General features: G+C 63.9%; 118 protein-coding genes, 1 tRNA gene and 1 pseudogene (2 of these 120 running past the window's edge). 63 read left to right on the forward strand and 57 right to left on the reverse strand.

The genetic code is table 11. From position 1 onward, the window contains the following. Positions 1-825, forward strand: the 3' portion of a protein-coding gene (gene pyk / locus QAZ22_RS08235) for a pyruvate kinase (protein WP_278206168.1). The gene continues 603 nt to the left of window position 1, outside the view; the window shows 825 of its 1428 coding nt (coding positions 604-1428); the start codon falls outside the window, past its left edge; it ends in the stop codon at positions 823-825. Positions 826-850: 25 nt separating this feature from the next. On the opposite strand, the gene QAZ22_RS08240 is transcribed toward pyk, so the two are convergent. The 3 genes from QAZ22_RS08240 to ykgO form a co-directional block, all read right to left on the reverse strand. Further along, positions 851-1918, reverse strand: a complete 1068-nt coding sequence (locus tag QAZ22_RS08240) for an alpha/beta hydrolase (protein WP_278206169.1) — start codon at positions 1916-1918, stop codon at positions 851-853. 133 nt (positions 1919-2051) lie between these two features. Then, the gene (locus tag QAZ22_RS08245) at positions 2052-2684 is read right to left on the reverse strand and encodes a hypothetical protein (RefSeq protein WP_278206170.1); all 633 of its coding nucleotides are present in this window, start codon (positions 2682-2684) and stop codon (positions 2052-2054) included. Between the two features lie 142 nt (positions 2685-2826). Further along, positions 2827-2952 carry a type B 50S ribosomal protein L36 gene (gene ykgO, locus QAZ22_RS08250; protein WP_040974291.1) on the reverse strand — a complete coding sequence of 42 codons (126 nt, stop codon included), beginning with the start codon at positions 2950-2952 and terminating at the stop codon, positions 2827-2829. A gap of 244 nt (positions 2953-3196) precedes the next feature. Here ykgO and QAZ22_RS08255 point away from each other — a divergent pair, with 244 nt between their 5' ends. Further along, positions 3197-3619 (forward strand): lysozyme inhibitor LprI family protein, encoded by a 423-nt coding sequence (locus QAZ22_RS08255; RefSeq protein ID WP_278206171.1) that lies wholly within the window; start codon positions 3197-3199, stop codon positions 3617-3619. A gap of 81 nt (positions 3620-3700) precedes the next feature. On the opposite strand, the gene QAZ22_RS08260 is transcribed toward QAZ22_RS08255, so the two are convergent. From QAZ22_RS08260 to QAZ22_RS08295, 8 genes are all read right to left on the reverse strand, one after another. Further along, positions 3701-4771: a 5-(carboxyamino)imidazole ribonucleotide synthase gene (locus tag QAZ22_RS08260; protein ID WP_278206172.1), complete on the reverse strand. Its 1071-nt coding sequence runs from the start codon at positions 4769-4771 to the stop codon at positions 3701-3703. Then, the gene (gene purE / locus QAZ22_RS08265; RefSeq protein WP_278076285.1) at positions 4768-5265 is read right to left on the reverse strand and encodes a 5-(carboxyamino)imidazole ribonucleotide mutase; all 498 of its coding nucleotides are present in this window, start codon (positions 5263-5265) and stop codon (positions 4768-4770) included. Before purE ends, QAZ22_RS08260 begins: the two co-directional genes overlap by 4 nt. Before the next feature lie 404 nt (positions 5266-5669). Next, a complete protein-coding gene (locus QAZ22_RS08270) occupies positions 5670-6875 on the reverse strand; it encodes an aminotransferase class V-fold PLP-dependent enzyme (RefSeq protein ID WP_278206174.1) in 1206 nt (401 codons plus the stop codon). 17 nt (positions 6876-6892) lie between these two features. After that, on the reverse strand, positions 6893-7354 hold the full coding sequence (locus QAZ22_RS08275; protein ID WP_067001934.1) for a RidA family protein: 462 nt from the start codon (positions 7352-7354) through the stop codon (positions 6893-6895). A 99-nt stretch (positions 7355-7453) separates the two neighbouring features. Further along, positions 7454-8248: an amino acid ABC transporter ATP-binding protein gene (locus tag QAZ22_RS08280; RefSeq protein ID WP_278206175.1), complete on the reverse strand. Its 795-nt coding sequence runs from the start codon at positions 8246-8248 to the stop codon at positions 7454-7456. A 4-nt stretch (positions 8249-8252) separates the two neighbouring features. Further along, entirely contained in the window at positions 8253-8903 is a 651-nt protein-coding gene (locus QAZ22_RS08285; protein ID WP_126097505.1) for an amino acid ABC transporter permease, read from the reverse strand. Then, positions 8903-9568, reverse strand: coding sequence for an amino acid ABC transporter permease (locus QAZ22_RS08290; protein WP_278206177.1), 666 nt, complete (start codon positions 9566-9568; stop codon positions 8903-8905). The genes QAZ22_RS08285 and QAZ22_RS08290 overlap by 1 nt, the downstream gene beginning before the upstream one ends. Positions 9569-9689: 121 nt before the next feature. Then, on the reverse strand, positions 9690-10520 hold the full coding sequence (locus tag QAZ22_RS08295; RefSeq protein ID WP_278206178.1) for a transporter substrate-binding domain-containing protein: 831 nt from the start codon (positions 10518-10520) through the stop codon (positions 9690-9692). A 164-nt stretch (positions 10521-10684) separates the two neighbouring features. Here QAZ22_RS08295 and QAZ22_RS08300 point away from each other — a divergent pair, with 164 nt between their 5' ends. Continuing rightward, positions 10685-11485: an IclR family transcriptional regulator gene (locus tag QAZ22_RS08300; RefSeq protein WP_278206179.1), complete on the forward strand. Its 801-nt coding sequence runs from the start codon at positions 10685-10687 to the stop codon at positions 11483-11485. Positions 11486-11501: 16 nt separating this feature from the next. Here the strand turns inward: QAZ22_RS08300 and QAZ22_RS08305 are convergent, their stop codons facing one another. After that, positions 11502-11705 carry a DUF465 domain-containing protein gene (locus tag QAZ22_RS08305; protein WP_040974304.1) on the reverse strand — a complete coding sequence of 68 codons (204 nt, stop codon included), beginning with the start codon at positions 11703-11705 and terminating at the stop codon, positions 11502-11504. Between the two features lie 249 nt (positions 11706-11954). Here QAZ22_RS08305 and QAZ22_RS08310 point away from each other — a divergent pair, with 249 nt between their 5' ends. The 4 genes from QAZ22_RS08310 (at position 11955) to QAZ22_RS08325 (ending at position 15083) form a co-directional block, all read left to right on the forward strand. Continuing rightward, positions 11955-12134 (forward strand): YdcH family protein, encoded by a 180-nt coding sequence (locus tag QAZ22_RS08310; protein WP_126087177.1) that lies wholly within the window; start codon positions 11955-11957, stop codon positions 12132-12134. A 255-nt stretch (positions 12135-12389) separates the two neighbouring features. Then, entirely contained in the window at positions 12390-13640 is a 1251-nt protein-coding gene (ispG, locus tag QAZ22_RS08315; protein WP_278206181.1) for a flavodoxin-dependent (E)-4-hydroxy-3-methylbut-2-enyl-diphosphate synthase, read from the forward strand. A 4-nt stretch (positions 13641-13644) separates the two neighbouring features. Continuing rightward, positions 13645-14505 (forward strand): lytic transglycosylase domain-containing protein, encoded by an 861-nt coding sequence (locus QAZ22_RS08320; RefSeq protein WP_278206183.1) that lies wholly within the window; start codon positions 13645-13647, stop codon positions 14503-14505. A gap of 26 nt (positions 14506-14531) precedes the next feature. Next, complete coding sequence (locus QAZ22_RS08325; protein WP_278206184.1) at positions 14532-15083, forward strand: AAA family ATPase; 552 nt, start codon at positions 14532-14534, stop codon at positions 15081-15083. A 325-nt stretch (positions 15084-15408) separates the two neighbouring features. On the opposite strand, the gene QAZ22_RS08330 is transcribed toward QAZ22_RS08325, so the two are convergent. Continuing rightward, positions 15409-17742 (reverse strand): response regulator, encoded by a 2334-nt coding sequence (locus QAZ22_RS08330; protein WP_278206185.1) that lies wholly within the window; start codon positions 17740-17742, stop codon positions 15409-15411. Between the two features lie 97 nt (positions 17743-17839). After that, the gene (locus QAZ22_RS08335) at positions 17840-18412 is read right to left on the reverse strand and encodes an HXXEE domain-containing protein (protein ID WP_278206186.1); all 573 of its coding nucleotides are present in this window, start codon (positions 18410-18412) and stop codon (positions 17840-17842) included. A gap of 265 nt (positions 18413-18677) precedes the next feature. Between QAZ22_RS08335 and QAZ22_RS08340 the strand changes: the two genes are divergently transcribed. Next, positions 18678-19652, forward strand: coding sequence for an alpha/beta hydrolase (locus QAZ22_RS08340; protein ID WP_278207797.1), 975 nt, complete (start codon positions 18678-18680; stop codon positions 19650-19652). Positions 19653-19736: 84 nt separating this feature from the next. On the opposite strand, the gene QAZ22_RS08345 is transcribed toward QAZ22_RS08340, so the two are convergent. From QAZ22_RS08345 to QAZ22_RS08355, 3 genes are read right to left on the reverse strand one after another with little or no spacing between them, the layout of a single operon-like run. Next, entirely contained in the window at positions 19737-19949 is a 213-nt protein-coding gene (locus QAZ22_RS08345; protein WP_278206187.1) for a 4-oxalocrotonate tautomerase family protein, read from the reverse strand. Positions 19950-19974: 25 nt separating this feature from the next. Beyond that, the gene (locus QAZ22_RS08350) at positions 19975-20868 is read right to left on the reverse strand and encodes an SDR family oxidoreductase (RefSeq protein ID WP_278206188.1); all 894 of its coding nucleotides are present in this window, start codon (positions 20866-20868) and stop codon (positions 19975-19977) included. Positions 20869-20881: 13 nt separating this feature from the next. Next, the gene (locus QAZ22_RS08355; protein ID WP_278206189.1) at positions 20882-21616 is read right to left on the reverse strand and encodes an SDR family oxidoreductase; all 735 of its coding nucleotides are present in this window, start codon (positions 21614-21616) and stop codon (positions 20882-20884) included. Between the two features lie 104 nt (positions 21617-21720). On the opposite strand from QAZ22_RS08355, the gene QAZ22_RS08360 reads away from it, so the two are divergent. Then, positions 21721-22614 (forward strand): LysR family transcriptional regulator, encoded by an 894-nt coding sequence (locus tag QAZ22_RS08360; RefSeq protein WP_278206191.1) that lies wholly within the window; start codon positions 21721-21723, stop codon positions 22612-22614. Between the two features lie 31 nt (positions 22615-22645). Here QAZ22_RS08360 and QAZ22_RS08365 read toward each other — a convergent pair whose 3' ends face one another. Further along, positions 22646-23563 carry a polyprenyl synthetase family protein gene (locus QAZ22_RS08365; RefSeq protein ID WP_278206193.1) on the reverse strand — a complete coding sequence of 306 codons (918 nt, stop codon included), beginning with the start codon at positions 23561-23563 and terminating at the stop codon, positions 22646-22648. Positions 23564-23691: 128 nt separating this feature from the next. Between QAZ22_RS08365 and QAZ22_RS08370 the strand changes: the two genes are divergently transcribed. The 3 genes from QAZ22_RS08370 to QAZ22_RS08380 all read left to right on the forward strand — a co-directional run bounded on the left by QAZ22_RS08370 (position 23692) and on the right by QAZ22_RS08380 (position 25389). Then, on the forward strand, positions 23692-24399 hold the full coding sequence (locus QAZ22_RS08370) for a transglycosylase domain-containing protein (RefSeq protein ID WP_278207798.1): 708 nt from the start codon (positions 23692-23694) through the stop codon (positions 24397-24399). A 170-nt stretch (positions 24400-24569) separates the two neighbouring features. After that, positions 24570-24752 carry a 50S ribosomal protein L32 gene (gene rpmF / locus QAZ22_RS08375; protein WP_006203806.1) on the forward strand — a complete coding sequence of 61 codons (183 nt, stop codon included), beginning with the start codon at positions 24570-24572 and terminating at the stop codon, positions 24750-24752. 235 nt (positions 24753-24987) lie between these two features. Then, on the forward strand, positions 24988-25389 hold the full coding sequence (locus QAZ22_RS08380) for a hypothetical protein (protein WP_278206200.1): 402 nt from the start codon (positions 24988-24990) through the stop codon (positions 25387-25389). 255 nt (positions 25390-25644) lie between these two features. Here the strand turns inward: QAZ22_RS08380 and QAZ22_RS08385 are convergent, their stop codons facing one another. Beyond that, complete coding sequence (locus QAZ22_RS08385) at positions 25645-26163, reverse strand: helix-turn-helix domain-containing protein (protein ID WP_278206201.1); 519 nt, start codon at positions 26161-26163, stop codon at positions 25645-25647. Positions 26164-26260: 97 nt separating this feature from the next. On the opposite strand from QAZ22_RS08385, the gene QAZ22_RS08390 reads away from it, so the two are divergent. From QAZ22_RS08390 to QAZ22_RS08405, 4 genes are all read left to right on the forward strand, one after another. Further along, a complete protein-coding gene (locus QAZ22_RS08390; RefSeq protein WP_278206203.1) occupies positions 26261-27124 on the forward strand; it encodes an alpha/beta hydrolase in 864 nt (287 codons plus the stop codon). Positions 27125-27300: 176 nt separating this feature from the next. Next, on the forward strand, positions 27301-27972 hold the full coding sequence (locus QAZ22_RS08395; protein ID WP_278206205.1) for a glutathione S-transferase family protein: 672 nt from the start codon (positions 27301-27303) through the stop codon (positions 27970-27972). A gap of 6 nt (positions 27973-27978) precedes the next feature. Continuing rightward, positions 27979-28314 carry a metalloregulator ArsR/SmtB family transcription factor gene (locus tag QAZ22_RS08400; RefSeq protein WP_278206206.1) on the forward strand — a complete coding sequence of 112 codons (336 nt, stop codon included), beginning with the start codon at positions 27979-27981 and terminating at the stop codon, positions 28312-28314. An 11-nt stretch (positions 28315-28325) separates the two neighbouring features. After that, a complete protein-coding gene (locus QAZ22_RS08405; protein WP_278206207.1) occupies positions 28326-28790 on the forward strand; it encodes an SRPBCC family protein in 465 nt (154 codons plus the stop codon). 122 nt (positions 28791-28912) lie between these two features. Here the strand turns inward: QAZ22_RS08405 and QAZ22_RS08410 are convergent, their stop codons facing one another. The 3 genes from QAZ22_RS08410 to QAZ22_RS08420 form a co-directional block, all read right to left on the reverse strand. Continuing rightward, positions 28913-29200 (reverse strand): metalloregulator ArsR/SmtB family transcription factor, encoded by a 288-nt coding sequence (locus QAZ22_RS08410; protein WP_278076308.1) that lies wholly within the window; start codon positions 29198-29200, stop codon positions 28913-28915. A gap of 31 nt (positions 29201-29231) precedes the next feature. After that, the gene (locus tag QAZ22_RS08415; protein WP_278206208.1) at positions 29232-30479 is read right to left on the reverse strand and encodes an MFS transporter; all 1248 of its coding nucleotides are present in this window, start codon (positions 30477-30479) and stop codon (positions 29232-29234) included. Positions 30480-30563: 84 nt separating this feature from the next. Then, a complete protein-coding gene (locus QAZ22_RS08420; protein ID WP_278206210.1) occupies positions 30564-30758 on the reverse strand; it encodes a DUF1192 domain-containing protein in 195 nt (64 codons plus the stop codon). A 169-nt stretch (positions 30759-30927) separates the two neighbouring features. Here QAZ22_RS08420 and QAZ22_RS08425 point away from each other — a divergent pair, with 169 nt between their 5' ends. The 3 genes from QAZ22_RS08425 (at position 30928) to QAZ22_RS08435 (ending at position 33416) form a co-directional block, all read left to right on the forward strand. Beyond that, a complete protein-coding gene (locus QAZ22_RS08425) occupies positions 30928-31938 on the forward strand; it encodes an NAD(P)H-quinone oxidoreductase (protein WP_278206212.1) in 1011 nt (336 codons plus the stop codon). A 197-nt stretch (positions 31939-32135) separates the two neighbouring features. Then, positions 32136-32276: a DUF1127 domain-containing protein gene (locus QAZ22_RS08430; RefSeq protein WP_082044546.1), complete on the forward strand. Its 141-nt coding sequence runs from the start codon at positions 32136-32138 to the stop codon at positions 32274-32276. A 444-nt stretch (positions 32277-32720) separates the two neighbouring features. Next, positions 32721-33416: a DUF1013 domain-containing protein gene (locus QAZ22_RS08435; protein WP_278206213.1), complete on the forward strand. Its 696-nt coding sequence runs from the start codon at positions 32721-32723 to the stop codon at positions 33414-33416. A 165-nt stretch (positions 33417-33581) separates the two neighbouring features. Here the strand turns inward: QAZ22_RS08435 and QAZ22_RS08440 are convergent, their stop codons facing one another. Both QAZ22_RS08440 and QAZ22_RS08445 read right to left on the reverse strand, forming a co-directional pair. Further along, positions 33582-34301 (reverse strand): YafY family protein, encoded by a 720-nt coding sequence (locus QAZ22_RS08440; protein WP_278206214.1) that lies wholly within the window; start codon positions 34299-34301, stop codon positions 33582-33584. A gap of 222 nt (positions 34302-34523) precedes the next feature. Further along, positions 34524-34688, reverse strand: a complete 165-nt coding sequence (locus QAZ22_RS08445) for a hypothetical protein (protein WP_278076315.1) — start codon at positions 34686-34688, stop codon at positions 34524-34526. 201 nt (positions 34689-34889) lie between these two features. Here QAZ22_RS08445 and QAZ22_RS08450 point away from each other — a divergent pair, with 201 nt between their 5' ends. Further along, entirely contained in the window at positions 34890-35051 is a 162-nt protein-coding gene (locus QAZ22_RS08450; RefSeq protein ID WP_082953665.1) for a hypothetical protein, read from the forward strand. Between the two features lie 69 nt (positions 35052-35120). Here the strand turns inward: QAZ22_RS08450 and QAZ22_RS08455 are convergent. From QAZ22_RS08455 to tkt, 7 genes and pseudogenes are all read right to left on the reverse strand, one after another. Further along, positions 35121-35285 (reverse strand): annotated as a pseudogene (locus QAZ22_RS08455) (DUF899 family protein); the annotation flags it as partial. Next, positions 35258-35437, reverse strand: coding sequence for a DUF899 family protein (locus tag QAZ22_RS08460; RefSeq protein ID WP_347566948.1), 180 nt, complete (start codon positions 35435-35437; stop codon positions 35258-35260). The pseudogene QAZ22_RS08455 and the gene QAZ22_RS08460, both read right to left, overlap by 28 nt. Positions 35438-35681: 244 nt before the next feature. Next, on the reverse strand, positions 35682-36707 hold the full coding sequence (locus QAZ22_RS08465; protein WP_278206217.1) for a class I fructose-bisphosphate aldolase: 1026 nt from the start codon (positions 36705-36707) through the stop codon (positions 35682-35684). A 175-nt stretch (positions 36708-36882) separates the two neighbouring features. Then, on the reverse strand, positions 36883-38079 hold the full coding sequence (locus QAZ22_RS08470) for a phosphoglycerate kinase (RefSeq protein WP_278206219.1): 1197 nt from the start codon (positions 38077-38079) through the stop codon (positions 36883-36885). Between the two features lie 104 nt (positions 38080-38183). Beyond that, positions 38184-40073: a potassium/proton antiporter gene (locus tag QAZ22_RS08475; RefSeq protein WP_278206221.1), complete on the reverse strand. Its 1890-nt coding sequence runs from the start codon at positions 40071-40073 to the stop codon at positions 38184-38186. Between the two features lie 166 nt (positions 40074-40239). Beyond that, positions 40240-41250: a type I glyceraldehyde-3-phosphate dehydrogenase gene (gene gap, locus QAZ22_RS08480; protein WP_278076323.1), complete on the reverse strand. Its 1011-nt coding sequence runs from the start codon at positions 41248-41250 to the stop codon at positions 40240-40242. Between the two features lie 206 nt (positions 41251-41456). Next, positions 41457-43448 carry a transketolase gene (tkt, locus tag QAZ22_RS08485; protein ID WP_278206224.1) on the reverse strand — a complete coding sequence of 664 codons (1992 nt, stop codon included), beginning with the start codon at positions 43446-43448 and terminating at the stop codon, positions 41457-41459. A gap of 262 nt (positions 43449-43710) precedes the next feature. Here tkt and QAZ22_RS08490 point away from each other — a divergent pair, with 262 nt between their 5' ends. From QAZ22_RS08490 to QAZ22_RS08500, 3 genes are all read left to right on the forward strand, one after another. Then, complete coding sequence (locus QAZ22_RS08490; protein ID WP_278076326.1) at positions 43711-43983, forward strand: DUF4164 domain-containing protein; 273 nt, start codon at positions 43711-43713, stop codon at positions 43981-43983. 18 nt (positions 43984-44001) lie between these two features. Next, a complete protein-coding gene (locus QAZ22_RS08495; protein ID WP_278076327.1) occupies positions 44002-44367 on the forward strand; it encodes a cell division protein ZapA in 366 nt (121 codons plus the stop codon). 299 nt (positions 44368-44666) lie between these two features. After that, positions 44667-45326, forward strand: coding sequence for a peroxiredoxin (locus QAZ22_RS08500; RefSeq protein ID WP_278206226.1), 660 nt, complete (start codon positions 44667-44669; stop codon positions 45324-45326). A gap of 280 nt (positions 45327-45606) precedes the next feature. On the opposite strand, the gene rpoH is transcribed toward QAZ22_RS08500, so the two are convergent. Both rpoH and QAZ22_RS08510 read right to left on the reverse strand, forming a co-directional pair. Further along, positions 45607-46518, reverse strand: coding sequence for an RNA polymerase sigma factor RpoH (rpoH, locus tag QAZ22_RS08505; RefSeq protein ID WP_278206228.1), 912 nt, complete (start codon positions 46516-46518; stop codon positions 45607-45609). Positions 46519-46728: 210 nt separating this feature from the next. Next, positions 46729-47733 (reverse strand): RluA family pseudouridine synthase, encoded by a 1005-nt coding sequence (locus tag QAZ22_RS08510; RefSeq protein ID WP_278206230.1) that lies wholly within the window; start codon positions 47731-47733, stop codon positions 46729-46731. A 103-nt stretch (positions 47734-47836) separates the two neighbouring features. On the opposite strand from QAZ22_RS08510, the gene QAZ22_RS08515 reads away from it, so the two are divergent. From QAZ22_RS08515 to QAZ22_RS08530, 4 genes are all read left to right on the forward strand, one after another. Beyond that, on the forward strand, positions 47837-48211 hold the full coding sequence (locus QAZ22_RS08515; protein WP_278206231.1) for a fimbrial protein: 375 nt from the start codon (positions 47837-47839) through the stop codon (positions 48209-48211). After that, entirely contained in the window at positions 48208-48621 is a 414-nt protein-coding gene (locus QAZ22_RS08520; protein WP_278206234.1) for a VOC family protein, read from the forward strand. Before QAZ22_RS08515 ends, QAZ22_RS08520 begins: the two co-directional genes overlap by 4 nt. 86 nt (positions 48622-48707) lie before the next feature. Then, positions 48708-48782, forward strand: a tRNA-Glu gene (locus QAZ22_RS08525). A 124-nt stretch (positions 48783-48906) separates the two neighbouring features. Continuing rightward, the gene (locus QAZ22_RS08530) at positions 48907-49071 is read left to right on the forward strand and encodes a hypothetical protein (RefSeq protein WP_278206235.1); all 165 of its coding nucleotides are present in this window, start codon (positions 48907-48909) and stop codon (positions 49069-49071) included. Positions 49072-49320: 249 nt separating this feature from the next. Here the strand turns inward: QAZ22_RS08530 and QAZ22_RS08535 are convergent, their stop codons facing one another. Further along, on the reverse strand, positions 49321-50388 hold the full coding sequence (locus QAZ22_RS08535) for an adenylate/guanylate cyclase domain-containing protein (protein ID WP_278206237.1): 1068 nt from the start codon (positions 50386-50388) through the stop codon (positions 49321-49323). A 134-nt stretch (positions 50389-50522) separates the two neighbouring features. Here QAZ22_RS08535 and QAZ22_RS08540 point away from each other — a divergent pair, with 134 nt between their 5' ends. Beyond that, positions 50523-50963 (forward strand): SRPBCC domain-containing protein, encoded by a 441-nt coding sequence (locus QAZ22_RS08540; RefSeq protein WP_278206238.1) that lies wholly within the window; start codon positions 50523-50525, stop codon positions 50961-50963. Between the two features lie 97 nt (positions 50964-51060). Here QAZ22_RS08540 and QAZ22_RS08545 read toward each other — a convergent pair whose 3' ends face one another. The 3 genes from QAZ22_RS08545 to QAZ22_RS08555 form a co-directional block, all read right to left on the reverse strand. Then, positions 51061-51549, reverse strand: a complete 489-nt coding sequence (locus QAZ22_RS08545) for an ADP-ribosylation factor-like protein (protein WP_278206239.1) — start codon at positions 51547-51549, stop codon at positions 51061-51063. A gap of 17 nt (positions 51550-51566) precedes the next feature. Continuing rightward, complete coding sequence (locus QAZ22_RS08550) at positions 51567-53216, reverse strand: OmpA family protein (protein ID WP_278206240.1); 1650 nt, start codon at positions 53214-53216, stop codon at positions 51567-51569. Positions 53217-53490: 274 nt separating this feature from the next. Beyond that, a complete protein-coding gene (locus tag QAZ22_RS08555) occupies positions 53491-53841 on the reverse strand; it encodes a hypothetical protein (protein ID WP_278206241.1) in 351 nt (116 codons plus the stop codon). A 442-nt stretch (positions 53842-54283) separates the two neighbouring features. Here QAZ22_RS08555 and QAZ22_RS08560 point away from each other — a divergent pair, with 442 nt between their 5' ends. From QAZ22_RS08560 to mscL, 3 genes are all read left to right on the forward strand, one after another. Continuing rightward, the gene (locus tag QAZ22_RS08560; protein ID WP_278206243.1) at positions 54284-54634 is read left to right on the forward strand and encodes a YidB family protein; all 351 of its coding nucleotides are present in this window, start codon (positions 54284-54286) and stop codon (positions 54632-54634) included. A 98-nt stretch (positions 54635-54732) separates the two neighbouring features. Next, a complete protein-coding gene (locus tag QAZ22_RS08565; RefSeq protein WP_278206245.1) occupies positions 54733-55074 on the forward strand; it encodes a DUF2853 family protein in 342 nt (113 codons plus the stop codon). Between the two features lie 139 nt (positions 55075-55213). Next, the gene (gene mscL / locus QAZ22_RS08570) at positions 55214-55636 is read left to right on the forward strand and encodes a large conductance mechanosensitive channel protein MscL (protein WP_278206246.1); all 423 of its coding nucleotides are present in this window, start codon (positions 55214-55216) and stop codon (positions 55634-55636) included. Positions 55637-56196: 560 nt separating this feature from the next. Here the strand turns inward: mscL and QAZ22_RS08575 are convergent. Then, positions 56197-56862, reverse strand: a complete 666-nt coding sequence (locus QAZ22_RS08575) for a response regulator transcription factor (RefSeq protein WP_278206247.1) — start codon at positions 56860-56862, stop codon at positions 56197-56199. Then, positions 56859-57941 carry an ATP-binding protein gene (locus QAZ22_RS08580; RefSeq protein ID WP_278206249.1) on the reverse strand — a complete coding sequence of 361 codons (1083 nt, stop codon included), beginning with the start codon at positions 57939-57941 and terminating at the stop codon, positions 56859-56861. Before QAZ22_RS08580 ends, QAZ22_RS08575 begins: the two co-directional genes overlap by 4 nt. 72 nt (positions 57942-58013) lie before the next feature. Between QAZ22_RS08580 and QAZ22_RS08585 the strand changes: the two genes are divergently transcribed. From QAZ22_RS08585 to QAZ22_RS08600, 4 genes are all read left to right on the forward strand, one after another. Next, a complete protein-coding gene (locus QAZ22_RS08585; RefSeq protein ID WP_278206250.1) occupies positions 58014-58514 on the forward strand; it encodes a helix-turn-helix transcriptional regulator in 501 nt (166 codons plus the stop codon). 297 nt (positions 58515-58811) lie between these two features. Then, on the forward strand, positions 58812-59393 hold the full coding sequence (locus tag QAZ22_RS08590; RefSeq protein WP_278206252.1) for a VOC family protein: 582 nt from the start codon (positions 58812-58814) through the stop codon (positions 59391-59393). Between the two features lie 22 nt (positions 59394-59415). Then, positions 59416-60282: a glutathione S-transferase family protein gene (locus QAZ22_RS08595; RefSeq protein WP_278206254.1), complete on the forward strand. Its 867-nt coding sequence runs from the start codon at positions 59416-59418 to the stop codon at positions 60280-60282. A gap of 352 nt (positions 60283-60634) precedes the next feature. Then, complete coding sequence (locus tag QAZ22_RS08600) at positions 60635-61003, forward strand: hypothetical protein (protein WP_278206255.1); 369 nt, start codon at positions 60635-60637, stop codon at positions 61001-61003. Positions 61004-61224: 221 nt separating this feature from the next. Here QAZ22_RS08600 and QAZ22_RS08605 read toward each other — a convergent pair whose 3' ends face one another. Beyond that, a complete protein-coding gene (locus QAZ22_RS08605) occupies positions 61225-61446 on the reverse strand; it encodes a hypothetical protein (RefSeq protein WP_278206257.1) in 222 nt (73 codons plus the stop codon). Between the two features lie 865 nt (positions 61447-62311). Between QAZ22_RS08605 and QAZ22_RS08610 the strand changes: the two genes are divergently transcribed. The 8 genes from QAZ22_RS08610 to phoB all read left to right on the forward strand — a co-directional run bounded on the left by QAZ22_RS08610 (position 62312) and on the right by phoB (position 72996). After that, complete coding sequence (locus QAZ22_RS08610; protein WP_278206258.1) at positions 62312-65683, forward strand: response regulator; 3372 nt, start codon at positions 62312-62314, stop codon at positions 65681-65683. Between the two features lie 92 nt (positions 65684-65775). Continuing rightward, entirely contained in the window at positions 65776-67143 is a 1368-nt protein-coding gene (locus QAZ22_RS08615) for an IS66 family transposase (protein ID WP_278203789.1), read from the forward strand. A gap of 650 nt (positions 67144-67793) precedes the next feature. Continuing rightward, a complete protein-coding gene (pstS, locus tag QAZ22_RS08620; RefSeq protein ID WP_278076345.1) occupies positions 67794-68852 on the forward strand; it encodes a phosphate ABC transporter substrate-binding protein PstS in 1059 nt (352 codons plus the stop codon). A gap of 66 nt (positions 68853-68918) precedes the next feature. Next, positions 68919-69905, forward strand: a complete 987-nt coding sequence (gene pstC, locus QAZ22_RS08625; protein WP_278206260.1) for a phosphate ABC transporter permease subunit PstC — start codon at positions 68919-68921, stop codon at positions 69903-69905. A gap of 3 nt (positions 69906-69908) precedes the next feature. Beyond that, entirely contained in the window at positions 69909-70760 is an 852-nt protein-coding gene (pstA, locus tag QAZ22_RS08630; protein WP_278206263.1) for a phosphate ABC transporter permease PstA, read from the forward strand. Next, on the forward strand, positions 70757-71560 hold the full coding sequence (gene pstB / locus QAZ22_RS08635) for a phosphate ABC transporter ATP-binding protein PstB (RefSeq protein ID WP_278076349.1): 804 nt from the start codon (positions 70757-70759) through the stop codon (positions 71558-71560). The genes pstA and pstB overlap by 4 nt, the downstream gene beginning before the upstream one ends. Before the next feature lie 18 nt (positions 71561-71578). Further along, positions 71579-72286 (forward strand): phosphate signaling complex protein PhoU, encoded by a 708-nt coding sequence (gene phoU / locus QAZ22_RS08640; RefSeq protein WP_278207800.1) that lies wholly within the window; start codon positions 71579-71581, stop codon positions 72284-72286. A 20-nt stretch (positions 72287-72306) separates the two neighbouring features. Beyond that, positions 72307-72996: a phosphate regulon transcriptional regulator PhoB gene (gene phoB, locus QAZ22_RS08645; protein WP_010911896.1), complete on the forward strand. Its 690-nt coding sequence runs from the start codon at positions 72307-72309 to the stop codon at positions 72994-72996. A gap of 302 nt (positions 72997-73298) precedes the next feature. Here phoB and QAZ22_RS08650 read toward each other — a convergent pair whose 3' ends face one another. Then, complete coding sequence (locus tag QAZ22_RS08650; protein ID WP_278206281.1) at positions 73299-74540, reverse strand: ROK family transcriptional regulator; 1242 nt, start codon at positions 74538-74540, stop codon at positions 73299-73301. 361 nt (positions 74541-74901) lie between these two features. Between QAZ22_RS08650 and xylF the strand changes: the two genes are divergently transcribed. From xylF to QAZ22_RS08670, 4 genes are all read left to right on the forward strand, one after another. After that, positions 74902-75942 carry a D-xylose ABC transporter substrate-binding protein gene (xylF, locus tag QAZ22_RS08655; RefSeq protein ID WP_278206282.1) on the forward strand — a complete coding sequence of 347 codons (1041 nt, stop codon included), beginning with the start codon at positions 74902-74904 and terminating at the stop codon, positions 75940-75942. A gap of 244 nt (positions 75943-76186) precedes the next feature. Further along, positions 76187-77551 (forward strand): sugar ABC transporter permease, encoded by a 1365-nt coding sequence (locus QAZ22_RS08660; protein WP_278206283.1) that lies wholly within the window; start codon positions 76187-76189, stop codon positions 77549-77551. Positions 77552-77623: 72 nt separating this feature from the next. Further along, positions 77624-78424: an ATP-binding cassette domain-containing protein gene (locus tag QAZ22_RS08665; protein ID WP_278206284.1), complete on the forward strand. Its 801-nt coding sequence runs from the start codon at positions 77624-77626 to the stop codon at positions 78422-78424. 130 nt (positions 78425-78554) lie between these two features. Beyond that, complete coding sequence (locus tag QAZ22_RS08670; protein ID WP_278206285.1) at positions 78555-80180, forward strand: CHASE domain-containing protein; 1626 nt, start codon at positions 78555-78557, stop codon at positions 80178-80180. Positions 80181-80261: 81 nt separating this feature from the next. Here QAZ22_RS08670 and QAZ22_RS08675 read toward each other — a convergent pair whose 3' ends face one another. The 6 genes from QAZ22_RS08675 to QAZ22_RS08700 all read right to left on the reverse strand — a co-directional run bounded on the left by QAZ22_RS08675 (position 80262) and on the right by QAZ22_RS08700 (position 83687). Then, positions 80262-80507 carry a YMGG-like glycine zipper-containing protein gene (locus QAZ22_RS08675; protein ID WP_027166589.1) on the reverse strand — a complete coding sequence of 82 codons (246 nt, stop codon included), beginning with the start codon at positions 80505-80507 and terminating at the stop codon, positions 80262-80264. Between the two features lie 83 nt (positions 80508-80590). After that, the gene (locus tag QAZ22_RS08680) at positions 80591-80869 is read right to left on the reverse strand and encodes a hypothetical protein (RefSeq protein ID WP_347566949.1); all 279 of its coding nucleotides are present in this window, start codon (positions 80867-80869) and stop codon (positions 80591-80593) included. 155 nt (positions 80870-81024) lie between these two features. Further along, complete coding sequence (locus QAZ22_RS08685) at positions 81025-81195, reverse strand: hypothetical protein (RefSeq protein ID WP_278206290.1); 171 nt, start codon at positions 81193-81195, stop codon at positions 81025-81027. Positions 81196-81342: 147 nt separating this feature from the next. Next, positions 81343-82374: a sensor histidine kinase gene (locus QAZ22_RS08690; protein ID WP_278206291.1), complete on the reverse strand. Its 1032-nt coding sequence runs from the start codon at positions 82372-82374 to the stop codon at positions 81343-81345. Positions 82375-82558: 184 nt separating this feature from the next. Further along, a complete protein-coding gene (locus tag QAZ22_RS08695; RefSeq protein WP_018429836.1) occupies positions 82559-82723 on the reverse strand; it encodes a DUF1328 domain-containing protein in 165 nt (54 codons plus the stop codon). A 169-nt stretch (positions 82724-82892) separates the two neighbouring features. Next, positions 82893-83687, reverse strand: a complete 795-nt coding sequence (locus QAZ22_RS08700) for a response regulator (protein WP_278206297.1) — start codon at positions 83685-83687, stop codon at positions 82893-82895. Positions 83688-83909: 222 nt separating this feature from the next. On the opposite strand from QAZ22_RS08700, the gene QAZ22_RS08705 reads away from it, so the two are divergent. Both QAZ22_RS08705 and QAZ22_RS08710 read left to right on the forward strand, forming a co-directional pair. Further along, positions 83910-84113, forward strand: coding sequence for a NepR family anti-sigma factor (locus QAZ22_RS08705; protein WP_278206299.1), 204 nt, complete (start codon positions 83910-83912; stop codon positions 84111-84113). A gap of 3 nt (positions 84114-84116) precedes the next feature. Next, the gene (locus QAZ22_RS08710; RefSeq protein WP_040973662.1) at positions 84117-84668 is read left to right on the forward strand and encodes an RNA polymerase sigma factor; all 552 of its coding nucleotides are present in this window, start codon (positions 84117-84119) and stop codon (positions 84666-84668) included. 25 nt (positions 84669-84693) lie between these two features. Here the strand turns inward: QAZ22_RS08710 and QAZ22_RS32195 are convergent, their stop codons facing one another. Continuing rightward, a complete protein-coding gene (locus QAZ22_RS32195; protein WP_347566936.1) occupies positions 84694-85266 on the reverse strand; it encodes a response regulator in 573 nt (190 codons plus the stop codon). Between the two features lie 234 nt (positions 85267-85500). Here QAZ22_RS32195 and QAZ22_RS08720 point away from each other — a divergent pair, with 234 nt between their 5' ends. The 3 genes from QAZ22_RS08720 (at position 85501) to QAZ22_RS08730 (ending at position 86680) form a co-directional block, all read left to right on the forward strand. Then, complete coding sequence (locus tag QAZ22_RS08720; protein WP_278206303.1) at positions 85501-85827, forward strand: hypothetical protein; 327 nt, start codon at positions 85501-85503, stop codon at positions 85825-85827. Positions 85828-85834: 7 nt separating this feature from the next. Then, the gene (locus QAZ22_RS08725) at positions 85835-86299 is read left to right on the forward strand and encodes a hypothetical protein (protein ID WP_278206306.1); all 465 of its coding nucleotides are present in this window, start codon (positions 85835-85837) and stop codon (positions 86297-86299) included. 183 nt (positions 86300-86482) lie between these two features. Further along, complete coding sequence (locus tag QAZ22_RS08730) at positions 86483-86680, forward strand: hypothetical protein (RefSeq protein ID WP_278206307.1); 198 nt, start codon at positions 86483-86485, stop codon at positions 86678-86680. A 68-nt stretch (positions 86681-86748) separates the two neighbouring features. Here QAZ22_RS08730 and QAZ22_RS08735 read toward each other — a convergent pair whose 3' ends face one another. Next, complete coding sequence (locus QAZ22_RS08735; RefSeq protein ID WP_278206308.1) at positions 86749-87669, reverse strand: diacylglycerol kinase family protein; 921 nt, start codon at positions 87667-87669, stop codon at positions 86749-86751. Positions 87670-87904: 235 nt separating this feature from the next. Here QAZ22_RS08735 and QAZ22_RS08740 point away from each other — a divergent pair, with 235 nt between their 5' ends. Then, entirely contained in the window at positions 87905-89275 is a 1371-nt protein-coding gene (locus QAZ22_RS08740) for a PRC-barrel domain-containing protein (protein WP_278206309.1), read from the forward strand. An 80-nt stretch (positions 89276-89355) separates the two neighbouring features. Here QAZ22_RS08740 and QAZ22_RS08745 read toward each other — a convergent pair whose 3' ends face one another. Beyond that, entirely contained in the window at positions 89356-90915 is a 1560-nt protein-coding gene (locus tag QAZ22_RS08745) for an alkaline phosphatase family protein (protein ID WP_278206310.1), read from the reverse strand. A 217-nt stretch (positions 90916-91132) separates the two neighbouring features. Between QAZ22_RS08745 and QAZ22_RS08750 the strand changes: the two genes are divergently transcribed. The 4 genes from QAZ22_RS08750 to QAZ22_RS08765 all read left to right on the forward strand — a co-directional run bounded on the left by QAZ22_RS08750 (position 91133) and on the right by QAZ22_RS08765 (position 94346). Beyond that, positions 91133-92065: a VOC family protein gene (locus QAZ22_RS08750; protein WP_278206312.1), complete on the forward strand. Its 933-nt coding sequence runs from the start codon at positions 91133-91135 to the stop codon at positions 92063-92065. A 3-nt stretch (positions 92066-92068) separates the two neighbouring features. Continuing rightward, the gene (locus QAZ22_RS08755; RefSeq protein ID WP_278206315.1) at positions 92069-92707 is read left to right on the forward strand and encodes an alpha/beta hydrolase; all 639 of its coding nucleotides are present in this window, start codon (positions 92069-92071) and stop codon (positions 92705-92707) included. After that, entirely contained in the window at positions 92700-92999 is a 300-nt protein-coding gene (locus tag QAZ22_RS08760) for a GNAT family N-acetyltransferase (RefSeq protein ID WP_040998912.1), read from the forward strand. The genes QAZ22_RS08755 and QAZ22_RS08760 overlap by 8 nt, the downstream gene beginning before the upstream one ends. A 288-nt stretch (positions 93000-93287) precedes the next feature. Then, positions 93288-94346 carry a dipeptidase gene (locus QAZ22_RS08765; RefSeq protein ID WP_278206316.1) on the forward strand — a complete coding sequence of 353 codons (1059 nt, stop codon included), beginning with the start codon at positions 93288-93290 and terminating at the stop codon, positions 94344-94346. Positions 94347-94637: 291 nt separating this feature from the next. Here the strand turns inward: QAZ22_RS08765 and QAZ22_RS08770 are convergent, their stop codons facing one another. Genes QAZ22_RS08770 through QAZ22_RS08785 form a run of 4 tightly spaced genes read right to left on the reverse strand, consistent with a single transcriptional unit; the run spans position 94638 to position 99343 of the window. Further along, entirely contained in the window at positions 94638-94874 is a 237-nt protein-coding gene (locus QAZ22_RS08770) for a hypothetical protein (RefSeq protein WP_278206317.1), read from the reverse strand. A gap of 1 nt (position 94875) precedes the next feature. Then, positions 94876-96111, reverse strand: a complete 1236-nt coding sequence (locus QAZ22_RS08775) for an aminomethyltransferase family protein (RefSeq protein ID WP_278206318.1) — start codon at positions 96109-96111, stop codon at positions 94876-94878. A 51-nt stretch (positions 96112-96162) separates the two neighbouring features. Then, positions 96163-97737 carry an NAD(P)/FAD-dependent oxidoreductase gene (locus QAZ22_RS08780; RefSeq protein WP_278206319.1) on the reverse strand — a complete coding sequence of 525 codons (1575 nt, stop codon included), beginning with the start codon at positions 97735-97737 and terminating at the stop codon, positions 96163-96165. Beyond that, entirely contained in the window at positions 97724-99343 is a 1620-nt protein-coding gene (locus QAZ22_RS08785; protein WP_278206322.1) for an NAD(P)/FAD-dependent oxidoreductase, read from the reverse strand. The genes QAZ22_RS08780 and QAZ22_RS08785 overlap by 14 nt, the downstream gene beginning before the upstream one ends. Before the next feature lie 254 nt (positions 99344-99597). Between QAZ22_RS08785 and QAZ22_RS08790 the strand changes: the two genes are divergently transcribed. The 5 genes from QAZ22_RS08790 (at position 99598) to QAZ22_RS08810 (ending at position 105032) form a co-directional block, all read left to right on the forward strand. Beyond that, the gene (locus tag QAZ22_RS08790) at positions 99598-100392 is read left to right on the forward strand and encodes a class I SAM-dependent methyltransferase (protein ID WP_278206323.1); all 795 of its coding nucleotides are present in this window, start codon (positions 99598-99600) and stop codon (positions 100390-100392) included. Between the two features lie 27 nt (positions 100393-100419). Beyond that, a complete protein-coding gene (gene betI / locus QAZ22_RS08795; protein ID WP_278206324.1) occupies positions 100420-101082 on the forward strand; it encodes a transcriptional regulator BetI in 663 nt (220 codons plus the stop codon). 65 nt (positions 101083-101147) lie between these two features. Further along, positions 101148-102230, forward strand: a complete 1083-nt coding sequence (locus tag QAZ22_RS08800) for an ABC transporter substrate-binding protein (protein ID WP_278206325.1) — start codon at positions 101148-101150, stop codon at positions 102228-102230. Between the two features lie 430 nt (positions 102231-102660). Further along, on the forward strand, positions 102661-103737 hold the full coding sequence (locus tag QAZ22_RS08805) for an extracellular solute-binding protein (RefSeq protein ID WP_278206326.1): 1077 nt from the start codon (positions 102661-102663) through the stop codon (positions 103735-103737). Continuing rightward, entirely contained in the window at positions 103734-105032 is a 1299-nt protein-coding gene (locus QAZ22_RS08810; RefSeq protein ID WP_278206327.1) for a flavin monoamine oxidase family protein, read from the forward strand. The genes QAZ22_RS08805 and QAZ22_RS08810 overlap by 4 nt, the downstream gene beginning before the upstream one ends. Here QAZ22_RS08810 and QAZ22_RS08815 read toward each other — a convergent pair. From QAZ22_RS08815 to QAZ22_RS08825, 3 genes are read right to left on the reverse strand one after another with little or no spacing between them, the layout of a single operon-like run. Further along, positions 104996-106072, reverse strand: coding sequence for an ABC transporter ATP-binding protein (locus tag QAZ22_RS08815; protein WP_278207802.1), 1077 nt, complete (start codon positions 106070-106072; stop codon positions 104996-104998). The genes QAZ22_RS08810 and QAZ22_RS08815 overlap by 37 nt on opposite strands. Positions 106073-106109: 37 nt before the next feature. Further along, positions 106110-106931 (reverse strand): ABC transporter permease, encoded by an 822-nt coding sequence (locus QAZ22_RS08820; protein ID WP_278206328.1) that lies wholly within the window; start codon positions 106929-106931, stop codon positions 106110-106112. Then, the gene (locus QAZ22_RS08825; protein ID WP_278206330.1) at positions 106928-107845 is read right to left on the reverse strand and encodes an ABC transporter permease; all 918 of its coding nucleotides are present in this window, start codon (positions 107843-107845) and stop codon (positions 106928-106930) included. Before QAZ22_RS08825 ends, QAZ22_RS08820 begins: the two co-directional genes overlap by 4 nt. Before the next feature lie 293 nt (positions 107846-108138). Here QAZ22_RS08825 and QAZ22_RS08830 point away from each other — a divergent pair, with 293 nt between their 5' ends. Then, positions 108139-108328 carry the start of an aminotransferase gene (locus QAZ22_RS08830; RefSeq protein WP_278206333.1) on the forward strand. It continues 1229 nt past the right edge of the window, so 190 of the gene's 1419 nt are visible here — the first part of the coding sequence; it begins with the start codon at positions 108139-108141; the stop codon falls past the right edge of the window.

The following is a 108328-nucleotide window of genomic DNA, read 5'->3' on the forward strand; positions in this document are numbered from 1 at the left end:
GCCGAAGCGCGCAAGATCGCGCGCGGCCGGGCGCTGATCATGGCCAAGATCGAAAAGCCGCAGGCGGTGGCTCGCCTTGCCGAGATCATCGAGCTCTCGGACGCGCTGATGGTCGCGCGCGGCGATCTCGGCGTCGAGATGCCGCTCGAGGCCGTGCCCGGCATACAGAAGCAGATCACCCGCGCCGCGCGCCGCGCCGGCAAGCCGGTGGTGATCGCGACCCAGATGCTGGAATCGATGATCACCGCGCCGGTGCCGACCCGCGCCGAGGTGTCCGACGTGTCGATCGCCGTATTCGAAGGCGCGGACGCGATCATGCTTTCGGCCGAATCCGCGGCCGGCGCCTATCCGGTCGAAGCGGTCGCCATGATGAACCGCATCGCCACCAAGGTCGAAGCCGACCCGACCTATGCCGGCATCATCAACGCGCAGCGCTCGGAGCCGGAAGCGACCGGGGCGGATGCGATTTCGTTCGCCGCGCGCGAGATCGCCGAGACGCTGAAACTGTCGGCGATCATCTCCTACACGGCTTCCGGCACCACGGGCCTGCGCGCCGCGCGCGAGCGCCCGCAGGTGCCGATCGTGGCGCTGTCGCCGATCGTCAACACGGCGCGCCGGCTGTCGCTCCTGTGGGGCACGCATTGCGTGGTTTCGGAGGACGCCACCGACCTCGACGACATGGTCGACCGCGCCTGCCGCATCGCGCTGGAAGAGGGCTTCGGCAAGCCGGGCGACCGCGTCATCATCACCGCGGGCGTGCCGCTGAGGACGCCAGGCTCGACCAATATGCTGCGCATTGCCTATGTCGGGTCGGAGACGCACTGATCTGCAGCATCAGTGATCCGTACCGTCAGCCCGGCGCCAGTTCGGCGTCCGGCACCTTGAGTTCCGGATATCTGCCGGCGCCTTGCGCGTCACCAGCGATGCGGCTTTCCACGGCGCTCGCCATCGCCTGCAAGTCGACGGGCGCGCCGGCAGCCCTCTCGACGGCGCCGACGACGAGGTCGGGCGCGGTCCAGTCGGGCTTGTGGCCGAGATTGCGGACCCAGACCAGCTCGGCGCCGGGGATGTCGCGTCCGAGGCCGACGGAATGGATGGTGGCGTAGACCACCTTGTCGCGATCGCCCGAGATGACGACCGTCGGCGCCTTGATCTCGCGGTAGCCCGGCGAAGCCGCGCGCACATAATCGTAGAGCTGTGCCACATCACGGGCGTTGGCGCGGAACGCGCGCGGCCTCAGCACCAATGGGATCGCGGCCTTGCCGATATAATCGCCCGGCATATGGTTTGGCGAAAAGACACACGCCGTCGCGCTGCCGATCTGCAGCATGCCGGCGGGGTAGGCAACCGTCTCGGAAAACAGCCAGCCGACCGCCGGAACGGCCGTCAGACTATAGTACCAGGCGGTCGCGCCGCCCGGCCAGGGATGGCTGACGGGCGCCAGGAAGACGAGGCCGAGCGTCTTTTCCGGATGCTCGCGGGCAAAGGCGGTGGTGATCGCGCCGCCGAAGGAATGGCCGACGATAATCGCCCCAGTGATGCCAAGGCGATCCATCAGCGCGGCGACGGTGTCCGCCTGTGCCGCCAGCGTTTCGTTGCGGCCCGATCCGCGCTCGGACCAGCCGAGGCCGGGCCGATCGAGGAACAGCAGCTCGGCACGGCCCTCGAGCAGCGGCCTCAGCGGCAACATCTGATCCTTCAGATTGGCGCTGGCGCCATGGATGAAGACGACCGGCGGCAGGTCGGCGCCGGCAGACGCTGGAATGTGGACATAGTGGATGCGGGCGCCGTCGATGTCGGCGAATTCACCGACCGGAGGGTTGCGGCGCTCGATCAGCCGGACACCGGCACGGGTGATGCCGGCAAGGGCGAAGAGGAGCGCAATGAGGAAGAGAAAGGCAGCGCAGATGAGGTTCATGCGGGGAGATACGGGTGGGGAGGGGATAAGTGTAGGGCAGTAGGGCAGTAGGGCAGTAAGGCAGTAGGGCAGTAGGGCAGGTGTTTCTGAGCCGATTCCCCTACTGCCTTACTGCCCTACTCCCTTAAATGATTCAAATGCCTTCGCCGGCGAGCTCCTCGGAAAGCGTCGAAACCTGGTCCTGGGCGCTGCGCATCATCGGATAGATGGCGAGCACCTTCTGCCAGGCTTCCAGCGCGGACTGCTTGTGGCCGGTTTCGGCCATGATTTGCGCCAAGCCGGAAAGGGCGCCGAAATGGCGGGGTTCGAGATGCAGCGTGTGGTCAATGTCCGACATCGACTTCCCGTAATTCTTCATCAGGAAATGCACCGTGGCGCGGCGGTTCCAGCCTTCGGCATAGCTGGGCTGCAAGGTCACCACCTGGTCGAGGAAGTCGAGCGCAACGTCGAATTTCTGGTCTTCCGTCGCCTTCTGCGCCCACTGCATCATCAGGTCGATGGAGGCGCTGCCGGACTGGTTCCACTCATTCCAGATGCGGCCGGCGATGCGTTCGGCGGCCTTTTCGTTGCGCTCGCGCTTGAGATCGACAAAGAGCTGGTCGAGTCGTCCTTGCCTGGTCGAGGCGACCGGCGGCGGCGTGATGGCGGGCGGCGGCGAATTGGTGGGCGGTTGGGCGGCGGGCGGCGAGGCGGGCTCCTGAGCCCATGCGGGCATGGCTGTGCCGAGGAGGAGCAGGGCGGTGAAAGAAGCAAAAAGAATCCGCATCGCCGGAATCTAATGCCGGACGGCGGATCGTCAAAATGATTTTAGCGTGAGAAGGCCGGCGAACCGGCAATCGACATCAACAGAGCGCTGCGTCTTTGGTTTTGTGCATGCCGTCTCGACATGCACAAGCCGCGCGCAAGCGTCAGCCCTGGCGCGCCTTGTAGCGCGGAGCGGTCTTGTTGATGATGTAGATGCGTCCCTTGCGGCGAACCAGCCGGTTGTCGCGGTGACGCGCCTTGAGCGCCTTGAGCGAATTCTTGATCTTCATGGTCTTGCCTGTTCGGTCGGGGGCCCGGTCCCGGGCCGAATTTTAAAGGCGCGCCCGAAAAAGCGCGCCTTTGAACTTGCGTGGCTCATAAACGAGGAGCCTTGTCCATGTCAACCGCAAGCGCGCAACTCGGACGCCGCGAACGGCGCACCTCATCAAATATTCGCCATCGGGGTCGCGCCGCATTGCGCGACTCAGGAGCGGCTGGAATGCTGGCGCGACGCAAAGCGATTGGAGATCCAGCATGCGCCGTCTCTTTCTGCCCGCCTGCCTTATCCTCTTCGCGACGGCTTCGGCTGCGTGGGCCGAGGGCTGCGACCGCAGCGACGACAGCCAGTCGATGATGAATATATGCGCCGATGCCGATTATCAGGCGGCCGACGCCAAGCTCAACGCCACCTACAAGGATATCGTCGGCCGCAACGACGAGAAGGCCAACAAGCTGCTGCAGACGTCGCAGCGCGCCTGGATCGCCTTCCGCGACGCCGAATGCGCCTATTCGACCGCCGACAGCGAGGGCGGCTCGATCCACCCGATGGAGATTTCGCAGTGCCTGACCGAGCTCACCAACGAGCGCATCAAGCAGCTCACCTCTGGCCCCAACTGCCAGGAAGGCGATCCGAGCTGCGCCAGCCCGGACGAAGACGAAGACCAGGACGTGCAGTAGGCGCGGAGCCAAGGTCTGTTCGCCGCAATTCCGGACGGAAAACCGCGATGTACTTTTCCTGGGCACTTTCCTGGAATTGCTTCAGCGCCTGACCCGGGTGAAATGGCCCATCTTGCGGCCGGGGCGTGACTCCGCCTTGCCGTAGAGATGCAGCATCACATCGGGCTCCGCGAGCAGCGCCGATACCTTCAGCATGTCGTCGCCGACCAGGTTTTCCATCACGCAGTCGCAATGCCTGGCAGGCGAGCCCAGCGGCAGGCCGGCTACGGCGCGGATATGCTGCTCGAACTGCGAGACGGCGCAGGCCGCTTCCGTCCAGTGGCCGGAATTGTGGACGCGCGGCGCCAGCTCGTTGGCCAGCAGCGAGCCGTCGGCAAGGACGAAGAACTCGACGCCGATGACGCCGACATAGTCGAGCGCCGCTAGGATTCTTGCCGCCGCATCCTTGGCTGCCGCGGCGGTTTCCGGACCGATGCCGGCCGGTATCGTCGATGTGCGCAAGATACCGTCGCGATGGACGTTCTCGGCCGGATCGTAAGCGGCGACAGAACCGTCCAGCCCGCGCGCGGCGATCACCGAAATCTCGCGCTCGAAGACGACGAGCGATTCGAGGATCAGCGGCACATTGCCCATCGCCTCGCAGGTGCCGGCAAAGCCGCCTGTCTCCATGTTGCGGAAGACGCGCTGGCCCTTGCCGTCATAACCCAGGCGGCGCGTCTTCAAGACGCCGCTGCCGTTGAATTTCTTCAACGCCAGCGTCAGCTGGTCGTCATTGTCGACGGGGCAGAATTCCGCCGTCGGAATGCCGATGCCGTTCAGGAAACTCTTCTCGGTCACGCGATCTTGCGCAACTTCGAGCGCGCGGGGCGGCGGATAGACCGGGACGCGCCCGGCGAGCATTTCCGCGGCTCGAACCGGGACATTCTCGAATTCGTAGGTGACGACGGCGCTGGCGGCAGCCAGCTCGGCAAGCGCCGCCGGGTCGTCGTAGGCCGCGGTGATCTGCCGGCTGGCGACCTGTGCCGCCGGGCAGTCGGCCTGCGGCTCCAGCACGATCGTGCGATAGCCGAGACGAGCGGCCGCCATTGCCAGCATGCGGCCGAGCTGGCCACCGCCGATGATGCCGATGGTCGATCCCGGAGCCAGGCTCACGGCGTATCCGCCGGCTCGCTGGCGACCTTGGCGGTCTGGGCGGCGCGCCAGGCGTCGAGCCGGGCGGCGAGCTTGTCATCGTTGAGCGCCAGCACCGCGGCGGCAAGGAGCGCGGCGTTGGCGGCGCCCGCCTTGCCGATGGCTAAAGTGCCGACCGGAATGCCGGCCGGCATCTGCACGATGGAGAGCAGCGAATCCTGCCCGGACAATGCCTTGGATTCGACCGGAACGCCGAAGACGGGCAGCGGCGTCATCGCCGCCGTCATGCCGGGCAGGTGCGCGGCGCCGCCGGCGCCGGCGATGATCACCTTGTAGCCGGCCGCCTTGGCGCCCTTGGCGAATTCATAGAGGCGGTCGGGCGTGCGGTGCGCCGAGACGATCAGCCTTTTGTGCGGGATGCCCAGCGCATCCAGCGTTTCGGCCGCCTGGCGCATCGTCGCCCAGTCGGACTGGCTGCCCATGATGATGGCGACGTCGGCACGCTGATCGGTCAAGGTATCGCTCCCGGCGGCAAAGGCGCGCCTTAGCGGAATTCGCAGGCAGCCGCAAGGATTGTCGCGGCTGCGGCGCAGCGCTATCGCTTCAGGTTTCGAACTCGCCTCATCCCTTCCAGGCGCTGGCGCTGCCCCTCACCTGCCTGCCGGCATCCTCTCCCCGTATAGTGACGGGGAGAGGACACTGTCGCCACCGATTTCGCCAATTGCCAGCGTCACAGGAAGAGCGCCGAGGTTGCGGCCAGCCCCTTCTCCCCGTCACTATACGGGGAGAAGTGCCCGGCAGGGCGATGAGGGGCGGCGCCGACTTCGACAATTAACGGTCTCCACGACAATCAGAAGCTGTCGTCTTGTCTGAAGCGATCACCCTGCGACTGCTGCACGTAGCCGATGCCGGGGAGAGTCTAGTCCGGCCAGCGCAATGCGCCAGACGAATCCTTGCGCGCGGCTTTCATCGCGTCGGCCGGACGCTCCTTCGCGGTCAGCACGGCGCGAAGCTGCTCGGCGACGATCTCGGCCTCGCCGGGATGCAGGTTGCAGGGGTCGAGGAAGAAGTGGCCGCGCTCGACCTCGTGGTTGCGCACGATGACGGGCGGCGAACCGGCGGCGAGCGCGGAGGCAAGGCCGGCGGCGGTGAAGCGGCTTTCCGGCCGCACGAAGACCTGCAGGCGGTCGAGCGGGTTCGCGGTCGGATCAGGGACGATCTGGGCGCCGATGCCGGGAATGCCTTGCAGCGCATCCTTCCACAGATTGAGCGCCGCCTCCTCGCGCCGGCGGATGCCGGCATGGTCGCGCTTCTCCCAGGCTTCGAGCGCCGCCATGGTGCCGGCGATGCTCTCCTTGCCGACTTTCATGGCGCGCGCGACGCCGCGGTTCTGCAGATAGGCTGCGCGCACCAGGTCCTTGCGGCCGGTGACGATGCCGCTGGTCGGACCGCTCAGGAATTTGTGGCCGCTATAGACGACGATGTCGGCGCCGCGCGCCAGGAAACTGCGCAGATCATATTCCGAGGCCGCGTCGACGATCACCGGAATGTTTTTGGCGTGACAAATCTCGCAGAACTCCTCCAGCGAAAGCATGCCGTATTGCACCGTATGGTGCGCGACGACGTAGAGTGCCGCCGCCGTGCGCTCGTTGATCGCCTCGCGCACGTGATAGTCCTGCGTGACACTGATGGTGCCGGCGGGGATGACCTTGGCGCCGGCGACGCGGATCGACTGGTCGATCGGCGCGCCGTAATTGACGATATGGCCGAGCTGAATCACGACCTCCGACTTCAGGCCTTCGGTGTCGTCCGGCAGCCGTTCGATCGCCAAGAGGTTCGTGCCCGTCATCGCGCCGGCGATCGCCATGGTGATGCCCGAGGCGCAGCAGGCGGTGATGAAGCCGGCCTCACCGCCGGTCAGGCGCGCGACGATGGTGCTCGCGGCGCGCTGCAGATCGTCCATCTCCACCCATTGCGAGGCGATCTCGGCCATGGCGCTGATCGCCTCGGGAACAATGATCGAGGCGCCGAGCGAGGTCATCGTGCCGGAGACGTTGATGATGGGCCTCAACCCTAGGCGCTCGCGGATCGTGGTGTTGGAGCCAGTATCGGAATAGGTTTTCATGGCAGCAGATCCTAATGTCAGGCGGCGATCTCGACGACCGCTTCGATTTCGACGGTGATGTTCCCGGGCAGCGAGCCGACGCCGATCGCCGAGCGCGCATGGCCGCCGATCTTGTCGAAGACATCGGCGAAGAGATCGGAACAGCCGTTGACCACTTTCGGGTGGTCGCTGAAGGTGGGCGTCGCGTTGACGAAGCCGAGCAGCTTGACGACGCGCACGATGCGGCCGAGGTCGCCCGCCGCCGCATGCATGACGGCGAGCAGGTTGAGGCCGGTGAGGCGGGCATGCTCGTAGGCCTGCTCGACGGTCACGTCCTCGCCGACCTTGCCGGTGCAAAGCGTGCCGTCGGCGCGCAACGGCCCCTGGCCGGACAGGAAGATCAGCCGGCCGCTCTCGGCATGGGTGACGAAGTTGGCGATGGGCGTCGGCGGCTCGGGCAGCGTCAGGCCGAGTTCGGCGAGCCGGGTGTAAGGCGTCATGGAAGAAGGCTCCCCTAGGATGGCTCCAGCCATCCGTTGTCAACAATGAATGGCCTTGGCCATCCGATGTCAAAGGTGAATGGCTTGCGTCATCCGATTTCAGAAATGCGAGGCGCGGAAGCGCGCCAGGAAGGTGCGGAGGCGTTCGTTGGTGGTCTCCGCGGCGAGAACCTCCTTGGGCGGGCCGACGGCGCTGACGCCGCCATCGGCCATGAAGACGATGCGGCTGGACGCGTCGCGGGCGAAGGCCATTTCATGCGTCACCATCACCATGGTCATGCCGTCCTCGGCCAGGCTGCGCACGACGGCCAGCACCTCGCCGACGAGCTCGGGATCGAGCGCCGAGGTGATCTCGTCGAGCAGCAGGATTTTCGGTTCCATGGCGACGGCTCGGGCGATGCCGACGCGCTGCTGCTGGCCGCCGGAAAGTTCCGCGGGCAGGCTGTCGGCCTTGTGTGCGAGGCCAACGCGGCCCAGCCAATGCTCGGCTATCGAGCGCGCCTCCGTCTTGCTCTTGCCGCGCACCTTGGTGAGGCCGAGCATGATGTTGCCGGCCGCCGTCAGATGCGGGAACAGATTGAAGCCCTGGAACACCATGCCGGTCTCGGCGCGCATCGCGGCCAAGTCGCGCTCGCTGCGGCGCTGGCGCGCGCCGCCGTCGCGGAAACCGACCTCCTTGCCGTCGATGCGGATCGAGCCGCTGTCGTAGCTTTCGAGGAAGTTGACGCAGCGCAGCAGCGTGGTCTTGCCGCTGCCGGACGGGCCGATGACGGTGACCACCTCGCCCTTCGCCACCGTGAGGCTGACGGAGCGCAGCACCTCGACGGAGCCGAAGGATTTCGAGACCTCGGCTATGTCGAGAAGCGCTGGACTGTCGTTGGAACTGGTGGCCATCGTGCTATTCCCGGATGAAGGCGAAGCGCCGCTCGAGCCGTCGGCTGGCGAGCGAAAGCGCGTAGTTGACGGCGAAATAGAGAAGAGCGCCGAGGATATAGAGCGGCATCGCCTCATAGGTGCGGCCGATGACCTGATTGATGGCCTGCATCAGATCGGTGATGCCGAGCAGCGAGACCAGCGCGCTGCCCTTCACCGCGTCGGTGACGCCGTTGATCCAGGGCGGCAGGAAGCGGCGGAAGGCCTGCGGAAAGATGACGTAGGCAAGCCGCTGACGGAAGGTCAGGCCGATCGCCATCGCCGCTTCGGACTGGCCCTTCGGAATGGAGGCGACAGCGCCGCGCAGATATTCGACGACCTGAGCGGTCTTGAACAGGGTGAGCGCGAGCACCGCGGCCCAGAAGGACTGGAGATGCACGCCGACCGCCGGCAGGCCGTAATAGACGAAGAAGATCAGTACCAGGATCGGGATGCCGCGAATGGTGTCGCTGAAGATGCGCACCGCCCAGCGCAGCGGCGCCGGTCCGTAGACGAGGCCGACGCCGAGGATGACGCCGGCGATCAGCGACAGCACCACGACCAGCAAGGATACCCAAAGCGTCAGCGCGAAGCCTTCGGCGAGGAACGGCAGGGCGTAGGCGATCTGACCGAGCATCAGCGCGCCGTCTTGTACCAGCGCTCGACCAGGCGCAACGCGAAGAGCAGGGCGTAGCCCGTCAACAGATACATCGCCGTCACCACCAGATAGACCTCGACGATGCGGAAGGTGTTGAAGTTGATCCACTGCGCGCCATAGGTCAGCTCCGGCACCGAGATGACGGAAGCGACGGAGGTGTCCTTGAACAGCGAGATGAAAGTGTTGGAGAGCGCCGGCAGCGTGATGCGCATCATCGTCGGCAAGCGCACATGGACAAGCCGCTGCCAGGGCGTGAGCCCGATCGCCTTGCCGGCGTCGATCTGGCCGCGCGGCACGGCCTCCAGGCCGGAGCGAAACACCTCGACCAGATAGGCGCCGCTGTAGAGGGAAAGTGTCGCGACGAAGGAGGTCTGCGCGCTGTAGACGAGGTCGACGACGGTCGGCAGGCCGTAGAAGACCAGATAGACCAGCAGGATCAGCGGCACGTTGCGAATGAATTCGACGTAAGCCGCGATGATGCCGCGCACGACGCGGCCGGCCGAGACATACCAGACGGCCAGCACCAGCCCGATGACGATGCCGATGGCGATCGAGATCACGGCAAGCTCGAGGCTGAGCAGCAAGCCGCCCCACAGCTTGTCGAAGTGCCGCCAGATCAGGTTGAAGTTGAGCGTATAGCCCATGCGTCCGTCTCAATGGCCTGCGGTGACGAGCATAGGATTCGTCCTCCGCATGGCCCGTGTCGAGGAGAAACAGACGGAAGAGCGTTTGCGCGCCCTTCCGCCGACTTGTCTGACCGCTTGGTCAGATAACGGGGAAGCCCGGGTGACGTGGCGGCGGCTCCTGGCCGAAATATTCCTTGAAGGCGGCATCGTAGAGCGCCGTCTCGTGGCCGAACATGGCGATGGTGAAGGTCTGGTTGACATAGGTCAGCCAGTCGAGATCGCCTTGGCGGACCGCCGCGCCGTAAAGCATCGAATACCAGCTCTTGCCGGCATCGAAATATTTGTCCGGATTGCGCGAGGCGAGCCAGCGCACGGTGGAGAGGTCGACCGCGGCGGCGTCGACGCGCTTCGATTCCAGCGCCTGGAGCACATTGGCCTGGGTGTCAATCTGCATCACCTGCGCCTGCGGCAGAGCAAAGTGGACCGAGCTTTCGGCATCGACATTCTGCAGGATCGAGACGCGGGTGGCGGAGCCTCCCGCAAGCAGCTTGTCGAAGGTCTTGTTCTCCGAGCCAGGCAGCGTCAGCAGCGCGACGCCTTCGACATAGTAGGGCCGCGAGAAGTGGACCAGCTGCGAGCGCTGCGCGGTCATGGTCATGAACTGAATGGTGATGTCGACCTTGTTGGTGGTCACGTTCGGAATGCGCTGCGCCGGGTCCTGCATGACGAACTCGACCTTGGTCGGATCGTCGAAGAGGCCCTTGGCGAGGATGCGGCCCATGGTGATGTCCATGCCGACCAACTCGCCGGCATCGTTCTCGAAATGCCAGGGCGCATTGGTGCTGCCGGTGCCGACGATGAGCTTACCGCGATCGAGCGCGGTGCGCAGCACGCTGTCGGATGCGGCCTGCGCGGCTGCCTTTTCGGCGCTGATCGCGGTGAGCGCGCCGGCGGTGGCAAGTCCCGCCATTCCCAATTTCAGAAAATCACGTCTTCCGGATGTGTCGTTCACAGCGACCTCCTTTCGTGGTGTGTTCCCCAATGAAGCAGCGATACTTGCGTCCGTCGTCATTTGTCTCTTACAAGAGACGCGTGTATCCTGTACAGGACAGATACTAGCATTAGGAATTTGCAATGCAAGATGGCGAGACACTGACCGGGTGGCCGGCCGCTGGCATGGACGAGGAGAAGCCCGCGAATTCGCGCGAGAAGGGCCTCAACCGGGTGCTTCACATTCTGGAATTCCTGCATGCCAACCAGCGCGCGATCGGCATCGGTGAGCTGGCGAAAGGCCTCAACGCGCCACGCTCGACGACCTACACGCTGGTGCGCGAGCTGGTCGAGGCCGGGCTGCTGGAGATGGAAGGCGACGGCAACCGCGTCTATTTCGGCAAGAAGCTCTACCTCTATGGAATGGCCTATATGCGCGGCAACGACCTGCTCAGGCGCGGTCGGCAGGAGGTCGACACGCTGTCGCGCGAGACGGGCGAAACCTCGGAACTGTGCATGCTGCAGAGCGGCCGCTACACGATCGTCCATTCGAGCCCGGGCACCAGGCCGTTCCGCATCAGCTCGGCCACCGGCCTGCAGATTCCGCTTCCCTGGACCGCTTCCGGCCGGCTGCTGCTTGCCGGCCTGGAACGGAGCCGGATCGAAGCCATGATCTCGCAGGACGATCTCGTGCTGCCGGACGGCCGCAAGATCGAGCTCGACGATTTCATCGACGACATCGGAAAAGCCCGCGTCACCGGCTATTGCGTGACGTCGGGCCTCGTCGACGCCTACACCAAATGCCTGGCGGCGCCGGTCTTCTCGGCGCCCGGCAAGGTCGAGGCGACGATGTGCCTGGTGGTTCCGATCGACACCTCGGAAGAGCGGACAGGCGAACTGGTGGCGCTGCTGCGCGAACGCGCCGCGCGGCTATCGATCTCGTAGCGAAGGAAAGCTGTTGTCAGGCGATGATGTCGGGAATAATCCGGTCTTCGAGCGCCATCAGCCGGTCCTTCAGCATCAGCTTCTTCTTCTTCATGCGCTGGATCTGAAGCGGGTCGCAACCCATGGCAACCATCGCGTTGATGGCGGCGTCGAAATCGGCGTGTTCCTGTTTGAGCCGGGAATATTCTAGGCGTATTTCAGCCTGTTCCTGTTCGGACATTATCTACCGTCTGCGCATGCGTCGCCCCGGATGGGCCTTGGGCGGGCCGGTGGGGTTTGTGACCTGTCGGTCTTGTCACCGGCGCGCCGCTGATATCACATTTCACATTGTCGTGGAATGCTACCACGCGGCATTCGACATCGGGATTGGATGGTGGCAAACTGTCATTGTGCCGTCACAGTAGCGACCTGCGGTGGAACGTGCCTGCGACGGCTGCAATCGAGGAAACCATGAAAGGGAGAACCAATCATGTCTCTTGCATCCCATCTTGATGAGCTGCAGCGGAAGCACGGCGACATCGAGCGTGAGCTTATCGATGCGATGAACCATCCTTCGGTAGACGACCTCGAAATCGCCAGTCTCAAGCGGCGCAAGTTGGCAATCAAGGACGAGATTGAAAAGCTGAAGGCGAAACCGACCGCGCACTGAAGCTCTCTAGACAACATCACCCGCGCCCGTCGTGGTGCAACCCACCGGTGGCAAGAAATGCCACCGGCTCGGTGTCCTACACCAAAATCTGCTGGACCGTTTCTGCGCACATCTCGCAGCCCGACCTGTTCGTTTGAGCGGCGGGGCCGCCGATCGAGGACAGCCGATTTGCGGACAATGGCCGTCACTGGCCATTGACAAGCCATCTTTGCTCCGCCACCTCATGCCCGGAACTTCCAGATGAAGGCGGCCGGCATGACCGGATATTTTTCCTCTCCTTTCCCACGCCGCGCATCGGTCGGCGTCGATGTCGGCGGCGTGATGGTCGGCGGCGGCGCGCCGGTCGTCGTGCAGTCGATGACCAATACCGATACCGCCGATATCGACCAGACCGTGGCGCAGGTCGCCGCGCTGCATCGCGCCGGTTCCGAGATCGTGCGCATCACCGTCGATCGCGACGAGAGCGCCGCCGCCGTGCCGCGTATCCAGGAGAGGTTGGCAAGGCTCGGCGTCAACGTGCCGCTGGTCGGCGATTTCCACTATATCGGCCACAAGCTGCTCGCTGATCATCCGGCCTGCGCCGAGGCGCTGGCGAAATACCGCATCAATCCCGGCAATGTCGGCTTCAAGGAGAAGAAGGACCGCCAGTTCGCGGCGATCGTCGAAATGGCGATCAAGCACGACAAGCCGGTGCGCATCGGCGTCAACTGGGGCTCGCTCGACCAAGAGCTTCTGACCCGGCTGATGGACGAGAACCAGGCCCAGGGCTCGCCGCTCACCGCGCAGGAGGTCACCCGCGAGGCGATCGTGCAGTCGGCGATCCTGTCGGCCGAGATGGCCGAAGAGATCGGGCTTGGCCGCGACAAGATCATCCTGTCGGCCAAGGTCAGCGGCGTGCAGGACCTGGTCGCAGTCTATACCGAACTTGCGACCCGTTCGAACCACGCGCTGCATCTCGGCCTGACCGAGGCCGGCATGGGCACCAAGGGCATCGTCGCCTCTTCCGCGGCGATGGGCATCCTCCTGCAGCAGGGCATCGGCGACACGATCCGCATTTCGCTGACGCCGGAGCCGAATGGCGACCGCACGCGCGAGGTGCAGGTCTCGCAGGAACTTTTGCAGACCATGGGCTTCCGGCAGTTCGTGCCGATCGTCGCTGCCTGCCCCGGCTGCGGCCGCACGACGTCCACCGTGTTCCAGGAGCTGGCGCAGAGCATCCAGGCCGACATCCGCAAGAACATGCCGGTGTGGCGCGAGAAGTATCCCGGCGTCGAGAACCTCAAGGTGGCGGTGATGGGCTGCATCGTCAACGGCCCCGGCGAATCCAAGCATGCCGATATCGGCATATCGCTGCCTGGCACCGGCGAGACGCCGACGGCGCCGGTGTTCATCGACGGCAAGAAGGCGGCGACGCTGCGCGGTCCTTCGATCGCGCAGGATTTCGAGAAGATGGTCGCCGACTATATCGAGCAGCGCTACGGACACGGCAAGGCCGCGGCCGAATAGGCCGATGCGGCGATTGCTCAAAGCCGCGCTGATCCTGCTCTGCTGGCTCGGCTGCGCCGGGCAGGCGCTCGCCGATCCGCCGCAGTCGCGATCCGCGGCCAAACGGCTGATCAACCGCGTCTGCGATCTGATCGAGACCGAGGCCGGCAAGAACGGCCTGCCCCAGGATTTCTTCGCGCGGCTGATCTGGAAGGAGAGCCGTTTCGATCCGAATGCGGTGAGCCCGGTCGGAGCCGAAGGCATCGCGCAATTCATGCCGGGCACGGCCAAGCTGCGCGGGCTTGCCGACCCCTTCGACATCGAACAGGCTATCCCCGCGTCGGCGAAATATCTTGCCGAAATGAAGGTAGGCTACGGCAATCTCGGCCTCGCGGCGGCCGCCTACAATGCCGGCGAGAACCGCGTGTCGCGCTGGCTGGATTCGGGCGGCTTCCTGCCGATGGAAACCGAGAGCTATGTCTTCGACATCATGGGCGAGCCGGTCGACAAGTTCTCGGACACCGCCTACGGCGGCACCATCCAGCCGCTCGATCCGAAGACGAGCTTCGCGGTTGCCTGCCGCAGGCTGCCGGTGATCATGTCCGAGACCGTCGCCATGGCCTCGATCAACGTCAAGCCGTGGGGCGTGCAGGTGGCCGGCAATTTCCGCCGCTCCGCCGCGATCGGCCAATGGCTGCGAGTGCGCGGCCGGTTCCCGGCCCTGCTCGCCAGCCACGATCCGGTGGTGAGCCGCGTGCGCACGCCGATCGGCCGGCGTGGCATCTACGCGGTCAGGATCGGCGCCGACTCGCGCGCCGAGGCGGATGGCATCTGCGGCAAGCTGCACATCGTCGGCGGGGCATGCGTGGTTATGCGCAACCGGTAGCGGCGGATGAGCTGGAAAGTACGGGCATGACAGCCAAAATCATCTTGCTCAACGGTGCCGGCAGTGCCGGCAAGACTTCGATCGCCAAGGCACTGCAGACGATGACCGTCGAACCTTTCCTGCATGTGCAGATGGACGCCTTCCTGGAGATGCTGCCGGAAGCGCTGCAGGAGACTATGCCGGGCTTCGCCTACGAGACCATCTGGCAGAACGGCAAACCATCCATCGCCATCGCAACCGGGCCGGTCGGCAGGCGGGCGATGCAAGGCATGCGGCATGCCATCGCCGCTATGGCGCGCCAGGGTAACAACCTCATCGTCGACGACGTGATGGTCGGCGACGAGATGGCCGAATACCGAGCTCTGCTCCGCGATTTCGAGGTGTTCGGCGTTGGCGTGTTCGCTCCGCCCGATGTGCTGGAAGCTCGCGAAAGCGCACGCGGCGATAGGCTGCCCGGACTGTCGCGCTGGCAGTATGAGCGCGTGCACAAGGGTATCAGCTACGATCTCGAGATCGACTCCAGCGTGCTTTCACCGTTCGAATGCGCTGAGCGGATAAGGGCAAAGTTCCGACTATAGAGCCACGGTTCAACCAGGCGGACGGCATCTGCGGCAAGCTGCACAGCGTCGGCGGGGCCTGCGTGGTTATGAGCAACTAGTAGCTCGCATCGGAAAGAAATTCGGAAACGCTGGCGGGATAGCGCCCCCCTCTGGCCTGCCGGCCATCTCCCCCACCTGGGGGGAGATCAGATGTCGCGCCGGCTTTCGCCAATCGCCATTGAAGAAGGAGGGTCGGCGTCGCAGCTGCCAATCTCACCCCCTTGTGGGGGAGATGGCCGGCAGGCCAGAGGGGGGCGCGAAGGAACTCGGCGGTGGTCGATGGCCGCTAGACGCCACCCTGCCCTCACGCCCTCTTCGCCGCCACCGTTTCGCTGAGCCAGGTGCCGATCTTGGCGCCGAGGCGATCGGGGGAGACCGGCTTCGGCAGGTAGTCATCCATGCCGGCCTCGATGCATTTTTCGCGGTCGCCCTTCAGCGCATGCGCGGTGACGCCGATGATCGGCGTGTGGCTGCCGTTCCGCTCTTCGATCGCGCGGATGGCGCGCGTCGCCTCATAGCCGTTCATCTCCGGCATGGACACGTCCATCAGCACCAACCGCGGCCGCAGCGAGCGATACATCTCGACCGCGGTACGGCCGTTGCCGGCGATGCGGTAGCTCAAGCCGAGGCCGTTGAGGATCTGGCCGAAGACCAACTGGTTCACGTCATTGTCCTCGGCGATCAAGATGTCGATCGGGCCGCTCGGCGCGGCGGTGGACTCCGGCGCCGCTGGTACCGCAACGGCAGGGCCGCGAATGACGGTGAAGGCCGGTGGAGCTGCCTGGGCGACGATCGGCTCGCGCACGAAATGCGCCTTGGCACCTTGTGTGCGCGCCCTCTGGATGGCGGAGATCACGGTGCCGAGCAGCACCGCCGAGCGCGCCGGCTTGGTGAGATGCGCGACGATGCCGAAATCGATCACCATCCTGCCGAAATCGACCTGATCGACGGAGGTGAGCAGCACGACCGGAATCGACGACAGGCGGCTGTCGGCGGCGATCGCCCTGGCGACGTCGGCGCCGTTCATGCCGGGCATCTGGTAGTCGAGGATGATGCAGTCGACCGAGGCGCCGAGCTGGCAGGCACGGTCGAGGAAGGCGAGGCCGACCGCGCCGCTTTCGGCAGCGGCGCAATCGAAGCTCCAGCTGCGCAACTGCTCCAGCAGGATCTCGCGATTGACGGGGTTGTCGTCGATGACCAGCACACGGGCGCCGGTGACGTCGACGGGCACGATCTCGTCGCGCGCTTCCTGGCGGTGCATCGGCAGCGGCACGGCGAACCAGAACACCGAGCCGCGGCCGATCTCGCTTTCGACGCCGATCTTGCCGCCCATCAGGTCGACGAGGCGGGCCGAGATGGCCAGCCCAAGGCCAGTGCCTTCGTGGCGACGGGTGGACGAGCCGTCGACCTGGGCGAATTTCTCGAACACGCTCTGCAGCTTCTCGGCGGGAATGCCGATGCCGGTGTCCTCGACGCGGACCTTGAGCTGGACCGTGCCATCGGCGACATCGCCGCCGACATCGATCAGCACATGCCCCTTCTCGGTGAATTTCACCGCGTTGCCGAGCAGGTTGGTGACGATCTGGCGGAAGCGTCCGGCGTCGCCGACGACGAAAGCCGGCAAGCGCGGATCGACGCGCACGATGAGCTCGAGGTTCTTTTCGGCAACGCGGGCCGACACCAAAGTGGCCACGTCCTCGACCGCTTCCGCCAAGCGGAAGGGAGCGGGGTCGAGCGTCAGCTGGCCGGCATTGATCTTCGAGAAATCGAGAATGTCATTGATAATGGTGAGCAGCGCGTTGCCGGATTTGACGATGACGTCGGTGAAGGTCTTCTGGCGCGGCGTCAGCTCGGTCTTGGCGAGAAGCTCGGCCATGCCGAGCACGCCGTTCATCGGCGTGCGGATCTCGTGGCTCATGTTGGCGAGGAATTCGGACTTGGCGCGATCGGCCGCCTCCGCCTTGAACAAGGAGGCGGCGGTCTCGGCGAAGGCGCGGCGGATCGCGTTCTCCATCGGCCGGAAGATCAGAACCGCCGCGATGGCGATCACGGCGATCAGCAGGCCGCTCGCCCACATGAGCAGCCGGTCGTTGGAGGCGTCGGCGAGGCGCCGTTCGTTATCGAGCGCGGTGCGCACGCGCACCAGCATCGGCTGGGCGAAAAGGTCGTTCTGGTTGCGGATCTCGCGATAGCTCCATTCGTCGACTTTCTGGGCCACCGACATCAGGTTGAAGTTGCGCACCATGTCGCGCGCCGACCAGAACAGATCGCCGTTCACCGAGGCGGATTCGAGCGCGTTGAGGGTGTCGTTCGACAGGCGTGGCCTGATCGCCGCAAGCCGCGCGTTCAGGATATCGATCTCGCCCATCAGCCGTTCGGAATGGCCACGCGCGGCGGTGGTCAGTGCTTCGCGGGTCTCGGCCCGCCAAGCCGTTCCGGTCGTCTCGGCGAAATTGGTGGCGTTGCGCAGGTCGCGGGAGAAGATGACGAAGTTGCCGCTGAGGGCGTCGACCTCGTGACGGTATGAATTCACGCGGTTGAGCGCGAACATGACGGCGGCCGAGGCCAGTGCGAAGACGAGCAATCCCGAAAAGTAGCGAATCCGGATCGACCGGATGAAGGAGGAGTACTCCGGCATGCGCAACCCCAAACCCATACGCACAATTTTAACGGTCGGGATTACGCTTGATTTACATTAAGATTTCGTTGGTGCCGGGCGGGTTTCGCCGGAGGTGCTACTGGTTGACGACGAGAGAGCGGTATCGAGAAGCCACCACCGCAATGATCGCCAGGTGAAGCAGGATCGCGAGAGCTGCACCGATCAATTGCGGGGCAGGGCCTCCCGTCCGGCCAATCATCCAGATTGTGGCGACGCTCAGCGGCAAAAACAAAGTGACGCTGGTGACGAGGCCGGGATTGTATTTGCGGAGCCGCGCCGATGTGACGAGGTGCGCGAGCGCGTTCACGACCATGACATAAGGAGCAACCAGGCCCCAGGCAGGCCCCCATAGGAATGCCGCGTAAAGAGCCAGCAGGTTGATGCCCCAGACAAAAGGTAGATTGATCACGAGAACCGAGGCGACGGTAAGAGCGTTTCGGCCGCCGAAAACATTCTCGTTCGCGAATTTGCGGAATCGGTCGCCGGTGTGCTCTTCGACCTGATGGATCATGTAAAGCGGGCTGTGCAAGAAGATCAGGAACACCGGCAACGAAAGCGAGACCACTGGCGCAACCGCGATAAGCGATGCCGCCATGAACCCGGCACCGATGACCCAATAATCGGCCAGCCAGACTTGCAGTTTAAGCATTGGTTCCCGCCTCCTCACATTTGTCAGTTGGTGATCCTGCACGAATGGACGCGGATCACCAGAACCAATCGAATGCGTGGACGCCTTGCCCATAGGGACCGGCGCTCCGTGACGGTGTCAGACATTGACTGCCGCGACCGGCCCTGAGACAGTCAATAAAGAAGCGCCCTCCGAAACATGGCACTCCGTCGGCTCAGCCACCCGTTGCGGCTGCCGGCCGCCTGTCATCGATCAGAGATGGAAACACCGAGCACGAGAGGCGGCCGTGAGCGAACCTACGCAGCGAGTGGTTGAGACCAACGGCATCCACCTCAACATCGCGGAGCAGGGAGATGGACCCCTGGTGCTTTTGTGCCACGGCTTTCCCGAGTCGTGGTATTCCTGGCGTCATCAGTTGGCCGCGCTTGCGGCGGCGGGCTTTCGCGCCGTCGCCCCCGACATGCGGGGCTATGGCAAGAGCGATCGGCCGGAAGCGATCGACCAATATACGCTCTTTCATCTGGTCGGCGACATGGTGGGCCTTCTCGACGCCCTTGAAGCCCCCACCTCCGTCATCGTCGGCCATGACTGGGGCGCGGTCGTCGCCTGGTATGCGGCGTTGCTGCGACCGGACCGCTTCCACGCCGTCATCGGCCTCAGCGTGCCGTTTCGGCCGCGCGGCAATGCGCGCCCGACCAGCCTCATGCCGCGAACTGCGGATTCCCAATTCTACCAGCTCTATTTCCAAGAACCCGGCGTTGCCGAGGCAGAGTTGGAACGAGACCCGCGGGCCACGGTGCGCACCATGCTTTACGCCGTATCGGGAGATGCTTTGGACGGCGGCGCCGGAATTGCCATGGTCCCGCACGGCGGAGGCCTCCTGCAAGCCGCCGAGGCGCCTGCGAACCTGCCGCACTGGCTCAGCGAAAGCGACATCGATTTCTACGCCGGCGAGTTCCAGCGCACCGGCTTTGCCGGAGGTCTCAACTGGTACCGCAACATCGACCGGAACTGGGAGCTAATGGCGCCCTTTGCCGGCGCGCGGATCAAGGTTCCCGCTCTGTACGCCGCGGGCGACCGCGACTTGGTGGTCGCTTTCCCCGGCATGGATCAACTGTTGGCCAATCTCAGGAACTTCGTCCCGCAAATCCGCGATACGCTGATGCTGCCCGGCTGTGGGCATTGGACCCAGCAGGAGCGCCCGGACAAAGTCAACGCCGCCATGATCGATTTCCTCCGGAGCTTGCCGAACCGGGGCTGATCCGAGGAAAGGCGCGTATCGGCTCCGACACGGAAAGTTGGGCGGGCCGCTCTGCGAGCGGCCCGCTTTGCTCGGGTTCAGACCCTATTCCTTGGCCCGGTAGGCGTCGGGAATGACGAAGACCTCGTCGGCGCGGCCATAGCCGCCATCGGGAACCTCCTCGATCAGCACCATCGTGGTGGGACGCACACGTTCGCCGAAATAGTCGACGAACATCTGCGTGGTCTTGTGGACCAGGTCCTCTTTCTGCGCTCTCGTGAGAGCGGCTTCGGGCATCTTGAAGTTGGCAAAGGGCATTTCCAGGTTCCTTTCAGGTCGGGTTTCAGGGCTTTGGGTGAAGCAGGTCGGCAAGGCCGATGCGCACCAGAAGCTGGGCGCGGACGCGGTCGGCGACACCGTTGACGATGGCCGCACCGTCATCGGACGGATCGATATGGACGCGGAACGGCCGGCGGCCATGCGGCATTGCCACCAGATCGACAATGGCCTCGGCGACTTTCGAGGGATCGGCATCGGCGGGCTCCAGGCCGGCAAGACCTTTTAGCGCCTGCTCATCCGCGCCGGCATAAAGGCCCGACCAATAAGCGGCGGCTCGCCCGGAGTCGGCCGGCTTGCCGGAATGGGCGAAATGCTCCGTGCCCTTGGTGAAGGCACCCGGCACCACGATGCTCGTCTCGATGCCGAAACGGGCAAGCTCCAGCGCGTAGCTCTGCGCCAGCGCATCCATGCCCGCCTTGGCGGCGAAATACGGCGCGAGGAAAGGCGGCGTGCCGCCGCGCGTGCTGCTCGATCCGACCCATATCATCAGTGCGCGGCCGAGCGAGCGCATATGCGGAAGCACGGCACGGTTGACGCGCTGGGTGCCCAGCACATTGACGTCGTAGAGCGCAGCCAATTGATCCGGCGTGAAGGCTTCGGCAGGCCCGAACACCATATAGCCGGCATTGTGGATGACGACGTCGATCCTGCCGGCTTCCGCCAGGATGGTTTCCACGGCCGCCTCGATCGACGGTTCCGACAGCACGTCGAGCGCGATCGGACGCAGCGCCAGTCCCTCCTCGCGCGCCAGCCTTTCCATGTCGGCGGCTGCGGCTCCTCCACGCGCTTGCGGATCGCGCATCGAGGCATAGACCCGGTGACCGGCCATGGCGAGCGCCTTCGCGGTCATCGCGCCAAAGCCGCTCGATGCGCCGGTGATGAGAATTGTCTGCTGCATGGTAGCTCTACCTTTAGATCGCGCCGCCATTGGCGCGGATGATCTGGCCGTTGACCCAGTGGCTGTCCGGGCTGGCAAGGAAGGCGACGAGCCCGGCGATGTCGTCGGGCTGGCCGAGGCGGCCGAGCGGGATGAGCCGGGTGATCGCCTCGATCTGCGCGGCGCTCTTGCCGTCGGTGAAGAGTTCCGTGTCGACCGGGCCGGGCGCGACGGCGTTGACCGTGATGCGGCGCGGGCCGAGCTCCTTGGCAAGGATATGCGTCATCGCTTCGACGCCGGCCTTGGTCGCGGCATAGATGCCGTAGGCCGGCTGGTAGAAGCCCACGACACTTGAAGAAAAATTGATGATGCGGCCGCCATCGTTCAGACGCCTTGCAGCTTCGCGCATGCCGCGGAACGTGCCGCCGAGATTGACGGCGAGCTGGCGTTCGAACGCAGCGTCGTCGGTGTCCGCGATCGGCGACAGCCGCATCATGCCGGCATTGTTGACGAGGATGTCGGCCTTGCCAAAGGCCTTTTCGGCCGCATCGAACAAAGTGACCATGCCGCTCGGTTCGGCGACGTCTGCCTGTACCGCGAGCGCCTTTCCGCTGGCGGCTTCGATGACTGATACGACTTCGTCGGCAGCGTCCTTGCCACGCGCATAGTTGACGATGACGGCCATGCCATCCTGGGCGAGCCGTTCGGCGATGGCCGCGCCGATACCTCTGGAGGCGCCTGTTACGATCGCGGTTCTTGTCTTCTGCATGATCGATCTCCGTTCATTATTGTGAAGGGGATATAGATCGCGGCGCTTTCAGGTTAATCGGTCTTCTATTGACAGCAGTATTCGGATGGAGCGAACAATTGGCGATGGATCGATTGGACAGGATGAGGCTGTTCGTCCGCGTGGTGGAGCGGCGCAATTTCACCGCGGCCGCAGCCGATCTCGGCCTGCCGCGCTCGACCGCGACCGAAGCGATCCAGCAACTGGAGGAGCATCTGGGGACAAGGCTGCTGGACCGAACCACGCGCCATGTCGCCACGACGCTCGACGGGCAGGCCTATTACGAGCGCTGCCTGTCGATCCTGGGCGAGGTGGAAGATGCCGAGGCCGGGTTCCGCAGCGCCGAGCCGCGCGGCCTTTTGCGCATCGATGCGCATCCGCTGCTCACGCAGCGCTTCCTGCTGCCGGAACTCCCGGCCTTCATGGAGCGCTATCCCGGCATCGATCTGCATATCGGCCAGGGCGACCGGCTGGTCGACCTGGTGCGCGAAGGGGTCGACTGTGTCATTCGCGCCGGTGAACCGCAGGACAGCGGCATGATCATGCGGCGGCTGGCGATGATTAGCGAAATCACCTGCGCCAGCCCGAGCTATCTGAAGCGGCATGGGATGCCGGCCTTACCGGAAGCGCTGGACGGCCATCAGGCCGTCGGGTTCGTCTCCTCGCGCACGGGCGAGGTCCTGCCGCTGGAGTTCACGATCGGCTCAACGGTGCGTCAGGTCACGTTACCCGGCCGGGTGCGTGTGAACAATTCCGACACCGCCGTCGGGCTGGCGCGCCTCGGTTTTGGGCTTCTGCAAGCGCCACGCTACCGGCTGGAAAAGGATCTCATGGATGGGACGCTGGTCGAGGTTCTTGGGGATTTTCCACCCACCCCGACGCCGCTCTCGGCGCTTTATCCGCAGAACCGCCAGCTCGCGCCGCGACTGCGTGTGTTCCTGGAATGGGCGTCGCGCATTTTCGCCAAGGCAAAACTGTGAAACCGGTTCGGCTCGGCTAATACCCACGCCTTCAGTTATTGCGCGTCGCGACAAATGTCGCCGCCGCCTTCAGCAACGCTGCCCGCTCTCCATAAGGCTCGAGCAGCGCGTGCGCCTGGTCGATCAGGCCGTGGAGCTGCTCGCGCGCCCAGTCGGGGCCGTGCAGCGCGGCGAGCGTCGCCTTGCCGGCGGCGGCGTCCTTTTTCGTCGCCTTGCCCATCTGCTTTGCGTCGGCCGTGAGGTCGAGCAGGTCATCGGCGAGCTGGAAGGCAAGGCCGATGGCCGAGCCGAATTCCGCCAGTCTTTCGCGATCGGCGGCGGGCGCGCCGGCGACGATGGCGCCGGCCTCGCAGGCGAAGCGGATCAGCGCGCCGGTCTTCATCGCCTGCAGCCTGATGATGCCGGCCTCGTCCGGCCGCTTGCGCTCGGCCTCGAGGTCGAGCGTCTGGCCGCCGACCATGCCGCCGGCTCCCGCGGCGCGGGCGAGCGCCAATACGAGCACCGTCCGGCGCTCGGCCGGCAGCACGGTCGCCTGATCGGCGATGATGTCGAAAGCCAGCGTCAGCAGCGCATCGCCGGCAAGGATCGCGGTCGCCTCGTCAAAGGCCTTGTGCACGGTCGGCTGGCCGCGGCGCAAATCATCGTCGTCCATGGCCGGCAAATCGTCATGGATCAGCGAATAGCAATGCACGCATTCCAGCGCTGCCGCGACGCGCAGCGCCGCTTCATCATCTGCTGAAAAGAGCGCCGCACTTTCCATGACCAGAAAAGGGCGGAGCCGCTTGCCTCCGTTGAGCGCGCCATGGCGCATCGCCGCCATCAGGCGTTCCGGCCGGGCGATTTCGCCGGAAAGCAGGGGTGCATCGAGGATTTGCCGCAGCAGGTCCTCGCTTGCTGCGGCGCGCGCAAAAAGCGCGGTTTCGAAGGCCGTCTGGTCGTCTTTCATCATGGCCGGGACCGGTAGCCGACACTCAGACATTGCGCAAGAAGCCTGGCACCTTTATGCCGTTGAGCGCGTGGCACGGGTGGGGCGGCTTGACGGAACCGATCGTCGAACATGAAAGCGAAGGGCTGGACATGGCGCGACCGCGGCGCCTGAATCGCGCCGGTCTCAAGCGCCTTGGCCGGCGCTGCCTGATCACGGCGATCGTGCTGGCGGCTATCCCGGTCGTGCTTACCTTCCTCTATCTGCCGCCCTTCGTGCATCCCGTCTCGACGCTGATGCTGAAGGATCTCGCGACCTTCTCCGGCTACGACCGGCGCTGGGTGTCGATCGACGACGTAGCGCCGGTGATGGCGCATTCGGTGATCATGTCGGAGGATGGGCAGTTCTGTTTCCATCGCGGCGTCGATCTCGGCGAGTTGCGCGGCGTGGTCGACGATGCGCTTGCCGGCGAGGCGACGCGCGGCGCCTCCACCATCACCATGCAGACGGTGAAGAACCTGTTTTTGTGGTCGCGGCCGCTGGGCAGCGTGCGCAAGGTGGTCGAACTGCCCCTGGCCGTCTATTTCGACGCGGTGATGTCGAAGCGGCGCATCATGGAGATCTATCTCAACATCGCCGAATGGGGCCCGGGCATCTACGGCATCGAGGCCGCCGCGCAGCATCATTTCGGCGTCTCGGCCAGGCAATTGTCGCGCCGGCAGGCGGCACTGCTTGCCGTCACCTTGCCCAACCCGATCGCGCGCAATCCGGCCAGGCCCGGCCCGGGTTTGAGGCGACTCGCCAATCTGATCGAACGGCGAGCCGGCAGGTCGGGAGCGTATGTGGGCTGCTTGGATTGACGCGGACGGGGATTGACGCGGACGGGCGCCGGCTCAAAAAAATTCGCGGGCAGTGCTGGCCAAAACGGCGCAACGCGTGTATAGGCACCCGACTTTCTCAGATTATGGCCTCGATGCGGCCCTTTCGCGAGGGTTGCCGGGGAATTTTGACCATGTAGTGGAGCATATCCATGGCCGTTCCAAAAAGAAAAACCTCTCCGTCGAAGCGCGGCATGCGCCGCTCGGCCGACGCCCTCAAGGCCCCGACCTATGTCGAGGACAAGAATTCCGGCGAAATGCGCCGCCCGCATCATATCGACCTGAAGACCGGCATGTATCGCGGCCGCCAGGTGCTGGAGCCGAAGGAAAGCTGAGAAGTTACCACGGTTTGTGATTTTCAAAGACCGGCCAATGGCCGGTCTTTTTGATTTGGCATCAGCGACTACAGAGCCTTCGGGCGAGATCGTGCGTGTTGGCCAAAAGCAGAGGACAACCGGCTGACATCGTTATTTCATTAGGTCTTACAGCGTGTTCGCCCGGTTGCCGAAAAATCTTGACGGCATGCCTGCCGCGGATTTTACAAAAGGGTGCCTCATTGGAGACGCCCAGATGTTCGGTGCCATCCCGCTGCTGATCGTGCCCTTCGTCCTCTACAATCTCGGACTGCTCGGGTTGTTCGGCGGCGGCGACGATCCATGGATGACCGAGATGTTCTCGTTCCACATGATGTCGGGCGGCGTCTTCTCGATGACGCTCGGCGATCTGATGTTGCTTATCGGGCTGATCTTCCTGTTCATCGAGATCTCGAAATCGGTGCGCACCACCAATGCATCGATCCTGGATCATCTTTTGTCGACGCTGGTCTTCATCGCCTTCCTGATCGAGTTCCTGCTGGTGAAGGGCGCGGCGCATTCGGTGTTCTTCACGCTGACGATCATAGCGCTGTTCGATGTACTGGCAGGCTTCTCGGTGTCGATGCGGTCGGCCAGCCGGGATATCAATTTGAACTGAAGACATAGAATTTCTGATCGCATGACTTCGCGATTGGCGCAGCACATTGATCGCGTCGTCATTCTACGGCGGAGCAAGGAGCGAAGCGACGCGCGCAGACCGTAGAATCCATTCCGTGACTTCGAAGCGTTGCCGCGGTGCAGAATTCTGCTCCGCTGCATTGCCTGGCCAAGGTAACGGCATGGATTCCAGGGTCTCCGCGACGGAGCTTCGCTCCTGCTTCGCCCTGGAATGACGAAGTTTCTTCGCCCCGCCTCAGCCTGCCACCGCTTCAGCCTTCCGCGCGACCACTGCTTCGTACGCGGCCTGCAGCTGTTGGCGCACGGTCGGGGTGCCAGGCGGCGTCTTTGCCGGCGCGCCGAGATGTTCGTGGCGAAGCTCGTCCATGAACTGCTCCCATAGCGGCGGGCCGCCCTTTTCGAGAAGCTCGGCGCGGATCGAAAGCTCCTCGCTGACCGGAAGCCAAACGCGCCCCCAGGCGCCGAGATGCGCCATGATCGGCACCAGCGTGATCGCCATCTCGGTCAGGCTGTAGATCGCCTTCTGCTTGTGACTGGGATCGTCGGCCTTGGTCAGCAGGCCGAGCTCCATCAGCCGTTTCAGCCGGTCGGCCAGGATGTTGGAGGCGATGCCTTCCAGCGATCCGTTGAGCAATTCGCGGAAATGGCGCCTGCCGCCGAAGATCATGTCGCGCAGGATGATCAGGCTCCAACGGTCGCCAAAAACCTCGAGCGACAGATTGATCGGGCAGCCGGACCGGTGGTCGATGCTCATGACAGTCTCCAAAAAACCAGTTGCATTATGATATCGGTGTGATTATCGTGCAACTGATTGCAAAATGCAATCGGATTGGAATGCAGAGGAGAGAAGAATGACCGCTTTGCCTCGTCCTGAAATCGTCTCGGAGACCTTTGGCAATCCGGCCGATCCGGCGATCCTTCTGATCATGGGCGCCATGGCCTCGATGCTCTGGTGGCCGGAAGCCTTCTGCCGGCAGCTCGCCGAACGCGGCCGCTTCGTCATCCGCTACGACAATCGCGACACCGGCCGGTCAACCAAATACAAGCCTGGCCAGCCGCCCTATGCGTTCGAGGACATGGTGGACGACGCCATCCGCGTGCTCGACGACCAGAAGGTCCGCAAGGCGCATGTCGTCGGCATGTCGATGGGCGGCATGATCGCGCAGATCGTGGCGCTGAAATATCCCGAGCGTGTCGGCGCGCTCACCGTGATCTCCAGCTCTCCGCTCGGCGTCGATACCTCCGGTTTGCCGGGGACGAGCCAGGCCTACAAGGAGCATTCCGCCGAAGGCGCCGATGTCGACTGGTCGAACCGGGATCGGGTGCTCGACTACATGGTCGAGGACGCGCGGGCGCTTGGCAGCACTCTGCATCCGTTCGACGAGAAACGTACGCGGGCGATGATCGAGGAAGACTACGACCGTTCCGGCGGTCTCGGCAGCGCGAGCAACCACTTCCTGCTGAAGGCCGGCGGGCAGGAGCGACGGATAAACGACCTGACGGTGCCGCTGCTCGTCATCCACGGCGCCACCGATCCGATCTTCCCGATCGAGCATGGCGAGGCGCTTGTCGACGCGGTTCCCGGCGCCAGGCTGGTGCGGATCGAAGGCGGCGGCCACGAATTGCACCGCAACGACTGGCCGCAGATCGTCGAAGCCATCGCAACGCATCGCCAGAGCGTTTCACCGTTTCACGGAAACGCCGAACCGCTCTAACTCTTTGTTTTGACGCAATTCCGGACGGAAGGCTACGGCGAAGTCGCCGAGCCCAACCGTTTCACACTTTTCCTGGAATTGCTCTGGCCGGCAGGGCAGCCTTGACTCTGGCGGGCCATGAAAATAGTTAAGTGATCACTTCAGTATTACCTCGACGCCCGACGACAGGAGAAAAAATGTCCCTGACGCTGCATTTCCATCCGCTCGCTTCCTTCTGCTGGAAGCCGCTGATCGCGTTCTACGAGAACGGCACGCCCTTCACGCCGGTGATCGTCGATCTCGGTGACGAGCAATCGCGCGCGGCCTTCCTGAAGGTTTCGCCAACGGGCAAGATGCCGGCTCTGCGCGACGACGCGCGGGACCGCACGGTGTTGGAATCGACCATCGTCATCGAATATCTCGCCGTCCACTATCCCGGGCCGGTCGAGCTCATCCCCGCCGACATCGACCTCGCCATCAAGGTCCGCCAGGCCGACCGCTTCTACGACTTCTACGTGCAGGAGCCGATGCAGAAGATCGTCGGCGACCGGCTGCGGCCAAAGGACAAGACCGATCCATTCGGGGTCGAGCAGGCGCGCGAGCAGCTGCGCAATTCCTACGCCATCATCGAAGAGGAGATAAGAGCGAAGGAGATGCAGGGAAAGACTTGGGCGGTCGGCGAGACCTTCAGCATGGCGGACTGCGCGGCCTCGCCGGCGCTGTTCTACGCCAACAAGGTCGAGCCGTTCGGCGACAAATTCCCCGCCGTGAAGCGCTATCACGACCGCCTGCTCGAGCGCCCGAGCTTCGTCCGCGTGATCGAGGAAGCGCAGCCCTATTTCAAGCTCTTCCCCTATAACAACGGCTAACCGGCGATGCTGCACGATCCCGCCCAGCTCGACCTGATGTTCCAGGCGCTCGCGGATCCTGCGCGGCGCCAGATGGTGGACCGTCTATCGCGTGGGCCGGCCTCGGTCAGTCAGCTGGCCGAACCGCTGGCGATGTCGCTGTCGGCCGTCGTCCAACATCTCAACGTTCTCGAGGCGAGCGGCCTGGTGAGCACCGAGAAGCTTGGCCGGGTGCGCACCTGCCGGATCGAGCCGAAGGCGCTACGGGCCGCCGAGCACTGGATCAACGAGCGGCGGCTCGCCTGGGAACGCCGGCTCGACCGGCTCGGCGATTTTCTCGCTGAAACCAAAGACCAAAACTGAGGAACGCCGTCATGACCGAACGATCCGTCGTCCATTCCACCTTCGTCATCGAGCGCTTCTACCCGGCGGCGCCCGAAAGGGTCTATTTCGCGCTGAGCGATCCGGCGGCCAAGAAGCGTTGGTTCTTCGATCCCGACAATCCGATGCCGAGCCGGCATGAAATGGACTTTCGCGTCGGCGGCAGGGAGGTGAATGCCGGTTGCCCGAGCGACGGGCAGATGCATTTCTTCAATGCCGTCTATCAGGACATCGTGCCCAACCGGCGCATCGTCTACAGTTATGAACTGTTGTTCGGCGAAACCCGGGTCTCGGTTTCGCTTGCGACGATCGAGCTTGTCGCGGAAGGCAAGGGCACGCGACTTGTCCTGACTGAGCAAGGGGCCTTCTTCGACGGCATCGATACGCCCTCCACACGCGAGCATGGGACGGGCGAGCTGCTCGACGCGCTTGGCGCGGCGCTGGCCGAGGGAATCTAGAGCATTTCACCGTTTCACGGAAACGCCGAACCGCTCTAACTCTTTGTTTTGCGCAATTCCGGGTGGAAAACCGCTCACACTTTTCCTCGAATTGCTCTAAGGGATCGGGACGGAAGGAGCGGTTAGCTGCCGGGCGTGCCGATCTCCTCGACATTCCAGAACTGATCGAGCCAGATGTTGAGTCGGAGGAAGCCGGCGGTGCTGACGGCGTAGACCCGCCTGGTGCCCTCCGCCTTGGCGTTGACCAAGCCGGCGTCGAGCAGGACTTTCAGGTGCTGGGAAACGGCCGGGCGCGAGACGGGCAACCCGGCTGCCAATTCGTTCACTGTCTTGGGACCGCGGCGGAGCTCTTCCAAGAGATAACGCCGGTTAGGATCGGCTATCGCCACGAAGGCGTCGGAAAACATCATGCCTTATTTGTGAGGCAAAGTTCTCCAAATCTCAACTATCGGTTTCAACCTTTCTGCGCGGATCGAGCCGCAAGGCTTCCGGCGTGACGGCACGGTCGGCCGGCTGCGTCTTGAAGGCGTCGCGGTTTTCGATCGGAACCGGCGCGCGAGCGCGGATGCGCAGCAGCGTGTAACCGGCAAGGCAGAGATGGGCGAGCGCGGTTGCAAGGAAGAGCGCTTCGGGGCGCAGCCAGCCCATCAAGGCGGCCGCAAGCAACGGTCCGATCATGGTGCCGAAGCCATAGAGCAGAAGCAGGCCGCCGGAAACCTTGACGAAATCCTCCGCCCGCGCGTGGTCGTTGGCGTGCGCGACGGCGATCGAATAGAGCGTGTAGGCGAAGGCGCCGTAGGCGGCGGTCAGCACGATGACGAAGACCCCCGCATGCGGCTCGATCAGGAAGATCAGCACCGCGACGAGCGCCGCGCCGAAGGCAGCGCCGGCAAGCACGAAACGGCGGTCGGTCGTGTCGGACAGCCGTCCCGCGGGAAGCTGCATGGCAGCACCCGCAACGACCACGAGGCTCATCATCAGCGCGATCTCGGCGGTGGAGATGCCGATGCGGGCGCCATAGACGGCGCCGAGCGTGCCCCAGGCGCCATTGGCGATGCCGATCAGAAGGCAGGCCACCGCCGAAACCGGCGAATTTGCATAGAGGCCTTTGACGTCGAGCTTGACGTCCTGCAGCGGCTTCGGATGCGACTGCGTCGACACCGCAGTCGGAATGAGCGACAGGCAGAACAGGATGCCGGTGATCATGAACAGCGAGGCTGATCTCACGTCGCCGCCGGCGACGATCATCTGGCCGCCCATGATCGAGGCATAGGTGACCATCATATAGAGGCCGAAGACGGTGCCGCGGTTCTCGTTGGTGGCCTTCTCGTTGAGCCAGCTTTCGATGACCATGAAGGCGCCGGCCATGGTGAAGCCGGTGAAGGCGCGCAGCAGGATCCAGAAATATTCGTCAATGATGAGGCCGGTGAGCAGCGCGATGATCGCACCGGAGGCGGCGAAGGCGCCGAACGCCCTGACATGGCCGGCGCGGCGCACGAGGCGCGGCGCGAAGAAGCAGCCGGTGACGAAACCGCCGGCCCAGGCTGTGCCCATCAGGCCGAGCGAGGCGGTCGAGAACCCCTCGACCTGGCCGCGCAGCGGCAAAAGCAGGCCATGCAGGCCGGACGCCGCCAGCAGGAATGCGGTGCCGCGCAGCAGCGAGAGGATCGGTCGGTAGGTTGCGAACATGGGCTGATCCGGCTGGAGATTTCAGAGCGCAGCTCTGGCAGTCGCTTTCAGGCTTTTCCGGGGCGAGCGGCCACGCAGCCGGGATTATCCGCGGCGAAACAATGCCTCGGCGGCGGATTTGGTGGCGCCCTTGGCTGCCCGTTCGGCTTCCAATCTGGCGATCTCCTCGCGCAGCAGGGCAATGCGCGAGGACAACTCGTCGACGGACAGCAACGAGAGATCCTGGCCGATCTCGTGCGGGCGCGGCTTCTTCCTGGGTTCGTCGTCGAAGATCGCCATCGTCGCTCCTCCCTCGCTTGGCCATTTGCCTGATTTGGCAATCAGCATACATAGCGCAGGGGCGCCGATGCAAACGACCGGCTAGAGTAGTTTTTGAGTTGTGCATCGTGCTTCTCCGAAAATCGATTCCGATTTTCGGGCCGATGCGGCAACAAGGAGACGGGATACCATGGCAAGCGGACAGAAGATTCCGGCAAAGATGACGGCCGTCGCGATCTCGCAGCCCGGCGGTCCCAGGGTGCTGAAGCCGGAGACGCGCGACGTGCCCGCGCCCGGCCCCGGCGAGATCCTCATTCGCGTGCGCGCCGCCGGCGTCAACCGGCCGGACGTGCAGCAACGCAAGGGCGCCTATCCACCGCCGCCGGGCGCCTCGGACCTGCCGGGCCTCGAGGCGGCCGGTGAAGTCGCGGCGCTCGGCGACGAAATATCGCGCTGGCGCATCGGCGACCGGGTCTGCGCGCTGACACCGGGCGGCGGCTATGCCGAATATGTCAAGGTCCATGCCGGCAGCGTGCTGCCGATCCCGGCCGGCTTCACCTATTCCGAGGCCGCCGCCGTGCCGGAGAACTATTTCACCGTCTGGCACAATGTGTTCGAGCGCGGAGGGTTGAAGAAAGGCGAGACGCTGCTCGTCCATGGCGGCTCGTCCGGCATCGGCACCACCGCCATACAGCTGGCCTCGGCGTTCGGCGCCTATGTCGTGACCACTGCCGGCAGCAAGGAAAAATGCGACGCCTGCCTGAAGCTCGGCGCCGACCGGGCGATCAATTACCGCGAGCAGGACTTCGTCGCCGAGGTCAAGGACGCAACCGGCGGCAAAGGCGCCGACGTCATCCTCGACATGGTGGGCGGCGACTATGTGGTGCGCAACTACGATGCGGCGGCGATCGAAGGACGCATCGTCCAGATCGCCGTGCAGGCCGGCGCCGTCGCAAGCGCCGACTTCGCAAAGCTCATGGTCAAGCGCCTTGTCCATACCGGTTCGACGCTCAGGCCCCGCACCGTCGAGTTCAAGGCGGGCATCGCGACTGCTCTCGAGGCTCAGGTCTGGCCGCTGCTCGGCACCCGCAAGGTCGCTCCGGTCATGGACATGATCTTCCCGCTGACGGAAGCCTGGCGAGCGCATGAGCGCATGGAAGAGGGCGAGCATATCGGAAAGATCGTGCTCGACGTCGGCTAGGCTCGAGTCGACATTCAGTGAGGCCGGCCTGACCTGAATCTCGATCCATCCTGCATCGCTGGCGACAGGTTCAACAATGCTTAATGCTGCATTGCACAAAATGCATTGCCGCCATGCAAAAGCGTCCGTTCAATTCGTAGGCAAGGGTGCCTATTTACGCGGCATCGAAACAATTGATCCACGAATGGAGGACTGAAATGAACCCGATCCGCGCTTTCCGCAACTGGCGCCTTTACAACGAGACCGTGCGTGAGCTGAACCGCCTCAACGCCCGTCAGCTGAACGACCTCGGCATCAACCGCGCCGACATCGAGAAGATCGCCCGCCAGGCTCTTTGATTTCAAGCGCGACCCGGCCGCAAGGCCGGACCGCGGCCTCGAAGCCAGAGCCGTCGCAGACGCTTGCTCGTCTCCGGTTCCGAACCCGCTGGACCCTGTCCAGCGGGTTTTGTCTTTTGGAACCTACAGCGCGTCGCAATCTTTCAGATTCGCTCCCTGCGCTTTAGGTTTTTGATTCACGCATGTCTTTATCCCGAAACTGGTTCCCACTTTCGGGAGACATGCTTTGGTTCCTGATTTTACGCATGTCGTTCCCCCAAAACCGCTGCGCACCATCGGGTCAAGCCCGTGGGCATGCTTTTGGGCGACTTGCATTGGGCCGATCCTCCCAAAAACATTGCGAAATCGTGACGGAGCGTTTATACAGGCCGCGAATTTCCCATTTTGGTGGCTGTAAAACCACCGCCCGCGCGGGAACGCGGGCGAACGAGAAGGATTTTTGATATGGCCAATACGCTGCTGATGCCCAAGGCGACCGCCGTCTGGCTGGTCGACAATACCGCGCTCTCCTTCGAGCAGATCGCGCAGTTCTGCGGCCTGCATCCGCTGGAGGTCAAGGCGATCGCGGACGGCGAGTCGGCGCAGGGCATCAAGGGCATGGACCCGATCATGACCGGCCAGCTCACCCGCGACGAGATCGCGCGCGGCGAGAAGGACCCGAACCACCGGCTGAAACTGTCCGATCCCAAGGTGCGGGTGCCGGAATCGAAGCGCAAGGGTCCGCGCTACACGCCGTTGTCGAAGCGTCAAGATCGGCCGAACGCCATCCTGTGGCTGGTGCGCAACCATCCCGAGCTCAAGGACGCACAGATCGCGCGGCTGGTCGGCACCACCAAGTCGACGATCGAGCAGATCCGCGAGCGCCGGCACTGGAACTCGGCCAACCTGCAGCCGATGGACCCGGTGACGCTGGGCCTCACCTCGCAGATCGACCTCGACATGGAAGTCAACCGCGCCTCGCGCGGTCGCGAGCAGGCACAGCCGGTCGCCGGCGACACGCTGCTGCCGGCCGCGCTGACCGAAAGGCTGACGCCCGCTCCGGAGAAGCCGAAGGACGAGGATCAGGAACTGGACGCCAACGCCGTCTTCGCCAAGCTTTCGGCGCTGAAGTCGAAGGACAAGAAAGAAGACGAGGAGTAGGCGCGCTTTCCCTTCTCTCCTTGTGGGAGAAGGTCGCCGGAGGCGACGGATGAGGGGTGTTCCAGGGAACGCCGACGCCTCATTCCGTCCAACACACCCCTCATCCGTCTCGGCGCTACGCGCCGATCCACCTTCCCCCACAAGGGGGAAGGAGAGGTGCGGGCTTCAGCTCCGCGCCGCACGGTCGGGCGCCATGCCGTAGTCCTCGCTGCGCTCCACGGCGCGATAGAAGTCGGCGAGCTGCTTGCCGCGCTCCGGCTTGTAGATACGGCCGGCAATCACCACCGAAGCGATGCGGTCGATGCGGAAGGCGCGAAAATCGTCGCGCATCTCGCACCAGGCGACCAGGGTCCACACCTTGCCCCAGAACCACAGGCCGAGGGGCCGGATGTCGCGCGCCGTGCCGCGACCGGCTTCGTCCGAATAATCGATGGTCAGCACCTGGCGCTTCTCGATGGCGCGCTCGATCAAGTCGATCGCTTCGCGCGCGGCATCGCTCACCACCCACATCGGCGTGTGGATCTCGGTGCGGGCGATGCGGTCCTTCTCTGTGTCGGGCAGCACGGCGCCGATCTTGACCAGCGCCTCGTCGGCCGCCCTTGCCATCGCCGCGCCGCCGAAGGCACGCACCATGCGGGCGCCGGCAACCAGCGCCACGATCTCGTCACGCGTGAACATCAGCGGCGGAAGGTCGAAGCCCTCTCTCATCATGTAGCCGACACCCGCCTCGCCGTCGATCGGTACGCCGGTCGACTGCAAGTCGGCTATGTCGCGATAGATGGTCCGCTCGGAAACCTCGAGCCATGTGCCGAGCTTCTGCGCCGTGACCAACCGGCCACCGCGCAAATGCTGGACGATTTGAAAAAGCCTGTCGGCGCGGCGCATCGTTTAACCCCTTGGTTTCGGTTCTATGCATGCCGCGGTTCCAAAACCGGTACCCGCAGGTTCGAGGCAGCTTCAATAACGCAAACATCCTGACAACATACTGTCAGGAGGCTGCGATGAAACCAACCGCGAACAGCGGCGTCCGTCCTGAAACCCAGCGTCTCAATCAACATTACAGCTAGGCGCCGCACAGCCGCTGTCCAAGTCGTGCGCCAAGAATTTTCAGTTCTTGCGCACGCGACCATCGTAGAGGTCCGGCCAACCGATGTCCTTGCGGATATCCGCCGGCAAAGTGTTCAGGAAACGCTGGGTGCGGATCTCGTTCCGCACGGTGCGGATCTTGCCGACATAGTTCTGCATGCTGCGCAGGATGGTAAAACCGTTCATGACCAGGCTCCTCTTTTTCGATGAGAAGAGTATCTCACACCCCTGCTGACAGCAGTCTGTCAGGAGCTTGGCAGGTTGCCGGAGCCGGCGCCGGAAAGATCGGCGCGGCCTTGGGCAACCGGCTGTTTGTCAGGAGAGTGCGGCTGGCCGAAGCGCCAAGAACCGCTTTGACAGCCGCCGGCGATACTGGTCAAAGGCGGCATGACAAAACTTCTCGCTCTTGTCATCATCGGCATCATGCTGATCCAGATCATCAAGCCGCTCGGCTGGCCGGGGCTGAAGCGCCGCAGCGATTTCTGGAAGCTGGCGCTGCTTGCCATGGCCGCGATCTCGCTGGCGGCCGTGCTTGGGCACTGGGCCTGAGGTCTGTCGATATCGGTCGCGGGCGGCTTGCGTATGATGGCCTCCTTCACTTGCGGGAAATGAAGCCCGTCACTCGCAACAGTCCGGCCGGTCCTTGCCCTCGGCCTGATATTCGTCGTGCAGGCGCACCCAGTCCATCAGGCCGTGATAGGGTCCGTTCTCGTTGCGGCCCTTCGGCGTCATGTCGAGATAATGATAGGCGCCGATCAGAGGGTCGCCGCCGCGGGCGCGCGACGCCGCTCGGCGGCGACGCAGTCGCGAAACCGCGTCAGCTCCTTCTCGCGCTCGAGGTGCCTTCTGTGCGCCTCGAACCAGTCGTCTCGCGAAACCACGGCATTGCGATGCATGACCATCTCCTGTCCTCTCCTGCCAAGGACGTTCGACATGGGCGCGACCCGACATCGCCGCCGCTGTTTCGATGCATCAGGTAGGAATGCGGCCGACAAAAAACAAAACCCGGCCTAAAGCGCGTCGCGCCGGAACGGCCTCAGGCGACGCGCTTTAGGTTACTTGTCTTGATGCATGTCATTCGCCCAAAACCGCTGCGCACTCTCGGGGTCAAGCCCGTGGGCATGCTTTTGGGCGACATGCAATAGGCCCGGGTTTTCAGCGCTTTTGGGGAACCAGGTATCAGGCGGCTTTCTCCAACGCCGGCCGCCATTTCCCGAGCGCGGCCAGATGGTTCATATGGGCACGATGGATGAAGGCGGCCTGGCCGGCGGCGACGTTCGACGCCCTGCCGCTCCAGGCCTTCTGCGCGGCCGCCTGCAGGGCGCGGCCATAGGAGAAGGAGAGCTTCCACGGATGCGGGCCGATGACGTTGATGGCGTTGAGGTTGGCCGTCGCTTCCTCGTCGTCTTGGCCGCCGGAAAGGAAGGCAATGCCCGGCACCGCCACGGGCACGGTTTCGCGGAACAGCTTTATCGTCTTCTCGGCAACCTGCTCGGGACTGTCCTTCTGGCCCGATTTCTTGCCGGAGATGACCATATTCGGCTTGAGGATGGTGCCTTCCAGTACCACGCGCGCGGCATACAGCTCGCCATAGAGCTTCAGCAAAGTCGCCTTGCTCACCTCGTAGCAGGTGTCGATCGAGTGGGCGCCGTCCATCAGCACTTCCGGCTCGACGATCGGCACGATGCCGGCCTCCTGGCAGAGCGCCGCATAGCGGGCAAGCGCGTGCGCGTTGGAGCCGATCGAGGTGGCCGAAGGCACTTCCTTGGCGATATCGATGTCGATCACCGCGCGCCATTTGGCGAAACGGGCGCCGAGCTTGTAGTAGTCCGCCAGCCGCTCGCGCAGGCCGTCGAGACCCTCGGTGATGGTGTCGCCGGGAAAGCCTGCGAGAGGCTTGGCGCCCAAATCGACCTTGATGCCCGGGATGGCGCCGGAGGCCTTGATGATGTCGACCAGCGGCGTGCCGTCGGCAGCCTTCTGGCGAATGGTCTCGTCATAGAGAATGACGCCGGAGATGTACTTGGTCATCGCCTCCTTGGCGCGGAACATCATTTCGCGATAGTCGCGCCGGCTGTCGGCGGTCGATTCGACGCCGATGACGTCGAAACGCTTCTTGATGGTGCCGGAGCTCTCATCGGCGGCCAAAAGGCCCTTGCCATCGGCCACGATCGCGGCGGCAATGTCTTCGAGACGTTCGCTCATGGTGCTCTCCTTGACGGTTGTATTCCGCGCCTAGCAGAACACTACCGCCAAAGGAATGACGCCGGAAAGCTCGAATCGATTGAAAGTCTTTGAGACGCGCACGGCTCGCCGACTGTTGATCGTGTGATGGCTCCGGCCGGATTTCTGCAACGCCAAGCCGCCTGGCGGCAGACGCTCAGCGCTTCAGCACCTCGACGCCGGGCAGCGGCTTGCCTTCCATCCACTCCAGAAAGGCGCCGCCGGCGGTCGAGACATAGGTGAAGTCGTCGGCGACGCCGGCATGGTTGAGCGCGGCCACCGTATCGCCGCCACCGGCGACCGAAACCAGCTTGCCTTCCTTGGTGCGGGCTGCCGCGTGCTTTGCAGCCGCGACCGTGGCGCGGTCGAAGGGCTCGATCTCGAAGGCGCCGAGCGGACCGTTCCACACAAGCGTCGCGGCGCGGTCGATCCAGTCGGTGACGGTCTTCACCGTCTTCTCGCCGACATCGAGGATCATGCCGTCGGCCGGTACGGCCTCGATGGCGACGGTTTCGCTCGCAGCACCGGCCTTGAACTCCCTCGCGACGACGCCGTCGGCGGGCAGGATGATGGCGCAGCCGGCTTCGGCCGCCTCGATCATGATCTGCTTGGCGGTGGAGGCCAAGTCATGCTCGCACAGCGATTTGCCGACATCGGTGCCGCGCGCGGCAAGGAAGGTGTTGGCCATGCCGCCGCCGATGACCAGCGCATCGACCTTCCTCACCAGGTTCATCAGAAGATCGATCTTGGTCGAGACCTTGGCGCCGCCGACGATGGCCACCACCGGCCGCACCGGATCGCCGAGGCCCTTTTCCAGCGCATCGAGCTCGGCCTGCATGGTGCGGCCGGCATAAGCCGGCAGCCGGTGCGCCAGGCCCTCGGTCGACGCGTGCGCGCGGTGCGCGGCGGAAAAGGCGTCGTTGACATAGATGTCGCCATTGGCGGCGAGCTTTTCCGTGAAGGCCGGCTCGTTCTTCTCCTCGGCCTTGTAGAAGCGGGTGTTCTCCAGAAGCAGGACGTCGCCGTCCTTCATGGCGGCAACGGCGCCTGCCGCCTTGTCGCCGATGCAATCGGCGGCGAAGCCGACCGGACGGCCGAGCACGTCAGCGGTGGCGCGGGCGATCGGCTCCAGCGAGAATTCGGCCGACGGACCGTCTTTCGGACGGCCGAAATGCGCAAGCAGGATGACCTTGGCGCCCTTGCCGGAAAGCTCGGAAATCGTCGGCGCGATGCGCTCGATGCGCGTGGCATCTGTCACCTTGCCGTCGGCAACAGGCACGTTGAGGTCGACGCGCACCAGGACGCGCTTGCCGCTGACGGCATCGATATCGTCGAGTGTCTTGAAGCCGGCCATGGTCGTTCCCTTTTAGCGAAAAACGCGGCGACCTTACCCGGCGCCGGGGACGATGCAAGGGCCGCGTTGAAGCGCGCGCGCAAAAATGATGTCGTTGTGTGACGTCATCCTTCGGTCGCGGCTTTTTGCGCCGCGGGCTCGGACGCCGCCGTTTCGCCTGGTTCGCTTTCGTCGGCTTGCGTTTGAGCGGGCTTGCGCCAGTTGCGGATGAAGGCGACGACGCGGTCGGCGATCTCGCCGGCGCTGAGGAAGACCGGCACACGCGCCACCGGCGCGGTCGGCTCGAAGGACAGGCCGAGCCCGGTGATCCTGCCCTTTTCGTCGACGTCGCGCACGATCAGCTCGATCGGGCCGATCATCACCCGATCGGCATATTCGGCGTGGCCGCCGAGCCGCTCGGTGACCAGCGCCGCGACCGTGAGTTTCTGTTCGGCCTCGGTGAGGCCCGGCGCATAGGCGGCCTCCAGCTCTCCCGCCGGGCGGGCCGGATCGACGGCGAAGGCGCCGAAGAAATCGGCATCCTCCGGGTCGACCACGGCACGGCTGGCGAAGAGCTTGTCGAGCAGGCGCGGATAGCGGTCCGGCACGAAGATGTAGACCTGGTCGCCAGCGGTCAGCCTGCCCATGTCCTGGAAACGCATCGAGCGGCCGTCGCGCAGCACCAGCGAGGGCCTCGCCCAGCGCGGGATGCGCTCGCCACGTGCCACCGGACTGCCCGGTGCCACGCGATAGGCGAGCAGCTCGTGATGCGCTGAGCCCGGCAACTCGAGCTCGACCTTGTCGAGCGGCCCGAGCCGCGCAGGGACGATGAGGCCCAGGCGGCGTGCCAGCGGGCCGACGGTCCAGCCTTGCACCACCAGCGACACCAGGACGATGATGAAGGCGACGTTGAAGATCAGCCGGCCGTTGGCGAGGCCGCCGAGCAGCGGTGTGATGGCAAGCAGGATCGAGACGGCGCCGCGCAGGCCGACCCAGGAGACGAAGGCGACTTCGGGACGCGGCAGGCGGAACGGGATCAGGCAGAGCCAGACGGCTAAAGGCCGGGCCACGAAGATCAGGAACAGGCCGAGCATGACCGCCGGCACCAGGATCGCCGGAAATTGCGAGGGCGTGGCAAACAGGCCGAGGATCAGGAACATGATGATTTGCGCCAGCCACGACATGCCGTCCTGGAAGCGCTTGAGGATGGTGACTGCGCGGATGTCTGAATTGCCGGCGACGAGGCCTGCGAGATAGACGGCCAAGAAGCCCGAGCCGCCGACGGCGCCAGCGGCCGCGAACACCATCAGCGAGAGCGTCAGCACGAAGATCGGCAGCAGGCCGTGGTCGAGGTTCAGCCGCTCGACGAGACGAACGATGCCAAGGCCGCCGAGCACGCCGATGACGGCGCCAAGTCCCATATTGATGAGGAAGCCGATTGCCAAATTGGTGGCGAGAACGTTCGCCTCCGGGTTGGCGTGCGCGGCGATGATCTCGACCAAAGTGATGGTCAGGAAAATGGCGATCGGGTCGTTGGTGCCGGATTCGACCTCGAGCGTCGAACGAACGCGCTCGCGCAGATGGATCTCGCCGGCACGCAGCAGGAAGAACACCGCCGCCGCGTCGGTCGAGGCGACGGCGGCGCCGAGCAGCGAGGATTCCAGCCAGCTGAGGTTCAGCAGATAAAAGGCGGCGACGCCGAAAATGCCCGTGGTCAGAACGACGCCGACGGTGGCCAGCGACAGCGCCGGTCCGGCTGCCTGGCGCAAGGCGTTGAGCGGCGTGCCGAAACCGGAATCGAACAGAATGATCGCCAGCGCAAGTGAGCCGGCAAAATAAGCCAGCCGCGCATTGTCGAATTCGATGCCGAGGCCGTCGACACCGGTGACGAGGCCGATGCAAAGGAAGAGGAGCAGCAGAGGTGCGCCGAAGCGGAAGGCGATCAGGCTCGAAAAGGCGGCGGCGACAACAAGCGCTGTGCCGACCAGCGTCACGAGATAGATCGCATGCTCCATCCGGAATTGCCCCTCAAATCCGCGTCCCTCCCGCTTTACGGCAGAGTGGGGCGAAGACATGACCAGTGCAAGGCGGCAGCGTGGTTTTTTGCCCCATGCCGCTGATGTCGAACGAAAAACGCCCGGCCGAAGCCGGGCGTTTCACACGATCAAAGGAAGCCTGCGATCAGGCGATGGTCTTGCCGAAGGCGACGGCGGTGTCGCCCATGCGGTTGGAGAAGCCCCATTCGTTGTCGTACCAGGACAGCACCGAGACGAAATTGCCGTCCATGACCTTGGTCTGGTCGAGCGCCGCGATCGAGGAGTGCGGATCGTGGTTGAAGTCGATCGAGACATTCGGGTGATGGGTGACCGACAGGATGCCTTTCAGCTTGCCCTTGGAGGCGGCGATGAGCGCCTCGTTGATCTCCTGCGGTGTGGTCGAGCGCTTGGCGATGAACTTGAAGTCGACGACCGAGACATTCGGGGTCGGCACGCGGATCGAAATGCCGTCGAGCTTGCCCTTGAGATCGGGCAGCACGAGGCCGATCGCCTTGGCAGCACCCGTCGAGGTCGGGATCTGCGACAGCGCCGCCGCGCGGGCGCGATAGAGATCCTTGTGCATGGTGTCCAGCGTCGGCTGGTCGCCGGTGTAGGAGTGGATCGTCGTCATCATGCCCTTCTCGATGCCGACGGTCTCGTGCAGCACGGCGGCCAGCGGCGCCAGGCAGTTGGTGGTGCAGGACGCGTTCGAGATGACGACGTGGTCCTTGGTCAGCTTGTCATGGTTGATGCCGTAGACGACCGTGAGATCGGCGCCGTCGGACGGTGCCGAGACGATGACGCGCTTGGCGCCGGCGGCCAGATGCGCGGCCGCCTTGTCGCGGGCGGTGAAGATGCCGGTGCATTCGAGCGCGATGTCGATGCCGAGCTCCTTCCAGGGCAGCTGGGTCGGATCCTTGATGGCGGTGACCTTGAACTTCTCCTTGCCGACGGAGATCTGGTCGCCGTCGACCGTCACTTCATGCGGGAAACGGCCGTGCACGCTGTCATAGCGGAGCAGATGCGCGTTGGTCTCGACCGGGCCGAGGTCGTTGACGGCGACCACGTCGATGTCCTTGCGGCCGGACTCGTGGATCGCGCGCAGGACGTTGCGGCCGATGCGGCCAAATCCGTTGATGGCAACTCTGACGGTCATTTTTCTCTCCCTAGGGGCTGGAAGGCAGATGTGTCCGCAGCTTCATAACGGCGGCCGGGCAAAGAATCCAGCCGCAGAAGTTCAGGTTTAAATCGATTAGGCTGGTCCAGCCGGCGCAACCCGTTGAATGATTTCGCCGGACTGGCCCTTCCTGCTTCTATATGTCGCTCAAAACCGCTGTGCGCTTTTGAGCGACATGCGATGACTCACTTGCCGTGCAGGCGCGTTTCCACGGCCTTTGCCGCGGCCTCGGCGGTGATGCCGAAATGCGGGTAGAGCTGTTCGATCGAGCCGGAGGCGCCGAAGCCGGTCATGCCGACGAAGATGCCGTCGGTGCCGATGAGGTGGTCCCAGCCTTGGCGGATGCCGGCCTCGATGGCGACCTTCACCTTGGCATTGCCGATGGTCTTCTTGCGGTAGTCCTCGCTCTGCCGGTCGAACAGCTCGAAGCAGGGCACCGAGACGACGCGGGTCGGGTGGCCATGTTTTTCGAGCAGCTCGCGAGCGCCGAGGGCAACCTCCACTTCCGAGCCCGTGGCGAAGATCGTCACCGCCGCCTCGCCGTTTGCCGCGGCGAGCTCATAGGCCCCGGAGGCGCAGAGGTTCTCCTCGCTGAATTCGGTGCGAACGGTCGGCAGGTTCTGACGGGTCAGCGCCAGCGTCGACGGCGTCTTTTCCGATTTCAGCGCCAACTGCCAGCATTCCGCCGTCTCGACCGCGTCGGCCGGGCGGAACACGTTGTGGTTCGGGATGGCGCGGAGCGCCGCCAGATGCTCGACCGGCTGGTGGGTCGGGCCGTCCTCGCCGAGGCCGATCGAGTCGTGCGTCATGACGAAGATCGAGCGGATGCCCATCAGCGAGGCAAGGCGCATCGAGGGGCGCGCATAGTCGGAGAAGCACAGGAAGGTGCCGCCATAGGCGATCAGCCCGCCATGCAGCGTCAAGCCGTTGATCGCCGCCGCCATGCCGTGCTCGCGGATGCCGTAATGGATATAGCGCTGGCCGTAATCGTCCGGCGTGATGTTCTTGGTCTGGCTGGTCTTGGTGTTGTTGGAGCCGGTGAGGTCGGCCGAGCCGCCGATGGTTTCGGGAACCGCGCCGTTGATCACTTCCAACGCCATTTCCGAAGACTTGCGGGTGGCGACCTTGGGCTTGTCCGCCGAGAGCTTCTTCTTGTAGTCGGTGATGACGGAGTCGAAATTGCCCGGCAGCTTGCCGCCGAGGCGGCGCTCGAATTCGCCCTGCAGCTTGGCGTCGGCCTTGGCAAGGCGGCCTTCCCAATCGGCGCGCGCCTTGGCGCCGCCGGCGCCGACCGCACGCCAGGCGTCGAGGATGTCGGCCGGTATCTCGAAGGGCGGCGACTCCCAGTTGAAGAACTTGCGGGCACCGGCGATTTCCTCGGCGCCGAGCGGCGAACCATGCGCCTTGTTGGTGCCGGCCTTGGTCGGGGCGCCGAAGCCGATGGTCGTCTTGCAGGCGATCATCGTCGGCTTGTCGGAATGGCGGGCGGCCTCGATGGCATAGGCGATCGCTTCCGGATCGGTGCCGTCGATGTGGCTGGCGTTCCAGCCGCTAGCCTGGAAGCGAGCAACCTGATCGGTGTGGTCGGCAAGCGAGACCGGACCATCGATCGAGATGTTGTTGTTGTCCCAGAAGACGATCAGCTTGTTGAGTTTGAGGTGACCGGCCAGCGCGATGGCTTCCTGGGAAACGCCTTCCATCAGGCAGCCGTCGCCGGCCAGCACATAGGTGTAGTGATTGACGAGGTCGTTGCCGAAGGCGGCGTTCATGATGCGCTCGCCGAGCGCGAAGCCGACCGAGTTGGCGAGGCCCTGGCCGAGCGGACCGGTGGTGGTCTCGATGCCGGCGGCATGGCCGTATTCGGGATGACCCGCGGTCCTCGATCCGAGCTGCCGGAAATTCTTGATCTGGTCGATCGTCATGTCCTCGTAGCCGGTCAGGTAGAGGAGCGAGTAGAGCAGCATCGAGCCGTGGCCGGCCGACAGGATGAAGCGGTCGCGGTCGGCCCAATGCGGGGCCTTGGCATCGAATTTCAGGAAGCGGGTGAACAGCACCGTGGCGATGTCGGCGCAACCCATCGGCAGGCCGGGGTGGCCGGAATTCGCCTTCTCGACGGCGTCCATGGAAAGGAAACGGATCGCATTGGCCATCCGATCATGTTGTTCACGCGAGGTCATGCTTCCTCCGGAAATAGGGGTTGGAGCCTTGGGAGAGCCCTTGGAAAGGATGCCGCGACACATAGCAGGCGCGGCCTTTTAGTCAACAAATCGGTCGGTTTTTGCCGGGCTTGTGATAGGGCCGCGCACGCTACATTAGCGTTAGCGGGGGACAGTCGCGAGAGCTTTATTGACGCGCGCTTCACCCGGCGCCTAATCTTTCCGAGATAACGCGTTCTGAACGCGAGCGATTCGGTGACGGGCAGGGCATAGGACGAAGGCCATGACCGGGGAAGCGACCCTCAAAGAAGTCATCGCCAGGCTCGGCAAAGCCATGGAAGGGCTGGAAAACGCCGTGGCGGCGCGGCTCGAGCATGAGCGCGACTATACGGAAGCCGAGGCCGAGGTGCAGCGCATGAACGCCGACCGCTCGCGGCTGGCGCAGGAGCTCGACAATTCCGAGGCCCGCGCCGAACGGCTGGAAGATGCCAACAAGGAAGTGTCGCGCCGGCTGGTGACCGCCATGGAAACCATCCGCGCCGTGTTGGACAGGTAGGGCTCGACAGGTACGCCAATGGCACAGGTCACGGTTTCCATCGACGGCAAGCAGTATCGGATGGCTTGCGACGAGGGCCAGGAAGAGCATCTGATCGACCTCGCCGAGCGCTTCGACCGTTATGTCATGCATCTGAAGGATTCCTTCGGCGAGATCGGCGACCAGCGGCTGACCGTCATGGCCGGCATCATGGTCATGGACGAGCTTTCGGAGCTCTCCAAACGTGTCAAGGGCATGGAGAGCGAGGTGCTGACGCTCCGCAAGACGCGCGACGAGGCGCTGACCAAGGCCGACAAGAGCGACAGCGTGCTGACCACCGCGCTTGCAGCACTGGCGCAGCGCATGGAAGATCTGGCGACGACGCTGGCGGTGAAGAAGGCTTGAAGCGCGCCGCGACAAAACGGATTCAGGCGACGCGCTTTAAGTCCCTATTTTGATGCATGTCGTTTTCCCAAAACCGCTGCGCACTTTTGGGCGACATGCATTGAGCCGCCCCACAGGGATCCAATATCCGTCGCGGAAATTCCTGCTGTCTTTTCCAGGAAAAGACGAAATTTTTCCGCTCCCTCGATCACGCTTGCCGACACAAGCCTTTTGAACCGGACCGTGCGGCGGTATAGAAGGCAGAGCCGCCGATGGGTTGGCCCATGCCGGCGAAATGTCACAGGGTTGGGAGCAACGTCATGAGCCTTCGTATCAACGATACCGCGCCGGACTTCACGGCCGAGACCACGCAAGGGACGATCAATTTCCATCAATGGATCGGTGACGGCTGGGCAGTGCTTTTCAGCCATCCGAAGAACTTCACGCCGGTCTGCACGACCGAGCTCGGCACGATGGCCGGGCTGGAAGGCGAATTCAAAAAGCGCAACGTCAAGATCATCGGCATTTCGGTCGATCCGGTATCGAGCCATGAGAAGTGGCATGCCGACATCAAGACCGCGACTGGCCAGACGGTGAACTACCCGCTGATCGGCGACAAGGACCTCAAGGTCGCCAAGCTTTACGAGATGCTGCCGGCCGGCGCCGGCGAGACCTCGGAAGGGCGCACGCCGGCCGACAACGCCACCGTGCGTTCGGTCTACGTCATCGGCCCGGACAAGAAGATCAAGCTGGTGCTGACCTATCCGATGACCACGGGGCGTAACTTCGACGAGATCCTGCGCGTCATCGATTCCATCCAGCTGACGGCCAAGCACCAGGTGGCGACGCCGGCGAACTGGAAGCAGGGCGAGGACGTCATCATCACTGCCGCCGTCTCCAATGAGGACGCGATCAAGCGCTTCGGCGCCTACGAGACGGTGCTGCCGTATCTGAGGAAGACCAAGCAGCCTACGGCGTGAGCTTTCCTTCTCCCCGTTCTACGGAGAGAAGGTGCCCGAAGGGCGGATGAGGGGGCAGCGCGGCGTTCGGAGATGATCGCGCCTCCGCTGCTGCCTCGCATGCGATCGTTTGGCCTGAACGACAATCTCGCGGACTCGGCGCTGCCCCTCATTGCCCTGCCGGGCATTTCTCCCCGTATATTGACAGGGAGAAGGGGCTGGTTCGCCGCTTTCGCCAATTGAAAACGGCGGCGCCAGATGTTGGCGCCGCCGTTTTGTTTTCGCGTATTGCCTTTAAGCTTTAAGCCGCCGGCTGCGCTTCGATGGTGCGCAGCGCCTGGCTCTGGCGCTTGGCCGCGGCCTTGACCGCGTCCTGCACCTTCTCGAAGGCGCGCACCTCGATTTGGCGCACGCGCTCGCGGCTGATGTCGAACTCCGCCGACAGCTCTTCCAGCGTCAGCGGCTCTTCGGCCAGACGGCGCGCCTCGAAGATGCGCCGCTCGCGATCGTTGAGCACCGACAGAGCGCCCGACAGCATGGCGCGCCGGCTTTCCAGCTCGTCCTGCTCGATCAGCATCTCTTCCTGGCTTTCGTGGTCATCGACCAGCCAGTCCTGCCATTCGCCGGATTCACCCTCGCTCGCCCGGATCGGGGCGTTGAGCGAGGCGTCACCCGACAGGCGGCGGTTCATCGACACCACCTCCGCCTCGGAAACGTTGAGGCGGGTGGCGATCTCGGCGATCTGGTCGGGCTTCAAATCGCCGTCGTCGAGCGCCTGGATTCTGCCCTTCACCTTGCGCAGGTTGAAGAACAGGCGCTTCTGATTGGCGGTGGTGCCCATTTTGACCAGGCTCCACGAACGCAGGATGTATTCCTGGATCGAGGCCTTGATCCACCACATGGCGTAGGTGGCGAGGCGGAAGCCTCGCTCCGGTTCGAATTTCTTCACGGCCTGCATGAGGCCGACATTGCCTTCCGAGATCACCTCGCCGATCGGCAGGCCGTAGCCGCGATAGCCCATGGCGATCTTGGCGACGAGCCGCAAATGGCTGGTGACGAGCTTGTGCGCGGCGGAAGTGTCCTGATGCTCGGCGTAACGCTTGGCGAGCATGTACTCTTCCTGCGGCTGAAGCATCGGAAAGCGACGGATTTCTTCCAGGTAACGGGCGAGACCGCCTTCACCGGAAACGATACTGGGTAGTGACTGGGCCATGATTGCGCCCCCTCTCTATTGGAGTGATGCCCCCTTAACGCGGCGGGCATGTGACGCGAATGCCAATCGGCTCATCCGCGACAACTGGTGTATATAGGAACAAAACCAGAAAGGACAGGCATTTGTTCAACACGAAACAGTGTGTCACGCTTAAGTGAACAACGCCAGTCAGGTTTTTTGATGGCTGGTTTGAAGCGTCTTGATGGCGGTTCAGAACTTGCGAAAGCCGCCCATGAGTTCCTCCATGTCCCTCGGCATCGACGCCTCGAACCTCATCGTTAGATGGGTGGTCGGGTGTCGGAATTCAAGGAGCCAGGCGTGCAGCGCCTGCCGGGAAAATGCCTTGACCTCGCTTTTCAGCGGTTCCGGCAGCCGGTTGGCCTTGGTGCGGAAGGCCTGGCCGTAGTCAGGATCGCCGATCACGGGGTGGCCGATATGCGCCATATGGACCCGGATCTGGTGCGTGCGACCGGTTTCGAGCCGGCATTCGACCAGGCTTGCGGTGGTGAATTCCTTCTGCTCCTCGCCGAAACGCTCGATGACGGTGAAATGGGTGACGGCATGCCGGGCATCGTCTCGGCCTTGGGGAACCACCGCGCGGCGGACGCGATCGGCGGCGCGGCCGAGCGGCGCGTCGACGGTGCCGGTCGGCCGCTGTGGAATGCCCCAGACCAGCGCCAGATAGGCGCGTTCGAGATCGCCGGTGCGACCGTGGTCGGCGAAGGCCTCCGACAGCGCCTTGTGGGCGCGGTCGGTCTTGGCCACCACCATGACGCCGCTGGTCTCCTTGTCCAGCCGATGGACGATGCCCGGCCGTTTGACGCCGCCGATGCCGGAGAGACTGTCGCCGCAGTGATGGATCAGCGCGTTGACCAGCGTGCCGGTCCAGTTGCCGGCGCCGGGATGGACGACCAGTCCGGCAGGCTTGTTGATGACGATCAGCTCGTCGTCCTCGTAAAGGATGTCGAGAGGAATGTCCTCGCCTTGCGGCTCGGCCGGCTCCGGCTCCGGCATGACGATTAAGACGCGCTCGCCCGTCGCCATCTTGCGCCTGACCTCCCCGACCGGCTTGCCGGCGATCGAGACCGCGCCCTGCCGGATCAGGGCTTGCACGCGGCTGCGCGAGATTTCCGGACCGAGCCGGGCGGCGAGCCACTGGTCGAGGCGCTGGCCGGCGGCATCGGCATCGGCTTCCAGCTCTACCGCCCCGGTCAACTCATCGCCTGGCAATTCATCCTGCATCAAAATCGGGGCCCTATCAAAATCCGGGTGTCTTCGTTATGAGCGCTCATCGAAACCCGTTGCGGACTGTTTAGCCATGACCCGGCCGATCGCCGATGAAGATGAGGAAAAGCCGCTCGACCCCGCGGCGGAAAAGGTGCGCAGGAAGCTCATCCGCTTCATGGTCGTCAATCTCGGCCTTCTGTTCCTCGCCCTTATGGTGGTGATCGGGGCCCTTGTCTACAAAGCCCGCAACGCGCCGGTTGTTGGATCAGTACCTGCAGGCGACGTCCAGGTTCCCACGCTCAGCGGCGACATCGTGCTGCCGGTCGGCGCCAAGGTGGTCAGCCAGGCGCTGTCCGGCAATCGGCTGTCGATCGATGCCGAGCTTGCCGACGGCAGCCGTTCCATCTTCATCTACGACATTGCCGAGCGCCGAATGATCGGCCAGTTCGCGATCCGCAGCAAATGAGCGGCTTTGCCGAACATCGCAGCATCGCGACCATGGCGCTCGTCGTCGAAAATTATGACGACGCGATCGCCTGGTATGTCGAGCGGCTCGGCTTCGTGCTGACGGACGACGTCGACCTCGGCGGCGGCAAGCGCTGGGTGACGGTCGCGCCGGCAAACGGGCAGGGTGCGCGGCTGCTCCTGGCGGAGGCTTCCGGCGAGGCGCAGGCGAGCCGTATCGGCGACCAGACCGGCGGCCGGGTGTTTCTCTTCCTGGAAACGGATGACTTCGCCCGGGATCACCAGGCGATGCTTGCCAAGGGCATCGCGTTCCGCGAGGCGCCGCGCCATGAGGCCTATGGGACGGTAGCGGTGTTTGCCGATCTCTACGGCAATCTCTGGGACCTGATCGAGCCGAAACGGCCGGGTTGAACGGGGCCGTTCGGCAAAGTCTGCGAACAGCGCGAAACCCCAGTTGCTTTTTCGCGGCCTTCATCCTATGTAGCCGGTTCTTGAGCGCGCCCATCGTCTAGCGGTCAGGACACCGCCCTCTCACGGCGGTAACAGGGGTTCGATTCCCCTTGGGCGTACCATCTCTCAGACAGGGCTTCTCCAGGCTGCCGGCGCTGAAACCCGCGTCCAAGTCTAAATGCCGGCTTGGGTCCTTTCACGGGATGCCTGCTCCAACAACCGCGACAGGTGCTGGAGGTGCATCGATTGGGCATCTTCGAGCAACTGCAGAAAGTTGAACGCCTTGCCTCGCGGCAACCGGCGGCGCTTCAGCGCAGCGATGCGCGCACGCTGGCGCTTGATGTGCTGCTCGGCTTGCAGAACGTGCCGTTCCGCCATTTGGATGTCGTCGGCCAGTGCCATAAGCGATAAACGGTCGGGCGGTCAGAGCGTTCCGTTGGGGAGGCCGGCATCTGAAAGCGCGGCCCCCGGGATTGGGCCGACCCAGGCCATAGCTGCCGGCGGCGGATCGTTTCGGCAAGTTCCGCGAAAGCGTCGACAATGCCTGTGCCGCTCTTGGCGCTCACGAACCTGACGCTCGACCGCGCGAGCTGGCCGATCCGTTCGGGGCTTCCGCGCCATGCGACGAGACGGGCTCTACGGCGCGCTCAACCATTCGATCTATTCCGGCAAGCCGAAAAGTGTTTGCGCGCCTGCTATTCCTCTGAGCGGATGACTGCCCATGGCGATCATCGGCTCGGTCGTTTCCCTCTCGAACGCCGTCGATGCGAGCACCGTCTGCCCTAACGGCTTGCACAGCCCTTCGATGCGGCTGACAAGGTTTACAGCCTTGCCGATCGCGGTGAAATCCAACCTGCCGGCAGTGCCGATGTTCCCCCAAAGCATCTCGCCGACATGCAGGCCAATGCCGTATCCGAACTCAGGGCTGCCGTTGCGGTGCCGAGTTTGGTTGAGATGATCTATCCCGGCGCGTGTGGCTTTCACGGCGCGTACCGCCGCGTCACATGCGGCCCTCGAATCGCGCTCGCCGATCGGGAAAATCGCGAGGACGCCATCACCGATAAACTTGAGAACCTCGCCACCAAATGCGTGCACCGCGCCGGCGACGCAATCGAACCAGGCATCAAGTATCGATACGATCTCGCCTGCATCGTGAACTTCGGATAGATCGGTGAAACCTCGAAGGTCCGCGCACAGAAGCGCAGCCCGTATCGTCTCTCCCTTTACTCGACGAGAACGACCGTTGAGCACATGCGCTGCGCTGCGCTTTCCCAAATATGCTTCGAGCAATGCTCGTTTCGCAGACCGTTCCGCGAGTGCGGTCATCGGAGCCGCAGCGAACCGGGAGATTTGCCGCAGCAGCTCCGACTGCGCCTCATCCGGAGTATGATCGAACGCCCATACCAAAGTCGGGGCGACACCGACCGCTCCCTCGTCGAACACGATCGCCCGCGTCGTGCCAAGCCACTCGCGCAGCACGAGCCGGGGATCGGCATTCTGGCGGTCGGCGCCTATCCCCAAAGCCTCGACCACTTCACCGCCAGACGCTCGCCAGAGCCAGATGCGGCGTGAAATGATCGGGTCGGGAGCATCCTGCGCCAGCGCGCCGGCAATGATCGGCAAGCCGTCTTCGATCAAATGCGTCGAGAGCTGCAATAGAAGTCGCCCACCATCGCCAATATGCGCGGCATCGTCCAGAAGGAATGAAAGCGAGTTTGCGAGAAGCATCTGTAGAGGGTCGCTCGGCACCGGCTCATGCTTACGCCTCGAACATTTTCTTGCAACTCCCCACATTCGCTTCAATCATGCACGGCATTCGATGCGGATGTGACCTGGGCGGATGATGTGACCTGGAGCGAGCGATGGCGGAATCGGTTTACACAGAGATTGAGGTCGCGGCGCCACAAGCGACCGTGTTCGCGCTTTTGACCGATCCGGAACAGATCGTGCGATGGATCGGGACCGAAGCGAATTTGGATGCAACGCCGGGCGGTCTGTTCCTCGTCAATGTCGGTGGTCGCCATAGGGCGCGCGGTGAGTTCACCGAGGTGATCCCGGTCCACCGTCTTGCCTACAGTTTTGGCTGGGATGACAACGCGACCGTGCCGCCCGGCTCCAGTCATGTCGAGATCGACCTGATCGCGAGGGATGCGGGGACACTGATCCGTTTAACGCACAGCGGATTGCCGAACGCAGAGGAGCGTGACAGCCATCGAAAGGGATGGGAGCACTACCTCTCCAGGCTGAAGGTCACTGCCGATGGGGGACATGCCGGTCCCGACGTGCCGATGAAGACTATGTGATTTTCATCAAGGGTCGCGGAGGCCCGTCATGCAAAAATTTGGATGCCTTGGCAAGCGCAGATCTCCGTCGAGCGACCGTTAAAGTTTGGACCGACCACTATAGCTGCCGGCGACGAATCGTTTCGGCGAGTTCGGCAAAGGCATCCACGATTCCCTCGCCGCTCTTGGCGCTTACGAACTTGACGCTCGATCGGGCGAGCTGGCCGATCTGCTCGGCGCTTCCGGGCGCTTCGGCGAGATCGATCTTGTTCACCAGGGCCCTCAATGGCCTGCCTGGGAATCTCGTCTCGAAATTGCGGGCCAGTTCGACCATGCGCGTCACCGTTTGCGGGCGCGTCACGTCCGATACGACAATCGCCGCCGAAGCGCCGGTAACGTAAACGGTGTCGAAAATACGCATGCCGAAATCGCCGTCCGTGTCCCAGAGCACGAGACGCGTCGCTTCGTCCGCGCGAGCCGGATCGGCGGGAACGTCGTAGCTTAGAACTTCGACGCCGAGCGTGGATTTGTATTCGCCGTCGAAACGATCGTGCACGAGGCGGTGCATGATCGATGTCTTGCCCACCCCCATGTCGCCCAGCAGCATGACCTTTGCGGTAAACATTACTGGAGGCGCTCGGCTCGAAACACGTTTTCGAAGGTGACCCGGCGGTTCCCTTCGCTCGGCACGTCGGAGATGGGCACCGAGGACGAGCGCGAAACCACAAACAGGCGCGAAGGCTCGATGCCGAGCGAGGTCAACGCCCGCACCACCTGATCGGCCCTCTTGCGGGCAACCACGTGATTGATGGAGTCCGTTCCGGTATCGTCGGCGTGGCCGACGACACGGATCCTCAGATCGTTGCCCTCAAGCAGCCCGGCCAGATCGCGGATCTGTCGGTCCGCCTCCTTGTCGTCGGCAAAAGCGTCGGCTGTGCCAAAGAAGATTGCCGTCGAGGCCATGAAGCGGTCGAGCCGCCCGGCGGGGCTGTCGGCTACCGAGCGCAGGGCGTCGTATTGCTGGTTTCTGGACCGTGTTTCCTCGGCGATCGCCGCGCGTGTCTCGTCGATACGGGCCTGCAGGCTGGCAAGGGATTGCAGCTCCCGCGCACTTGACCCGCGCGTTTCATCGATACGGGCCTGTAGGCCGGCGAGAGACTGTCGCTGCTCGGCGATCGCCGCGCCTGCTTCCCCGACGGACTTCTGCAGACTGGTGAGTGACTGTTGCTGTTCGGTGATCGCGTTGCCGGTTTCACCGCCGGACTTCTGCAAGTCGGCGAGGGATCGTTGCAGCTCAGCGACCGACTGGCGCGTTCCATCGATGCTTGCCTGGATGCCGGCCAAGGATTGCCGCACGGCGTCGACATCGGCGCGCAGCGCCGCCGGCTGTTCCATTCCCGGCACGACGCCGATCCGGTCGACGATCCGATACGGGGCGGCCGCTCTGGCCAAGGCGCCGACCAGCGGAGCGACCTCCACCTGGCTGGGCTCTATGCCGGAGACCGACACGGTGCGATTGCCATGGTCGAAGTCCAGCCGCAGCGGGAAAGACTGCAGCAGCGGCTCCTTGCCGACAAGGTCGTGCAGCGCGTCATTCGCCCGCCGCTCCAGCATCGTCCGGGTGAGGTAGACGTCTGCCAGCCATGCCAGCCCGGCGGCAACGAGAGCAGCGAGCACGAGCAGGACGTTCCCGCCCCGGCGCGGCTTCCTGTCCAGGGAAGCATCGGCTTCGATCGATGCGGCCAGCGACGCCAGCGTGGCGGTGTCGCAGTCGCCATCCATGCCCTCGATCGTGTCGAAGAAAAGCGAATTGATCCTGGCGTCGTCCGCGGGGCGCAGTGGACCGATGCATTCCGCCGCCAGGATGAACCGGGGCGAGGCGCGGAGCACGATCTCCCGTCCGCCGAAATCGAGCTTCTCAAGGTTGCCTTCGCCCGCGAGCGCCTGGACGGAAAATTCCAGGATCGCCGCGACCATGGCGCTCAGCAGATCGGCCCTCTCGTCGGGGATCGCTTCGCGCTTCCAGTCCGCGACGAGGCGCCCGTTGCCGCGCTCGATCATCAGCAGCCGGCTGACGCGCGGCGGGCTGGCGTTCGCCAGAACGAATTCGCTGATCGGGCGGCCGGTCGCCAGCGACTTGACGCGACCGACCCACAGCTCCGTCGATGTCAGAGCATTGAGGCGCTGCTCCAGCCGCGCCACGAGCTCCTTGAAGGCATTTGCCACAGCCGCGCTGACCAGCCGCCCGGTGATCGGGTAGAGCGCATCGACCATGAGGTCGCGTGAATTCCTGATCTCGCTCCTGATCGCGGAGACCACCGACGGGGCGATGACATTCGCCAGTTCGCGCGGCCGGCTGACTTCCGCGCGTTCGAGCGCGGCGACCAGTATGTCGGCCGTCGCCGCTTCGAGACGGTCGGGGTTGCCTATATATTGCTGAAGGAGAGCGACATCGGCTCCCAGCGCTTCAAGACGCGCGGCCTCCGGTTGAAAGAGCAAGGTCTTGAGCTGCTCGATCTCACGGTTCTGGCCGACGGCGGAAGTCATGCTACCTTCCCGTGGCGGAACCCAACCTGGTTATGGTTGCGCCAAGCTCCGAAATCGCGGCGCCGATGTCCCTGTGCGAGGCGAGCCGTTTCTGCTCCGTATCCTGCTCGAGCTCCTGCAGCCGGGCTTGCAGCGCTGCGACCTCCTTGGCGAAATCTGCCTGCAGCAGTTTGAGAGAGGCCTGCATCTCCTCTCGCAAACCGGCCAGGTTGTTCTCGATCGATCGCTGCGCGCCCCCGAACAGCAGATTGCGGACCTGATCGATGGTCGCTTCGGGATGGACTGTCGCTTCCGATCCGTTGGCGGAAGCGGCTCCGCCCGCGGCTTTTCCAGCTTGCTCGGCGCCTTTCATGGTCATTCCCCGGTTAATCCTACGCTTAACGACACTGTCGCGACCGTTATACCAAATCCCAATTCATATGACAGGCAATTGACTTGGTACGGGATCGCGGGCCGGCACGGATCGAACGTGGCATTGGTGCCGGGCCATCGTCACGTACCGCAATGAGGAGTCTCATGCCAGCCTTACCTTCCTTCCGGAGCCCATCCGCCTGCACTTGCGGAGCCGAGCCGCCTGCTCCGCGTGAAAGGTGGTGGGCCGCGCCTGCCGGAGCCGGCGCCTTGTCAAGTAAGTGCCGTGTCAAGTAAGTGCCGTCTGGGCGCCAGCGAATATGACTTTCGTCATCTTCGGTCCTGACCTTCGTCAGATGTCGCGGCCTTGCGAAACGTCCTAAACCAACACTGGCTGCACGTTGTGCAAACGGCGAGCGTGATTTTCGACGGGAGGTTCCTCGATGGGATTTTTGGACAGTCTGCAAAGCGCGTTGCAGGGCGGGCAGCAAGGTGGCGGCTCCAACGTCTTGGCCGATGCGCTGGCTAGCGTCGGCGGTTACCAGGGCGTGCTCGCCATGCTGCAGAAATCAGGTCTCGGCGACCGTGTCGAATCCTGGCTGAGCACCAACTCGGCAAACCTCCCGATCGCGCCCGACGAGATCAAGGCGGCGCTTGGCGATCCGCAGCTTCGGCAACTGGCGAGCCAGTTCGGCATTCCGCTGGATCAGGTGGCCAGCGTGCTGGCGCAGCATCTTCCGGCTGCCGTCGACCAGGCCAGCCCCGACGGGGTGCTTGCGACGCGCGGCAGCTGACGCTCCGGGAGCAACGAGACGATCGATATCAAGCGGCAACCGGGCAGCGCAGCTCGACAGCAACGTCGCTGCCGCGCCCGAGATGAGAGGACAAGCGTGTGAGCAAGCAAGACAAACTGATCAGCAAATATGCGGCGGACCTGAAGGTGAAGTGCGGCCTTACGGCGGATATGGATCTTTTGACAAAGGTCACGAAGGGCTGCGGCCCGGCGATCTACGACAAGGATGCGTCCACGGTTTCGGCCTCGGACAAGGAGGAGATGGAACGGGTCAAAAAGAACTTTCTCGTCGAGAGGCTGGGACTGGCGGCCGATGCGGCCCTGGACGCGGGACTCGCCAAGGTCATCGACCAGTACGGCCGGACCAATCGCAACAAACATCGCGTGGTCTTCTACTATCTGCTCGTCAAGCATTTCAGGCGCGAGAGCGCATACGCCTGACACGCAACCAGGCGAATGGGTTAATGCATGTCGCCGAACGTGCGCAGCGGTTTTGGGAAAACGACATGCATCAAAACAAAGACTTAAAGTGCGGCGCCTGAATCCGCTTCAGCGCGACGCGCTTTAAAAGGAGATCGGGATGCTGAAGGAATTCCAGGAATTCATTTCCAAGGGCAATGTGATGGACCTGGCCGTCGGCGTCATCATCGGCGCGGCCTTCTCCAAGATCGTCGATTCGCTGGTCAACGACATCATCATGCCGATCGTCGGCGCGATCTTCGGCGGGCTGGACTTCAACAACTATTTCTTTGGACTGTCCTCGAACGTCCACTCGGCCACGCTGGCCGACGCCAAGAAAGAGGGTGCGGTCTTTGCCTATGGCAGTTTCATCACCGTGGTGCTGAACTTCCTGATCCTTGCCTTCATCATCTTCCTGATGGTCAAGATGGTGAACAATCTGCGCAAGCGCCTTGAAGGCCAAAAACCGGCGGCTGCCGCAGCCCCGCCGCCCGCCGACGTGCAGCTTCTGACTGAAATCCGCGACCTGCTCGCGAGAAAATAGCCCCGTGCTATTCACAGCGGCCGGACTAGGTCCGGCCGCTGTCCGGCGCCTGACTGAGCCGCGCCCTTTCTCGTTCCGCAAGCCTTCGCGGCCACCTCCAGCACTGCGTTCCGCCGCTCGGGCGCCCCGCTCGAACCCATGCGGCAGGGCTTCAGGAAATGAAGATCGTTGCAGAATTGCTCACAAGGCTCGACGACACCATGCGGGTCGTCAAAGGCCAGTTGGCCGAGATGGAGGCGAGCAGCTCGATGCGCTCGTGGCCCTGCTCACGCCGAGACCGCCGATCGGCAGCGCCGAAATGGTTCTGACCATCCCGGCGCTTCGCGAAACGGAAGCGCGCAATCGGGCAAAGAGGTAGCCGGCGAGAACCGAATTTGTGAAGAGGCCCCTGCTGCCTCCGTCTTTCCGCGACCTGCCGCGAAGAGCAGGAACTCGGGCAACCAGACTGCCCGCGGCTCCCTTCACCCCGAAGGCGCGGGCCTCTTTTTCAGGCGACCGCATCACGCCAACATGGGGACAAGACTATGACGGCGCAATGCACGATCATCCCGTAGGCTGGTTCAGGTTATTGTTTTTATGGCCAGTTCCGTCCGGTTCTTGGCTCCGCACTTCTCCAGGATCGTGCTCACGTAATTCTTGATCGTACCCTCGGCCAAATGCAGCTGCGCGCCGATTTCGCCGTTGCTCTTGCCTTCGATGATCAGCTTGAGGATTTCGTTCTCACGCGCGGTCAGGTCGTCGCGAACCGACGCGCTGGCCGGCGCGTGCCGTGGGCGCAAACGCTTGAACTCTTCGAGAATTCGCGCGGCAACGCCCGGCGAGAGCGCGGATTGGCCCTTCGCCACCGTGCGGATCGTCGTCGCGATCTCGTCGATCCTGGCGTCCTTCAAAAGATATGCTCTGGCTCCCGCGCTGACGGCTTCGAAAATCAGGTCGTTGGTCTCGAAAGTGGTCAGGACGACGATGCTGGTTCCTGGAAACTCGCGCAGGATCCGCTGGGTTGCCGTGACGCCGTCGACACGCGGCATTTGCAGATCCATCAAAATGACATCCGGCCGATATCGGCGCGCAAACTCGATCGCCTGCTCGCCGTCGGCGGCGCCGCCGACGATTTCGAAGTCGTCGTTCTGCTGTCCGAGAAGCGTGGCAAGGCCTTCCCGGATCAACGTCTGATCCTCGGCGATCAGCACGCGTATCCTTTCGGGTTGACGGTGCGGGTCGGTCATCTTTTCGAGGCCCCTGCGGCTCCATGCCCGGACTTCATCGCCGGCGCGGTCAAGGGAAGCGATATGCGAACCAGCGTGCCCGCCCCAGGCGAGCTTTCCACCGTGCATTCTCCCCCGGCAAGCTCGGCGAACTCGGCCATGCCGATCAGCCCGAAATGCCCCGGCCTGGAAGTGGCACGGTCAAAACCGCGTCCGTCGTCCCGGATATCGACGAGGAGCCTACCACCGGCTCCAGTCCCCTCCACGACAGCATCAAACCGGACCTGCCGCGCCTTCGCGTGTGCCTCGATGTTGCGCAAAGCCTCGCCAACGATGCGCTGAACCGTCGTCGCGTGGTCCTGCAGCCCGACGCGGGCTCCATCATCGATATTCACGGAGACCTCTGCGCCGGTCTGGCGCGCGAAGTCCGAGAGCATTCCCTCGACATCCGAGCCCAGCTCTAGCTCGTCGGGCATCCTGAGCCGTGCGATGGCATCGCGCGCCCGCGCCAGGCCGTTGATCGCCGCTTCCTCGGCAATCGCGAGTCCATCCGAAACGCGGGCAGGATCGGTCGCCAGAAAATGCCGCGTCAGGCGGATCTGCGTCAGCAAGGCGATGATCGAATGCACGAGCGTGTCGTGGAGGTCGCGTGCCAGGCGAAGCCGTGTTCGCGCAAGCGAGGCAAAGCGCACCTCGGAGTTGGCCGCTTCGAGCTGCTGCTCCATCAGGCGTCGGGCCCGCCGTTCGCTTTCGAACATGATCTCGGCCTGGCGCGCCGTGAAGTCGGGCATCGCAATCACGACGTAGTGCGATTGATCGCTGTTCCACAAGACGACCGCCGTGACCGGACGATCGAGCCCCGGCAGTTCCGCTCGCACGCCCGACAAGGCGATCAGGTCGCGGCGCCCTTCCGAAAGCGCGGCCATTTCGGCCTCCATGCCGACCAGCAGCGGGCACAGGCAGCAGTCCGCACCGATGGCGGGAAGCCACTCGACGAGATGTCCCACTTTCTGTTGAACCGTTCTGTCGGCCCGCACAACGGCGAGCCCTATGACATCGGCTTGCGCGGCCGGCAGTAATTCTGTGCCGAGGTCGATCATTCGTTCCCACAAACCAGCCACAAGACACGGCCCGTCCACTTTGACGTAAGCCCGAACCGGCCGCAAACGAATATGACTTTCGTCATCATCGTCCCTGACTTTCGCCAGATGTCTTTCCCAAACAAAGGGGCTAGATCGGAAGCCGATATGAAGCTCAACGTGCAATTCATCAAGCATCCAGGCGCCCGGGAGCGCATGGTCGTGTTGCCGGAATCCCAGTTCCGCGTGCTTAAGCGGACGGCGATGGCAAGCCTGACCGACCTTGGCGATCTTGCCGGCAACAGCCCGCTGCCCAAGCGCGTGTTGGACAAAATCGCCGGCGGCGAGAATCCGGTTCGCGCCGTCAGGGTACTGCGCGGCCTGAGCGGAAGGCAACTCGCGGCTCAGGCGGGAATAACGCCCAGCATGCTGTCGCAGATAGAGCGCAATGGAAAGACAGCCTCCACCAAGACCCTCAAGACCATCGCACGCATCCTGGATGTACCCCTGGATACCATTTCGCCCGATCTCTCCGCCGGAGCGCGCGATATATTGACCAATGCCAGCAGGCCGGTGGCCTGGATTTTGACCTGAGCGATCGAGATCACGCGGAAAATTCGCCGGCGATCTCGGTTCCACGTTGCCAGCCGTCCCCCCTGTTTCCGCATTCCGGTAGCGAGCGCCGTTGAAGCGATGGCGCTTCTGGCGCAATGCCTCGGATTGAATTAGCATCTGGTGATCAAAGCTCCGGCCGCAATCCAAGAAGATGCGGAAAGCGCAGCGCAGGGGAGCGAAGCCGGGGCGGCGATCAAATGCCGAGCGCTGATCCACGCGCGACTGGCATCCGAAACGCATCCGGCGGCAGAGGCCATGCGTGGCCGGGAGGAGCCAATGCAGAAACTGCAATCGCAAGGCGTCCATCACATCACGCTGGTCGGCGCCGATCGCCGAACCTCGATCGATTTCTGGGAAGGCGTGCTCGGCATGCCCTTCATCTTCGAACAGCCCAATCTCGACAAGGCGAGCGAAAGCCACCTCTATTTCGATCCGGGCGATGGCCGGCTGATCACCGTCTTCACCGACGAGAGCCGCAGCCCGGTGAAGCGGCGCACGCCGACCGATATCGGCTGCGTCCACCACATCGCGTTCTCGGTCTCGAGGGTGACCTTCCTGCAGGCGGTCGCCCGGCTCGACGAGCGCGGCATCAAGCACAGCGGAGTCAAGGATCGCGGCTTCATGGATTCGATCTATTTCGAGGATCCGCTCGGCCTGCTGATCGAGCTTGCCTCCTACCGCTTCGAGCCGCCGGCCGGCTTCGGCCACGCCGACGTGCTGATGGCGGCGCACAAGATCCGCGTCGCGCGCGGCGACTACAATATCGCCGAGGTGCACCTTGCCGACGCCATCCAGGCGCTGATCGAGCGGTCGCGCGAGACGTTGTCCGAGGACCGGGCGGCGAAGAATCCATACTGAATAGGTCAGAGGGAGGACCAAGATGGCAAAGGCAGCCACAAAGGGAACGAAGAAGGCCGCGGTGAAGGCAAAGGCAACAACCGCCGCCAAGGTTTCGGCCAAGGCAGCCAAGCCCTCGGCGAAGGCGACGGCAAAAGCCGCGCCCAAAGCGACGGCCAAGGCAGCGCCTAAAGCCAAGGCGAAGCCGGCCAAGAAACCCGCGGTCAAGCTCAGCATGCTGCGGCCGAGCGTCAACAACATGACGGTCCGGGTGTTCACGCGCGCGGCCGGGCTCGACCATGCCGAGACCGACGCCTGGGGCCTGACGCGCACGCCCGAATTCCTGGCGCGCAATCCGGCGCATCTGACGCCGATGATCGAGGACAAGGGGCTGCCGCGCGGCGTGCTTTGGGAAAGCTGCGCCATCATGCAGTATCTCGCCAACAAGCACGGGCTGGAGAAATTCTATCCGAAAGCGCCGGCCAAGCGCGCGATGATCGACAGCGCCATGTTCTATCTGGTCGGCACGCTCTATCCCTATGTGGCTAGAGCCACCTATCCGGCGCTCGGCTTTCCGCAGTATGCCGGCGAGGTCGGCCACAGCGACGCCCATCCCGACAGGAAATCGGAGGCGCAGAAGGCGGCCGCCGCAGCGATCGCCGAGCCGCTGGAGGTGTTTCACAGCTTCTTCAGGGACGGCAAGCCGTTCATCGGCGGCAACAATCCGTCGATCGCCGACATCCGTCTGGCGGCGACGCTCGAGTTCCTGGCCGTCATCGACTACGCGCTGCCCAAATGGGCGAAGGACTATATGGCCGCGATCGAGAAGAAGCTCGGCAAGGCCTATGCAGAGCCGGCCGGCGACGTGCGCGGCTATATCGCCCATGTGAAGACGCAGGCGACGGCTTAAAGCGCGACGCGTCGAACGGATCCAAGCGACGCATGTTGTCTTCCCAAAACCGCCGCACACTTTTGGGCGACATGCACCAAGAAAACCGCGGAGTTAGGGATTCGTTAACCAAAGCCCTGTCTAGTGTCTCGGTCCTCGCCGCGACCACGGATGTACTGGCGCGATTGCCGAGGCGAAGGAAAGGTCGGCTCAGCGCCGGCCTTTTGCTTTTCCGGCGACGACCGTGCCGGGATCACCACAGCATGATCTTGGCGATTTTGCCGGGGCCGGCCGGGTCGAAATCCTATTGTCATCCTCCTCGTTGATCGTACCATGCCGTCAGGCGAACTGGCGAAAGCGAGGAGGACTAGCGATGAGAGGCATGGCAGGATATTCGGCGATTGTCGGCGCGCTGCTGGTGCTGGCCCTTCCGGCGAATGCCGCGTCGCTCAACACCATGAACGAGGTCGGCGTCGCCCTGCAGGCGTGCTGGACCCCGCCTGCCAACTCCGAAAATTCCTCGGTCACCTTGAGCTTCAGCTTCAAGCGCGACGGCACGCTGATCGGCCCGCCGAAGCCAACGGCCATCAAGGTCAGCGGCGATGACAAGGCGCGCCAGGCCTATGTCGACGCGGCGACGGCCGCCTTGCGCAATTGCCTGCCGCTCAGCTTCTCGCCGGCCCTGGCGCAAGGAATTGCCGGCAACGTCTTCACGCTTCAGTTCAATTCGCCGAAGAAGTAAGGCTCAAGCAGTTCAGCGGTCGGTGGAATTTGCCGATCGGCTTGAACTATTGTTTAGACGCAATCCCGACCGGAAGACCGTTACACACTTTTCCTAAGCATGTCCCCCGAAAGCGGAAATGTTTCGGGGCAAAGACATGCGTAAAATCCAAAACCTAAAGCGCATGGAGCGATTCCGAAGGATCGCGACGCGCTTTAGAATTGCTCCGGGACGAAACCGTGTCACGTCGGATTGCGGCTGCGCCGGTCGGTCAGGTGCTTTTCCAGTTCGGGCATCTCGAAGACATAGTCGCTCCACGCCGATTCCGGAATTTGCCCGGCCAGATAGCATTCCAGCAGCAGATTTTGCTCGGGCGTCAGATGCCTCGGCGCCCGCTCGTGATCCAGTCCAAGCGAATGGATCAGGTTCCTGGTCAGGCCAGAGACGGTGAAGTGAACAGACATCTTCAGTCTCCCTTGCGTTGCGCCGATAACGTCAAATGCTAGCCGAAAGTTTCATCAGCAGTCTGTGATCGCGGTCGCATTCGGGCCCGCCGCGACCGAAGGCGCGGGACTCCTCAAACTGAGATGGAAAGCGATGTTTCTATCGTACGGCAGGCGGGGCTGCGCACCAGTCGGACAAGGGATCTACATCAGGCCCTAAAGTCGGCTTCAAAAGAGCGAAAGTGGGATTTAGTCGCAGACGACACGATAGCGCTTGCCGGGCTCGCTGACATTCCTGCATGTGAGCGCCTTCTCCGGCTGGGAGGGCGCATCGGGCGAATCCGGCTGAAAGGACGGCCTTGTCGAAGCCGGCCTGAAATGCCTTCGGCTGGACGGGCTGGCCGGCGCGCTCGGCGGCAGAGGAAATACGTCGGACGCAATCTGCCGCGTGGCAGTTGTTCCTGGCGGGGCCTTGTCCCAAATGCGCCTGACGTCCATCCGGCTTGGAATGATAACCGTGCCGTCGTCGCTGCGCGTGCAGCCGCTTGCCGCCAGCAGCGCCGGGCAGAGAACAAAAGTCAGCATTCGACCAAGCATCAGCAATACCCCCGCCGATTTTATAGCCCGGCAGCGGTGGGTCCGCCAATGGACGGATTACCGCATCGGGCATGGGACCAGCGTCCTACCGAGGCGCGTCGCCCTGAAACGGAGTGAGGCGAGGCGTTTTGTTTCGCGCATGTCGCTCAAAGCCGCCGCATGGTTTTGGGCGACACGCGTTAACGGCACCGGGCGTGGTCGGTTGCGAATCGTTAAGGTTAGCGGATCGTTAATGCTTGTCGGGCACATTCCGCCGACGAACTGGCGAGGTTCGGCCTTGGGGGTAGGAATGGCGGATTCGGACGGGACGGTCGGGGCGGGCGACGCGCGTGATTCTCAAAGGGCAATTGCGGGCGGAAACGAGAGATTCGCCGCAACGCAGCACGCGGCAGCGGCTTCGGAAGCGCTTACCAATCTTCGCCTGATGGTCGATTCGATGCCGATCGGCGTCATCGTCCTCGATGCCGATCTCAGGGCGGAGATCATCAACCGCGCCTTCTATGATTTCTGGCAGATCGATCCGTTTCGCGCCGCGGTCGGCTGCGGCTTCCGCGAGCTGATGGAAGCGAGCCGCGACGCCGATCCCTACGGCGCCGACCAGGCCGCCTGGCAGCGCCACATCGCTGAGCGCGAGGCGGAAATCCGGGCGGGCATTGCCGGCTCCAGGCAGCTGCCGCGCAATGACGGCCGCACGCTGATCGCTTCCTTGGCGCCGCTTGCCGGCGGCAAGCGATTGATCTCCTATGTCGACATCACCGACATGAAGCATCGCGAGACCGAGGCCGAGGATGCGCGCAAGAACCTCGCTACCGTGCTGGAGTCGCTGCCGGCCGGCGTCATCATCTATGACCGCGACGACCGGTTCGTCTTCGCCAATCGCAAGCTGCAGGATACGCTGCCGGCGCTGAAGCCGGCCTGGCAGCCAGGCCGCACCTTTCGCGAGGCATTGGCGCTCGGCCATTCCGTGGGCTATTTCCGGTCGAGCGGCGACAGTGAGATCGACAGCCTCTACGGCGTCGATACCGAACGCTGGCTCGACGCAATGCTCAGGCGCTACCGTTTGCCCAATTCGTCCTACGAGCGCCTCAATCCCGACGGGCGCTGGTACCAAGTATACGACATGCGCACCGACGACGGCACGTTCATCGGCGTGCGCGTCGACATCACCGGCATCAAGACCCGCGAGAAGGCGCTGCGCGACTCGATGCAGCAGATCGATCTCTACCGGCATGTGATGGACGAACTGCCTGTGGCCGCCTTCATCAAGGCCGAGGACCTCTCGATCGAGTTCGTCAACAAGGCCTGGTGCGCGCTGACAGGCATTCCCAAGGAAGACGTCATCGGCAAGACAGACCGCCAGCTTTTCGGCGCCGAGGACGCCGAAAGCTATAGCCACGACGACACCGAGGTCGTCGCCACCGGCAAGGGGCGCGAGGTGGAGGAACCCGTCACCCATCGCGACGGCACGGTGCGGCAGCTGATGACGCGCAAGAGCCGCCTCGTCGCCACCGACGGGTCGGTGCATCTTGTCGGCTCCAGCACCGACATCACCGACGTCAAGGCGCGCGAGCGGGCGCTCAAGGAAAGCATGCGCGAGAACGAGGTGTTCCGCAGCCTCATCGACAATGTGCCCGTGTCGATCTACGCCAAGCGCTCGGATCTGAGGCAATTCTACGTCAACAAGGGCTGGTGCGACCTCACCGGCTTCAGCAAGGAAGAGGCGATCGGCAAGACCGATGTCGAGATATTCGGCGCCGACGGCGAGGCCTTCGTGGCAGGCGACCTCGCGGTGCTGCGTACCGGAGAGACGCAGGAGGTCGAGGAGAAGGTGACGCTGCCCGACGGCAGCGTGCGCCACCAGTTCGCGCGCAAGGGCGCGATGATCGCGTCCGACGGCTCGCTCTATCTGATCGGGTCGACCACGGACATAACGGAACTGAAACAGCGCGAGGCGGAGCTCAGAGAGGCACGCCAGCGTGCCGTGCTCGCCGATCGCGCCAAGTCGGAATTCCTGGCAAATATGAGCCACGAAATCCGCACGCCGATGAACGGCGTGCTCGGCATGGCCGAACTGCTCGCCAAATCGGACCTCGATTCGAAGCAGAAGACGTTCACCGACATCATCGTCAAATCCGGCAACGCCCTGCTCACCATCATCAACGACATCCTCGACTTCTCCAAGATCGACGCCGGCCAGCTCGTGCTGGACCCGGCGCCCTTCAATCTCGCCGAGGCGATCGAGGATGTGGCGACGCTGGTTTCGACGCGCGCCAAGGAGAAGGATCTCGAGCTCATCGTCCGCGTCCAGCCGGGGCTCGACGGTCAGTTCGTCGGCGACGTCGGCCGCATCCGGCAGATCGTCACCAACCTGCTCGGCAACGCGGTGAAATTCACCGACGAGGGCCACGTGCTGGTCGACGTCACCGGCGAGCGGGTCCCGGCCGGCACCAGGCTCACCATCTCGATCACCGACACGGGCATAGGCATCCCCGAGGACAAGCTGAAGCTGGTGTTCGAGAAGTTCAGCCAGGTCGACACCTCCTCGACAAGACGGCACGAGGGCACCGGCCTCGGCCTTGCCATCACCTCGCGGCTGGTCGAGCTGATGGGCGGCGAGATCGGCGTCGACAGCGCCGAGGGCAAGGGCTCGACCTTCTGGTTCACCGTGACGCTGCCGCGGGCCGCGCAAGGCGGGCAGCGGATCATGCCGGTCGACGTGACCGGCGCGCGCGTGCTGATCGTCGACGACAATGCCGTCAATCGGTCGATCCTCAGCGAGCAGATGGCCTCGTGGACCTTCGATTCCTGCGCGGCGGAAAGCGGCGCCGAGGGGCTGAAGGTGCTGATTGCCGCCGCCGCCTACGGCGTGGCCGTCGATTGCGTCGTGCTCGACTACCAGATGCCGGGCATGACCGGCGCCGAAATGGCGCGCATCGTGCGCAACACCGCCGGCCTCGCCCACACGCCGATCATCATGCTGACCTCGGTCGACCAGTCGCTCGCCAGCGCCGCCTACCGCGATCTCGGCATCGATGCGCAGCTCATCAAGCCGGCGCGCTCCTCCATCCTCTTGGAGACGCTGGTCGCCACCATCCAGCGCCATCGCCACAGCACGACGGCCATCCATGCGCCTTTGGCCGGCGGCGTCGGATCGGCGCCCGGCGCGCCGCGGGCGCCGACGGCACAAGCGGCGGCGTCGGATCGCGTCCTGTTGCAGCCGCCGCCGGCGCGGGCCCGTCCGCGTCCGGCCGGCGCGGAGAGCGGGCTCGACATACTCGTCGCCGAGGACAACGAGGTGAACCAGCTGGTGTTCACGCAGATCCTTGGCGAGACCGGCTATCATTTCGAGATCGTCGCCAACGGCCGCAAGGCGCTCGAGGCTTTCGGCAAGCTCAGCCCGCGCATGATCCTCATGGATGTGTCGATGCCGGAGATGAGCGGTCTGGAGGCGACCGCGGCCATCCGCAAGCTTGAAGAGGAGACGGGCACGCATGTGCCGATCGTCGGCGTCACCGCGCACGCGCTGAAAGGGGACCGCGAACGCTGCCTGGAAGCCGGCATGGATGACTACCTGCCGAAGCCGATCAGCCCGAAGGCGCTGCTCGAGAAGGTCGAAAGATGGCTCGGTCCCGGCGCCGAGGTTCGCCGCGGCGCCGGCTAGAGCGGTTCATCGTTTCACGGAAAGTAATTGCTCACCCTCTCGAAAGCCGGCGTGGGTTTGACGGGAATGGCATTGCGTGATTCAAGCTGCGGATGGATCGCGCGGTTCTTGATTCGCTGGACCGGGAACAGCTGATAGAGATCATTTTGGCGCAGGCCGCGATGATCGAGCAGTTGACGCGGCGGGTTGCGGAACTGGAGGCGCGGCTCGGGCTTCCGCCAAAGACACCGGATAATTCGAGTGTTCCGCCCTCGCAAGGTCGCAAGGCTTCGGCGGCAACGCCGCCGGCAAGCAAGCGGCGGCGGCGCCGGAAAGGGCGGACCGGGGCGCATCGTGCGATGGCTTCGAACCCGACGCAAACATTGGAGATGCGCGCTTCGTGCTGCCCACATTGCCGGGCGGATGTCTCGGGCGCGCGGCAATGGCTGTGCGAAGCCTATGATCATGTCGAGCTTCCGCCGATCGAACCGGTGGTGACGCGGATCAACCTTTACGGCGGCGCCTGCCCGAACTGCAGCCGGCGCTTCAAGGCTGCCGCACCGGCGGACATGCCGCCTGGCTCGCCGTTCGGGGCAAAGCTGCGCGCCCTGGTGATTTACCTGCGCTACACGCACGGCATCGCCTTCGAACGCCTGTCGCGGACGCTGTGCGATCTATTCGGGGTGGAGATCAGCGAGGGGGCGCTGGTCAACATGCTCAAGCGGGCCGCAGTCCCCTTCGCCGCGCAGACCGAGCGCATTCGCAACGACCTCATGGCCGCGCCGGCGCTGGCCTCGGACGAAACCGGCCTGCGGGTCGGCAAGCGCAACTTCTGGCTCTGGGTGGTTCATCACAAGGACAGCGCCGTCTTCCTGGCCGATCCGACGCGGGCCAAGCGTGTGCTGGAAGACTTCCTGGCTGATCGTCGCCCCGATTTCTGGCTTTCCGACCGCTATGGTGCCCAAAAGGGCTTCGCCAAACGTCAGCACCAGTTTTGTCTGGCGCATCTCATCCGTGACGCTCAGTATGCCATGGATGCCGGCGACGATTGTTTTGCGCCCGGCCTGATCGCGCTGCTCAAGCGCGCTTGCCGCATCGGTCGCGAGCGCGATCAGCTCAGCGATCGACAGCTGGCTTTCTATAACAGGAAGTTCGTCAAGAAGCTGAGCGAGCTGCTCAGGCTGCGTCCCACCCACGAAGAAGGCATCAAGCTGCACAAGACAATCGGTGAAATCCGCCGAAACCTGTTCGTCTTCATCACCAATCGGGCGCTGGAGGCGACCAACAACGCCTCCGAGCGCGCCCTGCGCCCTTGCGTGACGTTCCGCAAGATCACCAACGGGTTCCGAACAGAGTGGGGCGCCAAGCTCTACGCCGACATTCGATCCGTCCTCGAAACCGCCCGACGACGGGCCATCGACCCACTCGACGCCCTAACCACAACCCTCAACGCGCGTCCCTTGGCATTCGCCCAGGCGTAGGGGTGAGCAATTACCACGGAAACGCCGAACCGCTCTAACTCTTTGTTTTTACGCAATTCCGGACGGAAAACCGCTCACACTTTTCCTGGAATTGCTCTAGAAGCAGATCCAGGAAAAATGCGCGGCGGCTGGAGCTTTTTTCTACCCGGTCGACCGCCGGCGCGCTTCCGCCAGCGGGCCGTCTGATCGCTTGACGCGGACGTATGGTGTGATCGCACCATACCAAAGCGGAGGCCAAGCCAAGACAATGGTCCTTGTCGATTCCGCCCCTCGGTTACGGGCGGGAGCAGCGACCGCCGGCAAGGAACAGCGTCGACTCTACCCCAACGGACCTGTTTTCGGCGATGGCCATGCCATGATCCGCTCTGGCATTCGAGCAACGCGCTCTCGTCCGGATTTTATTTCCCGGCGGCCGATATTTCGGCCGCCGGGATATTTTTTAATCAAAAGTCAGACAAGTTACTGATTCCGGCGGCAAACTCCGGCTGGTCCGCGAAGGCCGCCGCGCGCCTCTCCAGACATCCCTGTTCGGACGTTACGCGGCTGACACGAAACTGTCATCCAACTGTAATAATCGAGGGCTATTGCGCTCACTGGGCGCCGTCAGAAGGCGGTGCCAAGAGACCATATTCCGAACAGGAGCAGGCCACATGAGACATTTCATCCGCTCGGCGGCCGTTGCGATTGCAATGGCTACGGCGTCCACGCTCACCCTGTCCGCCGCTTGGGCTGCGGACATCTCGGGTGCCGGCGCCACCTTCCCCTATCCGATCTATGCCAAGTGGGCCGACGCCTACAAAAAGGAAACCGGCATCGGGCTCAACTATCAGTCGATCGGTTCCGGCGGCGGCATCAAGCAGATCAAAGCCAAGACCGTGACCTTCGGCGCTTCCGATGCGCCGCTCGGCGGCGACGATCTCAAGTCGACCGGCCTTGCACAGTTCCCGATGGTGATGGGCGGCATCGTTCCGGTCGTCAACCTCGAAGGCGTCAAGCCGGGCGAGTTGGTTCTGGATGGCCCGACGCTGGCCGACATCTTCATGGGCAAGATCACCAACTGGAACGACGCGGCGATCAAGAAGCTCAACCCCAAGATCAAGCTGCCCGACCAGGCGATCGCGGTGGTCCACCGTTCCGACGGCTCGGGCACCACGTTCAACTTCACATACTATCTCGGCGACGTGAGCGCGGACTGGAAGGCAAAGGTCGGTGTCGACAAGGCAGTTGAGTGGCCGGTGGGCATCGGCGCCAAGGGCAATGAAGGCGTTGCCAACAACGTCTCGCAGACCGGCGGTGCCATCGGCTATGTCGAATACGCCTATGCCAAGCAGAACAAGCTCACCTATGCCGACATGGTCAACAAGGACGGCAAGAAGGTCGCGCCGACCGGGAAGGCGTTCTCGGCCGCCGCGGCCAACGCCGACTGGAGCTCGCAGCCAGGCTATGGCGTCATCCTCGCCAACCAGCCGGGCGCGGAGTCGTGGCCGATGACCGCAGCGACCTGGATCCTGGTCTACCAGAAGCCCGACGACGCGGCGGCCACGACCGAAGCGCTCAAGTTCTTCGCCTGGTCTTATGCCAAGGGCGACAAGATGGCCGCCGAGCTTGACTACGTTCCGATGCCCGACAAGGTCGTGAAGAGCGTCGAGGAAATGTGGGGCAAGGACATCGTCGACAGCAACGGCAAGCCGCTCTATTCCGGCATGTAATTCCTACGGAATGAGGAGGGCGCTTCCGGCGCCCTCCTGTCTACCTTTTGAAATGCGAGGGGCTCGATGAGTGCCGTTTCCGAAGCCGTGACATCGTCTGCCATGCGGACCAGAGAAGCGACGGTGCGCCGCTTCGCCTTCACCGACATGGTCTTCCGGGCGGCCACGCGCGCTTCCGCCATTCTCGTGCTGGTCATTCTTGGCGGCGTCGCGATCTCGCTGTTCGCCGGCTCGTGGGAGGCGCTGTCGAAGTTCGGCTTCTCCTTCCTGACGACGGAGGCGTGGAACCCGGTCACCGAGAATTTCGGCGCCCTTGCACCCATCTATGGCACCATCGTCACCTCGGCCATCGCCATCATCATCGCCGTTCCGATCGGCATCGGCATTGCCGTCTTCCTGACCGAGCTCTGTCCGCGCCCGCTCAGGCGCCCGATCGGCATCGCGGTCGAGCTGCTCGCCGGCATTCCCTCGATCATCTACGGCATCTGGGGCCTGTTCGTGTTCGCGCCGTTCCTGCAGACGACGATACAGCCCTTCATCATCGACATTTTTCACGGCATCCCGGGGCTCTCCAGCCTGTTTGCCGGTCCGCCCTACGGTATCGGCCTGCTGACGTCATCGCTCATCCTCGCCATCATGGTGCTGCCGTTCATCACCTCGATCACCAAGGACGTGTTCGACACGGTGCCGGCGGTGCTCAAGGAATCGGCCTACGGAATCGGCTGCACGACCTGGGAAGTGACGCGGCGCGTGGTCATTCCCTACACCCGCGTCGGCATCATGGGCGGCGTCATGCTCGGTCTCGGCCGCGCGCTCGGTGAGACGATGGCGGTCACCTTCGTCATCGGCAACGCGCACCGCATCAGCGCCTCGCTGTTCGCGCCGGGCACGACGATCTCGGCCACCATCGCCAACGAATTCACCGAGGCCGATGGCGAGCTTTATACGTCGTCGCTGGTGGCGCTCGGCCTGATCCTGTTCATCATCACCTTCATCATCCTCGCGCTCGCACGCTACATGCTGTTGCGCATCGATAGCCGCACGGGAGCCTGACCGATGTCGACCGCCGCATCGCTCCACCAAAGCCGCAAGCGCAAGAATGCCGTGATGATGGCGCTATGCGTCGTCGCGGCGGGCATCGGCCTCGCCTGGCTGGCGCTGATCCTTGGCGCGCTGGTCTACAAGGGGCTCTCCGGCGTCTCGCTGGCGGTGTTCACAGAAATGACGCCGCCGCCCGGCGACGCCGGCGGCCTGCTCAACGCCATCTATGGCAGCATCATCATGACCATCATCGGCATCGTCGTCGGCACGCCCATCGGCGTGCTCGCCGGGACCTATATGGCGGAGTACGGGCGCTTCTCGCGGCTCACCACGGTGGTGCGTTTCATCAACGACATCCTCTTGTCGGCGCCGTCGATCATCGTCGGCCTGTTCGTCTATGAGCTGATGGTGCGGCCGATGGGCCATTTCTCGGCGATAGCCGGCGCCGTCGCGCTGTCGATCCTGGTGATCCCCGTCGTGGTGCGCACCACCGAAGACATGCTCAACCTTGTGCCCAACGCTTTGCGCGAAGCCGGCACCGCCATCGGCGCGCCGCGCTGGGTGGTGATCCGCTCGGTCGCCTATCGCGCGGCGCTTTCCGGCATCGTCACCGGCATATTGCTGGCGATCGCCCGCATTTCCGGCGAGACGGCGCCGCTGCTCTTCACCGCTCTCAACAACCAGTTCTGGTCGAGCAATCTCAACGCGCCGATGGCCAGCCTGCCGGTGACCATCTTCCAGTTTGCGCTCAGCCCCTATGAGGAATGGCAGCAGCTGGCCTGGACGGGCGCACTCATAATAACCCTGACGGTTCTCGGGCTGAGCATCTTCGCCCGCAGCCTTACCGGACGCAGAGAGGACAGATGAAACCGATGTTGTCCACCGACCTTAACGTAGCCGACACGGCCGTCGAGAAGGCCAAGATCGAGGTCAAGAACCTCAACTTCTACTATGGCCAGTCGAAGGCGCTGAAGGACATCAACCTGTCGCTGCCCGAGCGCAGCGTCACCGCCTTCATCGGGCCGTCGGGCTGCGGGAAATCGACTCTGCTGCGCGTGCTGAACCGCATCTACGAGCTCTACCCGAAGCAGAGCGCGGAAGGCCAGGTGCTGCTCGACGGCAAGAACATCCTCGACCGCTCGCAGGACCTCAACCTGCTCAGGACCAAGATCGGCATGGTGTTCCAGAAGCCGACGCCGTTCCCGATGTCGATCTACGAGAACATCGCCTTCGGCGTCAGGCTGTACGAGAAGATCAGCAAGGCCGAGATGGACAACCGGGTCGAGTCGGCGCTGAAGCGCGCGGCGCTCTGGAGCGAGGTCAAGGACAAGCTCAACGCCAGCGGCCAGAGCCTGTCCGGCGGTCAGCAGCAGCGGCTTTGCATCGCCCGCACCGTGGCGGTGAAGCCGGAGGTCATCCTGCTCGACGAACCGGCCTCGGCGCTCGACCCGCTGTCGACCGCCAAGATCGAAGAGCTGATCGACGAGCTGCAGGCCGACTACACGATCGTGATCGTCACCCACAACATGCAGCAGGCGGCGCGCGTGTCGCGGCAGACGGCGTTCATGTATCTCGGCGAGCTGGTCGAGTTCGACCGGACGGAGAAGATCTTCACCTCGCCTCGCGAGAAGCGCACGCAGGACTATATCACCGGCCGCTTCGGCTGAGTTTCATACGAGGACATAATCATGGCCCATACGGTCGCTTCCTTCGACGAGGATCTGAGGCAGATCAGCCAGCTTATCCGTGACATGGGCGATCTCGCCGGCTCGATGGTCGGCGCGTCGACCAAGGCCCTGCTCAATTCCGACAACGCGCTGGCGCAGCGCGTGGTCTCCGACGACGCCATCATGGACGCGCGCCAGCGCGAGCTCGACGATCGCGCCATCACCTTGATCGCCAAGCGCCAGCCGATGGCCGACGACCTGCGCAGCGTGGTCGGCGCGATCCGCATGGCCGGCGACCTCGAGCGCATCGGCGATCTCGCCAAGAACATCGCCAAGCGCGTCGGCTCCGTCGGCGTCAGCGCCGCGCCGCGCGACCTGTCGCACTCCATCGACTCGATGGCGCAGCTGGTGCTGATCCAGGTCCAGGGCGTGATCGAGGAGTACACGGTGGGCGACGCCACGGCGCTCGCCAAGCTCCGGAACGACGACGAGCGCATCGACGTCAAATACACCTCCGTCTTCCGCGAGCTCCTGACCTACATGATGGAGGATCCGCGCAACATCACGGCCTGCACGCATCTCCTGTTCTGCGCCAAGAATCTGGAGCGCATCGGCGACCACGTCACCAACATCGCCGAGAATGCCTATTATGTGCTGACCGGCACCCAATTGCCCGCAAACCGTCCGAAGCAGGACGAGACGGCGATGTCGGCGCCGGCGGCCTGACAAACGAAGGTACCTGCTAAATGATCGCGCCACGCATCATGGTGGTGGAGGACGAGGAGCCGCTGGGGGTGCTGCTCCGCTACAACCTCGAATCCGAAGGCTATCAGGTCGAGGTGGTCACCCGCGGCGACGAAGCCGAGATCCGCCTGCAGGAGAACGTGCCCGATCTCCTGGTGCTCGACTGGATGGTGCCGGCGGTTTCCGGCATCGAGCTTTGCCGCCGCCTCAGGATGCGGCCCGAGACCGAACGGCTGCCGATCATCATGCTGACGGCGCGCGGCGAGGAAAGCGACAGGGTGCGCGGCCTCTCGACGGGCGCCGACGACTATCTGGTCAAGCCGTTCTCGACGCCGGAATTCATGGCCAGGGTCAAGGCGCTGTTGCGCCGCGCCAAGCCGGAGGTGCTTTCCAGCGTGCTCAAAGTCGGCGACATCGTGCTCGACCGCGAATCACACCGCGTCTACCGCAAGAAGAGCGAGATCAGGCTCGGTCCGACCGAGTTCCGGCTGCTCGAGTTCATGATGCGGCATCCCGGCCGGGTGTTCTCGCGCAGCCAGTTGCTCGACAATGTCTGGGGCGAGACGATCTATATCGACGAGCGCACCGTGGACGTACATGTCGGGCGCCTGCGCAAGGCGGTCAACAACGGCCGCATGCCCGATGTCATCCGCACCATACGCGGCGCGGGATACGCAATCCGCGAGGATTAGGCGCACCGTTCGTGGAATTGACGCGTCCGCTACCGGATCGCATGCGTTGGTGAGTAGCTGAGACGCTCGTGCTTCGTCATCCACGGGCGGAGCAAGGAGCGAAGCGACGCGGCGCAGACCCGAGGATCCATTCCGTGACGTCGACGCGGCACTGCGGTGCAGAATTCTGCTCCGCTGCGCATTTCGATCAAGGTGACGGCATGGATTCCAGGGTCTTCGCGACGGAGCTTCGCTCCTGCTCCGCCCTGGAATGACGAAAGCTCAAAAGGCCTTCGCTAATCTCCGGCGATTCGGAAAGCCGCTCAGGCCACATTCTTCCCGGCGCCCGCCCTTGCCTGGACGCCCGGGGCGAAAATCTCCTGGTCGACGAAGGTCAGCGCGCGCATGGCGCAGCCCTCGCGGATCAGCGGCAGTTCGTTCGGCTCAGTGTCGAAGGAGATCGATTCCGAGTGCTGGCCACCGGCGGTCTGGGCGATGGCCTCGCGCAGCGACGGCTCGATCAGGTCGAAAGCGGCGGCGCTGACGCCGACCATGGCGACCGGCGCCGGGTCTATCAGCGCGAACAGGCTGCCGAGGCCGAAGCCCAACGCCTCGCCCGCCCGGCGGTATGCCTCGCGCTCCGGGCCGTCCTTCTCCCGCGCCTTGGCGGCAAGCGCCCGCATGTCGGCGTCGCCGACGTCGACCGGCTCGGCGTCCTCGCTCATCTTCATGGCGCTGCGCCAGATGGCGTAGTTCCCGGCATAGGCCTCGACGCAGCCGCGGCGTCCGCAACGGCAGAGCGCGCCGCCTGGACGATGGATCATGTGGCCGAACTCGCCGCCGGAAGAATGCGTGCCGGTGAACAGCTCGCCCTTCAGCACCAGGCCCATGCCGATGCCGTGCGACAGCAGGATGGCAATGAAGTTGTCGCGATAGCGGTTGGGGTCGCGCCATTGCAGCGCCACCGCCATCATGTTGCAGTCGTTCTCCATGGTCGCCGGGATGCCGAATTCCTTTTCCAGGATGTCGGCGAAAGGAATGTCGGTCAAAGGCGTAATCGGCGACCACAGCATTGCCCGCGCATGGGAATCGGTGATGCCCTGGATGCCCATGGCGATGCGGGCGACGCTGCGGACATCGAGGTCGGGGTCTTCCAGCCGGCGCCGGACGATCGCCACGCATTCGCCGATCAGCTCGTCGCGCGGCATGGTCAGCGTATCGAGGCGCCGCTGCTCCTCGGCGATGACCTGCCCGGCATAGTCGATGACGGCGACGGAAAGGAAATTCAGCGACAGCACCACCGTCACCACCGCGGCCGCCTCGGGGTTGAGGGCGAGGCCGACCTGCGGCCGGCCGCGCTTCAGCGATGCCGCCTCGCTCGGTTTGCTCTCGGCCAGGATGCCTTCCTGGATCAGGTCCGAGGAAATTGCCGAAATGGTCGAGTGGCTGAGCCCGGTGGTCGCGGCGATCTCCGTGCGCGACGGCTGGCCGGCGCGGCGCACGGCCGAGAGCACCATGGCGCGGTTGCGCCGGCGCAGGTCGTCGTGGCGGATCCCGACCGACATTTTTCTCCTCCCGGTCAGCGCGGCCTCTTGATAATGCATGGGCCGTCGGCGACACGCCAGATCGGTTCGGTTGCGGATACAACACCACCGAACCGCTCTGGATTTTGTTTCATTCAGTTCCCACGGCAGCGGCTCCGCGCTTCCTGTGCAACTGTTTTCAGGATAGTGGCAGAAGCGGCCAAGGCTGTCATTATTTATTGCGGGCCTCGAAAAAAAGTTCGCGGCACCTCAAAAACCATCAGAATCGCAGTTGACAGTGCTTCGGCGTTGGATCAGTGTTTTTTCGAGGCTCGAAAAAAAGCCTCTGTTACCGGCCTTGGGGCCAGTCTGGGTCGCGCCGCAAGGGCGCAGGGAGGAAATCATGAAGAGATTCGCAACCGCCATGCTGGCGGGTGTCGCCATGTCGTTGACGCTGGCGTCGGTCGCAGAGGCGAAGGACAAGGTGATCGGCGTTTCGTGGTCGAATTTCCAGGAAGAGCGCTGGAAGACCGACGAAGCGGCGATGAAGAAGGCGATCGAGGCGGCCGGCGACAAATACATTTCGGCCGACGCGCAGTCCAATCCGGGCAAGCAGCTGACCGACGTCGAAAGCCTGATCTCGCAGGGCGCAAACGCGCTGATCATCCTGGCGCAGGATGCCTCGGCGATCGGCCCGGCGGTGCAGAAGGCGCTCGACGAGGGCATTCCGGTCGTCGGCTACGATCGCCTGATCGAGAACAAGGATGTGTTCTACCTGACCTTCGACAACAAGGAAGTCGGGCGCATGCAGGCCCGCGAGGTGTTTAAGGCCAAGCCTGAAGGCAACTACGTCTTCATCAAGGGCTCGGGCGCCGATCCGAATGCGGATTTCCTGTTCGCGGGCTCGATGGAAGTGCTGAAGGAAGCCATCGACAGCGGCAAGATCAAGAATGTCGGCGAGGCCTATACGGACGGCTGGCTGCCCGCCAATGCGCAGAAGAACATGGAACAGTTCCTGACCGCCAACGACAACAAGGTCGATGCGGTCGTGGCGGCCAATGACGGTACTGCCGGCGGCGTCGTCGCGGCGCTGACGGCGCAGGGCCTGGCCGGCACCGTTCCGGTCTCGGGCCAGGACGGCGACCACGCGGCGCTCAACCGCATCGCCCTCGGCACGCAGACCGTGTCGGTGTGGAAGGACGCCCGCGAGCTCGGCAAGAACGCCGCCGAGATCGCCTCGCAGCTCGCCGACGGCAAGAAGATGGCCGACATCGCCGGCGCCAAGGACTTCACCACGCCTGGCGGCAACACCGTCAAGTCGCTGTTCCTGACCCCGATCGCCATCACCAAGGACAATCTCAACGTCGTCATCGACGCAGGCTGGATCAAGAAGGACGAAGTCTGCGCCGGCGTCGCGGCTGGCGCGGTCGCAGTCTGCAATTGATCCGGCCGACGTTTATTCAAATCCTGACGCCGCGGCCCAAAGCCGCGGCGTTTCTCAAAAAAGGGCTTCCTGCTTCAAATGATACGGGAAAGCCGGTGGAGCGGTTCATCGTCTGGCAGAATCGTCGAACCGCCCCAGCCATTTGTTTCCAAGCAATTCCGGACGGATTACACACTTTTCCTGGAGTTGCCCCAGCATTTGTGGTCCGGCATCCGAGTCAGAGGACAGCCGGTGGGAGGAGATCATGACCGATACGACCTCTGAGACGGCGGCCAACCCGGCGGCGGATCGCGCACGTGCTTCCGAACTCAGCGCGATCGGCCGTTTCCTCAAGGCGACCGAACTCGACACCCGCATGCTCGGCATGGTCGGCGCGCTGCTGATCATCTGGATCGGCCTGCACGTCATTTCGAGCCTGCGGCTCGGCGTCAATCCGCTCGATTTCGACAGCCGCACGTTCCTTACGCCGCGCAATCTGTGGAACCTGTCGGTGCAGACCTCGGCCGTGGCCATTATGGCCTCGGGCATGGTGCTGGTCATCGTCATGCGCAACATCGACCTCTCCGTCGGCTCGGCCGAGGGGCTGATCGGCATGGTCATGGGCTTTGCCCAGGTGCATTTCCTGGTGCGGATGGTCGGGCTCGAGCTCGGCAATCCGTGGATCTGGGTGCTGGCGCTGGCCATCGGCCTGGCGCTCGGCCTGCTGATCGGGGCCTTCCAGGGCTTCGTCATCGCCTATCTCGAGGTGCCGGCCTTCATCGTGACGCTGGGCGGGCTGCTGGTGTGGCGCGGCGCCGCCTGGTGGGTCACCAGCGGCCAGACGGTCGCGCCGCTCGACGCCACCTACCAGCTGATGGGCGGCGGGCCGGCCGGCTCGATCGGCGCCAGATGGAGCTGGGTGGTGGGCGTCGTCGCCTGCCTGGCGGTGGTGTTTGCGCTGTTTCACGGCCGGGTGCAGCGCAAGCGCTTCCGTTTCCCGCTCCGGCCGATCTGGGCCGAGACGCTGCTCGGCGCGGTCGCCTGCGCGATCATCATGGGCGCGGTGTGGCTGGCCAATTCCTATCCCTGGCCGGTCGGCATCGTGAACCGATACGCCGCCGCCAACAACATCACCGTTCCAGAAGGCGGGTTGTTCATCGCCCACGGCATCGCCATTCCGGTGCTGATGGCGGTCGCGGTCGGCCTGATCATGACCTTCATCACCAAGCGCACCCGCTTCGGCCGTTATGTCTTCGCCATCGGCGGCAATCCGGAAGCGGCGAACCTTGCCGGCATCAACACCCGCTGGATCACCATGAAGGTGTTCATGATCATGGGCGTGCTGGCAACGATCGCGGCGGCGATCTCGTCGGCCAGGCAGAATTCGTCGACCAATGCGCTGGGCACCCTGGACGAGCTCCTGGTCATCGCCGCGGCGGTGATCGGCGGCACCTCGCTTGCCGGCGGCTCGGGAACCGTGCTCGGCGCCATGCTCGGCGCGCTTTTGATGCAGTCGCTGCAGTCCGGCATGGTGCTGCTCGGCGTCGACTCGCCGCTGCAAAGCATCGTCGTCGGCGCCGTGCTGGTCGTCGCGGTCTGGCTCGACACCATCTACCGCAAGCGCGTCTGAGCATGATCCCGCAAAGTGGAAACCGGTTTGCGGAAATGATCATGCTCAAAGGTTACTACTAGGGAGGAGACCATGGCAGACAAGAATGCTTCCGCCGGCGTCCCGCTGGTCGACATGCGCAACATCTCGATCGCCTTCGGCGGCATCCGCGCCGTCGACGACGCCTCCATCGATCTCTTCCCCGGCGAAGTGGTGGCGCTGCTTGGCCACAACGGCGCGGGCAAGTCGACGCTGATCAAGATCCTGTCCGGCGCCTACAAGCGCGATGCCGGGCAGATCTTCGTCAACGGCGAAGACGCATCGATCTCCAATCCGCGCGATGCCAAGAGATACGGCATCGAGACGATCTACCAGACGCTGGCGCTTGCCGACAATGTCGACGCCGCCGCCAATCTTTTCCTCGGCCGCGAGCTGATGACCGCCTGGGGCACGCTCGACGACGTCGCCATGGAGGCCGAGGCGCGCAAGGTGATGGGCCGGCTCAATCCGCGCTTCCAGCGCTTCAAGGAGCCGGTGATCAAGCTGTCCGGCGGGCAGAGGCAGTCGGTGGCGATCGCCCGCGCGATCCTGTTCAACGCCCGCATCCTGATCATGGACGAGCCGACAGCCGCGCTTGGTCCCCAGGAGACGGCCCAGGTCGGCGAACTGGTGCGGCAGCTCAAGGCGGACGGCATCGGCATCTTCCTGATCAGCCATGACATCCATGACGTGTTCGATCTGGCAGACAGGGTCTGCGTGATGAAGAACGGCCAGGTCGTCGGCACGGCGCGCACCGGCGACGTGACCCAGGACGAGGTGCTCGGCATGATCATTTTGGGCAAGTGCCCGCCGGGCGCCATTCCGGGTCCCGGAGCGCTGAAGATCGCGGCCTAAGGCAATAAGTTAGCTGGCTAATTTACGTTTAGGTGATGTGCCAGCGGCCGTGATGGATTGGCTTCGCCATTGTGTTGGCGCGGAGACTTGCCCATAAAGGTGGTCAACCATCGAGGGGCCGCATCCTGCGTTGAAAAAGCTCTTTCCGATCGTCGCTTTCATCGCCGTCGCACTGATCAGCCTGACGATGGCGGGGTTCGCCTATTTCGCGACCCAGGAGGCGGCGCGCATCAAGTTCGAGGGAACGGCCGACGACGCGCTCAACCGCATCGAGAGCCGCATCGACCTGCACCTGTCGCTGCTGCGCTCGACGCAGGCGCTGTTCGACGCCCGCAACGGCGACATCACGCGCGGCGAGTTCAACGCCTTCTTCACCGCACTCGACATCGACGACAATTTCGCCGGCCTGCGCGGCATCGGCTTCCTGAAGCTGGTCAAGACCGGCGACGAGGCAGCGGTCGAGCGCGACATCCTGCGCGATCACGGTTCGGCGCATCCTGTCTATCCGGCCACCAGCGAGCAGCAATGGCGAACGCCGATTGTGCTTTTCGAGCCGCTCGATACGTCCAACCAGTCGGCCATCGGCTTCGACATGTTCAGCGAGCCGGCGCGGCGGACGGCGATCGAGAAGGCCATGGCCGACGACCAGCAGCATGCGAGCGGGCTTATCCAACTCGGCCAGGGCGTTGGCGCGAAGCAGACCTTTCCGGGTTTCCTGGTCTTCGTGCGGCTGAACGTGGAAACGGCGCCGGACGTGATCAATGCCAGCCGGTCCTCGACCGCGGGCTTTCTCTATGCCGCCTTCCGCTCGCGCGACTTGTTCCAGGTGGCGCTCAGCAAGGCGCCGCTGCTGCCGGTCAATGTCGAGATCTATGACGGCAAGCCTAATGCCGACAATCTCTTGTTCCGGTCGGAAGCGCCGCCGGCCGAGTCCTTGGGTGCGAAGCTTGTGGCGCGGCGGAATATCGTCGTCGCCGGCCGACCCTGGACCGTCCTGTTTAGGCCGACGAGCGCTTTCTCGCTGCCTTCCTCGCGCGCCATTCCGGTGATGCTCGGGCTGTTCGGCCTGCTGCTTGCCGGGGCGATCGCCCTGGTGGCCCGCTATCAGGAGCGTGCCTATGAGGCGAAGTCGCTGCTGCACGAGGCGACGGAGAAGAGCCTGCTGGAGAAGGACCTGATCCTGCAGGAGATGAAGCATCGCATCAAGAATTCGATCACTAGGGTTTTGGCGATCGCGCGGCAGACGGCATCCCAGGCCACCGACGTGAAGGAATTCTCGGCATCGTTCTCGGCGCGTCTGCAGGCGATGGCCGCTTCGCAGGACATGCTGACACGCTCGCGCTGGCAGAAGGCGGATCTTGGCGACCTCCTGCGCATCGAGCTCGGGCAGGTGTTCGGCAAGGAGCTGCCTGCAGGCATCTTGTCGGGGCCGGAGGTGCTGCTTGACGAGAACACCACGCAGGCGCTCGGCCTGACCTTCCACGAGCTTGCCACCAATGCGCTGAAATATGGCGAGGCAGGCAGCTCGGTTGGCGCCTTGAAAGTCGAGTGGTCGGTCGAAGGGCGCGGCCGCGAACGGACGCTGGTGCTCAACTGGCGGGAGGCAGGACAGAAGCAGCTGGAAGAGCCGGCAAAAACCGGTTTCGGCACCAAGCTGATCGATCTCAACGTCACGCGCGAACTGCGCGGCACGATCAAGCGCGATTTTCAGGCCGACGGGCTGAAGGTGGAAATAAGGATTCCGCTCACGGGTTGAACGGCGCCGCCATGCCAGCGGCCGGCCATGTCCCCAGGCAAAGAAATGGAGGCCGGCAGACCGGCCTCCAGATCGACATTCTTAGTTGCAGCGGGCGGTGTAGATCCGGCCGCGATGATCGCGATACTGACAATAACCGTTGCGCAGGTTGCGGACCAGGAGGCCCGATCCGGCGCCGACAGCCGCGCCGATCAGCGCGCCCTTGCCGCCGCCTACCAAGCCGCCGACACCGGCGCCGATCAGACCGCCGCCGACCACATCCTGCTCGGTCGTGGTGCAGCCGCTGACAGCGACCACGGCAACCATGGCAATGATCATCTTCCGCATAAAATTGCTCCTCACTTTTGTCCTCACTTTCGGCAGTGCCAGCCGCCATTTAGCACGAAAAAACGGGCTTTGCCTGCACGATCTTACTGTTGATTAAGATAGTCTTTTTCAGGGCGCGCGCCGTTCGACGCGACAAGCGTGCCGGAGACTTCCAGCGACGCCTCGAGCGAGCCGTCGGGGCGCACGGTCCAGACGATCTGGTCGTAGTCGTCCTCCAGCGCCGGATCGACGACGAGGCACTCGCCGACGATGTGTCGCGCCTGACCCCGGACGTCAGCCAGCGCGAAGGGCCGTTCGGCGGTGCAAGCCTCAAAGGTCTCGAAGACGCTGACCGGGACAGTCAGCTCGCGGCATCCGGTCATGGCGTCCGAGCAGCCGATGACGAGGAGCAAAGCGGCGTGTGTTCCACGGGTGAACCCTCTCCGCGGCAAAGAACGATTTTCGCCGCTCAAAAGTTCCTGCCGCCGCGATGCCGCGAGCCCTTGCCGACTTAAAGCGCGACCGGGAAACTGCCGGATCAGGTCAGCTGCCACGCTGCCGCCAGCACCAGGGCAGCAAGGAGCGCGACGGCGCCGAGACGAAGCGAAAGATGGGAGGAACGGGGCAAGGGCGGCGCCTCGGCGTCCTGGAAGCTGCTCATCGAGACGCGCGCGGCCTGCTCCAACCTGTTCATGTCGGAAACCATCATTCAGTCCTCCCAAATCGCGTGCCAAATCGTGTGCCAAATCGCGTGATTGGTCGCGGCTGGGGCTTTCGGCGCGGTTTTAGCCAGGAACACAGAATCGGGCTTTATGGTGAACAGCCGGTTAAGTCGGCGAATGTTCGTGTGTGGCGGTCAATCCGTCTCGAAATTGCCGTGCGGGATCGTCAGGCGATATTCGAGCCGATCCTCATCGATCTCGAGGATGGCGGAGCCGCCGAGCGACGTCGGCACGACGCGTTCCAGAGCGACGCTGCCAAAGCGCTTTTCGTTGCGCCTGCCGGCGCCGATCCTTTCCGTCCACATCAGCAAAAGGTCGGCCGAAGTTCCGCCGCCGGGCGCGATTTTGGCGCTTACCTCGACATGGCCGTCAGGCTGCGACAGGGCGCCGTAACTTACCGAATTCACGGCCAGCTCATGCATGGCCAGCCCGATATGCAAGGCGGCGTTTGGGTTGAGGTAAGGGTTTTCGCCATCGAAACGCAGACTGCGGTGGGGGTCGGCGCTGTAGCGGCCGACCTGGCCGGATACGAGCTCTCGAAGCGCCGCGCCGCGCCAGTTGGAGGATGTAACCAGATCCTGGGACGAGGCGAGCGACTGAATGCGGCCGCGAAAGCGGGTCAGGAAGTCGCCAAGCGTCTCGGAGTAGCGCCCGGTCTGGGTGGCTATGCTCTGGATGATGGCCAGAAGGTTCTTCGAGCGATGGCTAACCTCACGCAGCAGCGTCTTCAGCGTCTGCTCGCGACGTTTCTGCTCCGTGGTCTCGACCATGGTGGTGACGACGCCCTGGACTTCCCCGGTATCGCTATGATCGGCATCGACCCAGATCTGGAACCAGCGCACGCCGTCAACGCCGGGAATGCCGAGTTCGAGGCGATCAGCGTTGCCGGTTTCAACCGCCCTGTGTTTGGCCGCACTTAGGCGTTCGGCCTGAGCAGGCGAGAGCAAATCCTTGCCGTCGGCCGTCTCGGCTGCCCAAGGCGCGCGCATGTTGCGGGCCCAGACGGTCTTCATTTCCCGGTCCTGATAGAGGACCGAAATTCCGGCATTGTGGAGCGCATGCAGCAACGCACGCCCCAACTGCATCCCGCTTTCCGCCGGATGCATCGCGATCACCTCGTCGCTGCGCTTGCCCGGATCGTCCTTTTCTGAGGCCTTGGAACGCATCCAATAATACTTCCCGCATCCAGGCTGAACGGCTTTACGACAGACTGCTGCTTCGGCCTCGACATGCCGAGGCTGCGCGCAGCCTCAAAAACGGTCCGCCGGACGACGTCCTTTGGGGACACCGCCCGGCGGTGGCTGGAAACCGTTTGAGGGGTGCGGCTTCCAGTGTCCGGTGCTCCCCGCGTCAGGCTCTTCTGAAAAGGCCGGCGATGAGCGAAATCACCAGGAAGGCCAGGAAGATGAAGAACAATATCTGCGCGATGCCAGCCGATGTGCCGGCAATGCCGCCGAATCCAAGAGCGCCGGCGATGATCGCGACCACAAGAAAAACGAGCGCCCAGTACAGCATGATATGCCTCCTTCTAACGTCCTGAAAAAACGTGGCTGAATGCCGTTTGTTCCACCATTTGCGGAAAAAGACGACCCCCCGGAAGCGCTTTCGCGGATCAGATTCCGCACTGCGTCATGCGAGGCGCGGGAGCCTCGCATGGAACCTCGATGAACAGACATCGGTGCGGTCAGGCTGCAGCTTTCGCCTGGCGGTCGAAGAACAGCGCCTGGCTGATCAGAGCCTTGACCATATCGGGGTTGAACGGCTTGGTCACCAGAAACGCCGGCTCGGGGCGCTCGCCGGTCAACAGGCGTTCGGGGAAGGCGGTGATGAAGATCACCGGCACCGGCGTCGAGGACAGGATTTCATTCACGGCCTCGATACCCGAGCTGCCGTCGGCAAGCTGGATGTCCGCCAGGACCATTTTCGGGCGCGTCCTGCCGAACATGGCGACCGCTTCGGCATGCGTGCGCGCGGTGCCGACAACGCGGTGGCCAAGGCTTTCGACCATCTCCTCGATGTCCATGGCAATCAGCGGCTCGTCCTCGATGATCAGCACATCGGTCGCGACCTGGCGGGAAATCTCGGCGCTTGCCTGGGCAAGCAATTCGGAAAATTCCTGCTCGTCGGCGTCGAGGATCTCCGCTGCTTCGTCCTCGCTGAAACCTTCCACGGCGACAAGCAGGAACGCCTGCCGCGGCCGCGGCGCGATAGCATTCAGATTGGCGGCGGCCCGCTGCTCCCAGGCGGTCTGCGCATGCTCTTGCGGCACGCGGATGGCAATCGAGGTGAAAAGCCTGGCAAAAACTTTGTACAACGCGATGCGATCGCTCGATGCCTCGGGGAAGACTTCGGTGTCGGCGATGATGGCCTCCAGCATGGCGGCGACCAACGCGTCACCGCTTTCCTGCGATCCCGACACGGCGCGCGAGAAACGGCGAAGGAACGGCAGGTGAGGAGCGATAGTTGCGGATAGACTCATATTGACGTCTCCCTCAGATGACGTTGTTCGTTTCCATCAGGCCAGACGGGTCGCAAACCCCAAGCAAACCAACGTCGGCTTTCTGAAAAAGTTCCGCCGGCTGTGGAACTAAATTAGGAAATGGGCGTTTGGCGGTTTCGGGATGGGCAACCAGACAAGGGTGCCGCTTGCGTTGTGGTCTGCAGTTCCAGAGCGGTTCGAGTGCTGGGAATTAGGGCAAATATGAAAGAAATGTCAAAGAATTCGACGACTGGCGCCGTGAGCAGGCACCGGAATGGGGGTGGCAATCCGCTTGGACCAAACTCCGAAATCGCCCGCAAACTCAAACAATACTACGACGAGCTGGTCTCCGATCAGGTGCCAGATCGATTCGCCCAGTTGCTTAGCCAGCTGGAAGAGGCCGAGCCCGCCGAGAAAAAGGACTGAGGCATGGCGGCGGTCTCCCAGAGCTTCAAGACCGAGCTGCTCGGCGCAATACCGAGCCTGCGCGCCTTTGCAGTCTCGCTGACGCAGAATGCCGACAAGGCAGATGACCTCGTCCAGGAAACCTTGGTCAAGGCGTGGGACAAGCACGAGAGTTTCCAGCCGGGCACAAACCTCAAGGCCTGGCTGTTCACCATCCTGCGCAACGAATTCTATTCGCAGATGCGCAAGCGTGGCCGCGAGGTACAGGACAGCGACGGCATCATGACCGCCAGGCTTGCCGTTCATCCGGCCCAGCATGGCCAGCTCGACCTCAAGGATTTCCGCGGCGCGCTGGAGCAGTTGCCGGAGGATCAGCGCGAAGCCATCATCCTGATCGGGGCATCCGGCTTCTCTTACGAGGAGGCGGCCGAGATCTGCGGTTGCGCGGTCGGCACCATCAAGAGCCGGGTCAGCCGGGCGCGCGCCCGGCTGCAGGACATCCTCAAGATTTCCGGCGAGGACGAATACGGTCCCGATGCGATCTCGGCTCAAGTGACTGGTTCGAACGCGGCCTGACACCGACATCCGGGCCGCGACGTCGTCAAGCCGCCTTCGCGCGTCCGCAGGCGAGCGCCACGGCTTCGATCAGATCGTCTCCCGAATAAGGTTTGGCGACCAGCCGGATCTCCGGGAAAGAACCCTCGATCTCTTCCGCGTCGGAGTAACCGGAGGCAAAGACGAATGGAACGCCTTCGCCTCGCAGCCGCTTGGCGAAGTCGAGCGTCGAGACGCCGCCCAGCATCAGGTCGACAATGGCGGCGTCGAACGACGACAGCCCGTGCCCCAGGTCGATTTCGGCCAGATCGCGGACAATCGTGACATCGGCGGCGCCCTGGTCGCGGCACAGTTGCTCGACATCCATCGCGATCAGGAATTCGTCTTCCAGGACCAGGATACGCAATCCGTCTAACAATGGGGGCACGTGTCGGCGACTCCTACGATCGCCGCAGTCATGCGCGGTATTCGGCTCTGTGTCATTAAAAAAGATATGACCGGCGATGCATCCCGTGATCGCGCGGAACCTCGATCCGCGTGGAGCGTTTTCAACAACCGCACCGGGGGCAGGGATTTCGAGGAGGGTCGAAATGTCCGGCCAGAGTGTAGGTTCCGCCACTGCCCGCCAATATCCCTGCGAGAAATGCCCGCTGCGGCTGCTGCCGGCCTTTCGCGCGTTCGAAAGCCAAGAAGGCCCTAAGGGAGGCATGGACGGAGAACAAGGACTTCTGATCCGAGAGAATTTGACAGCTGTCAATGTGCCCGCCCTTCGGTCTTGCTAAGGGGCGATCCAGCTTCGGAACTCTTGACGTAGATCGAGCGTTTAAAGGTAGAAAACACAAGGAGTTACGCGATGGCGACCGCCGCAGGCAAAAGCGCAACAGATGCTCCCTCCAACTCCGATCTGGAAGCCGATATCCGGCAGTTGAAAGCGGATATAGAGGAGCTTACCAGGCAATTGGCCAAGACCAGGGACGACGGTTACGGCGCAGCGCGCCGCGCGGCGGCCGAAGGCGTCGAACAGCTGCGGACGCAGGGCGAGGCGGCATTCGAAAGCGTGCGCGGCAGCGCTCAGGATATCGAAGCGCAGCTCATAGCCAGCGTTCGAGAAAAGCCGGTAACGTCGCTGGCGATCGCCGCCGGCGTCGGCTTCCTGTTTGCGCTGCTGTCCCGCCGTTAGCCCGCAGATGGAGACGCTGGTCTCGCTGATTTCGACCCTTGCCTCCGGCGAGGCGGCGGCTGCTCTGCGACGGGCGCGCATGACGGCAGTCCTTTATGGGCTTGCCGGCGTTCTTGTCCTGTGCGGCATCGGCTTCCTCATTGGTGCGGCCTATATCTGGCTGGCGGGGCGCTACGGGCCGTTGGCGACTTCCTTCGGCTTCGGCATTGGCTTCCTGGTGCTTGCCGGGCTCATTCTGGTGATCCACAAGCTGGCCGCCGGTACGCAGGCGCGGCGCCGGGCGCGAAGACGAAAGGCCGACATGACCGCGGTTGGCGTCACCGCAGCGCTCGCGCTGCTTCCGGCGCTTGCGAAAAGCAAGGGCGGCATGGGCGCGCTTCTCGCGCCCGCCGTCGCGCTCGTCGCTTATGCAATCTATCGCGAGAATGCGAAGCCCGGGCCTCAAGACAAGGATCCCGGCGAAAAGCCGTAGCCAAACCGATCCGCATCCTCAATGAAAGCGGCTGATGTCGGCCGGCTACCCCTAGGCCCCGCACTCGCGACAAGCGGTCCCCATCGTCGCCGAACCTCGCTGTCGGATTCGGAACCTTCGCGGAGAGGGCCCGTTACCCGACCATGCCGAAGCGTCCGCCGCCACGCGACAGGGAGGCCAACAATGACCAAGACCGTTCCTGAAAACAAAGCCCGCCAGGGGCATTGGGGCTGGCACGCGCTGAGGATCCTTATCGCCGGGCTGTTGCTGGCCTTCATTGCGTGGGGTGCGGTCGAGGTCTATGGCGAGCTGATCAAGAGCCAGACGACCGGACAGAGCGTACCTCAGGCGCCGGCGGCCGGGCCCGCGCAGGGCGGCTGACCGCTTAGGTCCTTGTTTTTATGCATGTCGTTTCCGCAAAACCGCTGCGCAGTTTTGCGCGACATGCACTAGGCCGCCTTTGTCTGCACATTTCTAGCCGGAACCAACACCTTCAACGCGCCGGGATGAATCTCGATCACCGTCTCGCGTTCCAGCCCGAACAACTCGCCGTCCATGACGGCGCTGAACTTCTTCGTCGGCGAATGGATCTTGAGGATCGCCTTGTCGGCCTGATGGATTTCGACATGTTGGCTGTCGCGCCAACGGCCGCGCAGCATGGCGAGGAATAGCTTCACCAGGTCGCGGCGTCTGCGCGCGACGCTGACATAGATGCCGAGCAGGCCGCCTGCCGGATCGTCCGCGTAAGGCAGATGGCCCTCGCCGAACAGATTGTTGCTGATGCTGATGCCGGTCGCGCGGGTGATGATCTCCGTCTTGCCGATGGTCAAGCTCACCTTGAGAGTGCGCGGGTTCTTGATCGTCGCCCATGCCGCACGAACGGAAGCCTGCATCTTTCCCAGCCGCGAGCCGAAATCCATCTTCTCGCGGAGCTGCACCATCCTGGCATGCATGCCGATCGAAAACTGATGCACGAAGGGCCGGCCGTTGGCGCTCGCCATGTCGACGGCCGTCACCTCGCCTTCGGCGAAGGATGTCAGCGCCCCGTCCAGCGTCTGCGGTATGCCAAGGCCGCGCGCGAAGAGATTCATCGTGCCGCCCGGCAATATGGCCAAGGCTTTCTTTTTGTTCATGAGCAGGGACGCCGCCGTCGAAACAGTGCCATCGCCGCCGCCAGCGATCACGACGTCGACGTTCCGCTTCGTCACGGCCTTTTCCAAGGCCGCGGCGACTTCGCGGCGGGCAACGATGTCGATCTGAACCGAATGGCCTGCCGCTTCGAGTGTTTGGCGCAGACGTTCGGCAAAGGCTGCCATATCGGTGGTACGCAGCGTGCCGCCGTCCTGGTTCAGCACCGCAGCAAACCGCATGTCCCGCTCCGCCTTCCTCGCAATTCCTTGGCCGAAAATGACCCCTCAGCCGCTGGCTCAAACGAAAGGGTGGCCCAAAGGTTCCTTGGCCACTCAGGACTTCGACGCCAGCGCGTAGCTTTTGGAACAAGGCAACGGTCACGACGTTGTGAAGACATTGGACAATTCCGCGTCCGGTCCGGTTCGTCAAGGCCGGTCGCAGCTTTGCCGAAATCAGGCAGGAGGAGAGACGATCATGACCCGCACTCTTTTTGCGACGACCGCGCTTGCGACGCTGCTCGCAACCGGCGCTTTCGCACAAACGGCGACGCCGACACCGGCACAGCCGCCCGCCGCCGAGAACCCGGAACCCGTGATGCGTTCGGAGGGTTCCCTCATGACCAATATCATCGGCGAGTCCGTCTATAACGGCACTGGCAAAGACGCCCAGGACATCGGCAAGGTCGACGACATCGTCTTCGACGCAAGCGGCAAAGCCAAGTCCGCGATCATCGGCGTCGGCGGCTTTCTTGGCGTCGGCACCAAGGATGTCGCCTTCGACTACAGCAAGATGGAATGGGCCGAGAAGAACGGTGACCGCTGGCTGGTGGCCAAGACAAGCAAGGACGAGCTCAATGCCCAGCCGGCATTCGACCGCAAGCCCTACGATCCGGCCCCGGCGCAGTCGGCTGACGCCACGCAACCTTCAACCACCGACACGGGCGGAGCCCAGAAGCCGGTGGATCTCAATGCCAAGCCGGCTGAACCGGTGAAGAAGGCGGAAGGCAATCTCGCCACCAATATCATGGGCGAAACGGTCTACAACGGCACCGCTGACGACGCCCAGAAGATCGGCGACGTGAAGGACATCGTGCTCGCCAAGGACGGCAAGGCCGAGTCGCTTGTCATCGGCGTCGGCGGCTTCCTCGGCATAGGCACGAAGAACGTCACCTTCGACTTCGCCAAGGCAAAGTGGGCGGAGAAGAATGGAGACCGCTGGCTGGTTGCCGAGACGACAAAGGAGGAGCTTCAGGCGCAGCCGGATTTCAATCGCAAGGCGTATGATCCTGCGCCGGCTTCGACAAGCACTGCGTCTTCGAGTGAGACGCCGCCTACCACCACCCCTGCCGTGGCGTCGTCGGATACCACGGCCGACAAGGGGAGCAAGCCTGCCCAGCCGGCACAGACAGCCGAGAACAAGCCCGCGGCGCCGGCTCCGGCCACGGCCGAAAACAAACCGGCGAACACGTCCGCCACCGACGAGACCAAGACGGCCTCGATCGACAAGTCGACGCTGACCGAAATGCCGATGGGCAATATCCGCGGCGACGAGCTGAAGGGCGCGGCCGTCTATGGCGCCAACGATGCCAAGATCGGTGAAATCGGCGACGTCGTGCTGACGCCGGACAAAAAGCCGGATGCGGTGATCGTCGACGTCGGCGGCTTCCTCGGCATCGGCGCCAAGGAAGTCGCGGTCGGCATGGACAAGCTCAAATTCATGACCGACAAGAGCGGCAAGAAATATCTCTATACCAACTTCACCAAGGAGCAGCTGCAAGCGCAGGCGGCCTATGACAAGAGCACCTATGCCACGAAGCGCGACCAGCAGAGGATGATCTTGAAATAGGCAGTAAGCAGTAGGCGGTAGGCGGTAGGCAGTAGGCAGTAGGCAGTAGGCAGTAGGCAGTAGGCAAGGATGCCTATTCCCTACTGCCCGCCCACATGCCCGACTACGCCGCCGCCCGTCAGCTCCGCCAGCGCCAGCGACTGGTCGAGATGCTTGGCGCGCCAGGCGAGCATCTTTTCGGCGAATTCCAGGCGCGACGGCAGATAGGCAGTGTCGTTCGCGACGTTGCTCAGCTCGCCCGGATCCTTGGCGAGGTCGAACAGCAGCGGCGGCAGGCCGCCGCCGAAATGGACATATTTGAAGTCCTTGGTGCGCAGGACGGCCAGGTTGCAATCGCGCGGGCCGATGCCGAAGTGACGCTCGGCCTCGCCGTCGGCGACCGAGCGGAAATCGAACTCCCAATGCGCGGCCTCGCGCCAATCCACCGGCTCCTCGCCGTCCAGCCACGGCGCCAGCGACCTGCCGTCGAGATGCGGCTCGGGTGCGGCACCGATCAGGTCGAGCAAGGTCGGAAAGATGTCGACCGCCTCGGTGAAACGGTCGACCGTCATGCCGGCGGCGGCTCCGCGACTCGGATCGCGGATGATCAGCGGGATGTGGTAGCTGGCGTCGAAGTAGCCGCCTTTGCCCAGCATGAAATGGTCGCCCATCATCTCGGCATGGTCGGAGGTGAGCACGATCACGGTATCGTCCCACGCGCCGGCCGCCTTTACCGCTTGCCAGACGCGGCCGAGCTGTACGTCGAGTTCCGAGATCATGCCGTAATAGATGGCGCGGATGCGGCGGAAATTTTCCTCGCTCCAGTCCGGCACCTTGCCCTCGGCGCCGGGTATGAATTTCGTCCGCTTCTGCTGGTCGAGATCGTAAGCGAGATAGGGGTGGCTTTCCGCCTCGGCCTGCAAGCTTGCAGCGCGCCGGAAAGCCGGGCCGTCGGCCGGATCGTACATTGTGTTGTAGGGCTCCGGCACGACGAAGGGCGGGTGCGGACTGATGAAGGAGATATGCGCGAACCACGGCGCAGCCTCGTCCTGCTCGCCAAGCCAGCGGATGAATTCGCCGGCCAGGAAGGCGGTTGGCGTCTGGTCCTTCGAATAGACCGGCGGCGCGTTGCTCACATCGCCCCCGGGCTTGCCGTGCTCCCCAGCCGGACGGTGGATGTCAGGGCTGCCGGCGCTGGCATCGATGCCCTGCATCCTCAGCCAGGACAGCCATTGTTTCTGGTGCTCGGGCAGGAACTGCCGCACGGTGAAGCCCGGCAGCACGCCTTCATAGCTCTTCAGCCGTGGATCGGCTGCCGAGAGCCGGCGCGGGTCCGGCGCGACATCGGTGTAGCCGAACAAGGTCGGGTCGTAGCCAACCGCGCGTGCCGACAGGGCGACGTTGCCGTGACGCGCATCGAGCGGCGTGCCGTTGCGGCAGACGCGGTTGTTCATCTGGTAGAGGCCGGTATAGAGGCAGGCACGGGCCGGAGAGCAAGGTGCGGCGCCGCCATAGTGGCGCCGAAACAGAACACCTTCGGCGGCAAGCGCGTCAACGTTCGGCGTCCTGACCACCGTATGGCCTGCGACCGAAAGGCAATCGCCACGCCACTGGTCGCAGGTGATGAGGAGAACGTTCGGGCGGCGGGTTCGGTTGTCCAAAATCTTCCTCCTCAAGAAGTCGCGCCGCTCATGGAGCCGAAATTCGCCGGCGTTGCAAGGCAAGCCGGTTCGTCAATCGGTGAACGTAAACCTTAGATCGTTCACTTTTATGACGCAGTCCATCCTGTGTTTGCCCGCTTTGCCGCGGACGGGCCTATCCTCATATTGGCGTGGACAGCGGCGAGGGCCGCAGCAAGGACAAGGAAGGAGCAACACCATGCTCAATCAGATCAAGGGCCTGCATCACGTCACCTCGATGGCCAGCGATGCGCGCCGCAACAATGAGTTCTTCACCAGGAAACTCGGCCTGCGTCGGGTCAAGAAGACCGTCAACTTCGACGCGCCGGACGTCTATCACCTCTACTACGCCGACGAGTTCGGCACGCCCGGCTCGGTGATGACCTATTTCCCGTTTCCCGATATCGGCAAGGGCCGGCATGGGGTGGGTGAGGTCGGCACCACGGTCTTCTCGGTGCCGGAAGGCACGCTCGGCTATTGGGAAAAGCGTTTTGCCGACGAGGGTGTGGGCGGCGTTGCCCACTCGACGAGCTTCGGCGAGAAGCGGCTCACCTTCACCGGCCCCGACGGCGACAGTTTCGCTCTGGTCGAGGACAAGGCGGACAGCCGCGCGCCCTGGGTCAAGGGCGGCGTTCCCGGCGACGAAGCGATCCGCGGCTTCCATTCGGTCGCGCTGAGGCTGAAGGACGGCGGCGCCACCGAGGAGCTGCTGAAGTTCATGGGCTATGAGGAGGTCGACAAGTCCGGCAACGTCCGCCGGCTGGCGATCAAGAACGGCAATGGCGCCGACGTCGTCGATATCGAGTCGCTGCCGGGCGCAGGCTTTGCCAATCTCGGTGCCGGCTCGGTGCATCACGTCGCCTTCGCGGTCGAGGATCGCGCCAGGCAGCTCGAGGTGCGCAAGGCGCTGGTCGACACGGGCTACGGCGTGACACCGGTCATCGATCGCGATTACTTCTGGGCGATCTATTTCCGCACGCCGGGCGGCGTGCTGTTCGAGGTGTCCACCAACGAGCCGGGCTTCGACCGCGACGAGGACACCGCGCATCTGGGCGAGGCGCTGAAGCTGCCGACGCAGCATCAGCATCTGAGACCCTATCTCGAACAGCACCTGCAGAAGCTGGAAGACTAAGCCATGAGCAAGGACGCTTACATCCATAAAATGCTGCCCGGTTCGCCGGGCAGTCCGTTGCTCTTCGTCTTCCACGGGACCGGAGCCGACGAGAATCAGCTTCTGTCGTTCGGTCAGGAGCTTGCGCCTTCGGCGACGATCGTGTCGCCGCGCGGCGACGTGTCCGAGCATGGCGCCGCCCGCTTCTTCCGCCGCACCGGCGAGGGCGTCTACGACATGGACGACCTTGCGCGGGCGACGGCCAAGGTGGCAGGCTTCGTCAAGGCGAATGTCGTTGCGGCAAAGCCCTCGGCGGTGTTCGGGCTCGGCTATTCCAACGGCGCCAACATCCTGGCCTCGGTGATGTTCGCGGAGCCGGCTCTGTTCGATGCCGCGGCGCTGATGCATCCGCTGATCCCGTTCGAACCGGAGGTCCGGGGCAGCCTTGCCGGCCGCCGCATGCTGATCACGGCCGGCAGGCGCGATCCGATCTGTCCGCCCAATCTGACGTCGCGACTGGAAGCCTATTTGCGCGCCGACGGGGCCGATGTCACAGTGGAATGGCACGACGGCGGGCACGAGGTGCGGCCGAATGAAATCGAAGCGGCGCGGCGGCTGTTCACCCGCTCGCCGACCGCCGAAGGAGGCAAGAACAATGGCTGACCAGCTGCCCGAGATCGAACTGGAAGACCACGGCTCCAAGGGGCGCTATGTGCTGCGCGGGCCGGGCGGCGCCGAGGCCGAGATGACCTTCACCAAGATCGGCGAGCATCAGCTCATCATCGATCACACCGAGGTGCCGGACGTCTTCCGTGGCCAGGGCGCCGGGCTTCGCCTCGTCACCCGCGCGGTCGAGGATGCGCGTGCGGCCGGCAAGAAGATCATCCCGCTCTGCCCCTTCGCCAACGCCCAGTTCCGCCGCCACCCGGAATGGGCGGACGTGCTGAAGCAGTAGCACCGTCTTCCCCTTCTCCCCCTGTGGGAGAAGGTGGATCGGCGCGCAGCGCCGAGACGGTTGAGGGGTGCTGGACGGAGTACCGTCGGTGCCAAGCTGGAGCACCCCTCATCCGTCGCCTTCGGCGACACCTTCTCCCACAAGGGGAGAAGGAAAACAGCCACCCAGCCACAAACGCGAACACGTCACTGGCATTTGCGCAGTTCGGCCATCTTGCCTAAGTAGACAGTTCGCTCGGACGGGATTCCGTCCCGCCTCGCCCCGTCACCGAAATGAATGGCTCCCCTGATGACCGAAACCGACCTCATCCCCGTTTTCGACGGCCACAACGACACGCTGCTTCGACTCTACCAGTCGAAGGAAACGGATGTCGAAAAGCTGTTCATCGAGGGTACGCCGGGCGGTCACATCGACCTGCCGCGCGCCAAGAAGGGCGGTTTTGCCGGCGGCATGTTCGCGATCTTCCCACCGCCGATCGAAAAGACCAAGCGCAGCGCCGTTCCGCCGGCGCCGAGCGACAACGAACCCCTGCCGCCGGAACTGCCGCGCGCCGAGGCGATCACATCCACAATCGGCATGGCGTCGATCCTGTTCAGACTTGAGCGGGCAGGCGCGCTGAGCGTGTGCCGCAGCGCCGGCGACATCCGCGATGCGATGGCTAAGGGTTCGGTCGCGGCGGTCTTCCACATCGAGGGCGTCGAGGCAATCGATCCCGAGCTTGCCATGCTCGACGTGCTTCATGCCGCCGGCCTGCGCTCGCTGGGCATCGTCTGGAGCCGGCCGAACGCCTTCGGCAACGGCGTGCCATTCCGCTTTCCCTCCTCGCCAGATACCGGGCCCGGCCTCACCGATGCCGGCAAGGCGCTGGTCAAGGCCTGCAACCAGCTCAGGATCATGATCGACCTCTCGCATCTCAACGAGAAGGGTTTTCGCGACGTGGCTGAATTGAGCGACGCGCCGCTGGTCGCGACGCATTCCAACGTGCATGCGATCTGCGGCCATTCGCGCAACCTGACCGACTGGCAGCTCGGCGCGATCCGCGAGTCCGGGGGCATGGTGGGCCTGAACTTCGCCACCGGCTTCCTGCGCGAGGACGGCCGCATGAATGCCGATACCGGACTCGACATCATGGTGCGCCATATCGATTCGCTCTTACAGGCGCTGGGCGAGGATGGCGTCGGCCTGGGCTCGGATTTCGACGGCGCCATGATCCCCGCCGTCATCGGCGACGTCGCCGGCCTGCCCAAGCTCATCGACGCGCTGGCGGCGCGTGGCTTCGGCCGCGCGCTGATCGAGAAGATCGCCTATCGCAATTGGCTGAATGTGCTCGAAAGAACGATTGGATAGGCCTTCCGTGTGAAGGGACAATCCTGAGTGCTCGGGGATTGGAGGCAGAACGCTCTCAACTTCGTCATTCTAGGGCGAAGCAGGAGCGAAGCTCCGTCGCGAAGACCCTAGAATCCATGCCGTTACCTTCGCCAAGGACCGCAACGGAGCAAAATTCTGAACAGTAGCAGCGCTTCCAAGTCACGGCATGGATTCTAGGGTCTGCGCGCGTCGCTTCGCTCCTTGCTCCGCCCTAGAATGACGATCGCGCGGTGCCGCCCCTCGCGGTGCCGCCATCCGCGTACGGTCCGCCTAAGCACCCATCCGCATCAGCCATTCCTTGCCGACACCGCGGTCGCGGATGATCGGCAGGGGGTCCTCGTGGTCGAGCCTCGCGCAGATGCGATAGACCTCCAGCGTCTCGGCATTCATCTCGCCGCGCTTGAAGAAATACATCGCCGCCGCATAGCGGGTGCGGCCGGACCACATCTCGCCAAGCGGCGTGTTGATCAGCGCCCACTGCTCGGCGGCTTCCGTTTCGCTTGCCATCTCAAAAATCCGCCGGCGGATTGGCGGTGCGGCGGTCGAGTCTGATGAAGGGCCGCGGCACCACTTTCGCCCGCTTCATCAGTTTTTGGTATTGCAGCTCGCGCATGGCGTAGATCTCGACCCAGAGGTCGTCGACGATCGTATCGCCATAGGGCCGTTGCAATGATGCGATGGCGATGTTGCGCTTGGCCATCGGCGACCACATAGCGGCGCTCACCAGCCCCACCTCCTGGCTCTTGCGATAATAGACGATCGCATGCTCGGCCGGGATGTTGCCCTCGATCTCAAGCCCGACCAGCACATGGCGCAGCTTACGCTTGGTTCTCACCTCCAGGATGGCGCGGCGGCCGTTGAAGTGGCCCTTTTCGGGATCGACCATGAAGCCGAGGCCGATCTCGTCCGGCATGCGCAGGCGGTCGGCGCGGACGGCATGCTCGGCGGTGGTGAAGTCGGCATTGGCGACGATCAGCCCGGCTTCCAGCCGGGCGCGGTTCAGCGCGGCGTAGCCGATGGCGCGGATGCCGCGCAGCGCGCCCGCCGTCATCAGCCGATCCCACAGGCTCAGCGCCTTGTCCGCCGGCACGAACAGCTCATAGCCGAGATCGCCGGTGAAGCCGGTGCGCGAGATAACGACAACGGCGCCGTCATGGACGAACTCGGCGAGGTCGAAAACCTTCAGCCGCTCTATGCCGGCGAAGCCCGCGTCGCGCAGGATGGCGAAGGAAGTCGGGCCCTGCAGCGCAAGCGCGGCGACGGCTTCGGTCTCTTCCTCGACGCTGACGTCAAACCGAAAAGCGCTGTCGAGCAGCCAGGGCAGATGCCGCTCCTGGGAGCAGAGGCGAAAGCGCGTCGGCGACAGCCGGAACAGCGTGCCGTCGTCGAGAACCAAGCCGTCGTCGTCGCACCAGGCCGTGTAGTGGACACGGCCGGGTTTGAGCTTGGTCACGTCGCGCAGCGTGACGCGGTCGAGGTAGGCTTCGGCGTCCGGACCCTCGATCCGGTATTTCGTCATCGGCGAGATGTCGAACAATGCCGCCTGGCTGCGGATGGCGAAATATTCGAGCTCCTCGTCCCACAGCGAATGTGGCGCGCGATAGCCGGCCCAGTTGTACCAGTCGTTTGTCAGCGCCAGCGCGTCGATGCGCGGCTGGAAGGGCGTGCCGAGCCGCAGCGTGCGGAAGTGGGACTGGGCGATGGCGCGGTCGGTTGATGGTTTGATGGTGGGATGATGGTTCATGACGGCGTTCCTTCGCCGTAGAGCGCAGCTTCGGCGATTTGCAAAATCATCTCACCCCCTCATCGCGATGATGCGGCGCGCGGCGTTGAGGCCGGGCGCGCCGGAAATGCCGCCGCCCGGATGCGAGCCGGCGCTCGCAAGAAACAGACCTTCGAGCGGCGTGTCGTAACCGGACCAGCCGGAGACTGGTCGCGACATCAGCATCTGGTCGGCCTGCAGCTCGCCATGATGCCAGTGGCCGCCCGGCATGCGATAGCGTGTCTCGATGTCGGCGGGCGTGAGCAGTTCGGCATGGCGGACCGTCGCGCCGATCCCGGGCGCATAGGTTTCGAGCTGCGCCATGATTGCGTTGAGGAATTGCGGCTTGCCGGCGGTCCAGCCCTGCCTCAGCGCATAGGGGGCGTATTGCACCACCACCGAGAGCACGCAGGCGCCGGAGGGCGCCAGCGCGGGATCGGCGAGGCTGGGCAGCGTGATCTCCATGACCGGCTCTGGCGAAAACTCGCCATATTTCGACGGGTTGAAGGCGCGCTCGACATGGTCGGGCGAAGGCGCGATGACGAGACGGCCCTTGTGGCCGGCGGCGTCGACGCCTTCGAATTGCGGCGGCCGGTCGAGCGCGAGATGGAGCTTTGCCGCATCGCCCTTCATGCGAATGTTCTTCACCTTGCGCATGAAGCCGGTATCGACCTCGCGCGGGCCGACCAGATCGAGGATCGTCGTCGCGGGGTTGATGGCCGAGACGACGGTCCTGGCCTGCAGCGTTTGGCCGCTCTGGGTGACGACGCCGACGGCGCGACCGTTCTCGACGATCACCCTGGCGACGGGCGATGCCGGGCGGATCGCAACCCCAGCCTTCTCCGCCGCCGAGCGAATGGCGGCGACGACGGCGCCCATGCCGCCCTTGGGCTGTATCTGCGCGCCGGCGAGGCCGCCGATCTCGCCGGCCAACCGGTAGTAGAGGCCAAGCAGCGAGGTCGGCGAGCGCGGCCCGAGATGGCTGCCCAGCGTTGCGTCGAAGGCGAGCAAGCCCTTCAGCCGGTCATCCTCAAGCTGCTCGTCGAGCAGGTCAGAGACATTCATCAAAAGCACGCGCAGAAAGTCGCGCATGTCTTCCTTGCCGAGTCTCTTCAGCGCCAGCGCCGTCTGGCCGAGCCCGGTCATTTCGGCGAGCGACATGTTGCCGAGGTCCGGCGGCCGGCGCGACAGGAATGGTTTCAGGATGCCGGCGTAGCGCAACAGCTGCGCGCGCAGCGCCTTCCAGGCGGATTGCTCCGAGGGGCTGGCGCCCGTCAGCACCTCGCCATAGGCGCCGTGCAGCACCAGCGGGCCGTTCTTCGACAGCGCGACCGACGGGACGAAGTCCGAGCGCTCGACCTTGAGACCATGGCGCTCCAGCTCAAGCGTCTTCACCACGTCGGGGAGCAGGCGGTTGAGCAGATGCGCGACGGCGGAGACGCGGAAGCCGGGCGCGAATTCCTCGGTGCGCGCCGCACCGCCGACGTCGTCGCCTGCTTCGAGCAGCAGCACCTTGCGGCCGGACTTGGCCAGCGTGGCGGCGGCGACAAGGCCATTGTGGCCGCCGCCGATGACGATGACGTCCCAGTTCGCTTCAGATGACGTCATGGGCCGGACTCATATGCAGGGTTGGTTTGGCGAGGTCGCGCAGGATCTCGGCGGCGGCGTTGCGTCCGGGCGCGCCCATGACGCCGCCGCCAGGATGGGTGGAGGAGCCACACATATAGAGCCCGGCGACCGGCGAGCGGTATTGCGCGTAGCCCGGCACCGGACGGTTGAAGAGCAGTTGGTCGAAGGTGAGCTCGCCCTGGAAAATGTTGCCTTCGGTGAGCCCGACCTCGGCTTCGATCTCGCGCGGCGTGCGCACTTCCATATGGACGATGCGGTCGCGGAAGCCCGGCGAATATTCGGCGATCTGCGCAATCACGCTCTCTGCGAAGCCGTCGCGGTCGGCATCGGTCCAGTCCGCTCCTTCGATCTTCGGCGGCGCGTATTGCACGAAGCAGCTCATGAAGTGCTTGCCCGGCGGCGCCATGGTCGGGTCGAGCGTGGTCGGGACCATCATGTCGAGGAAGGGATCGGCCGACCAGCGCCCGGCCTTCCAGTCGTCATAGGCGCGCTCCATGCGCTCGATGGAATCGGTGAAATGCATGTCGGCGCGATAGACCGGCGAGTCCTTGGGCAGAGCCGGGAACTCGGGCAGCGAGTCGAGCGCGATGTTGACCTTGCCGGACGAGCCGCGGATCTTGAAATTCCTGACGCGCCTGAGGAAGATTTCGGGCAGCTCCTTCTCCTCGACGAGCTTCAGGAAGGTGCGCTTGACGTCGGCGTTGGAGACGACGAGCTTGCCGTAGATCTCCTCGCCGCCGGCGAGCACGACGCCCCTGGCCTTGCCGTTCCTGATCAGCACATGATCGACCTCGGCGCCCGTGCGGATGGTGCCGCCTGAGGCTTTGAAGGAGGCGGCGAGCGCCCAGGTGACGGCGCCCATGCCGCCACGCGCATAACCCCAGGCGCCGACCGAGCCGTCGACCTCGCCCATATAGTGGTGGAGCAGCACGTATGCGGTCCCGGGCGACATCGGCCCGAGCGCGGTGCCGATGATGCCGGAGAGCGCGAAGTTCGCCTTGATGACGTCGGTCTCGAAATATTCGTCGAGGAAGTCGGAGATCGACATCGTCCAGAAGCGCAAGGTCAGCGCCATCTCCTCGGCCGAAAGCCCGGCGAACTTCTTGCCGAGATAGAGCAACTCGCCCAGATCGCGCGGCTTGAAGCTGGTCGGGTCGGGCGCGGTGCGCATCAACAGCGGCTGGATGAAACGGCACTGCCTTGTGACGTCGCGCGAGTAGCGGTCATAGGCCTCGGCGTCGCGTTTGGAGAAGCGGGCGAACTCGCGCCGATGCGCGTCGTGATCGCGGTAGTTGGCGAGATAGTCGCCGTCGCGCGTGAACACCGCGCCGCCCTCATAGGAGATCACCTGGAGGCCGAAGCGCGGCAGCTCCAGATCGCGCATGATCTCGGGTCGGAACAGCGAGCAGACATAGGAACAGTTGGAATAGAGAAAGCCCGGCGTCAGCTCGCGGCTGGTGGCCGCACCGCCGATCCATTCGTTTTTCTCGACCACCAGCACGTCCAGCCCGGCGCGCTGCAGGTAACAGGCGTTGACCAGCCCGTTATGGCCGCCGCCAATGACGATCGCGTCCCATGCCTTCATGTGCGCATCCTCCGGCCGGCCGCCCTATCTTCCTGTTCTTACGCAATTCCGGACGGAAAACCGCTTCACACTTTTCCTGGAATTGCTCGGGGCTGTTTGTTCCCGATGCACGGAATTTGGCACGGCTAACGGCTTTTTGTCCAGACATATTGAATGAATGTTCAACAAATGATGTTGCGTTTTCCCGTTAATGCGCTAGGCTTTTGCCCGTATCTCTGGACTGACCCACGTCGGCAGCTGGGGCTGAAGATCCGATGATCGAAACGGCTGACGCCGAGCCGGAATATGACGATGCCGCCATTCGCTTCCTCGAAGCGCTCTGGGGCGACGGCTACCTGTCGCCGGGCGGTCCCGACGAGGTCGACCGCGTGGTCGAAGGCCTGTCGCTGAAGGGCAAGACGATCCTCGATATCGGCTGCGGGGCTGGCGGCATCACGCTGCATCTGGTCGCGCGGCATGGCGCTGCCCGAGCCACCGGCTTCGACGTCGAAAAGCCGGTGATCGAGACGGCGAGGCGAAAGGCGATCCTGAAAGGTCTCCAAGACCGCGTCCGTTTCGTTCAGGCGCCGCCGGGGCCGCTGCCGTTCGCTGACGCCTCCTTCGACGTCGTCTTCTCCAAAGACGCGCTGCTGCACGTGCGGGACAAGGACGCGCTTTTCGCCGAGATCTTCCGCGTGCTGAAATCCGGCGGCGTCTTTGCCGCGTCGAACTGGATGATCTCGCATGACGGCGAGCCGTCCGCGGACATGAAGGCCTATGTCGCGGCGGAAGGCCTGTCCTTCGCCATGGCTTCGCCGGCACGCTACGCCGAGGCGATGCGCCGAGCCGGCTTCATCGACGTCGCCGTTCGCGACCGCAACGCGTGGTACCGCGAGGTCGCGCGGGAGGAACTGGTTCGCCTCAAGGGGCCGCTTTATCAACTCGTCGCCGCCGCGGTCGGCGCGGCCTATGTCGACAAGAACATCCGGACCTGGGAGGCGATGCAGAAGGTGCTTGACAGTGGTGAGCACCGCCCCACTCATCTGCGCGGTTGGAAGCCGGTCGGATAGCCGGCGATGCTGGAGACCGTCACACCCATGAAGAACACAGAGGCCAAGGACACCATCGCCGAGCCGGGAAAAGCCGACGGCGAGAAGCGCGGCCGCAAGGCTTCGAAAGAGGTCAGGCGGCTGCAGCTGATCGAGGCGACGATCGATTCCCTGGCCAAGCGCGGCTACGCGGAAACGACGATGGCCGACGTCGCCGACGGCGCGGGTCTCTCGCGCGGCATCGTCAACTTCCATTTCGAGAGCAAGGAAAAGCTGCTCGTCGCCACGCTGCAGCACATGTATGACGAGTATTCGGCGCATTGGCGCACCGCCTTGCAGAAGGCAGGCGACGATCCGGCGGGACAGCTGCAGGCGCTGGTGTGGGCCGATTTCGATCGCTCGATCTGCAACAAGCGCAAGCTCGCCGCCTGGTGCGCCTTCTGGGGCGAGGCCAAGTCGCGGCCGACCTACCAGGCGCTGAGCAGCTCGCGCGATGCCTATTACCAACAGGTCTTCATAGATCTCTGCGCGACGCTGAAGCAAAGCGGCGGTTACGCCTACGAGCCGCAGGTCATGGCCCTGGCGCTTTCGGCCATGCTGGAGGGCCTGTGGCTGCGGCTGATGATGGGAACGGAGGACACCACGCGCGAAACCGCGCTGCAGGCGGCCAATGCCTTTTTGGCGGCCGCGTTCCCGAAACACTACGGTTAGCGAACAGCCGAGGTTAGCAGCAGCCGGCCAGCAAGACCGGCAAGACCAAAAGAGGATGGAACAGCATGAAGAAACTCAGCCGACGCCTGACACTGACATTGGCGCTCGCCGGGACGCTTGCGGCTTCGGCGGCGGCGTTCGCCGTTGCCGCCGACAAGGACCTGATCGTGTTCGATTGGTCCGGCTATGAGGATCCGAGCTTCCACGGCAAGTATGTCGAGAAGAACGGCGACTCGCCGACCTTCGCCTTCTTCGGCGACGAAGACGAAGCGTTCGAGAAAATCCGCTCCGGCTTCAAGGCGGACCTCGGCCATCCCTGCTCGCAGAGCGTGGTGAAATGGCGCGAGGCGGGGCTGCTGCAGCCGCTCGATACCTCGAAGATCGCCGGCTGGAAGGACCTCAACCCGGGCATCATGGCGATGAAGGATCTTGCCACCACTCCCGACGGCAAGGCTTGGTTCATGCCGTGGGACTGGGGTGACACGCAGCTCACCTACAATTCCGACAAGATCGCCGAGAAGGACGTGCAGTCGCTGAAAGCCTTCGCCGATCCGAAGTACAAGGGCCGCGTCTCGATTGGCGACAATGTCGACGACGCCTATGCGCTGGCCAGCCTCGCCATCGGGCTCAAGGACTGGACCAAGATGACGGACGAGCAGTTCAAGCAGTCGTCCGACTTCCTGCGCCAAGTGCACAAGAACGTCCGCTCCTACTGGACCGACACGACCGACATCGTGCAGCTCTTGAGCGGCGGCGAGGTCGACCTCGCCTGGGCCTGGAACGATGCCACCGTGCAATCGGTAGCGGCCGGCGTGCCGATCAAGTCCAAGAAGGACACCGACGAGGGCATGTCGACCTGGGTGTGCGGCTATGTGCTGTTCAAGGACGCGCCCGACAACGTCGACAAAGCCTATGATTACCTCAATGCCGTCAACGATCCGGACGTCGCCAAGGTGCTGGTCAAGGACTGGGGCTACGGCCAGGCCAACGCCAAGGGCATGGCCGGCGTCGACCAGGCGGTGCTGAAGGAAAAGGGCTACGACAATGTGGAGAATTGGGTCGACAAGACCTTGTTCCAGCAGCCGCTGCCCTCCGAGCTCAAGCTCAAGATGATCGCCGAGTTCGAGAAGATCAAAGCGGGCTATTGAGTGCTGTGGAAACGACCGGTCGCTCCTGAACTGAAACGGCGTTGCGCAATCGCTTCAATTGCGGCTTGTGGTTGTTTGGCAGGCGCAGATCGCCGATGCTTGCGCTGCCCCTCATCCCCCTGCCGGGACCTTCTCCCCGTATAGTGACGGGGAGAAGGGGGCCGGCCGCGGCCTTGGCGCTTGTCCTGCAACGCCGGCGATTGGCGAAACCGTTCGCGGCAGCGTCTTTCTCCCCGTCACTATACGGGGAGAAATGCCCGGCAGGGCAATGAGGGGCAGCGCCGACTTCGGCAATTGGTGGTCCCTGGCATTGGGTTGGAGACAGGGTCAGAAAGCTGTCGGCCGGGAGCCGAAGCGGGCGGGCTCGCCAAAGCCGGGGAATTCTCCTAACCTCGCCGAAACGCGTTCGCGACGGGGGAGTTCTCGCGCCATGATATCCATGCTTCGCAGCCTTGCCTTGGCCGCCGTCGTGACGGTCGGTGCAGGCGCCGCTTACGCGCCCGCCGAGGGTGGCGGCGATCTCGTGGTCTTCGACTGGTCGGGCTATGAGGATCCGCTGCTGCATCCGGCCTATACCGCCAAGTATGGCGCCGAGCCGGCCTTCTCCTTCTTCGGTGACGAGGACGAAGCCTTCGAGAAGATGCGGGCCGGCTTCAAGGCCGACATCGCGCATCCCTGCTCGCAGAGCGTGGTGAAATGGCGCGAGGCCGGGCTGCTGCAGCCGCTCGACACCTCAAGAATCACCGGCTGGAAGGACCTCAATCCGGGCATCATGGCGATGAAAGATCTGGCGACCACCGCTGATGGCAAGGCTTGGTTCATGCCCTTCGACTGGGGCAACACCTCGCTTCTCTACCGCACCGACAAGGTGACGGCGGAAGAGGCGCAGTCGCTGAAAATCTTCGCCGATCCCAAGTTCAGGGGCCGCGTCACCATCGGCGACAATGTCGATGACGCCTATGCGCTGGCGAGCCTGGTCATCGGACTGAAGGACTGGACCAAGATGACCGACGAGCAGTTCAGCCAAGCTTCCGCCTTCCTGCGCGACGTGCACAAGAACATCCGGTTCTACTGGACGGACGATACCGACCTCAACCAGGCCTTCATCGGCAATGAGGTCGATCTGGTCTGGGGCTGGAACGAGACCTATGTGACGCTGAAAGGACAAGGACTGCCGATCGAGATGAACCGCAACACCAAGGAGGGCCTGTCGACCTGGGTGTGCGGCTACGTGCTGATGAAGGATGCGCCGGGCAAGCTCGACCAGGCCTATGATTTCCTGAACGCCGTCAACGCGCCCGACGTTTCGGAATACATGGTGAAGACCTTCGGTTACGGCCACGGCAATAGTGCCGGCATGGCGGCGATGGACCAGAAGCTGCTCACCGATCGCGGTTTCGACAATCTCGACAAGTTCCTCGACAAGACGCTGTTCCAGCAGCCGGTCGCGCCTGAACTCAAGCAGCGCATGGTCGCCGAGTTCGAGAAGATCAAGGCCGGCTATTGAGCAGCAAATCGGAAAAAACCGACGTTGCAATCGTCGGCGCCGGCTTCACCGGCCTGTCGGCCGCGCTCGAATTGAAGCGCGCCGGGATCGGCTTCTTGCTGCTCGAGGCACGTGACCGTGTCGGCGGCCGGGTCGAGGCCATGCAAAACGGGCTCGGCGAACGGATCGACAGCGGCGGCCAGTTCCTGTGCGATGACATGCCGGAAGTGATGGCGCTGGCAAAGACGCGCGGCAGGACATTGGTCGAGACCTATGTCGAGGGCGAGTTCATTACCCATCCGTCGATGCCTGCCAAGGAAGCCGAGCGGACCTATCAGATCGCGATGGCGATCCGCGAGCGCATGAACGGGATCGAGCCGGACGATCCCTCGATCGCCGGGCTGACCGTTGCGACATGGCTCGAGCGCCAGAAGGACACAGCCGACGCCAAGGCCGCCTTCCGCTCGATGATCGAAGGCCTATGGTGCCTGGCGCTGGACAAGGTGCCGTTATGGTACCTGATCGACAACGATCGCCGCATCACCAACGAGGTGTTCGAGCTGCAGTATTTCTTGCGCGATACGCTGCAGTCGCTGGCCGACGACCTGGCAGGTGACCTCGGCGATCGGCTGCGGCTGGGCGAACCGGCGACACGGATCGAGCACGGGCAGCAAGGCGTTCGTGTCGTCTCGGCCCGCGGTGTGATCGAAGCACGCAAGGCGCTGATCGCTCTGCCGCCGGCGACGGCGGCGAAGCTCGAATTCGCGCCCGCCTTGCCGGCGGAGCTTGCAAAGGCTCTGGGCGTCTGGGAAAGCGGCGCGGTGATCAAGATCCTGGTGCGCTATGCCAGGCCATTCTGGCGCGAGCGGGGTCTGCGCGGCATGGTGATGTGGCGCGATCAGCCAGGGCTGTTTGCCTGCGACGCCAGCAAGGATCTCGACCATGCCGCGCTTATCGTCTTCATCGGCGGGCCTCTCGCGCTGCGCTGGCACCGGCTCGGCGATGCGGCGTTGCGCGCGGAATTGACGGCAAGACTCGAGCAGGCACTCGGCCCGGAAGCTGCCGACATTGTCGATTTCAGCTCACGCGACTGGACGCATGATCGCTGGAGCGGCGGCGCCTACAGCGATCTCATCGTCGACGTGACGGCGAGAAACGCCGAGCGCGCCATCCTTGCCGGCGCGCCGCCGGTCTATTTCTCGGCTTCGGAACTCTCGCCGTCTTTTCCAGGCTATGTCGAAGGCGCGATCGTGGCAGGGCGTATCGCCGCCAGGAAAATTCAGTCGGCCATCGCCACCAGCGCTTCGGGATCGTAGGCGAGGCGGATCGGCGCGCCGACCGGGATGTCGTCGGCGCCGAAATCATTGGTCTCGGTCACCGACAGCGGCTTTTCCAATCCCGGTATCTCGACGATCAGATGCGTGATCTCGCCGAAATAATGGCGCTCGACGACCTTGCCGGCGACCTCGAACTTCGCCGTCGCATCGTCCCACAAAACGCGCAGGCGCTCCGGCCGGATGCCGAGTGTCGCCGCGCCGCCGCCATTGCGGACGAAAGCCTTCGGCTTGTCGGTCTTGACGCGGCCGAAACCCAGCGTGTCGAGCACCAATGAAGCGCCGTTCTCCTCAATGATCTGAGCTTTCACGAAATTCATGCCGCCGAGGAAGTCGGCGACCTGCCGATTGACCGGACGCTGGTAGATTTCCTTCGGCGAGGCGACCTGCGCGATGCGGCCGCCGAACATCACGGCGATACGGTCCGACATGGCAAGCGCCTCGTACTGATCGTGGGTGACCAGCACGAAGGTGATGCCGACCGCCTGCTGCAGGCGCCGCAGCTCGACCTGCATCTGCTCGCGCAGCTTCTTGTCGAGCGCCGAGAGCGGCTCGTCGAGCAGCAGCACCTTCGGGCGCATGACCAGCGCGCGGGCAAGCGCCACGCGCTGGCGCTGGCCGCCGGAAAGCTCGGTGGCTCGGCGCTTGCCGAGCCCGGTCAGCGAGACCTGCGCCAGCGCCTCCTCGACGCGGCGTTTTTCCTCACCGGCTTCGAGCCTCAGCCGCTTCAGCCCGTAGGCGACATTCTGCTCGACATTGAGGTGCGGGAAGATCGCGTAGCTCTGGAAGACCATGTTGGTCGGACGCCGATTGGCGGGGATGCCGTCCATCGGCTGGCCGTCGACGGCGATCGAGCCGCTGGTCGGTGTGTCGAAGCCGGCGATCATGCGCAAAAGCGTGGTCTTGCCGCAGCCGGAAGGGCCGAGCAGCGAGAAGAACTCGCCTTCCCTGATCGCCAGCGATGCATTGTCCAGCGCCTTGAAAGATCCATAGCTGCGCGTGACGTCGCGGATCTCGATCATGGTGCGATCCGGCATCGTGCGTTCGGACTGGACCCGCTCAAGCATAGAGGCCTCCCTCGTTCTGGGTGCGCCTGGCGGCGCGGCGGCGCAGGATTTCGGCGATCGTCATCAGCACGAAAGACGCCAAGAGCAGCAAGGTGCCGAGCGCCAGCACGCCGGGAAGCTTGGCCGCGAAACGCAGCTGGCCCCAGATGTAGATCGGCAGCGTCGCCTCGGTGCCGGTGAGGAAGAAGGCGATGATGAATTCGTCGAGCGAAATGGTGAAGCAGACGAGCAGGCTGGAGATGATCGCCGGCGCGACCATCGGCAGTGTCACGCGCCGGAAGGTACCGAAGGCGCTTTCGCCGAGGTCGGCGGACGCCTCCTCGAGGCTGCGGTCGAAACCCTCGAAACCGGCGGTCAGCACCGTCATCGAATAGGGGATGCAGACCAGCACATGGCCGAGCACCACGGTGAACAGCGACAGGCTGAGGCCGAGCTGCAGCATGACCAAAAGCATCGAGATGGCGACGATCACCTCAGGCAGCACCAGCGGCGCCATGATCAGCCCGTTGATGGTGCGGCGGCCGGGATAGCGGTAGCGGGTGATCGAGCGGGCGGCGAGGATGCCGAGTACCGTCGACAAGATCGAGGCCGAAATGCCGACCAGCAGACTGTTCCAGGTGGCGTCGATCAGCGCCGGCGTGCGCGGCAGGTCCTCATACCAATGAAGCGTGACGCCCGAGAGCGGGAATTTCGGCGTCGCCGCGGTGTTGATCGAGAAGATCGGCAGGAAGATCACCGGCAGATAGAGGAAGAGGACGTAGAGGGCGGCGTAGCTCGACAGCCAGCCCGGCAGGAAACGTCTGATCGCCGTCATCGTGCCAGCCTCTGCAGGGCGCGGATGACCAGCACCGTGGCGCCGGCCATCAGCGAGACGATGACCATGGTGGTGACGGAGAGGGCAGCACCCAGCGGCCAGTTAGACGCCTTGCCGAACTGCGCCTGGATGGCGTTGGCGATCATGACGCCGTCCTTGCCGCCGACCAGCTTCGGCGTGACGTAGTCGCCGACGGTCGGGATCATGACGATAAGCGCGGCCGAGATGACGCCGGGCGCCGACAGCGGCAGCGTCACGCGCAGGAAGGAGCGCAGCGGCCCGTCGCCGAGGTCGGTCGCCGCTTCGACCAGCGTACGGTCGACCTTCTCCAATGAAACGAAGATCGGCAGGATGGCGAAGGTCGCCCAGGCGTGGGTCAGCGTGATGATGACGGCGCTGGAATTGTAGAGCAGCGCCGTCGACGGCTCGTCGATGATGCCGAGGCCCATCAGGCCGGAATTGAGCACGCCGTTATAGCCGAGGATCACCTTCCACGACATCACGCGCAAAAGGTAACTCGTCCAGAACGGGATGGTGATGAGGAAGAGCCACAGGCTCTTGTGGCGACCGCCATGGAAGGAAATGAAATAGGCGATCGGATAGGCCAGGGCCACGGTGAGCAGGCTGACCGTCAGCGAGATGTAGAGCGAGCGCCAGAGCAGGTCGCGGTAGATCGGCTCGGTCAGCGCGATCCGGTAATTCTCCAGCGTGAAGGTGTGGTCGATAGTGAGGTAGTCCTGCGTCCAGAAGGAATGTGCGATCACGACCAGGATCGGCAGGACGAGGAGGATGAGCGCGTAGAGGAAGGTCGGGCTGATCAGCGCGAAGCCTTGAGCGGCTTCCGATTGCAGAAGGGGACTTCGTCTGGCTCCCGCTTCGCGCAGCGGGGGCGACCCTTCCGCGGCCACCGTCATTGCAGCGCTCCGGGCGTGATTTCCGTTGCTGGCTCGGACTGTCCCGCCATGCGGCCTTCCCATTGATCGGCGCGCCGACGCCTGTTCCCGATTTTTATGCCCCGAGCAATCGCTCGCTGGCTTGCCGGCTTTCTTTCATCATGAGCGCATCCGCCGATTGAAATCAAGCGCTATTTCTGCAATATTGATTGAACGGACATTCAAAATGAAGTGAAAAAAAGCCGAAGTTCCATGGTTTCCCGCTTCGTTCCGTGTCCAAGAAGTATTCCGCAACCGGACAACGCGAGGCTAACATGGCGGCTCAAAGCAAGACCAAGGCAAGCGAACTCATCGAGCCCGGCGATGACGACGCGGTCGAACTCGCCAAACGCCATCTCGTCCAGCCCTGGCCATATGCCGGCTCGGTAGGCGCCGAGGCGCGGGCGCTGATCGGCGAGGGCGACGGCATCTACATCACCGACGCCTCCGGCAAGCGGCTGATCG

This window comes from Mesorhizobium sp. WSM4906, from assembly GCF_029674625.1.
Lineage (GTDB): Bacteria > Pseudomonadota > Alphaproteobacteria > Rhizobiales > Rhizobiaceae > Mesorhizobium.

Excerpts from the sequence above, each read along its gene's own strand:
- QAZ22_RS08490 (WP_278076326.1), top strand. The coding sequence starts at position 43,711 with ATGACCGGGGAAGCGACCCTCAAAGAAGTCATCGCCAGGCTCGGCAAA.
- QAZ22_RS08435 (WP_278206213.1), top strand. The coding sequence starts at position 32,721 with ATGGCCAATACGCTGCTGATGCCCAAGGCGACCGCCGTCTGGCTGGTC.
- QAZ22_RS08325 (WP_278206184.1), top strand. The coding sequence starts at position 14,532 with ATGACAGCCAAAATCATCTTGCTCAACGGTGCCGGCAGTGCCGGCAAG.
- QAZ22_RS08665 (WP_278206284.1), top strand. The coding sequence starts at position 77,624 with ATGGCAGACAAGAATGCTTCCGCCGGCGTCCCGCTGGTCGACATGCGC.
- QAZ22_RS08735 (WP_278206308.1), bottom strand. The coding sequence starts at position 87,669 with ATGCGGTTTGCTGCGGTGCTGAACCAGGACGGCGGCACGCTGCGTACC.
- QAZ22_RS08550 (WP_278206240.1), bottom strand. The coding sequence starts at position 53,216 with ATGGTCGATGCGCTCTACCCGATCACCGGGCGGCTGGTCAGCGCGGCT.
- QAZ22_RS08765 (WP_278206316.1), top strand. The coding sequence starts at position 93,288 with ATGACCGAAACCGACCTCATCCCCGTTTTCGACGGCCACAACGACACG.
- QAZ22_RS08775 (WP_278206318.1), bottom strand. The coding sequence starts at position 96,111 with ATGAACCATCATCCCACCATCAAACCATCAACCGACCGCGCCATCGCC.
- QAZ22_RS08705 (WP_278206299.1), top strand. The coding sequence starts at position 83,910 with ATGAAAGAAATGTCAAAGAATTCGACGACTGGCGCCGTGAGCAGGCAC.
- QAZ22_RS08295 (WP_278206178.1), bottom strand. The coding sequence starts at position 10,520 with ATGGCGGGACTTGCCACCGCCGGCGCGCTCACCGCGATCAGCGCCGAA.
- QAZ22_RS08515 (WP_278206231.1), top strand. The coding sequence starts at position 47,837 with ATGACCCGGCCGATCGCCGATGAAGATGAGGAAAAGCCGCTCGACCCC.
- QAZ22_RS08470 (WP_278206219.1), bottom strand. The coding sequence starts at position 38,079 with ATGGCCGGCTTCAAGACACTCGACGATATCGATGCCGTCAGCGGCAAG.
- QAZ22_RS08475 (WP_278206221.1), bottom strand. The coding sequence starts at position 40,073 with ATGGAGCATGCGATCTATCTCGTGACGCTGGTCGGCACAGCGCTTGTT.
- QAZ22_RS08750 (WP_278206312.1), top strand. The coding sequence starts at position 91,133 with ATGCTCAATCAGATCAAGGGCCTGCATCACGTCACCTCGATGGCCAGC.
- QAZ22_RS08580 (WP_278206249.1), bottom strand. The coding sequence starts at position 57,941 with ATGATCGACCTCGGCACAGAATTACTGCCGGCCGCGCAAGCCGATGTC.
- QAZ22_RS08760 (WP_040998912.1), top strand. The coding sequence starts at position 92,700 with ATGGCTGACCAGCTGCCCGAGATCGAACTGGAAGACCACGGCTCCAAG.
- QAZ22_RS08610 (WP_278206258.1), top strand. The coding sequence starts at position 62,312 with ATGGCGGATTCGGACGGGACGGTCGGGGCGGGCGACGCGCGTGATTCT.
- QAZ22_RS08685 (WP_278206290.1), bottom strand. The coding sequence starts at position 81,195 with ATGATGGTTTCCGACATGAACAGGTTGGAGCAGGCCGCGCGCGTCTCG.
- QAZ22_RS08310 (WP_126087177.1), top strand. The coding sequence starts at position 11,955 with ATGTCTCTTGCATCCCATCTTGATGAGCTGCAGCGGAAGCACGGCGAC.
- QAZ22_RS08600 (WP_278206255.1), top strand. The coding sequence starts at position 60,635 with ATGAGAGGCATGGCAGGATATTCGGCGATTGTCGGCGCGCTGCTGGTG.
- QAZ22_RS08660 (WP_278206283.1), top strand. The coding sequence starts at position 76,187 with ATGACCGATACGACCTCTGAGACGGCGGCCAACCCGGCGGCGGATCGC.
- QAZ22_RS08595 (WP_278206254.1), top strand. The coding sequence starts at position 59,416 with ATGGCAAAGGCAGCCACAAAGGGAACGAAGAAGGCCGCGGTGAAGGCA.
- QAZ22_RS08605 (WP_278206257.1), bottom strand. The coding sequence starts at position 61,446 with ATGTCTGTTCACTTCACCGTCTCTGGCCTGACCAGGAACCTGATCCAT.
- QAZ22_RS08355 (WP_278206189.1), bottom strand. The coding sequence starts at position 21,616 with ATGCAGAAGACAAGAACCGCGATCGTAACAGGCGCCTCCAGAGGTATC.
- ykgO (WP_040974291.1), bottom strand. The coding sequence starts at position 2,952 with ATGAAGATCAAGAATTCGCTCAAGGCGCTCAAGGCGCGTCACCGCGAC.
- QAZ22_RS08710 (WP_040973662.1), top strand. The coding sequence starts at position 84,117 with ATGGCGGCGGTCTCCCAGAGCTTCAAGACCGAGCTGCTCGGCGCAATA.
- QAZ22_RS08300 (WP_278206179.1), top strand. The coding sequence starts at position 10,685 with ATGCAAGATGGCGAGACACTGACCGGGTGGCCGGCCGCTGGCATGGAC.
- QAZ22_RS08270 (WP_278206174.1), bottom strand. The coding sequence starts at position 6,875 with ATGAAAACCTATTCCGATACTGGCTCCAACACCACGATCCGCGAGCGC.
- QAZ22_RS08410 (WP_278076308.1), bottom strand. The coding sequence starts at position 29,200 with ATGATGTTTTCCGACGCCTTCGTGGCGATAGCCGATCCTAACCGGCGT.
- QAZ22_RS08785 (WP_278206322.1), bottom strand. The coding sequence starts at position 99,343 with ATGAAGGCATGGGACGCGATCGTCATTGGCGGCGGCCATAACGGGCTG.
- phoB (WP_010911896.1), top strand. The coding sequence starts at position 72,307 with ATGATCGCGCCACGCATCATGGTGGTGGAGGACGAGGAGCCGCTGGGG.
- QAZ22_RS08720 (WP_278206303.1), top strand. The coding sequence starts at position 85,501 with ATGGCGACCGCCGCAGGCAAAAGCGCAACAGATGCTCCCTCCAACTCC.
- QAZ22_RS08395 (WP_278206205.1), top strand. The coding sequence starts at position 27,301 with ATGTCCCTGACGCTGCATTTCCATCCGCTCGCTTCCTTCTGCTGGAAG.
- QAZ22_RS08370 (WP_278207798.1), top strand. The coding sequence starts at position 23,692 with ATGGCGCGACCGCGGCGCCTGAATCGCGCCGGTCTCAAGCGCCTTGGC.
- QAZ22_RS08405 (WP_278206207.1), top strand. The coding sequence starts at position 28,326 with ATGACCGAACGATCCGTCGTCCATTCCACCTTCGTCATCGAGCGCTTC.
- QAZ22_RS08540 (WP_278206238.1), top strand. The coding sequence starts at position 50,523 with ATGGCGGAATCGGTTTACACAGAGATTGAGGTCGCGGCGCCACAAGCG.
- QAZ22_RS08680 (WP_347566949.1), bottom strand. The coding sequence starts at position 80,869 with ATGACCGGATGCCGCGAGCTGACTGTCCCGGTCAGCGTCTTCGAGACC.
- QAZ22_RS08815 (WP_278207802.1), bottom strand. The coding sequence starts at position 106,072 with ATGATCGAGATCCGCGACGTCACGCGCAGCTATGGATCTTTCAAGGCG.
- QAZ22_RS08675 (WP_027166589.1), bottom strand. The coding sequence starts at position 80,507 with ATGCGGAAGATGATCATTGCCATGGTTGCCGTGGTCGCTGTCAGCGGC.
- QAZ22_RS08335 (WP_278206186.1), bottom strand. The coding sequence starts at position 18,412 with ATGCTTAAACTGCAAGTCTGGCTGGCCGATTATTGGGTCATCGGTGCC.
- QAZ22_RS08345 (WP_278206187.1), bottom strand. The coding sequence starts at position 19,949 with ATGCCCTTTGCCAACTTCAAGATGCCCGAAGCCGCTCTCACGAGAGCG.
- QAZ22_RS08545 (WP_278206239.1), bottom strand. The coding sequence starts at position 51,549 with ATGCTGCTGGGCGACATGGGGGTGGGCAAGACATCGATCATGCACCGC.
- QAZ22_RS08780 (WP_278206319.1), bottom strand. The coding sequence starts at position 97,737 with ATGACGTCATCTGAAGCGAACTGGGACGTCATCGTCATCGGCGGCGGC.
- QAZ22_RS08450 (WP_082953665.1), top strand. The coding sequence starts at position 34,890 with ATGACAAAACTTCTCGCTCTTGTCATCATCGGCATCATGCTGATCCAG.
- QAZ22_RS08390 (WP_278206203.1), top strand. The coding sequence starts at position 26,261 with ATGACCGCTTTGCCTCGTCCTGAAATCGTCTCGGAGACCTTTGGCAAT.
- QAZ22_RS08255 (WP_278206171.1), top strand. The coding sequence starts at position 3,197 with ATGCGCCGTCTCTTTCTGCCCGCCTGCCTTATCCTCTTCGCGACGGCT.
- pstC (WP_278206260.1), top strand. The coding sequence starts at position 68,919 with ATGAGTGCCGTTTCCGAAGCCGTGACATCGTCTGCCATGCGGACCAGA.
- QAZ22_RS08460 (WP_347566948.1), bottom strand. The coding sequence starts at position 35,437 with ATGTCGAACGTCCTTGGCAGGAGAGGACAGGAGATGGTCATGCATCGC.
- pstB (WP_278076349.1), top strand. The coding sequence starts at position 70,757 with ATGAAACCGATGTTGTCCACCGACCTTAACGTAGCCGACACGGCCGTC.
- ispG (WP_278206181.1), top strand. The coding sequence starts at position 12,390 with ATGACCGGATATTTTTCCTCTCCTTTCCCACGCCGCGCATCGGTCGGC.
- QAZ22_RS08730 (WP_278206307.1), top strand. The coding sequence starts at position 86,483 with ATGACCAAGACCGTTCCTGAAAACAAAGCCCGCCAGGGGCATTGGGGC.
- QAZ22_RS08330 (WP_278206185.1), bottom strand. The coding sequence starts at position 17,742 with ATGCCGGAGTACTCCTCCTTCATCCGGTCGATCCGGATTCGCTACTTT.
- QAZ22_RS08650 (WP_278206281.1), bottom strand. The coding sequence starts at position 74,540 with ATGTCGGTCGGGATCCGCCACGACGACCTGCGCCGGCGCAACCGCGCC.
- QAZ22_RS08700 (WP_278206297.1), bottom strand. The coding sequence starts at position 83,687 with ATGAGTCTATCCGCAACTATCGCTCCTCACCTGCCGTTCCTTCGCCGT.
- QAZ22_RS08320 (WP_278206183.1), top strand. The coding sequence starts at position 13,645 with ATGCGGCGATTGCTCAAAGCCGCGCTGATCCTGCTCTGCTGGCTCGGC.
- QAZ22_RS08240 (WP_278206169.1), bottom strand. The coding sequence starts at position 1,918 with ATGAACCTCATCTGCGCTGCCTTTCTCTTCCTCATTGCGCTCCTCTTC.
- QAZ22_RS08415 (WP_278206208.1), bottom strand. The coding sequence starts at position 30,479 with ATGTTCGCAACCTACCGACCGATCCTCTCGCTGCTGCGCGGCACCGCA.
- QAZ22_RS08360 (WP_278206191.1), top strand. The coding sequence starts at position 21,721 with ATGGATCGATTGGACAGGATGAGGCTGTTCGTCCGCGTGGTGGAGCGG.
- QAZ22_RS08820 (WP_278206328.1), bottom strand. The coding sequence starts at position 106,931 with ATGACGGCGATCAGACGTTTCCTGCCGGGCTGGCTGTCGAGCTACGCC.
- QAZ22_RS08740 (WP_278206309.1), top strand. The coding sequence starts at position 87,905 with ATGACCCGCACTCTTTTTGCGACGACCGCGCTTGCGACGCTGCTCGCA.
- QAZ22_RS08690 (WP_278206291.1), bottom strand. The coding sequence starts at position 82,374 with ATGCGTTCCAAGGCCTCAGAAAAGGACGATCCGGGCAAGCGCAGCGAC.
- QAZ22_RS08555 (WP_278206241.1), bottom strand. The coding sequence starts at position 53,841 with ATGAAAGGCGCCGAGCAAGCTGGAAAAGCCGCGGGCGGAGCCGCTTCC.
- QAZ22_RS08800 (WP_278206325.1), top strand. The coding sequence starts at position 101,148 with ATGAAGAAACTCAGCCGACGCCTGACACTGACATTGGCGCTCGCCGGG.
- QAZ22_RS08755 (WP_278206315.1), top strand. The coding sequence starts at position 92,069 with ATGAGCAAGGACGCTTACATCCATAAAATGCTGCCCGGTTCGCCGGGC.
- QAZ22_RS08350 (WP_278206188.1), bottom strand. The coding sequence starts at position 20,868 with ATGCAGCAGACAATTCTCATCACCGGCGCATCGAGCGGCTTTGGCGCG.
- QAZ22_RS08380 (WP_278206200.1), top strand. The coding sequence starts at position 24,988 with ATGTTCGGTGCCATCCCGCTGCTGATCGTGCCCTTCGTCCTCTACAAT.
- QAZ22_RS08585 (WP_278206250.1), top strand. The coding sequence starts at position 58,014 with ATGACTTTCGTCATCATCGTCCCTGACTTTCGCCAGATGTCTTTCCCA.
- tkt (WP_278206224.1), bottom strand. The coding sequence starts at position 43,448 with ATGACCTCGCGTGAACAACATGATCGGATGGCCAATGCGATCCGTTTC.
- QAZ22_RS08790 (WP_278206323.1), top strand. The coding sequence starts at position 99,598 with ATGATCGAAACGGCTGACGCCGAGCCGGAATATGACGATGCCGCCATT.
- QAZ22_RS08805 (WP_278206326.1), top strand. The coding sequence starts at position 102,661 with ATGATATCCATGCTTCGCAGCCTTGCCTTGGCCGCCGTCGTGACGGTC.
- QAZ22_RS08425 (WP_278206212.1), top strand. The coding sequence starts at position 30,928 with ATGGCAAGCGGACAGAAGATTCCGGCAAAGATGACGGCCGTCGCGATC.
- QAZ22_RS08560 (WP_278206243.1), top strand. The coding sequence starts at position 54,284 with ATGGGATTTTTGGACAGTCTGCAAAGCGCGTTGCAGGGCGGGCAGCAA.
- QAZ22_RS08305 (WP_040974304.1), bottom strand. The coding sequence starts at position 11,705 with ATGTCCGAACAGGAACAGGCTGAAATACGCCTAGAATATTCCCGGCTC.
- QAZ22_RS08430 (WP_082044546.1), top strand. The coding sequence starts at position 32,136 with ATGAACCCGATCCGCGCTTTCCGCAACTGGCGCCTTTACAACGAGACC.
- QAZ22_RS08495 (WP_278076327.1), top strand. The coding sequence starts at position 44,002 with ATGGCACAGGTCACGGTTTCCATCGACGGCAAGCAGTATCGGATGGCT.
- pstA (WP_278206263.1), top strand. The coding sequence starts at position 69,909 with ATGTCGACCGCCGCATCGCTCCACCAAAGCCGCAAGCGCAAGAATGCC.
- QAZ22_RS08400 (WP_278206206.1), top strand. The coding sequence starts at position 27,979 with ATGCTGCACGATCCCGCCCAGCTCGACCTGATGTTCCAGGCGCTCGCG.
- QAZ22_RS08695 (WP_018429836.1), bottom strand. The coding sequence starts at position 82,723 with ATGCTGTACTGGGCGCTCGTTTTTCTTGTGGTCGCGATCATCGCCGGC.
- QAZ22_RS08440 (WP_278206214.1), bottom strand. The coding sequence starts at position 34,301 with ATGCGCCGCGCCGACAGGCTTTTTCAAATCGTCCAGCATTTGCGCGGT.
- QAZ22_RS08365 (WP_278206193.1), bottom strand. The coding sequence starts at position 23,563 with ATGATGAAAGACGACCAGACGGCCTTCGAAACCGCGCTTTTTGCGCGC.
- QAZ22_RS08615 (WP_278203789.1), top strand. The coding sequence starts at position 65,776 with ATGGATCGCGCGGTTCTTGATTCGCTGGACCGGGAACAGCTGATAGAG.
- QAZ22_RS08280 (WP_278206175.1), bottom strand. The coding sequence starts at position 8,248 with ATGGCCACCAGTTCCAACGACAGTCCAGCGCTTCTCGACATAGCCGAG.
- QAZ22_RS08275 (WP_067001934.1), bottom strand. The coding sequence starts at position 7,354 with ATGACGCCTTACACCCGGCTCGCCGAACTCGGCCTGACGCTGCCCGAG.
- QAZ22_RS08445 (WP_278076315.1), bottom strand. The coding sequence starts at position 34,688 with ATGAACGGTTTTACCATCCTGCGCAGCATGCAGAACTATGTCGGCAAG.
- QAZ22_RS08385 (WP_278206201.1), bottom strand. The coding sequence starts at position 26,163 with ATGAGCATCGACCACCGGTCCGGCTGCCCGATCAATCTGTCGCTCGAG.
- pstS (WP_278076345.1), top strand. The coding sequence starts at position 67,794 with ATGAGACATTTCATCCGCTCGGCGGCCGTTGCGATTGCAATGGCTACG.
- QAZ22_RS08285 (WP_126097505.1), bottom strand. The coding sequence starts at position 8,903 with ATGCTCGGTCAGATCGCCTACGCCCTGCCGTTCCTCGCCGAAGGCTTC.
- xylF (WP_278206282.1), top strand. The coding sequence starts at position 74,902 with ATGAAGAGATTCGCAACCGCCATGCTGGCGGGTGTCGCCATGTCGTTG.
- QAZ22_RS08500 (WP_278206226.1), top strand. The coding sequence starts at position 44,667 with ATGAGCCTTCGTATCAACGATACCGCGCCGGACTTCACGGCCGAGACC.
- QAZ22_RS08825 (WP_278206330.1), bottom strand. The coding sequence starts at position 107,845 with ATGACGGTGGCCGCGGAAGGGTCGCCCCCGCTGCGCGAAGCGGGAGCC.
- QAZ22_RS08535 (WP_278206237.1), bottom strand. The coding sequence starts at position 50,388 with ATGCTTCTCGCAAACTCGCTTTCATTCCTTCTGGACGATGCCGCGCAT.
- betI (WP_278206324.1), top strand. The coding sequence starts at position 100,420 with ATGAAGAACACAGAGGCCAAGGACACCATCGCCGAGCCGGGAAAAGCC.
- QAZ22_RS08465 (WP_278206217.1), bottom strand. The coding sequence starts at position 36,707 with ATGAGCGAACGTCTCGAAGACATTGCCGCCGCGATCGTGGCCGATGGC.
- rpoH (WP_278206228.1), bottom strand. The coding sequence starts at position 46,518 with ATGGCCCAGTCACTACCCAGTATCGTTTCCGGTGAAGGCGGTCTCGCC.
- QAZ22_RS08590 (WP_278206252.1), top strand. The coding sequence starts at position 58,812 with ATGCAGAAACTGCAATCGCAAGGCGTCCATCACATCACGCTGGTCGGC.
- QAZ22_RS08290 (WP_278206177.1), bottom strand. The coding sequence starts at position 9,568 with ATGGGCTATACGCTCAACTTCAACCTGATCTGGCGGCACTTCGACAAG.
- gap (WP_278076323.1), bottom strand. The coding sequence starts at position 41,250 with ATGACCGTCAGAGTTGCCATCAACGGATTTGGCCGCATCGGCCGCAAC.
- QAZ22_RS08520 (WP_278206234.1), top strand. The coding sequence starts at position 48,208 with ATGAGCGGCTTTGCCGAACATCGCAGCATCGCGACCATGGCGCTCGTC.
- QAZ22_RS08725 (WP_278206306.1), top strand. The coding sequence starts at position 85,835 with ATGGAGACGCTGGTCTCGCTGATTTCGACCCTTGCCTCCGGCGAGGCG.
- rpmF (WP_006203806.1), top strand. The coding sequence starts at position 24,570 with ATGGCCGTTCCAAAAAGAAAAACCTCTCCGTCGAAGCGCGGCATGCGC.
- QAZ22_RS08575 (WP_278206247.1), bottom strand. The coding sequence starts at position 56,862 with ATGACCGACCCGCACCGTCAACCCGAAAGGATACGCGTGCTGATCGCC.
- mscL (WP_278206246.1), top strand. The coding sequence starts at position 55,214 with ATGCTGAAGGAATTCCAGGAATTCATTTCCAAGGGCAATGTGATGGAC.
- QAZ22_RS08245 (WP_278206170.1), bottom strand. The coding sequence starts at position 2,684 with ATGCGGATTCTTTTTGCTTCTTTCACCGCCCTGCTCCTCCTCGGCACA.
- QAZ22_RS08420 (WP_278206210.1), bottom strand. The coding sequence starts at position 30,758 with ATGGCGATCTTCGACGACGAACCCAGGAAGAAGCCGCGCCCGCACGAG.
- QAZ22_RS08770 (WP_278206317.1), bottom strand. The coding sequence starts at position 94,874 with ATGGCAAGCGAAACGGAAGCCGCCGAGCAGTGGGCGCTGATCAACACG.